Source organism: Haloarcula nitratireducens (genome assembly GCF_019599505.1).
The window spans coordinates 494,151-603,204 of sequence record NZ_RKLT01000002.1 but is presented as its reverse complement, the minus strand read 5'-3'; the positions used below and the strand labels follow the sequence as shown (position 1 = coordinate 603,204).

General features: G+C 68.0%; 115 protein-coding genes (2 of these 115 only partly in view). 59 read left to right on the top strand and 56 right to left on the bottom strand.

All coding sequences use genetic code 11. The features are described from left to right. Positions 1-494: the 3' portion of an alpha/beta hydrolase family protein gene (locus EGH23_RS09815; protein WP_220579815.1), read on the top strand. 478 nt of this gene lie to the left of the window's left edge; 494 of the gene's 972 nt are visible here — the last part of the coding sequence; its start codon lies off the left edge, out of view; its stop codon occupies positions 492-494. A 45-nt stretch (positions 495-539) separates the two neighbouring features. Here EGH23_RS09815 and glpR read toward each other — a convergent pair whose 3' ends face one another. From glpR to EGH23_RS09780, 7 genes are all read right to left on the bottom strand, one after another. Next, complete coding sequence (gene glpR, locus EGH23_RS09810) at positions 540-1,313, bottom strand: HTH-type transcriptional regulator GlpR (protein ID WP_220579814.1); 774 nt, start codon at positions 1,311-1,313, stop codon at positions 540-542. Between the two features lie 232 nt (positions 1,314-1,545). Next, a complete protein-coding gene (locus tag EGH23_RS09805; RefSeq protein ID WP_220579813.1) occupies positions 1,546-1,719 on the bottom strand; it encodes a hypothetical protein in 174 nt (57 codons plus the stop codon). Between the two features lie 2 nt (positions 1,720-1,721). Continuing rightward, positions 1,722-2,849: an ABC transporter ATP-binding protein gene (locus EGH23_RS09800; protein WP_220579812.1), complete on the bottom strand. Its 1,128-nt coding sequence runs from the start codon at positions 2,847-2,849 to the stop codon at positions 1,722-1,724. A gap of 6 nt (positions 2,850-2,855) precedes the next feature. Next, positions 2,856-3,776, bottom strand: coding sequence for a carbohydrate ABC transporter permease (locus EGH23_RS09795; protein WP_220579811.1), 921 nt, complete (start codon positions 3,774-3,776; stop codon positions 2,856-2,858). Positions 3,777-3,778: 2 nt separating this feature from the next. Beyond that, the gene (locus EGH23_RS09790; protein ID WP_220579810.1) at positions 3,779-4,708 is read right to left on the bottom strand and encodes a carbohydrate ABC transporter permease; all 930 of its coding nucleotides are present in this window, start codon (positions 4,706-4,708) and stop codon (positions 3,779-3,781) included. Positions 4,709-4,762: 54 nt separating this feature from the next. Continuing rightward, positions 4,763-6,097 carry a sugar ABC transporter substrate-binding protein gene (locus EGH23_RS09785; protein WP_220579809.1) on the bottom strand — a complete coding sequence of 445 codons (1,335 nt, stop codon included), beginning with the start codon at positions 6,095-6,097 and terminating at the stop codon, positions 4,763-4,765. A 345-nt stretch (positions 6,098-6,442) separates the two neighbouring features. Further along, on the bottom strand, positions 6,443-7,414 hold the full coding sequence (locus EGH23_RS09780; RefSeq protein ID WP_220579808.1) for a halocyanin domain-containing protein: 972 nt from the start codon (positions 7,412-7,414) through the stop codon (positions 6,443-6,445). Positions 7,415-7,550: 136 nt separating this feature from the next. On the opposite strand from EGH23_RS09780, the gene nirK reads away from it, so the two are divergent. Together nirK and EGH23_RS09770 are read left to right on the top strand one after the other, a co-directional pair. Continuing rightward, complete coding sequence (nirK, locus tag EGH23_RS09775; RefSeq protein ID WP_220579807.1) at positions 7,551-8,642, top strand: copper-containing nitrite reductase; 1,092 nt, start codon at positions 7,551-7,553, stop codon at positions 8,640-8,642. Then, a complete protein-coding gene (locus tag EGH23_RS09770; protein WP_220579806.1) occupies positions 8,639-8,950 on the top strand; it encodes a CGCGG family putative rSAM-modified RiPP protein in 312 nt (103 codons plus the stop codon). Before nirK ends, EGH23_RS09770 begins: the two co-directional genes overlap by 4 nt. A 21-nt stretch (positions 8,951-8,971) precedes the next feature. Here the strand turns inward: EGH23_RS09770 and EGH23_RS09765 are convergent, their stop codons facing one another. Both EGH23_RS09765 and EGH23_RS09760 read right to left on the bottom strand, forming a co-directional pair. After that, entirely contained in the window at positions 8,972-9,865 is an 894-nt protein-coding gene (locus EGH23_RS09765) for a Vms1/Ankzf1 family peptidyl-tRNA hydrolase (RefSeq protein ID WP_220579805.1), read from the bottom strand. A 45-nt stretch (positions 9,866-9,910) separates the two neighbouring features. After that, complete coding sequence (locus EGH23_RS09760) at positions 9,911-10,276, bottom strand: DUF5802 family protein (protein ID WP_220579804.1); 366 nt, start codon at positions 10,274-10,276, stop codon at positions 9,911-9,913. Positions 10,277-10,416: 140 nt separating this feature from the next. Here EGH23_RS09760 and EGH23_RS09755 point away from each other — a divergent pair, with 140 nt between their 5' ends. The 3 genes from EGH23_RS09755 to EGH23_RS09745 all read left to right on the top strand — a co-directional run bounded on the left by EGH23_RS09755 (position 10,417) and on the right by EGH23_RS09745 (position 13,258). Further along, positions 10,417-11,052 (top strand): DUF1405 domain-containing protein, encoded by a 636-nt coding sequence (locus EGH23_RS09755; RefSeq protein ID WP_220579803.1) that lies wholly within the window; start codon positions 10,417-10,419, stop codon positions 11,050-11,052. 95 nt (positions 11,053-11,147) lie between these two features. Then, positions 11,148-12,560: a hypothetical protein gene (locus tag EGH23_RS09750; protein WP_220579802.1), complete on the top strand. Its 1,413-nt coding sequence runs from the start codon at positions 11,148-11,150 to the stop codon at positions 12,558-12,560. A 50-nt stretch (positions 12,561-12,610) separates the two neighbouring features. Then, complete coding sequence (locus EGH23_RS09745; protein WP_220579801.1) at positions 12,611-13,258, top strand: ArsR/SmtB family transcription factor; 648 nt, start codon at positions 12,611-12,613, stop codon at positions 13,256-13,258. Here EGH23_RS09745 and EGH23_RS09740 read toward each other — a convergent pair whose 3' ends face one another. Both EGH23_RS09740 and EGH23_RS09735 read right to left on the bottom strand, forming a co-directional pair. Further along, positions 13,259-13,768, bottom strand: coding sequence for a hypothetical protein (locus tag EGH23_RS09740; protein WP_220579800.1), 510 nt, complete (start codon positions 13,766-13,768; stop codon positions 13,259-13,261). It abuts the gene before it with no gap. An 89-nt stretch (positions 13,769-13,857) separates the two neighbouring features. After that, positions 13,858-14,664 carry a class I SAM-dependent methyltransferase gene (locus EGH23_RS09735; RefSeq protein ID WP_220579799.1) on the bottom strand — a complete coding sequence of 269 codons (807 nt, stop codon included), beginning with the start codon at positions 14,662-14,664 and terminating at the stop codon, positions 13,858-13,860. Positions 14,665-15,155: 491 nt separating this feature from the next. Here EGH23_RS09735 and gatD point away from each other — a divergent pair, with 491 nt between their 5' ends. Together gatD and EGH23_RS09725 are read left to right on the top strand one after the other, a co-directional pair. Next, a complete protein-coding gene (gene gatD / locus EGH23_RS09730; protein WP_220579798.1) occupies positions 15,156-16,406 on the top strand; it encodes a Glu-tRNA(Gln) amidotransferase subunit GatD in 1,251 nt (416 codons plus the stop codon). 91 nt (positions 16,407-16,497) lie between these two features. After that, positions 16,498-17,400 (top strand): GNAT family N-acetyltransferase, encoded by a 903-nt coding sequence (locus tag EGH23_RS09725; protein WP_220579797.1) that lies wholly within the window; start codon positions 16,498-16,500, stop codon positions 17,398-17,400. 24 nt (positions 17,401-17,424) lie between these two features. On the opposite strand, the gene EGH23_RS09720 is transcribed toward EGH23_RS09725, so the two are convergent. The 3 genes from EGH23_RS09720 to EGH23_RS09710 are packed head-to-tail and all read right to left on the bottom strand — an operon-like array spanning position 17,425 to position 20,472. Then, positions 17,425-17,700, bottom strand: coding sequence for a ubiquitin-like small modifier protein 1 (locus EGH23_RS09720; RefSeq protein ID WP_220579796.1), 276 nt, complete (start codon positions 17,698-17,700; stop codon positions 17,425-17,427). Positions 17,701-17,743: 43 nt separating this feature from the next. Next, on the bottom strand, positions 17,744-19,252 hold the full coding sequence (locus EGH23_RS09715) for a DUF8167 domain-containing protein (RefSeq protein WP_220579795.1): 1,509 nt from the start codon (positions 19,250-19,252) through the stop codon (positions 17,744-17,746). Beyond that, positions 19,249-20,472: a potassium channel family protein gene (locus EGH23_RS09710; protein WP_220579794.1), complete on the bottom strand. Its 1,224-nt coding sequence runs from the start codon at positions 20,470-20,472 to the stop codon at positions 19,249-19,251. The genes EGH23_RS09715 and EGH23_RS09710 overlap by 4 nt, the downstream gene beginning before the upstream one ends. A 107-nt stretch (positions 20,473-20,579) precedes the next feature. Between EGH23_RS09710 and EGH23_RS09705 the strand changes: the two genes are divergently transcribed. Further along, the gene (locus tag EGH23_RS09705; RefSeq protein WP_220579793.1) at positions 20,580-21,743 is read left to right on the top strand and encodes an NAD-binding protein; all 1,164 of its coding nucleotides are present in this window, start codon (positions 20,580-20,582) and stop codon (positions 21,741-21,743) included. Here the strand turns inward: EGH23_RS09705 and EGH23_RS09700 are convergent. Then, positions 21,740-23,197 (bottom strand): HPP family protein, encoded by a 1,458-nt coding sequence (locus EGH23_RS09700; protein WP_220579792.1) that lies wholly within the window; start codon positions 23,195-23,197, stop codon positions 21,740-21,742. The genes EGH23_RS09705 and EGH23_RS09700 overlap by 4 nt on opposite strands. 49 nt (positions 23,198-23,246) lie before the next feature. After that, complete coding sequence (locus EGH23_RS09695) at positions 23,247-24,020, bottom strand: nucleoside phosphorylase (protein ID WP_220579791.1); 774 nt, start codon at positions 24,018-24,020, stop codon at positions 23,247-23,249. Positions 24,021-24,100: 80 nt separating this feature from the next. On the opposite strand from EGH23_RS09695, the gene EGH23_RS09690 reads away from it, so the two are divergent. Beyond that, a complete protein-coding gene (locus tag EGH23_RS09690; RefSeq protein WP_220579790.1) occupies positions 24,101-24,313 on the top strand; it encodes a hypothetical protein in 213 nt (70 codons plus the stop codon). Positions 24,314-24,341: 28 nt separating this feature from the next. Here the strand turns inward: EGH23_RS09690 and EGH23_RS09685 are convergent, their stop codons facing one another. Next, positions 24,342-25,178 (bottom strand): DUF63 family protein, encoded by an 837-nt coding sequence (locus EGH23_RS09685; protein ID WP_220579789.1) that lies wholly within the window; start codon positions 25,176-25,178, stop codon positions 24,342-24,344. Positions 25,179-25,326: 148 nt separating this feature from the next. On the opposite strand from EGH23_RS09685, the gene deoC reads away from it, so the two are divergent. Beyond that, positions 25,327-25,965 (top strand): deoxyribose-phosphate aldolase, encoded by a 639-nt coding sequence (gene deoC, locus EGH23_RS09680; RefSeq protein ID WP_220579788.1) that lies wholly within the window; start codon positions 25,327-25,329, stop codon positions 25,963-25,965. 5 nt (positions 25,966-25,970) lie between these two features. Here deoC and EGH23_RS09675 read toward each other — a convergent pair whose 3' ends face one another. From EGH23_RS09675 to EGH23_RS09665, 4 genes are all read right to left on the bottom strand, one after another. Beyond that, positions 25,971-26,126 (bottom strand): DUF7331 family protein, encoded by a 156-nt coding sequence (locus EGH23_RS09675; protein ID WP_220579787.1) that lies wholly within the window; start codon positions 26,124-26,126, stop codon positions 25,971-25,973. Then, entirely contained in the window at positions 26,123-26,449 is a 327-nt protein-coding gene (locus EGH23_RS09670; protein ID WP_220579786.1) for a HalOD1 output domain-containing protein, read from the bottom strand. The genes EGH23_RS09675 and EGH23_RS09670 overlap by 4 nt, the downstream gene beginning before the upstream one ends. Positions 26,450-26,601: 152 nt before the next feature. Further along, the gene (locus EGH23_RS27185) at positions 26,602-26,790 is read right to left on the bottom strand and encodes a DUF7576 family protein (protein ID WP_425433209.1); all 189 of its coding nucleotides are present in this window, start codon (positions 26,788-26,790) and stop codon (positions 26,602-26,604) included. A gap of 140 nt (positions 26,791-26,930) precedes the next feature. Further along, complete coding sequence (locus EGH23_RS09665) at positions 26,931-30,281, bottom strand: PAS domain S-box protein (protein ID WP_220579785.1); 3,351 nt, start codon at positions 30,279-30,281, stop codon at positions 26,931-26,933. 111 nt (positions 30,282-30,392) lie between these two features. Between EGH23_RS09665 and EGH23_RS09660 the strand changes: the two genes are divergently transcribed. Then, positions 30,393-31,676, top strand: a complete 1,284-nt coding sequence (locus EGH23_RS09660) for a tRNA (N(6)-L-threonylcarbamoyladenosine(37)-C(2))-methylthiotransferase (RefSeq protein ID WP_220579784.1) — start codon at positions 30,393-30,395, stop codon at positions 31,674-31,676. 51 nt (positions 31,677-31,727) lie between these two features. Here EGH23_RS09660 and EGH23_RS09655 read toward each other — a convergent pair whose 3' ends face one another. The 3 genes from EGH23_RS09655 to EGH23_RS09645 all read right to left on the bottom strand — a co-directional run bounded on the left by EGH23_RS09655 (position 31,728) and on the right by EGH23_RS09645 (position 33,501). Beyond that, a complete protein-coding gene (locus tag EGH23_RS09655; protein WP_220579783.1) occupies positions 31,728-31,898 on the bottom strand; it encodes a hypothetical protein in 171 nt (56 codons plus the stop codon). A gap of 100 nt (positions 31,899-31,998) precedes the next feature. Further along, a complete protein-coding gene (locus EGH23_RS09650) occupies positions 31,999-32,919 on the bottom strand; it encodes a cation diffusion facilitator family transporter (RefSeq protein WP_220579782.1) in 921 nt (306 codons plus the stop codon). A gap of 24 nt (positions 32,920-32,943) precedes the next feature. Continuing rightward, entirely contained in the window at positions 32,944-33,501 is a 558-nt protein-coding gene (locus EGH23_RS09645) for an HIT family protein (protein ID WP_220579781.1), read from the bottom strand. 238 nt (positions 33,502-33,739) lie between these two features. Between EGH23_RS09645 and EGH23_RS09640 the strand changes: the two genes are divergently transcribed. After that, entirely contained in the window at positions 33,740-33,937 is a 198-nt protein-coding gene (locus EGH23_RS09640; protein ID WP_220579780.1) for a DUF7835 family putative zinc beta-ribbon protein, read from the top strand. A gap of 231 nt (positions 33,938-34,168) precedes the next feature. Here EGH23_RS09640 and map read toward each other — a convergent pair whose 3' ends face one another. From map to EGH23_RS09625, 3 genes are all read right to left on the bottom strand, one after another. After that, on the bottom strand, positions 34,169-35,065 hold the full coding sequence (gene map / locus EGH23_RS09635) for a type II methionyl aminopeptidase (protein WP_220579779.1): 897 nt from the start codon (positions 35,063-35,065) through the stop codon (positions 34,169-34,171). A 128-nt stretch (positions 35,066-35,193) separates the two neighbouring features. Further along, entirely contained in the window at positions 35,194-35,508 is a 315-nt protein-coding gene (locus EGH23_RS09630) for a hypothetical protein (protein ID WP_220579778.1), read from the bottom strand. Between the two features lie 33 nt (positions 35,509-35,541). Beyond that, positions 35,542-36,393, bottom strand: a complete 852-nt coding sequence (locus EGH23_RS09625; protein WP_220579777.1) for an isoaspartyl peptidase/L-asparaginase — start codon at positions 36,391-36,393, stop codon at positions 35,542-35,544. Positions 36,394-36,452: 59 nt separating this feature from the next. Here EGH23_RS09625 and EGH23_RS09620 point away from each other — a divergent pair, with 59 nt between their 5' ends. Together EGH23_RS09620 and icd are read left to right on the top strand one after the other, a co-directional pair. Further along, a complete protein-coding gene (locus EGH23_RS09620) occupies positions 36,453-37,142 on the top strand; it encodes a hypothetical protein (RefSeq protein WP_220579776.1) in 690 nt (229 codons plus the stop codon). Positions 37,143-37,254: 112 nt separating this feature from the next. Beyond that, positions 37,255-38,517: an isocitrate dehydrogenase (NADP(+)) gene (icd, locus tag EGH23_RS09615; protein ID WP_220579775.1), complete on the top strand. Its 1,263-nt coding sequence runs from the start codon at positions 37,255-37,257 to the stop codon at positions 38,515-38,517. A gap of 165 nt (positions 38,518-38,682) precedes the next feature. On the opposite strand, the gene EGH23_RS09610 is transcribed toward icd, so the two are convergent. The 3 genes from EGH23_RS09610 to EGH23_RS09600 form a co-directional block, all read right to left on the bottom strand. Beyond that, positions 38,683-39,507, bottom strand: a complete 825-nt coding sequence (locus tag EGH23_RS09610; protein WP_236044719.1) for a hypothetical protein — start codon at positions 39,505-39,507, stop codon at positions 38,683-38,685. A 53-nt stretch (positions 39,508-39,560) separates the two neighbouring features. Next, a complete protein-coding gene (locus tag EGH23_RS09605) occupies positions 39,561-40,355 on the bottom strand; it encodes a hypothetical protein (protein WP_220579774.1) in 795 nt (264 codons plus the stop codon). A 146-nt stretch (positions 40,356-40,501) separates the two neighbouring features. Further along, positions 40,502-40,840 (bottom strand): cupin domain-containing protein, encoded by a 339-nt coding sequence (locus tag EGH23_RS09600; protein ID WP_220579773.1) that lies wholly within the window; start codon positions 40,838-40,840, stop codon positions 40,502-40,504. Positions 40,841-40,920: 80 nt separating this feature from the next. On the opposite strand from EGH23_RS09600, the gene EGH23_RS09595 reads away from it, so the two are divergent. Next, complete coding sequence (locus EGH23_RS09595) at positions 40,921-41,445, top strand: DUF5817 domain-containing protein (protein WP_220579772.1); 525 nt, start codon at positions 40,921-40,923, stop codon at positions 41,443-41,445. 53 nt (positions 41,446-41,498) lie between these two features. Next, positions 41,499-42,617 carry a YihY/virulence factor BrkB family protein gene (locus EGH23_RS09590; protein WP_220579771.1) on the top strand — a complete coding sequence of 373 codons (1,119 nt, stop codon included), beginning with the start codon at positions 41,499-41,501 and terminating at the stop codon, positions 42,615-42,617. 52 nt (positions 42,618-42,669) lie between these two features. Here the strand turns inward: EGH23_RS09590 and EGH23_RS26820 are convergent, their stop codons facing one another. The 3 genes from EGH23_RS26820 to EGH23_RS09580 form a co-directional block, all read right to left on the bottom strand. Further along, positions 42,670-42,804, bottom strand: coding sequence for a hypothetical protein (locus EGH23_RS26820; RefSeq protein ID WP_268899421.1), 135 nt, complete (start codon positions 42,802-42,804; stop codon positions 42,670-42,672). 120 nt (positions 42,805-42,924) lie between these two features. After that, complete coding sequence (gene hmgA / locus EGH23_RS09585; protein WP_220579770.1) at positions 42,925-44,142, bottom strand: hydroxymethylglutaryl-CoA reductase (NADPH); 1,218 nt, start codon at positions 44,140-44,142, stop codon at positions 42,925-42,927. Positions 44,143-44,645: 503 nt separating this feature from the next. Further along, positions 44,646-46,298 (bottom strand): alkaline phosphatase D family protein, encoded by a 1,653-nt coding sequence (locus EGH23_RS09580; protein WP_220579769.1) that lies wholly within the window; start codon positions 46,296-46,298, stop codon positions 44,646-44,648. A gap of 256 nt (positions 46,299-46,554) precedes the next feature. On the opposite strand from EGH23_RS09580, the gene nadA reads away from it, so the two are divergent. The 5 genes from nadA to EGH23_RS09555 all read left to right on the top strand — a co-directional run bounded on the left by nadA (position 46,555) and on the right by EGH23_RS09555 (position 52,139). Further along, entirely contained in the window at positions 46,555-47,676 is a 1,122-nt protein-coding gene (nadA, locus tag EGH23_RS09575; RefSeq protein ID WP_220579852.1) for a quinolinate synthase NadA, read from the top strand. A 2-nt stretch (positions 47,677-47,678) separates the two neighbouring features. Continuing rightward, on the top strand, positions 47,679-49,184 hold the full coding sequence (locus EGH23_RS09570; protein WP_220579768.1) for an L-aspartate oxidase: 1,506 nt from the start codon (positions 47,679-47,681) through the stop codon (positions 49,182-49,184). Then, a complete protein-coding gene (nadC, locus tag EGH23_RS09565) occupies positions 49,184-50,020 on the top strand; it encodes a carboxylating nicotinate-nucleotide diphosphorylase (protein ID WP_220579767.1) in 837 nt (278 codons plus the stop codon). Before EGH23_RS09570 ends, nadC begins: the two co-directional genes overlap by 1 nt. Positions 50,021-50,059: 39 nt before the next feature. After that, complete coding sequence (locus EGH23_RS09560; protein WP_220579766.1) at positions 50,060-50,746, top strand: RNA 2'-phosphotransferase; 687 nt, start codon at positions 50,060-50,062, stop codon at positions 50,744-50,746. Between the two features lie 100 nt (positions 50,747-50,846). Next, the gene (locus EGH23_RS09555; protein ID WP_220579765.1) at positions 50,847-52,139 is read left to right on the top strand and encodes a hypothetical protein; all 1,293 of its coding nucleotides are present in this window, start codon (positions 50,847-50,849) and stop codon (positions 52,137-52,139) included. On the opposite strand, the gene gpmI is transcribed toward EGH23_RS09555, so the two are convergent. Next, entirely contained in the window at positions 52,140-53,705 is a 1,566-nt protein-coding gene (gpmI, locus tag EGH23_RS09550; protein ID WP_220579764.1) for a 2,3-bisphosphoglycerate-independent phosphoglycerate mutase, read from the bottom strand. It abuts the gene before it with no gap. 176 nt (positions 53,706-53,881) lie between these two features. On the opposite strand from gpmI, the gene EGH23_RS09545 reads away from it, so the two are divergent. After that, the gene (locus EGH23_RS09545) at positions 53,882-54,274 is read left to right on the top strand and encodes a DUF7522 family protein (protein WP_220579763.1); all 393 of its coding nucleotides are present in this window, start codon (positions 53,882-53,884) and stop codon (positions 54,272-54,274) included. On the opposite strand, the gene EGH23_RS09540 is transcribed toward EGH23_RS09545, so the two are convergent. Further along, positions 54,275-55,192 (bottom strand): calcium/sodium antiporter, encoded by a 918-nt coding sequence (locus EGH23_RS09540; RefSeq protein ID WP_220579762.1) that lies wholly within the window; start codon positions 55,190-55,192, stop codon positions 54,275-54,277. Between the two features lie 128 nt (positions 55,193-55,320). Here EGH23_RS09540 and EGH23_RS09535 point away from each other — a divergent pair, with 128 nt between their 5' ends. Then, on the top strand, positions 55,321-56,571 hold the full coding sequence (locus EGH23_RS09535) for a DNA double-strand break repair nuclease NurA (protein ID WP_220579761.1): 1,251 nt from the start codon (positions 55,321-55,323) through the stop codon (positions 56,569-56,571). A 2-nt stretch (positions 56,572-56,573) separates the two neighbouring features. Here EGH23_RS09535 and EGH23_RS09530 read toward each other — a convergent pair whose 3' ends face one another. Then, positions 56,574-56,918: a DUF7113 family protein gene (locus EGH23_RS09530; protein ID WP_220579760.1), complete on the bottom strand. Its 345-nt coding sequence runs from the start codon at positions 56,916-56,918 to the stop codon at positions 56,574-56,576. Between the two features lie 114 nt (positions 56,919-57,032). After that, positions 57,033-57,824 carry an endonuclease/exonuclease/phosphatase family protein gene (locus tag EGH23_RS09525; protein WP_220579759.1) on the bottom strand — a complete coding sequence of 264 codons (792 nt, stop codon included), beginning with the start codon at positions 57,822-57,824 and terminating at the stop codon, positions 57,033-57,035. 289 nt (positions 57,825-58,113) lie between these two features. On the opposite strand from EGH23_RS09525, the gene EGH23_RS09520 reads away from it, so the two are divergent. The 5 genes from EGH23_RS09520 (at position 58,114) to EGH23_RS09500 (ending at position 63,299) form a co-directional block, all read left to right on the top strand. Further along, positions 58,114-59,943 (top strand): ATP-binding protein, encoded by a 1,830-nt coding sequence (locus tag EGH23_RS09520; RefSeq protein ID WP_220579758.1) that lies wholly within the window; start codon positions 58,114-58,116, stop codon positions 59,941-59,943. 300 nt (positions 59,944-60,243) lie between these two features. After that, the gene (locus EGH23_RS09515) at positions 60,244-60,948 is read left to right on the top strand and encodes a hypothetical protein (protein WP_220579757.1); all 705 of its coding nucleotides are present in this window, start codon (positions 60,244-60,246) and stop codon (positions 60,946-60,948) included. Positions 60,949-61,000: 52 nt separating this feature from the next. Then, on the top strand, positions 61,001-62,011 hold the full coding sequence (locus EGH23_RS09510; RefSeq protein WP_220579756.1) for an N-acetyltransferase DgcN family protein: 1,011 nt from the start codon (positions 61,001-61,003) through the stop codon (positions 62,009-62,011). Further along, a complete protein-coding gene (locus EGH23_RS09505) occupies positions 62,008-63,057 on the top strand; it encodes a dipeptide epimerase (RefSeq protein ID WP_220579755.1) in 1,050 nt (349 codons plus the stop codon). Before EGH23_RS09510 ends, EGH23_RS09505 begins: the two co-directional genes overlap by 4 nt. Before the next feature lie 80 nt (positions 63,058-63,137). Continuing rightward, positions 63,138-63,299, top strand: coding sequence for a hypothetical protein (locus EGH23_RS09500; RefSeq protein ID WP_220579754.1), 162 nt, complete (start codon positions 63,138-63,140; stop codon positions 63,297-63,299). Between the two features lie 26 nt (positions 63,300-63,325). On the opposite strand, the gene EGH23_RS09495 is transcribed toward EGH23_RS09500, so the two are convergent. From EGH23_RS09495 to EGH23_RS09480, 4 genes are all read right to left on the bottom strand, one after another. After that, positions 63,326-63,799, bottom strand: a complete 474-nt coding sequence (locus EGH23_RS09495; protein ID WP_220579753.1) for a redoxin domain-containing protein — start codon at positions 63,797-63,799, stop codon at positions 63,326-63,328. A gap of 108 nt (positions 63,800-63,907) precedes the next feature. After that, positions 63,908-65,800: a glutamate-cysteine ligase family protein gene (locus EGH23_RS09490; protein ID WP_220579752.1), complete on the bottom strand. Its 1,893-nt coding sequence runs from the start codon at positions 65,798-65,800 to the stop codon at positions 63,908-63,910. 89 nt (positions 65,801-65,889) lie between these two features. Then, positions 65,890-66,402, bottom strand: a complete 513-nt coding sequence (locus EGH23_RS09485) for a gamma carbonic anhydrase family protein (protein WP_220579751.1) — start codon at positions 66,400-66,402, stop codon at positions 65,890-65,892. 84 nt (positions 66,403-66,486) lie between these two features. Further along, positions 66,487-66,918 (bottom strand): universal stress protein, encoded by a 432-nt coding sequence (locus EGH23_RS09480; RefSeq protein ID WP_220579750.1) that lies wholly within the window; start codon positions 66,916-66,918, stop codon positions 66,487-66,489. A 178-nt stretch (positions 66,919-67,096) separates the two neighbouring features. Between EGH23_RS09480 and EGH23_RS09475 the strand changes: the two genes are divergently transcribed. The 4 genes from EGH23_RS09475 (at position 67,097) to EGH23_RS09460 (ending at position 72,781) form a co-directional block, all read left to right on the top strand. Beyond that, positions 67,097-67,669, top strand: coding sequence for an HTH domain-containing protein (locus EGH23_RS09475; RefSeq protein ID WP_220579749.1), 573 nt, complete (start codon positions 67,097-67,099; stop codon positions 67,667-67,669). Between the two features lie 58 nt (positions 67,670-67,727). Continuing rightward, positions 67,728-69,656 (top strand): threonine--tRNA ligase, encoded by a 1,929-nt coding sequence (gene thrS, locus EGH23_RS09470; protein WP_220579748.1) that lies wholly within the window; start codon positions 67,728-67,730, stop codon positions 69,654-69,656. Between the two features lie 80 nt (positions 69,657-69,736). Next, positions 69,737-70,783, top strand: a complete 1,047-nt coding sequence (locus EGH23_RS09465) for a DUF7972 family membrane protein (protein ID WP_220579747.1) — start codon at positions 69,737-69,739, stop codon at positions 70,781-70,783. 81 nt (positions 70,784-70,864) lie between these two features. Next, positions 70,865-72,781, top strand: a complete 1,917-nt coding sequence (locus tag EGH23_RS09460) for an SLC13 family permease (RefSeq protein WP_220579746.1) — start codon at positions 70,865-70,867, stop codon at positions 72,779-72,781. A 37-nt stretch (positions 72,782-72,818) separates the two neighbouring features. Here EGH23_RS09460 and EGH23_RS09455 read toward each other — a convergent pair whose 3' ends face one another. Next, positions 72,819-73,751: a PspA/IM30 family protein gene (locus EGH23_RS09455; RefSeq protein ID WP_220579745.1), complete on the bottom strand. Its 933-nt coding sequence runs from the start codon at positions 73,749-73,751 to the stop codon at positions 72,819-72,821. Positions 73,752-73,788: 37 nt separating this feature from the next. Here EGH23_RS09455 and EGH23_RS09450 point away from each other — a divergent pair, with 37 nt between their 5' ends. Next, the gene (locus tag EGH23_RS09450) at positions 73,789-74,457 is read left to right on the top strand and encodes a dienelactone hydrolase family protein (RefSeq protein WP_236044718.1); all 669 of its coding nucleotides are present in this window, start codon (positions 73,789-73,791) and stop codon (positions 74,455-74,457) included. Here the strand turns inward: EGH23_RS09450 and EGH23_RS09445 are convergent. Beyond that, the gene (locus tag EGH23_RS09445) at positions 74,441-75,700 is read right to left on the bottom strand and encodes an outer membrane protein assembly factor BamB family protein (protein ID WP_220579744.1); all 1,260 of its coding nucleotides are present in this window, start codon (positions 75,698-75,700) and stop codon (positions 74,441-74,443) included. The two genes, EGH23_RS09450 and EGH23_RS09445, sit on opposite strands and share 17 nt — an antisense overlap. 92 nt (positions 75,701-75,792) lie before the next feature. On the opposite strand from EGH23_RS09445, the gene EGH23_RS09440 reads away from it, so the two are divergent. The 7 genes from EGH23_RS09440 to EGH23_RS09410 all read left to right on the top strand — a co-directional run bounded on the left by EGH23_RS09440 (position 75,793) and on the right by EGH23_RS09410 (position 83,164). Continuing rightward, positions 75,793-77,184 (top strand): hypothetical protein, encoded by a 1,392-nt coding sequence (locus tag EGH23_RS09440; RefSeq protein WP_220579743.1) that lies wholly within the window; start codon positions 75,793-75,795, stop codon positions 77,182-77,184. Between the two features lie 98 nt (positions 77,185-77,282). After that, positions 77,283-77,504, top strand: coding sequence for a hypothetical protein (locus tag EGH23_RS09435; RefSeq protein ID WP_220579742.1), 222 nt, complete (start codon positions 77,283-77,285; stop codon positions 77,502-77,504). 63 nt (positions 77,505-77,567) lie between these two features. Beyond that, entirely contained in the window at positions 77,568-77,747 is a 180-nt protein-coding gene (locus tag EGH23_RS09430) for a hypothetical protein (protein WP_220579741.1), read from the top strand. 117 nt (positions 77,748-77,864) lie between these two features. Next, entirely contained in the window at positions 77,865-79,526 is a 1,662-nt protein-coding gene (locus EGH23_RS09425; RefSeq protein WP_220579740.1) for a CTP synthase, read from the top strand. Beyond that, positions 79,526-80,443 (top strand): glutamine-hydrolyzing GMP synthase, encoded by a 918-nt coding sequence (gene guaA, locus EGH23_RS09420; protein ID WP_220579739.1) that lies wholly within the window; start codon positions 79,526-79,528, stop codon positions 80,441-80,443. Before EGH23_RS09425 ends, guaA begins: the two co-directional genes overlap by 1 nt. A 2-nt stretch (positions 80,444-80,445) precedes the next feature. Continuing rightward, complete coding sequence (locus tag EGH23_RS09415; RefSeq protein WP_220579850.1) at positions 80,446-80,757, top strand: DUF7126 family protein; 312 nt, start codon at positions 80,446-80,448, stop codon at positions 80,755-80,757. Positions 80,758-80,833: 76 nt separating this feature from the next. Further along, positions 80,834-83,164, top strand: a complete 2,331-nt coding sequence (locus tag EGH23_RS09410; protein ID WP_220579738.1) for a PAS domain-containing sensor histidine kinase — start codon at positions 80,834-80,836, stop codon at positions 83,162-83,164. 16 nt (positions 83,165-83,180) lie between these two features. Here the strand turns inward: EGH23_RS09410 and EGH23_RS09405 are convergent, their stop codons facing one another. The 3 genes from EGH23_RS09405 to EGH23_RS09395 form a co-directional block, all read right to left on the bottom strand. After that, positions 83,181-83,855: an MBL fold metallo-hydrolase gene (locus EGH23_RS09405; protein ID WP_220579737.1), complete on the bottom strand. Its 675-nt coding sequence runs from the start codon at positions 83,853-83,855 to the stop codon at positions 83,181-83,183. 43 nt (positions 83,856-83,898) lie between these two features. Next, positions 83,899-84,723: an aldo/keto reductase gene (locus EGH23_RS09400; protein WP_220579736.1), complete on the bottom strand. Its 825-nt coding sequence runs from the start codon at positions 84,721-84,723 to the stop codon at positions 83,899-83,901. An 81-nt stretch (positions 84,724-84,804) separates the two neighbouring features. Beyond that, positions 84,805-85,737, bottom strand: coding sequence for a molybdopterin-binding protein (locus tag EGH23_RS09395; protein ID WP_220579735.1), 933 nt, complete (start codon positions 85,735-85,737; stop codon positions 84,805-84,807). 178 nt (positions 85,738-85,915) lie between these two features. Here EGH23_RS09395 and EGH23_RS09390 point away from each other — a divergent pair, with 178 nt between their 5' ends. The 3 genes from EGH23_RS09390 to EGH23_RS09380 all read left to right on the top strand — a co-directional run bounded on the left by EGH23_RS09390 (position 85,916) and on the right by EGH23_RS09380 (position 89,184). Further along, positions 85,916-86,962 (top strand): zinc-binding dehydrogenase, encoded by a 1,047-nt coding sequence (locus EGH23_RS09390; RefSeq protein WP_220579734.1) that lies wholly within the window; start codon positions 85,916-85,918, stop codon positions 86,960-86,962. Continuing rightward, positions 86,955-87,308, top strand: coding sequence for a DUF7977 family protein (locus tag EGH23_RS09385; protein ID WP_220579733.1), 354 nt, complete (start codon positions 86,955-86,957; stop codon positions 87,306-87,308). Before EGH23_RS09390 ends, EGH23_RS09385 begins: the two co-directional genes overlap by 8 nt. 97 nt (positions 87,309-87,405) lie before the next feature. Next, entirely contained in the window at positions 87,406-89,184 is a 1,779-nt protein-coding gene (locus EGH23_RS09380; protein WP_220579732.1) for a histidine kinase N-terminal 7TM domain-containing protein, read from the top strand. A gap of 19 nt (positions 89,185-89,203) precedes the next feature. Here EGH23_RS09380 and EGH23_RS09375 read toward each other — a convergent pair whose 3' ends face one another. Together EGH23_RS09375 and EGH23_RS09370 are read right to left on the bottom strand one after the other, a co-directional pair. Continuing rightward, positions 89,204-89,764, bottom strand: coding sequence for an NUDIX hydrolase (locus EGH23_RS09375; protein ID WP_220579731.1), 561 nt, complete (start codon positions 89,762-89,764; stop codon positions 89,204-89,206). Between the two features lie 54 nt (positions 89,765-89,818). After that, complete coding sequence (locus EGH23_RS09370; protein ID WP_220579730.1) at positions 89,819-90,595, bottom strand: DUF4013 domain-containing protein; 777 nt, start codon at positions 90,593-90,595, stop codon at positions 89,819-89,821. Positions 90,596-90,742: 147 nt separating this feature from the next. Here EGH23_RS09370 and EGH23_RS09365 point away from each other — a divergent pair, with 147 nt between their 5' ends. Next, a complete protein-coding gene (locus tag EGH23_RS09365) occupies positions 90,743-90,898 on the top strand; it encodes a hypothetical protein (RefSeq protein WP_220579729.1) in 156 nt (51 codons plus the stop codon). 1 nt (position 90,899) lies between these two features. Here the strand turns inward: EGH23_RS09365 and EGH23_RS09360 are convergent, their stop codons facing one another. Continuing rightward, positions 90,900-91,427, bottom strand: coding sequence for an HTH domain-containing protein (locus tag EGH23_RS09360; protein ID WP_220579728.1), 528 nt, complete (start codon positions 91,425-91,427; stop codon positions 90,900-90,902). A gap of 32 nt (positions 91,428-91,459) precedes the next feature. Between EGH23_RS09360 and EGH23_RS09355 the strand changes: the two genes are divergently transcribed. After that, positions 91,460-92,797 (top strand): cation:proton antiporter, encoded by a 1,338-nt coding sequence (locus EGH23_RS09355; RefSeq protein WP_328765891.1) that lies wholly within the window; start codon positions 91,460-91,462, stop codon positions 92,795-92,797. 1 nt (position 92,798) lies between these two features. Here the strand turns inward: EGH23_RS09355 and pdhA are convergent, their stop codons facing one another. Next, positions 92,799-93,908, bottom strand: coding sequence for a pyruvate dehydrogenase (acetyl-transferring) E1 component subunit alpha (gene pdhA / locus EGH23_RS09350; RefSeq protein WP_220579727.1), 1,110 nt, complete (start codon positions 93,906-93,908; stop codon positions 92,799-92,801). A 39-nt stretch (positions 93,909-93,947) separates the two neighbouring features. After that, the gene (locus tag EGH23_RS09345) at positions 93,948-94,604 is read right to left on the bottom strand and encodes a sugar phosphate isomerase/epimerase family protein (protein ID WP_220579726.1); all 657 of its coding nucleotides are present in this window, start codon (positions 94,602-94,604) and stop codon (positions 93,948-93,950) included. Between the two features lie 122 nt (positions 94,605-94,726). Between EGH23_RS09345 and EGH23_RS09340 the strand changes: the two genes are divergently transcribed. Both EGH23_RS09340 and EGH23_RS09335 read left to right on the top strand, forming a co-directional pair. Continuing rightward, on the top strand, positions 94,727-96,523 hold the full coding sequence (locus tag EGH23_RS09340) for an L-aspartate oxidase (RefSeq protein ID WP_220579725.1): 1,797 nt from the start codon (positions 94,727-94,729) through the stop codon (positions 96,521-96,523). 41 nt (positions 96,524-96,564) lie between these two features. Beyond that, on the top strand, positions 96,565-97,662 hold the full coding sequence (locus tag EGH23_RS09335; RefSeq protein ID WP_220579848.1) for a CapA family protein: 1,098 nt from the start codon (positions 96,565-96,567) through the stop codon (positions 97,660-97,662). A gap of 61 nt (positions 97,663-97,723) precedes the next feature. On the opposite strand, the gene EGH23_RS09330 is transcribed toward EGH23_RS09335, so the two are convergent. Further along, positions 97,724-99,037: a hypothetical protein gene (locus EGH23_RS09330; RefSeq protein ID WP_220579724.1), complete on the bottom strand. Its 1,314-nt coding sequence runs from the start codon at positions 99,035-99,037 to the stop codon at positions 97,724-97,726. 195 nt (positions 99,038-99,232) lie between these two features. Between EGH23_RS09330 and EGH23_RS09325 the strand changes: the two genes are divergently transcribed. After that, positions 99,233-99,844: a translation initiation factor IF-2 subunit beta gene (locus EGH23_RS09325; protein ID WP_220579723.1), complete on the top strand. Its 612-nt coding sequence runs from the start codon at positions 99,233-99,235 to the stop codon at positions 99,842-99,844. A 61-nt stretch (positions 99,845-99,905) separates the two neighbouring features. Next, complete coding sequence (locus EGH23_RS09320) at positions 99,906-100,322, top strand: hypothetical protein (protein WP_220579722.1); 417 nt, start codon at positions 99,906-99,908, stop codon at positions 100,320-100,322. Between the two features lie 38 nt (positions 100,323-100,360). Here EGH23_RS09320 and EGH23_RS09315 read toward each other — a convergent pair whose 3' ends face one another. Then, entirely contained in the window at positions 100,361-101,116 is a 756-nt protein-coding gene (locus tag EGH23_RS09315; RefSeq protein ID WP_220579721.1) for an SOS response-associated peptidase, read from the bottom strand. Between the two features lie 82 nt (positions 101,117-101,198). Between EGH23_RS09315 and EGH23_RS09310 the strand changes: the two genes are divergently transcribed. The 4 genes from EGH23_RS09310 (at position 101,199) to EGH23_RS09295 (ending at position 104,591) form a co-directional block, all read left to right on the top strand. Then, positions 101,199-102,083 (top strand): aldo/keto reductase, encoded by an 885-nt coding sequence (locus EGH23_RS09310; protein ID WP_220579720.1) that lies wholly within the window; start codon positions 101,199-101,201, stop codon positions 102,081-102,083. 3 nt (positions 102,084-102,086) lie between these two features. Beyond that, entirely contained in the window at positions 102,087-102,848 is a 762-nt protein-coding gene (locus EGH23_RS09305) for a class I SAM-dependent methyltransferase (RefSeq protein WP_220579719.1), read from the top strand. Between the two features lie 50 nt (positions 102,849-102,898). Beyond that, the gene (locus tag EGH23_RS09300) at positions 102,899-103,285 is read left to right on the top strand and encodes a hypothetical protein (RefSeq protein WP_220579718.1); all 387 of its coding nucleotides are present in this window, start codon (positions 102,899-102,901) and stop codon (positions 103,283-103,285) included. 73 nt (positions 103,286-103,358) lie between these two features. Continuing rightward, a complete protein-coding gene (locus EGH23_RS09295; protein ID WP_220579717.1) occupies positions 103,359-104,591 on the top strand; it encodes an ornithine cyclodeaminase, nickel-pincer nucleotide-dependent in 1,233 nt (410 codons plus the stop codon). Between the two features lie 23 nt (positions 104,592-104,614). Here the strand turns inward: EGH23_RS09295 and EGH23_RS09290 are convergent, their stop codons facing one another. Beyond that, a complete protein-coding gene (locus tag EGH23_RS09290) occupies positions 104,615-104,887 on the bottom strand; it encodes a DUF7553 family protein (RefSeq protein ID WP_220579716.1) in 273 nt (90 codons plus the stop codon). A 225-nt stretch (positions 104,888-105,112) separates the two neighbouring features. On the opposite strand from EGH23_RS09290, the gene EGH23_RS09285 reads away from it, so the two are divergent. Further along, positions 105,113-106,429: a phosphoribosylamine--glycine ligase gene (locus EGH23_RS09285; RefSeq protein ID WP_220579715.1), complete on the top strand. Its 1,317-nt coding sequence runs from the start codon at positions 105,113-105,115 to the stop codon at positions 106,427-106,429. A 79-nt stretch (positions 106,430-106,508) separates the two neighbouring features. On the opposite strand, the gene EGH23_RS09280 is transcribed toward EGH23_RS09285, so the two are convergent. Both EGH23_RS09280 and EGH23_RS09275 read right to left on the bottom strand, forming a co-directional pair. After that, positions 106,509-106,784 carry a DUF7521 family protein gene (locus EGH23_RS09280; protein ID WP_220579714.1) on the bottom strand — a complete coding sequence of 92 codons (276 nt, stop codon included), beginning with the start codon at positions 106,782-106,784 and terminating at the stop codon, positions 106,509-106,511. Between the two features lie 2 nt (positions 106,785-106,786). Beyond that, positions 106,787-107,137: an ArsR/SmtB family transcription factor gene (locus EGH23_RS09275; RefSeq protein ID WP_220579713.1), complete on the bottom strand. Its 351-nt coding sequence runs from the start codon at positions 107,135-107,137 to the stop codon at positions 106,787-106,789. Positions 107,138-107,251: 114 nt separating this feature from the next. Here EGH23_RS09275 and EGH23_RS09270 point away from each other — a divergent pair, with 114 nt between their 5' ends. The 4 genes from EGH23_RS09270 to EGH23_RS09255 form a co-directional block, all read left to right on the top strand. After that, on the top strand, positions 107,252-107,818 hold the full coding sequence (locus tag EGH23_RS09270) for a DoxX family protein (protein ID WP_220579712.1): 567 nt from the start codon (positions 107,252-107,254) through the stop codon (positions 107,816-107,818). Positions 107,819-107,847: 29 nt separating this feature from the next. Further along, complete coding sequence (locus tag EGH23_RS09265) at positions 107,848-108,153, top strand: SHOCT domain-containing protein (RefSeq protein WP_220579711.1); 306 nt, start codon at positions 107,848-107,850, stop codon at positions 108,151-108,153. Positions 108,154-108,286: 133 nt separating this feature from the next. Next, positions 108,287-108,532, top strand: a complete 246-nt coding sequence (locus EGH23_RS09260) for a DUF7127 family protein (RefSeq protein ID WP_220579710.1) — start codon at positions 108,287-108,289, stop codon at positions 108,530-108,532. A 101-nt stretch (positions 108,533-108,633) separates the two neighbouring features. Further along, positions 108,634-109,054: the 5' portion of a DUF368 domain-containing protein gene (locus EGH23_RS09255; RefSeq protein ID WP_220579709.1), read on the top strand. Its footprint extends 584 nt past the window's final position; only the first 421 of its 1,005 coding nucleotides appear in the window; its start codon is at positions 108,634-108,636; its stop codon lies off the right edge, out of view.

The window sequence follows — 109,054 nt, the reverse complement described above, 5'->3', positions numbered from 1 at the left end:
CGCTCAAGTTCGCGCAGTGGGTCCGCGACCTCCGGGCCGCGACCGATCGACCGGTTCGAATCGTCTCTCACTCTCTCGGCGCTCGGGTCGTCGCGTCTCTCTTGGAGGCGTTACACCCCGGACGGGATTCGTTCTATCCCGGCGGACGCTCGGGACAGGAGCCCAGATGCGCCGAGACAGCCCGCGGGGCGGTCGACTCCGTGGCGCTGCTCGGGGCCGCCATTGGCAACGAGAACGTCCAACTGAACGAACGGTGGGGGACGGCCATCCGGTTCGCTACCGGCGAGCTCTACAACTACTTCTCGCGGAGCGACGAGGTGCTTGCAGGCAACTCGTTCCTCGGCTACGCCGGTATCGCCGAACCGGAGAAGGCCCCGAACAACTACGTCGATCGGGACGTCACGGGGTCGGTCGAGGCCCACGGGGACTACGACAGCGCCGACAACTGCGCGGGCGTTTTAGACGACGTGGTCGCCGACCTGAACCTCGCGTGACGGCCTCGGTGACGTCTTCGAAGTCCACCCGACGGCGAACGGCGGTCACGTGACCGCGAGCAAGTTCTCTATCACTCGGACGTCGGCGCGATCGAACACGTCTCGCATCTCGTCGCTCAGCGCGACGTCCGTGATCAGCATGTCGATGTCTTCGACGGTGGCGAACTCCCGGAAGCTCTGTGTTTCGAGTTTGTTTCCGTCCGCTACGAGGATGACCCGGCGGCCGCCTTCACAGAGGAGCGACTTGATTCGCGCTTCGTCCTCGTTGGATACGGAGAGGCCGCCGTCCTCTTGGATGCCGTCCGCTTCGAGGAAGACGATGTCGAAGTTCGTCTTCCGAAGGTAGGATTCGCCGCTGCGTCCGACCAAGGCGTCGGACGTTCGCCGGAGCGAGTCGCCGACGACTTTCACTTCGCCGCAGGTCTTCCGAAGTTCGAACGCGTTCTCGGGCGAGTTCGTAGCGACCAGGAGCGAGACCGAATCCGGAATCACGCGAGCGACTTCCATCGTCGTCGCGCCCGTATCGAAGAAGACGGCGTCGCCGTCGCTCAACTCTTCGACCGCTCGCTGGGCGATCGCGCGCTTGCCGTTGGGGTTTTTGATGCTGTCTCGCCGTCGGGTGCCGCCGGTGTCTTCGTTGGACACCGGAAGAGCACCGCCGTGGAATCGTTCGATACGCCCGTCTTCGGCAAGTGTAGCCAGGTCGCGCCGAATCGTGGCCCCCGAGACGCCGAACGCCTCGGTGAGCTCTTCGACGGTCACCCGGTCGGAATTGTTTACTTTCTCGACTATCCGGTCCCGTCGTTCTTCAGGCAACATTATCAGTTATCGCCCCGAAGTCGGCGGTTCACTGTCGTACGACGACGTACGGTCACGACGTGTATATTTTTATCTATGATCGCCATTGTCGACCCGCACAGAGACTGTGTCGTCACCGACTTTCGGTTCAATTGGATAGTGTGCTGCATACAGGTATCAGAGACATTCTTCGATGTAGTCGTCGATTGTACGATATCCTACAACCATATTCATAAACACTACCTCTCCTGTATCAATCAGCCAGCACACCGAACAGCGCCGCGATCACTGTCCCGATGCTGCTGACGATTGCGCCGCCGTAGACGCCGGTGGCGTAGTTGTACACGGCGAGGCCCGCCAGTACGACGGCGATACCGAACGAGGCGAGCACGGCCGGCGGGAGGTCCTGTACGGTGTTCAATCCCATCGTCAGGCCGCCGCTTTCCGCTCGGGTTTCGACTCGTGGGTCAGCGAACGACCGGTCTTGGGGTCGAAGTACTGCAGCGAGTCGCGGTCGAACCGGAGGTTCACGCTGTCGCCCATCTCGACGGTCGTATCGGGGTCGACGGCGGCCTTGATGGTCTCGCCGGTGTCGAGGTCGAGTTCGAGGACGGTCTTCTCTCCCTGCGGTTCGACGACCTGCACGGTCGCCGGGTGGACGTTCGAGGGGACGCCGTCCTGATTGAGGGCGATGTTCTCCGGGCGGATGCCGAGCACGACCCGTTCGCCGAGATACCCCTCCAACTGGTCGACGAACTCGTCGGGGACGTCGTGCGTGTCGCTTCCGAGGTCGAGTTCGAACTTCCCGCCGGACTCTTCGAGGGTTCCTTCGATGAAGTTCATCGAGGGCGACCCGAGGAACCCGGCGACGAACATGTTACGCGGGTTCGTATAGACGTGCGTGGGCGCGCCGACCTGCTGTATCTGACCGTCGTCCATGACGGCGATCTGGTCGGCCAGCGTCATCGCTTCGACCTGGTCGTGGGTGACGTACACCGTCGTCGTCGAGAGCTCCTCGTGGAGTTTGTTCAGTTCAGCGCGCATCTGCACGCGGAGCTTCGCGTCCAGGTTCGACAGCGGCTCGTCCATCAGGAACACCGCTGGGTCACGAACGATGGCGCGGCCGAGCGCCACGCGCTGTTGCTGGCCGCCCGAGAGTTCGGACGGTCGTCGGTCCAGCAGGTCGTTTATCTGCAGCAGTTCCGCGGCCTCCGTGACGCGCTGGGTAATCGTGTCCTCGGGCGTGTCGTGCTGTTCGAGCCCGAAGCGCATGTTCTCGCGGACGGTCTTGTGCGGGTACAGCGCGTAGTTCTGGAACACCATGGCGATGTCCCGCTCGTAGGCGCGCTGGTCGTTGACGACTTCGTCGCCGATGCGAATCTCGCCGTCGGTCGCGCGTTCCAGTCCCGCGATGAGGCGGAGCGTCGTCGTCTTCCCACAGCCCGACGGGCCGACCAAGACGGTGAAACTCTCGTCGGGGATGTCCAGTGAGACGCCGTCGACGGCGGTGACGTCGTCGAATTCCTTTACGAGGTCGTTGAGTTCTACGTGTGCCATTGTGTATTACTCCTTGACAGCTCCTTGCGTCAGTCCGCTCACGATGTACTGCTGGAAGAACAGGCCGAACAGGATGCCGGGCAGCGCGGCGATCATGCCGCCGGCGGCCAGATGCGCCCAGTCCACGAAGTCGTCCGCGACGAACAGCGAGACGGCGATAGGGAGGGTCTGGGCCTGTTCCGAAGAGGTGAGAACGAGCGCGAAGACGAACTCGTTCCACGAGAAGATGAAGGCGAGAATCGCAGTCGCGGCGATGCCCGGTTTCGCCATCGGGAGAATTATCTTGAAGAACCCCTCCCAGCGCGAACAGCCGTCGATGCGGGCCTGTTCGTCGAGCGATTCGGGCACGCCGTCGAAGTAGTTCTTCATTATCCAGACGGCGAAGGGGAGATTGAAGAAGGTGTACGTCAGGATGAGCGCGATACGGGTGTCGTACAGGCTCCCGGTGATGCCGCCGATGAGCGGCGGTGCCGACATGATGCTGAAGAACGGCACGATGAGCGCGATGGGCGGAATCATCCGTGCGCCCACGATAGAGAGCAACAGCGCCTTGTTGCCGATAAAGTCGTATCGGGAGAACGAATAGCCGGTGACCGTCCCCAGCGTCACGCAGATGAGCGTCGTCGTGCTGGCGACGATGATGCTGTTCAGCGTGTACAGTTCGAACGGCCGGTTCTGGAAGATCTCGACGTAGTTGCTGACCGTTGGCTCCGATGGGAAGAAAGATATGGGAACGTTCAGCACCGCTCCCGCCGGTTTGATGCTGGTGATGAAGATGAAGTAGATCGGGAACCAGATGATGACGACGTACAGTCCCAGCAGTCCGTAGGCGACGAGGCGTTCGCGGACGATGTGGGACCACTCGTCCTCGGTATCGAGTCCGAGACTAGCGACCAGTTGGTCGAGGGGTGATTGTTTCGTGCTCATTGTTAGTAGGGTGATTCGCCGAAGACTCTGTACAGCACCGCCACGATGACGAACGTCACCGCGAGCAGAACCACACCGAGTGCTGCGCCCTCTCCGGGGCGGTTGAATACCTGTGCCGTTCGATAGAGCCACGACGCCCAGACCTCGGTCGATTTCCCGGGACCGCCCTGGGTCATGACCCAGACGAGGTCGAGCGCGCGGATGTCGAAGATGATGCGGATGGTCAGCGCGACCAGAATCGACGGCTTCAGGAACGGGTACGTGACGTTCACGAACCGCGAGACTTTCCCCGCGCCGTCGACTTCGGCCGCGTCGTACAGCTGCTCGGGGACGTTTTGGAGTCCAGCGAGCAGGATGATGATGATGAACGGGGTGAACACCCAGATGTCGGCGATGATCAGCGCCATCATCGAGAGAGTCCCGTCCGAGAAGAACGCGATCTTACTGGAGAGGAGACCCGATTGGGTGAGGAGACCGTTGATAGCGCCGTACTCGGACTGGAACATCCAGCGCCACATCAGGCCGCTCATTACGTAGGGGAGAATCCACGGGACGATGACGGCGGTACGGAACCAACCCCGGCCCTTGAGGTCCTTATCGAGGAGGAGCGCGATTCCCAACCCGAGGACGAACGAGATGCTGACGCTCAGTCCCACGTAGACGAACGTGTGCCATGTGATTGAAACGAAATCCGGGGCCAGTCCGAAAACGGTCCCGCTTCCCCCGTCGGCGAAGATGAGACGCTTGAAGTTCCGGAGGCCGACGAACTCCCGCTCGCTGTTGATAGGGTTCGTCCAGAAGAAACTGCTCCAGAACAGCTTCAGGGTCGGGTAAACGATGATAGCGGCTATCCAGAGCATCGTCGGGCCGACCGTTAGGGGAACGAACAGTCGGTCGAGTATGCGTCGCAGCGATTGTTTCTGTGTCGACATGTACTGTGTACTCGTTACGGTTGACTAGCGATGCTCGTCGAGTTCGGTCCCCGCTCAGAGTAGGCCAATGTCCTGATAGAGCCGTTTGATGTTGCTCTGGGCGGTTTCGAGCGCTTTCTGGGGGTCCTTATCGCCCAGTAGCGCGGGCGTGATCTGCTCGGAGAGGTAGTCGTCGACCTGCGGCTGTGCGAGATAGGTCTCGCTCTTCGCGTGTTTGAGGTTGAACTTCATGTCTTCGAGCAGCCACGACGGGTACTGCTCTTTGATCTCCGGTTCGTCGTACACCGCAGGGATGACCGCGGGGTTCCCCTCGACTTTCATGTTCGTCTTCGAGGACTCGGTCGTCGTCATGAACTTGGCGAACTTCTTGGCCGCGCCCTTGCGTTCCGAGAACGCCGAGACGCTGATGCCGTTCGTGTCTTGGAACGTCGCGCGGGACTCGGGACCCTTTGGCGGTTTCGCGCTGCCGACGCGTTCCTTGCTCCAGCCGTCGGCTTCGAAGGCACGAGCGGCCAGCGGCGTCCACGATTCGACCGAAGCGAGTTGGCCCGCGATGAACGTGTCGCCGGCACCGCCTTCACCCATGCTGGAGATGCCGTCGGGAATCAGGTCGTTCTCGCGCAGTCGCGTGAAGAAGTCCATGACCTTCGTCCCGCCCTCGACGAACACCGGCTCGTTGCTGTCGTTGAACAGCTGGCCGCCGGCCTGATAGAGGAACTGCTTGAACGTGAACACGTCCTTGTTCGCCCACGTGAAGGCGAACGGCGACGTGTCCCCGGTCTTGAGCTGTTGCCCCGTCGAGACGACTTCGTCCCACGTGCTCGGCGGTTCGCTGACGCCCTGTTTCTCGAAGTGCTGCTGGTCGTAGAGGTAGGTCCCCCACTTGCCGAACTCGGGGGCCATGTACGTCTTCCCGTCGAGGGTGACGAGGTTCTGGAGGTTCTTCGGGTAGTTCGACATGTGACTGTCGCCGAGGCCGAGCGGTTCGATCCAATCCGAGGCGACGAAGTCGGCCAGCCACCACGTCGGGCCGTTGAACGCGTCGACCTTCGCGCTCTCGTTCTTCCAGATTGTGGTGAGGCTGGTCTTGAGGTTGTTCCACGGGACCTCGTTGACCTCGACCGTGATACCGGTCTCCTCCTCGAAGCGCTCGATGTTCTTCTCGGTACCGGGGTCGTACTTGAGGCTCCCGGCGTTGTAGAAGACGAGTTTCTCGGCCACCGACTCAGAGCCGGTTCCGGTGCTCGTTCCCGAGCCGTCCGATCCGTTTCCGCTGCCGTCTCCGCCGTCTCCGCCGTCTCCACCGCTACAGCCTGCGAGGGCGACGGTTCCGATGGCTCCTGCGCTCTTGATGAACGTTCGGCGAGTTCGACTGTGGTTGTTCTGCATACAAACGCTCACGAGATGTGCATGGTTAATAAATCATTTGGATATTTGTTCGTATGTAATCGTAGTGTAGTATTTCTACTATCGTCTACTATCCTTGGTAAAATCGTATCCATACTGCTTATACCGTGGATTATTTCGCGCCGATACTGTCGACACAGCCCTCACATCGAGGCGGCACAGGCGATGCGGAGTGAACAAATTTGTTCACGAGATGAGCGAACGCTCGAACCACTCTGAAAAAGCATGCTAAATATCGATCGGAGCGAGCAGTTCGGTTGGGCCGCATTTAAGCCCCCACCCGTCGCCTCGCGCGGCCCATCGACACGACGCCGGGGTCTCGGTCGGCTAGTTCTCGGTCCCCCGCAGTTTGAGCAGGGCGGCGAGACCGAGCGGCGAGAGGGCGGCCGCGAGGAGGCCGCCGCCGACGATCGTGACCGAGAGCGGAACGTCGACGACGCTTTCCATCGGGTCGCCGACGACGACCGCCCCGCGCATGGCCTGGGCCGCGTGCGAGGGGCAGGTGTACTTGCTGACGCCGACGCCGTCGAACCGCAGGGCGTGGGTCGCCCCCTCGCTGTCTGTCAGGTCGGCGTCGTAGCTCCCGTCGGCCGCCGCGATGCTGTGAGCGTCGCCGTCGCCGGTCCACTCCCAGACGACGGTGGTGCCGGGGTCGACGCGCACTGCCGCCGGTTCGAACGCGAACGGTCCGCCGTTGCCCGCCGCGCCGACGGCGATCCGGACCAGCCTCTGTCCGGTCCGGTCGACGGTTCCGGTGAAGTTCTCCACCCCGTCGAACCAGTCGCCGTAGTCGACCTCCGGCGGGGCGTCCCCGGCGGCGACGCCGCCGACGAGGACCGCGCCCTTCATCCCCATCGACTCGTGGGGGAGACAGGAGTAGCGGCTGACGCCCTCGCTCTCGAAGGTGTGCTCGAACGTCTCGCCCGCGTCGGTGAGCATCTCGCTCTCGTAGGCGTCGTCTGCGTCGAGGACGTTGTGGACGCCGCCCTTCCCGGTCCACTCCCAGACGACGGCGGTCCCGGGGTCGATTCGCACCGCCGCCGGCTCGAACGCGAAGTCGCCGTCGTTACCCGGCGCGCCGACGGCGACGGTCACCTCGGCCGCGCCGCGTTCGTCGGCGATCCCCTCGTAGTTGTCGACGTCGGCGAGCCACGCCTCGAACGCGTCCGGGTCGGACGCGGCCAGCGCCGGCCGCACGCCCGACCCGAGCGCGGCGGCCCCGAGCGCCGCGCCGGCCCCGGCGCGAAGCACGTCTCGCCGGCTGAAATCGGTGGCTTGAGTGGGTGTACTCGTGGGCATACGTGAACAGTACCGCCTCGATTAGTTAACTCAGAAACACGATTCTCTCCGGATGGGAACAGTTCCCACCGGGCGGGGACGCGCGTCCGTTTATATCGCCTCTCGCGGGGAATCTCGGGTTATCGGAGAGACCAAGATGACGTACACTCCCACTCGACGACGCGTACTGCACGGCCTGGCCGTCGGCAGCGCCGGGGCGCTCGCCGGCTGTACGGTCGGCTCGCCCACGAACGACGTACGGGTGTCCCAGCCGCTCGACCTCGGCGCCGAGGAAGCGAACCTGGACACCGCGAAACCCGTCGACGCCGACCGCGTCGCCGCCGACCCGCGGGACGTTCCGAAACCCATCGCGCGGTCGAAACCGGCCACCGTCCCCGTCGAACTGGAGACCCGGGAAGTGGTCGCCGAGATCGAACCCGGCGTCACGTTCACGTACATGACCTTCGACGGGCGGATCCCCGGACCGTTCATCCGGACCCGCGTGGGCGATACCGTCGACCTGACCATCAGGAACCACGAGAGCAGTGCGATGGCTCACAACGTCGACTTCCACGCCTGTCGCGGCCCGGGCGGCGGTGCGGAGGCGACGATGGTCAACCCCGGTGAGGAAAAACGGCTCCGGTTCAAAGTGACCTACCCCGGCGCGTTCGTCTACCACTGCGCCGTGGCGAACGTCGACTACCACATCTCCAGCGGGATGTTCGGTCTCATCCTCGTCGAACCCGAGGGCGGGCTTCCGGCCGTCGACCGCGAGTTCTACCTCGGCCAGATGGAGGCCTACACCAACGGGAAGACGGGCCAAGAGGGCCACCACGAGTTCGACCACGCCGGGATGGCCACCGAGAACCCGACCTACGTCCTCGTCAACGGCGAGAAGTACGCCATCGGTCCGCAGGGGTACGACGAGATGCGCGTCGGGACCGACGAGACGGTTCGCATCTACTACGCCGTCGGCGGCCCGAACCTCTTCAGCAGCTTCCACGCCATCGGGAGCGTCTGGGACGAGGTGTACCCGCAGGGGGCGCTGGCCTCTGAACCGGATCGCTACGTCCAGACCACGCCGGTCCTGCCCGGCAGCGCCGCCGTCGTCACGGCGCACTTCCCCGTGCCCGGCGACTACAAACTCGTCGACCACGCGCTCTCGCGGGTCGCGCGGAAGGGCGCGTTGGCGGTCATCCGCGCGGACGGCCCGGCCAACGACGCGGTGTTCGCCCCGGAGGAGCGATGAGCGAACACTCCCTCCCCGCGGTCGAGCCCGTGACCGACCGCGTTCACCACAACTCGTGGTCGGCGAACCTAGAGCGACCCGTCCACGAGAAACGATGCGATGCGGTCGTCACCGGGGCCATCCAGGCGGTCGAACACACCGCGCCGGGCTACCACGTCAACCTCGTCACCCACGGCGCGCACGGCCGTCCGGAGTCGTACCTCGGACCGGTGCTCCACGCGAGGTTCGGCGACAGCGTCGACTGGACCTACGTCGACCGGTGTGGCTGTGGCGGGCACGTCCTCCGCGTTCGCGTCGAAAAGCGTTGAGGGCGGCCGATCGGTTCGGTTTCAGGGCACTCGCAACCGCACGGTCCACAGCGAGCGAACGGCGGCGGCGAGGGCGTCCTCGGGGTCGCCGGTGGCGTCGACGGCGCGGGTCACGTCGGCGGCGTCGGCGAACTCGTGGATGACCGAGCCCTCGCCGACGACGTACAGCCGCTCGGGATCGGCCTCGTCGATGGCGGCGCGACAGCGCTCGACGTGGCTCGCTATCTGCTGGTCGCGCAGGCGCTCGAAACGGGACTGAGAGAAGCCGCCCTTCGAGTGCTGGCTCTTGAGGTCGGCGTCGAAGCCGTGGAAGGCGACCCGTTCGCGATCGTCGTACTCGCCCAGTGCGAACAGATCCGAACGCACCAGCGCGACGGTGTGGTTTCCGGCGGGCTCAAACCACCCTCGGTCCAGTTCGACGCGGTCGTCCCACGCGGCGAACGGTTCCGGCGGGACCGGCACGGAGAGACAGGCCGACAGCAGGCCCGCGTCGTCGGTCACCGCGAGGCAGGGAGCGGCGCGGGCGACGAGGTCGGCGCGGTCGCCGAACGCCTCCCGAACCGGTTCGGGCAGGTCGTGCTCGTCGGCGACGTAGGCGGTGAAGACGCCCTCGCGCTCCGTTTCGAGCGATTCGAGGCGGTCCAGTACCTCGCCGAGACGGTCGCCGCGCAACTGCTCCTCGATCCGGAAGGCTCGGTCGCCCGCGTCGGCCCGCAGGCGCTCGACTCTGTCTTCGAGTTCCGTGACGCGGTCCTCCAGCCGATTGACCTCTTCTTCGGCCCGCTGCCGTTCCGTCGACGCCTCGGCGCGGCGCTCCTCTTCGGCGTCGAGCTGCCGCTGGAGGTGGCGCTTCTCCTCCTCTAGCTCGTCGATACGCGCCTTCAGCGACGCGCGCCCCAACAACCGGTCCAGCATCGACTGGACAGCCACGGGGAACCGGCTTAAAAGTGGCTGCCGGGACTACACGGCGCTATCGGGCAGCGCCGACGTGGCGTCGGTCACCGACAGCAGTTGGGCCGCGTGGTCGGCCTTGGCGAGGAACACTTCGCTCAGACTGGGCGGGTTCCGGATATTCGCCGAATCGAGGACGGTCTCGGGAACCGCGAGGGTATCCGCCGGGACCCGTTCGTCGCCGTGAACCGCGAAGTGCCGCGAACCGAGCTTCATCACGAGCGGGAGGTCTGTGCGCGTGACGCCCTCGCCCGTGGCGTATAACTGCTCGTTGACGCGCTCGTGCTGGTCCCGACACATCGCGGCCGCGCCGTCGGCGCGCGGCTCGACGTACAGGCGACCGAGGTAGTAGCCGCGGGAGAACTGTTCGAACATCCGTACGCCCTACTGTTTGTTATTCACACACATAAGCTTTCGCCGCCATCCTTTTCCCGTCGTGCAATCTCACCGAACTATCGCGCGGGATCTGCCACGGGACCGACAGGGTTTCCGCCCGCCGGGGTGAGACGGGGCGTATGAGCAACGAGCGGGGGCCGTTACCGCGACGCTACGCGCGGTACTATCTGGAGAACGCGCCGAGTCTGGTGTGGCTGGTACTGATCAACGTCGTGGCGATCCTGGTCGGCGTCCGCTACTACGTGGAGACGATGCCGGAGGTATCGACGTTTCTCTGGCCGCTGTACGCCGATTCGCCCGCCGCGCTGTTCCTGCTGACGCTGTCGCTGGTGACCCTCCTGCCCTTTCTCGGCCGGTCGCTCGACGACGTGCCGACGAACCTGCCGCTCGCGTACCTCCACACCATCGCGCTCGTCTGGCTGGTGAAGATGGGCGTCTGGACCGTCGTCGCGCTCAATCTCGGGTTCGACGTCTACTTCCCCGCGCCGTGGGCGTACTTCGGTATCATCGTCACGCACGTCGGCTTCGTCGCCGAGGGGCTCCTCGTCCCTCACTACGGCCGGACGACCCGCGGGGCGCTCCTCACCGCGCTCGCGCTGGCCCTGGTGAACGACGTCCTCGACTACGGCTTCGGGTACTATCCGCCCCTGCGCTACGAACCCGGCCCCGCGCTCGTCGGGGCCACCGTCGCGCTGTCGGTCCTCTCGGTCGTTATTGCATGGAGTATCATGCCACCGGCGGAGCAGGCGGCTTAAACGCTGTTGGACTATCTGCGGTCGTTTCGGTGAGGGTTGAACGAAGCGAACGAAGCTGTCGGTTTTTATGTACAGTCGGTAATTGACACGTATAGATGACTCGCCGCCACGGTGTGGTACTGGTGACCTGTGTCGTCGCCGTCGCCCTCGTCGGGCTGCCGGCCGTCTCGGCGCAGGAGACGGTGACGCCGGACGCCGCCGCGACCAACGGGAGCGGTCCCGGTCTCGGGACGCAGTTGACGGTCTTCCTGCAGTCCAGTTCGGCCGCCGCCGACGGGACGGTCGAGAACGAGATGTGGAAGGCCAACTTCCAGCGGGCCAACGAGAGCCAGCGGACCGACCTCGTGACGAACCGAACCGGCACGCTCGAAGATCGCCTCGACCGGCTACGGGAGCGGAACCAGCGGTTGGAAGCGCGCTACGAGAACGACTCGGTGCCCCCTACCGCCTACATCGCACAGAAGAGCCAACTCGACGCCCGTATCAAGGCGCTGCGGACCGCGGTCAACGACACCGACGAGGCGGCGGCCGAGGCGAACGTCGACACCGAACGGATACAGCGTCTCAGAGAGAACGCCAGTGAGATATCGGGACCCGAGATCGCCGTCATCGCCCGCGAGATCGGGAACGGCCCGCCGGAGAACGCGGGACCGCCGACGGACGCGGGTCCATCGACGAACGCCGGACCGCGAACCGAGAACGAGACGCGCAGCGGCCCGTCGGCGGACGTTCGAAACCGGCCGAACGCCAGTGGACCGCCCTCAAACGCTCAGAATCGGTCGAACGCCAGTGGACCACCGACAGCGGTTCGGAATCGGACGAACGTCACTGGCCCCTCAACAGACGTTCGAAACCGGACGAACGTTACCGGCCCTCCGACGGAGACTCAGAGTCAGACGAACGCCAGTGAACCGCCCTCAAACGCTCAGAACCGGACGAACGTCACCGGCCCTCCGACAGACGTCCGGAGTCGGACGAACGACAGCGGACCGCCCTCAAACGCCCAGAACCGGACGAACGGAAGCGCTTCTCCCTCAAGTATTCGAAACCCATCGAACGCCGGTAGTTCCCCGACGGCCGTCCGAAACCGAACGAACGGAAGCGCGCGGGCTTCGAACGCCTCGGACCAGTCGAACGGCGATCGAACGCCGACCGACGTCGAGAGCGCGCCTAGCGGACAGCGATCACCGGCAGACGTGAGCGGAACCGATACGGCGACCGATACCGAGGAAACCGAAACGACGGCGACTGACACGGTTGAGAACGAAACGGCGACGACCGATACCGAAACGGCGACCGTGACCGAATCAGCGACCGAAGGGGATAGTACGGATTCAGAGGGCAGTAGTGACGGCTCGACAAAGACTATTGAGAGCGGCGATGGGGACGCCGGTGGTTCGGGAAATGGCCAACGCGGTAACGGGCAGGGCAGCGACGAGACGAGCGACGACGGCGACGAGACGAGCGACGGCGGCGGGGCGGGACCACCCGAGGGCCGCGGGAACTGACGGCCGCTGAGAGTCACCCTTTTCTACCGCGACACGCTATCCTCAGGTGAATGGACTCCGCCGAGTTGCTCGACTTGCTGGGGAACGCCAACCGGCGGCGCATCCTCCGCTTGCTCGCACACAAACCCTGTTACGTGACCGAGATAAGCGAGTACATCGGCGTCAGCCCGAAGGCAGTCATCGACCACCTCCAGAAACTCGAAGACGCCGGCCTCGTCGAGTCACGCACCGACGACCAGCGGCGGAAGTACTTCTCCATCGCGCGGAACCTCCGCCTCGAAGTGCGCGTCTCGCCCTACGAGTTCGGGACCAAGAGCGCCTATCCCGCGAATCCCGGTCTCGATATATCGACTTGCCGCCACCTCTCGATCGACGTCAGCGACGAGGACGGCAGCGACCTCCGCGACCTCGCCCACGAACTCGAACGCCTCGAACAGCTCGAAAACGAGCTTTCGCTGGCCCAGCGGTGGGTACAGGGGCGCGTGACCAAGATACGCGATCAGTTCGACGAGAGCGTCGAGGACGACAACGGCCGCCTGTACGCCGAACTGGTGAGCGCGCTCGCTCGCGGCGAGCGTTCGATCCCGCGGCTCTCGCGGGAGATCGAGGCCCCGCCGGAACTCGTCGAGGAGGCGCTCGGTCGCCTCGACGGCGAGGGCGTCGTCGAGGAGACGGCCGACGGCTGGCGGCTCCGGTAGCTACTCGATATCGCGGGTCAGGCCGTCTCTGAGGTCGCGGCCGAAGTAGTGTCCCACCAGCGCGAGGACGAGACCGACGGCGGCCGCGACGGCGAACAGCGGGCCCATCCCGAGGTCGCCGCCGGCCACCCCTCGCAGCACGAACTGCGAGAGAAAGGACGAGACCGCGACGAGGCCGGCGGAGACGCCGCCGGCGAGCGCCGACTCGACGTAGCGGCGCTCGCCGGCGATCAATCCGTGGACGAACGCGCCCGCGGGGATGCCGAGGAGCGCCACGAACGGAAGTATCGGAACGAGGCTCCCGACGGCGATCCCGCCGCCGACCGCGACGAACGCGACCAGCAGCGCCCGCAGGGAGAAGTAACTCCCGCCGCTTTCGGGTTCCGCCTCGGCGGTGTCGGTCTGAAACCCGTCGAGGCGGCCGACGTCGACGCCCGTATCGACCTCGGTCGCGGCGCTGTCGGCGGTCGCCTCGGTCTCGCGGGTTCGCTCCTCCGTTCGCTCTGCCATAGCAGTGACTCGGTACGCGTGACGTATGTCCTTTGTGGAGAGTTTCCCTGTAAGCGTTGTTCACGGCGGAAACCACCGTCTGCTGCAGGCTACGCTACGCGCGCCCAGAACTGCAGCGACCGGGGGACCATCGACACCAGCTCCGGCTGGAAGCTATCGACGGGGTTGTCCTCGTACTCCTCCGGGTCGTCCATATCCGGCTGTTCGAGGAGACGCTCGACGGTGAACCCGGTCTCGACGAGCGCGTTGTGGAGTTCGCCGACCGTTCGGTCGAAGACGATCATGTCCTCCTCCAAGTCGTGGTCGACGTTGTTGCGTCTGGGACCGGACGAGTGATAGCTCCGCTCGAGTTCGTTGGTCTCCGGGTCGAACAACTCGTAGAACGGATGGGGGACGTCGAAGACGAACAGACCGCCGTCTCGCAGCACCCGTCGGGCCTCCCGGAAGGCCGCCTCGACGTCTTCGACCATGAAGTACACCCAGCCGGAGTACACGATATCGAAGGCGTCGTCGGCGAACGGCGCGTCCGTCACGTCGCCCGCGACGAACTCGGCGTCGACCCCGTACAGGTCCCGCAGATGCGTCGCGTGACGGAGCTGCTCCGTCGAGAAATCGAGCCCCACCGCGGTCTCGACCCCCTCGCGGGCGGCACCGACCGCGGCCTGCCCGCCGCCACAGCCCAGTTCGACGAAGTCCGCGCCGTCGAGCTCGGGACACCAATTCGCTGACCACTCCGGGGCACCGGCGTCGGGAAGCGGGAACGGGGCCGGCGGGAGATCTCCCTCCGCCGTGTCGGCGTTCCACATCGCCTGGAACCCGTCGCTCCAGGCGTCCCAGAGCCGCTGGTTCGCGGCTCCGACGTCGCCTATATCGTTTTCTGTCGGACGTTGCGTCATGCGATTCCCTCCATCGACGTGCGAGCGGCATTCGCTCTTCTCTCGTCGATTCGCTGTTCGATCGCCTGTACTGCTGGATCCTTCGAGCGGTGTCGTCGGTTCGCGGTAATCACGCTCATGTATCCTCTATAGCGGTCGCTATCTCACGAAACGTCTCGCGAGCGATACGGGCGGCTGTAACGGTCTCTCGGCTGTTTCGCCGATCTGATACCGCTACGGTACGCTACTGGCCGCCTTCGAAAACCGACCGTCGTCTTCGACGCCCGCCGACACGAGAGCGGTATGGCTCCGCGCTCTCGTGTGACGGCTCTCTCCTAAGCGAACATCACCGAATGGTTCTCTCTATCCAGTATAAAATTTTCCGCCATCTCGACGGGATGGGCCTGTACCGAGGCGCGGGTCCGCTCGATAACGGAACGCCCGGGTTGACTACCGATCGCCGACCGGGCCAAACGAATGGGTTCAAGTCACGCCGGCGGGAAGCCCCGCGCATGAACGCAGGCGACCGGGTCCGCGTCGAACGCGCGGACCAGAGCTACGAGGGCGTCTTGCTCCCCTCTTCGACGCCCGACCACGTCGTCGTCAAGCTAGACGGCGGGTACAACGTCGGGATCGACCGCGACGAGGCCGACGTGGACGTCCTCGAATCGGACGTCTACGACGTCGAGAGCGCGCAGGACGAGCAGGGCACCTCGGAGATCGAGTTCGACGAGGACCTTCCGACGGTGTCGCTCATCTCGACCGGCGGGACCATCGCCTCGACCGTCGACTACCGCACCGGCGCGGTGACGGCCCAGTTCGACGCCGAGGACGTCCTTCGCGCGGTGCCGGACCTCGCGGGGATGGCGAACTACCGCGGTCGCGTCGTCGCCAACATCCTCTCGGAGAACATGACGCCCGCCGTCTGGCGGGAGTTGGCACAGGCCGTCGAGGAGGAGATCGAGGCCGGCGCGGACGGCGTCGTCGTCATGCACGGCACCGACACGATGCAGTTCACCGCCTCCGCGCTCGCCTTCATGCTCGATACGCCGGTGCCCGTCGTCTTCACCGGCAGTCAGCGCTCGGCGGACCGCCCGTCCTCGGACAACGTGATGAACGCCGTCTGCGCCGTCGAGGCCGCCAAAAGTGACTGCGCGGAGGTGCTGGTCTGCATGCACGCCGACGAATCGGACGACCGCTGTGCGCTCCACCGCGGGACCCGCGTCCGGAAGAACCACACCTCCCGTCGGGATGCCTTCGAGACGGTCGGCGCGAAACCGCTGGGCGAAGTCGATTACGGCGCGGCCAGCGAGGGCAACGAGGTCACGTTCCGCCGCGAGTACGCCGAGCGCGGCGCGGCCGAACTGGCGCTTCACGACGACATCTCGACGGCCGTGGAACTCGTGAAGTTCACGCCCGGTATGGACGTCTCGCTACTAGAGGCGGCCGCCGAGGGGTCCGAGGGTCTCGTCCTCGAAGGCACCGGGCTCGGCCACGTCAACACCGAGTGGATAGACACCATCGAGGACCTCGATATCCCGGTCGTGATGACCAGCCAGTGTCTCGAAGGACGGGTCTGTGACCGCGTCTACGACACCGGCCGCGACTTACTCGATGCCGGCGTCGTCGAGGGCGAGGACATGCTGCCCGGCACCGCGAAGGTGAAGCTCATGTGGGCGCTCGAAAACGCCGACGACGTGGCCGACGCGATGGACGAATCGCTGGCCGGCGAGATTCAGGACCGCTCGACGCCGTGGCTCTGAGACGGTCGCGCTCCCGACATCGCTGACGCCGAGCGCGGGAAACCGCCGGACGACTCCATTCTTTTTCACGGCGGGCCGCGACCGATCGGGTATGCAACCGACCGTCCGGCAGGCGCGGGCCGACGACTACGAGGACGTGGTCGCCTTCGCCGAGAAGGTCTGGGCCGACCGACCGGAGACCGCCGATTACATCCCCGACGTGTTCCGCGAGTGGGTCGAGAGCGACGGGTCGGCCCAGCGCACCGTCGTCGTCGAGGCCGACGGTGCGGCGGCGGGGGTCTGTCAGGCCGTCCTGCTGACCGAGAGCGAGGCGTGGTTCCAGGGTATCCGCGTGGACCCGGCCCACCGCGGCGAGGGGTTCGGCCTGCGGATGGTCGACCGGTTGATGGACTGGGCGAGCGAGCGGGGAGCGACCGTCGGTCGCAACATGGTGTTCTCGTGGAACGACGCCGGCCTGGGCCAGTCCATCGCCGCCGGGTTCGACCCCCTCGCCGAGTTCCGGTGGGCCCATCCCGAACCCGGCGGGAGCGGCGAGACGCCGCCTGCGGACCTCGTCGTCGAGAGCGACCCGGCGGCCGCGTGGAGCTACTGGACCGACAGCGACGCCCGGACCGCGCTCTCGGGGCTGGCGCTCGACCCCGAGCAGACGTGGGCGCTCTCCGAGTTGACCCGCGAGCGCCTGCACGCGCTGGCCGACGAACAGGCCGTCTTCACCGTCAAGGGCGACGGGACGCGGGGGATGGCCGCGCGGGTCCGGGAGACGGTCGACCCGACGGCAGACGAGACGCTCGCGGAGTACGCCGTCGGGACGTGGACGGACCTCGACGCCGCGGCGGCGCTGTTCGAGGCGGTTCGAGCCGACGCCGCCGACCTCGGCGTCGACGGCACCCGCGTCCTGCTTCCGGAGACGCCGCGCCACGCCGCCGAGGCGGCGGCCGTCCGCGCGAGCCTCGCCGACTGGCCCGATTTCGTGCTGTCGGCGGACCTCACCTGAGAGAGCCGTCTCCCACCCGCGCCGTCACCCGCCGCTGACCGGCGGGAACAGCGCCAGTTCGGTGTCCGAATCGACCGTCGTCGCGAGGCCGTCGCCGGCGGCGAAGGGGTCCTCGCCGTCGACGAGCACGCGGACGTGGTCGGCCAGCTCGCCGTCCGTCGTGACCTCCTCTCGCAGGGCCGGCCGAGCGGCCAGCAGTTCGTCGAGCGCCGTCTCGACCGTCGCTCCCTCGTCGATGTCGACGCTGACGGTTCGGCCGTCGGCGGCGTCTCTGAGGTGCGCGAACAGTTTCCACTCCATAGGTGAAGGCGAGAGGGCGGGAACAAAGAGGGTTGCGACCCGCTCACGTACCGTCGCGTTCCGCGTCGTCGCGCTCCGTGTCACCATTGGTCCGTTCCGAATCAGCCACGGACGCGCCGTCGGCCGCGCTTTCAGAGCCGTCGGCGCTCGTCTCGTCGGTTTCGTCCGACTCCTCGGTCACCGCGCCGACGCGTTCGTCCGGATCCCACACTTCGACCGGCTCGTCGTCGGTGTCGGCCGATTCGTCCGGATCGGGTGACTCGGCGTCGGGGATCGCCACCGCGTCGGTCTCCGGGCGGTCTCCCTCGGCCGCGGACGACTGCTCGTCGCCCTCGGACTCGTCGCTTCGGTCGTCTTCGTCGGCGGCGACCGGGCTCGGTGGTTCGTCGGTGCCGGCCGCGGCGGCCTCCAGTCGGCGGAGGGCGTCGGGCGTGGCGATGGCGTAGACGTGGTCGTCGGCGGCGAGGACTCGCTCGCGGGAGGGGATCGTCTCCGGCGCGGCGCCCTCCCGGGTGATCGCGGCGACGATGGCGCCGAGGCCACCGACGGTCTGCCCGACGAGTTCGCTGCCCGCCTCGACGTGGACCGTCCCCATCGTCTCGTCGGCGGCCCGCAGGAGGGAGGCGAACTCCCGGTCGGGGCGGCTCTGGACCGGCAGCGTGACGAGCTTGTACCGCTCGCTCGGGTCGAGTTTCTGCGTGTCGGCGGCGTCGATGGCGACGGTCACCACCTCGCCGGCGACGCCGCGGAGTTCGCCCGTGAGCACCCGCCGGAGCGGCTCGGTCTCCCAGACCTGCACCAGATCGCCGGCGCTGGCGGCGTGCGCGGGGTCCGCGCGGACGGCGATGGCGTTGGTCGCCGGCGGCAGCGTCGGGCCGATGCCGGCCGCCCGCGACCCGATGGCGAGGTACGAGACGCTCCCGTCGTCGTCGAGCTCGAGGTCGACGTGGCCGACGCCGTAGTCGGTCTTGAGCCGCGTGACCAGCCGGTCGCGCAATTCTGCCTTCGTCAGCCGCCGGGGAAAGAGGAAGCGCCGCCCGGCCAGTTTCTCCTGTGTCGCGTCTGGAACCGCGTCGTATCCGACGATGTGGTCGATGTCGTCGGGCAGTTTCACCGTCGTCACCCGACCGACCGTCTGGACGATCTCGCTCACGTCGGCGTTCACGTCGCGGCCGCCCGTCGCGGCGAAGAGGTCCGTCCCGAGGTGGTCGCCGACCTTCGTCCCCGTCAGCGCGGCGAACCCGCCGACAGCGAGAGACGCCAGATTCCGCAGGACTTGGGTCGATTCGAGGACTTCCTCCTGCCCGAGGATGACGTCGCCGAGCGCGCCCCTCGTTCCGAGGTACACCGCGACGACGCTCAGTCCGAAGAGGACGCCGAGCCCGGTCGGGACGCGTTCGCGGACGTACCACCGATACCCCATCCCGACTAGGGCAGCGGCGCTCGCGGCTGCGATGCCGAGACCCACCAACCACGCGGCAAAGCGGAGGAGTATCTCCGTTATCGACCCGCCCTGGAGGGCCAGGCCGGTCTGTAGCAATGCGGCGCTCACGCGACCGCCTCCTCGAAGGCGTCGAGGCTGTCGCGGGTCCCGGCGACGTACAGTTCGTTCCCCTCTTCGACGTCGATGTCGCCGCGCGGCGCGAGCTGCCAGCCGTCCTGTGTACGGACGGCGAAGACGGCCACGCTGTAGGTCTCTCGGACGCGCGCCTCGCCCAGCGTGGTGTCGTCGAGGGGTCCCTCCGAGCGAACCGCGACGCGCCGGAACCGGTTGCCGGCCCGGCGCAACAGCGAGACGAGCTCGTACTCCCGACGGGTGCCCCGCGGCTCGACGACCACTTTCGCGTCGGCGCTTCGGAGTAACGGTTTGACGTCGGTGCGGTTGACCGCCACGGTCAGTCGTCCCTCCCCGCCGTCGGTCGTCGGTGCCATCACCTGCGTCGGCGGTTTCTCGGCGTCGGCCAGCTCCGGTTCGTCGGGCGTCTCCACGGGCACGTCCTCCGCGCCGTCACAGCGCGCGCTCACGACCGTCCCGCGAACCTGTGCGTCCGGCGCGAGCACCGTCACCTCGTCGTTTCGGGCCAGTCCGGTCGGCAGGACGGCGTCCACCGAGACGGCGTGACGGCCGTCGCCCACCCGCTTCGAGAGCCCCGAGAAAGGCGGGGCGGCGACGACGGTGGCTTGGCCGCGCTCGTCGATGCTCACCTCGACGTCGCCGAGGTCGAACTCCGTCTTCAGTCGCTCGGCCATGCGCGATTCCAGTTCGCCGATGCGGAGGTCGACGGGGAACGTGTACTCGACGCTCCGGATCTCGACTCGAAGCGGTTCCGGCAGCGGTGGGTATCCCTCCATGTCGGCCACCTGTCCGACGACGCCGATGCGTACCTCGTCGCCGCCGCCCACCAACTCGACGACGTCGGTCGAGATGCGCCTGTTCCGGAGGCTCTGCAGCGAGAGGCGTTTCGGGAACGTCGCACCCATCTGATCACCCTTGCTGTGGGCGTACATCGACACCATCCCGACCAGCAGGATGGCGGTGATGATCCGTTCGGCGTTCGGGGCCTGCGTGATCGACTCGTCGGCCAGCGCCAGCAGGCCGCCGCTGACCCCCGCCAGCGCGATGGCGAGGACGGCGACACCGAATCCCGGTAGCGTCACGCCGGTCAGGTACTTGAACCCGAACCCCAGCGTCCACGAGGCGAGCGCCGGGATGACGCCGACCAGCAACCCGAGATAGATGCCGAGGAGAATCTCGATCGGGAGCGAAGCCATGTCCCCTACGTGCGCGTCGGATGATATATCGCTTCCGACGCGGTACGCCGGACCTACCGACCGCCCGATGACAGCACATTTACACCGTCCGATGGCTACGAAGCCGTATGGACAGACGGCGGGACTGGTTGGGCGCGCGCGCGGCGGTGCTGTTGCCGGCGGTAGTGGCGCTGCTCTCGTTCGCGACGGGCGTCGTCAACATCAGCCAGGTGGCCATCACCGAGCCGATGTTCGACTTCGTCCCGCAGAGCGTTCAGCGGGCGGCCGGCTTCACCGGGGCGCTCACCGGGTTCTCGCTGCTCCTCGCCGCCTTCGGCCTGCGCCGCCGGTTGCGAATCGCCTGGTTCGTCACCCTCGTCCTGTTGCCCGTCTCGGCGCTACAGGGCGTCGTCCAGACGTCGCCGGTCTCCCTGCCGCTCGTCGTCCTCTCGCTGGTGTCGCTGCCGACGCTGTTGCTGAACCGAAAGCGCTTCGACCGATCGATCGACCTCTCGGCGGCGCAACTGGCCGCCGGGGCCGCGCTGCTGGGCGCACAGGTGTACGGCACCGTCGGCACCTACGCGCTGCGCGAGGAGTTCAACAACGTCTCGACGCTCACGGACGCCTTCTACTACACGCTCGTCACCGCCAGCACCGTCGGCTACGGGGACGTGACGCCGGAGAGCGAGCAGGCGACGCTGTTTGCCCTCTCGGTGGTCGTCATCGGGACGGCCAGTTTCGCCATCGCGCTGGGGACGCTGCTGGGACCCGCTATCGAGAAACGCCTCTCGGAGGCACTCGGAAACATGACAGACGCACAACTCGACTTGCTCGAGGGCCACGTGCTGGTCCTCGGCTACGGCGACCTGACGGAACCGATCCTGGACGAACTCGCGAAGAACGCCGAATTCGTCGTCATCACGCCGGATTCGGAGACGGCCGCGCGGTTACAGAAACGGGACATCGCGGTGCTGACCGCGAACCCGAGCGACGAGGAACCGCTCCGGCGAGCGGCGATCGGGGACGCGCGAGCCGCGGTCGTCGCCACCGACGACGACGCGGAGGACGCCCTCTCGATCCTGACGGCGCACAACCTCAATCCCGACCTGAACATCGTCGCCGCCGCGACCGACCGCGAGAACGTCGAGAAGTTGCGGCGAGCGGGCGCGAGCACGGTCATCAGCCCCGCGCTCATCGGCGGGCACTTACTCGTCCAGTCGGCGATGGGTCGACAGGGGATGGAGAACATCGCCGACCACCTCTTGGACGTCGAACGCGAAGACGACCTCTAGTGGCTCCGGTCCATGATGGCGACGTCGGTGTCGACGTCCTGTAGTCGTTCGAACGTCGGCGGCGCGATGAACCGCGAGGCGGCGCTCCGGTCCTGGCTGGCCCCGATGATGACGAGGTCGTACTCCGAGCCGGTGTCGACGAGGAACGACTGGATGTCGGTCCGCGCCCCGCGCGTCTCGATGGGGGCGTCGAACGGCTCGACGAGGTTCATCAGCATCGACTCGGCGCGGCGGCGGTCGCCGTTGTCTCCGATACAGGTCGCCACCGCGACTCGGCCGCTCGCCCCGGCGAGTCGGATGGCGAAATCGACCATGTTGTGCGCGACGTCGCTGGCCCGCCGAACCGGCACCAGCACGCGTTTCCACCGGGTGCGGCCGTTCCGCGAGCGGTGGACCAACACGTCCGTATCGCCGCGAAACAACTGCCGCAGGTACGGCGTCAGCGCGCCGTGTTCGCTCTCGTAGGGGGCGGCGATGAGGTCGCAGTTCGCGTCGTCGGCCGCCCGGAGCGTCGTCGCGGCGGCCGGTTCGTCGCCCGCGGCGACGACCACTTGACAGGGGACGCCGACCCGCGTCTTCACCTCCCACGCCTGCGTTTCGAGTCGATCGACCTCGTCTCGAACCGCCTCGCTCACGTCTTCGCTGGCGACTTCGGCCGCGTTCGGCACGTCTCGCTGCCCGCGGGGACCGCTCAACAGCGCGCGCTCGGTCTCGGCGGCCTCGACGTCGTCGACGATGTCGAGGAGGACGACTTTGCCGGCGTCGTGGGCCGCCGCCAGCCGTGCCGCGAGCATCGCCGTCGCCCCCGCGTCATCCCCGCGCATCGGGACGAGGACGTGGTCGTCGCCGGTGGTAGACTTATAGAGGACGGTCGCCCGTCGGTCGTAAAAGCGGTCGCGCCAGACGACGAAGACCATCGCGACGAGCGAGCTGGCGAGGAAGATGCTACCGACGAAGGGCAACCGCTGAGACGGTTGCACCAGCAGCGTCAGCAGCGCCGTCGAGTACGCCGACGGTTCCTCGATGTCGAGCGGCCACGTTATCAGTCCCGTCGCCAACGCCGCCAACGCCGCCGCCCCGGCCGCCACCTGAAACTGGCCCTGCGGCCCGTTGAGTACCGTGTTCGACACCCACAGCGCGCCGAGCCCGCACATCGCGCCGATGGTCAACCCGCCGACGAACCGTCCCGGCTCGGAGTACTTCCCCCGCGGGTCGACGAACAGCGTGTAGGTGCCCGACGCCAGCGGCGGGAAGAGCAGGAACGACAGCGTCGGGACGACGTTCGAGACGGCCGTCACCAGCCCGATGAGCAACGGGACGAACACCAGCACGGAGAGGTGGACGATGTGGTCGGTCGTCTCCGCCCAACTCCGGAACTCGCGGAGTTCGCGCCGTTCGACCCGCCGCGCTCGCGCCAACGCCGCGCGGAACTGCCGGGTCAACTGTTCGAGCATAGGTCCCGTGAGGGCCGTCGGACCCCTAAGCCCACCGGCCCAGAGCGTCTCAGAGCGCGGTCGCGGCGGTCAGCGCGATGTCGATGGCTCGTTCGACGTTGTCCTTGGCCTTCTCGGGCAGTTCCTCGTCGTCCGTCTCGCCCTTCTGGGTCCCCTCGACGAGGTTGCCGTCGACGGTGCAGATCGCGCCCGCGGACAGGCCCTTCCGGCGGGCCAGCGTGAAGATGGCGGCGGCCTCCATCTCGACGGCCAGCAACCCGGCGGCCTCCCAGTCCTCGACGTACGCTTCGGTCTCCGCGTAGAAGGCGTCGTCCGTCGCGATCGCGCCGACGTGCACTCGGCTCGCGGCTTCGCCGCTCGCCCCCTTCGCGCCGGTCCCGGCCGCGCGCTCCTCGTTCTCCTCCGCGGCGTCGACCAGCGCCGAGAGCGTCTCGTAGTCCGGCACCGCTGGAACCGTGGTGTCCTCGTAGCGTTCGCTGGTGCCCTCGTCCTTGGCCGCGCCGGTGGCGACCACCATGTCACCGATCTCGATGCCCGACTGGAGCGCGCCGGTCGTCCCGACGCGGACGAACGTCTCGACGCCCACCGCGGCCAGTTCCTCGACCGCGATGGCCGCCGACGGCGACCCGATACCGGTCGAGCAGATCGTCAGGTCGGTCCCCTCGTAGGTCGCGTTGACGACCTTGTACTCGCGGTTCTCGGCTATCGTCTCGCTCTCCTCGCAGTGGCCGGCGATGCGGTCGACCCGTCCGGGGTCGCCCGGCAGCAGCGCCACGTCGTTCACGTCCCCCGATTCGACAAGCAGGTGGGGCTGTTTCGCCATGGCGGGCGTTCGACGGGTCGGCACAATAACGGCGGGGGTTCGCCCGAACAGTCAGGTGGCCGCGCCGCGACGGTAGCCGTATGAGCGACCTCTCGCCGCTCGACAGGCGGATGCGATGGCCGACGGTCGCCGCGCTGGTCGTCGGCTTCGGGCTGGGTGCGCTCGCCGTCTTCGTCCCCCGGACCGTCGGCGGCGAACCGGTGCCGTGGACGCTTGCGCTCCCCTTCGGCGGCGTCGCGGCGCTGTTCCTCTACGGCGTGATGTACCGCAACCTCTCGGCGCGGGCGGAGTGAGACGCGGCGACCGTTCGACGGCGGCTTCTCAGGTCGGGATGAACAGGAACAGCACCACGTTGTTCGCCGCCGGACCGAGACCGACGGCGGCGACGAACGCGAGCAGGAGGCTCCCCTCGACGGGCTCGTCCTCCAGGTACTCGTGCATGAGGAAGACGACGCCCACCGCGACGACGAGCTTCACGAGGACGAACAGCCAGCCGACGCCGATAATGGAGGCGGTAGGCAGCGTCCCGGCGAACTCCATGATCGCGCGCGGAAGGGGCGACCGTTCGCCGATGCCGATGACGTCCGCGCCGATGGCCGTCGAGACGCCGTCTAACGCGTGGGCGAAGATGACCACGGGCGCGGCGTAGCGCGTCCGGACGATGACCGGCGTCCGCCAGAGCGCGGCCGCGAGGAGCGTGAGACCGGCGACGACGAGTCCGCCGACGACGGCGACGGTGGGCCAGACGAGCGAGAGCAGCCCCGACCGGAGCGCCGTGATCGCCGCCAGGACGAGCAGGACCGTCATGACGCCGGTCCCCACGAGACCGAGATTGCGGGAGACGTTCTCGTCGTGACCCCGACGGACGCCGAACAGCGAGAGGACGACCCAGACGGTCCCGAGCGTGACGTAGGTGGTGAAGTAGACCGCGGGCGTGCCGAAGAGGGGGCGAATCGCGGCGTCGTACAGTTCGATCGGCGGCTGATTCAGCGCGTGGAGCGCGCCGCCGATGACCATCCACGGGGCCAGCGCGACGACGGTCCGCTGGTCGATGGGCGGTTCGAACGCCACCAGCAGGGCCGTCACCAGCAGCGTCCCGGCCGTCAGCGCCACCAGATACGGCAGCGGCGGCAGCGCGAACCCCGAAGGCAGTACCATATACCTTCACGCTAACGTCGGACGCCGAAAAGCTTCCGACCTCGTCTCGGATGGTACGCCGGTCCGTCCGACTGATTTTCGGCTGAACGCCAGCTACCTGCGTTCCCGTGCCGAGACGTTTAGGTGCTCGCCCGCTGTTGGACCGGGCATGGACGACGTTCCCGACCGGGTCGAGCACACCGTGCTCGGGCCGACGACCACGCCGGCCGACGTGCGGTCGTGTTTAGACGACGCGCTGGAGTACGGGATGCGGGCCTGTATCCCCCCGTGTTACCTCCCGCTCGCGGCCGACTACGCCGACGTCCCGCTGGCGACGGTGATCGACTTCCCGCACGGACAGGGGAGCACCGACGCCGTCTGTGCGGCCGCCAGAGACGCGTGGGATCGCGGGGCCGACGAACTGGACCTCGTCTCGAACGTCGGCCTGCTGAAGGCCGGCGAGGACGACGCGCTGGGCGAGCACCTCACCGAAGTCGTCGCGGCCGTCCCGGTCCCGGTGAAGGTCATCGTCGAAGCGCCGCTGCTGAGCGACGCGGAGCTCCACCGTATCGGCCGCCTCGCCGCCGACGCCGACGCCGCGTATCTCAAGACCGCGACGGGATTCTCCGAGGGCGGGGCGACGGTCGACGACGTGGAGATTCTGAGCCAGTACCTCCCGGTGAAAGCCAGCGGCGGCGTCGGGTCGTGGGACGAGGCGGGGGCGATGTTCGACGCCGGAGCCGAGCGCATCGGCGCGTCGAGCGGCGACGTCATCGTCCGAGAGTGGCGCGAGCGGCGTGCCGAGTAGGGCGCTCACGCCCGCAGTTCGCGGGTCGTCGACGACTGTATCCACGCGCCGTCGTCCTCGCGGTCGTAGACGAGGAGGTCGCCGTCGACTCGGAGCGCAGCGTACCGGTCGTCGACCGGGGCCGCGGCGCGCTCCCGCTTCGACTCGAATTCGCCGGTCATGGGCGTTGGGTGACGTCGGTCGACGCTCGGTCGGCGCGACCGTCGATCGCGGGGTCCGGGTCGACGCAGACCGTGCCGCTGCCGGCGACTGAGACCATGCAGTCTCTGTACGTGAACGAGACCCGACTGCTCGCCGACGACGCGAGGACCGCCGAGAGTTTGTCCGGTTCCACCGCGTCGTACAGCGACGTCTCGAAGTCCGAGACCGGGGTGTCGGTCGCGTCGGCGACGGCCGCGACGATGTCGCGTGTCAGCTCCTCGGTCGAGGAGACGTCGCCCACGGTGCGTTCGACGTGCCGTTGTCGTGTCTCACGGTCGCTCATCGAGTGGACGTATGCGCCGTACGATGATAGCGGTGACCGCTACATGGCGAAGCGTCGCGGACCGGCCACCACTATACATTTAGACGCGCCGTGTCCCGCCGTTTCACCGCCGAGATCGACGAGAGGCGAGAGGCGGCAGGCGACAGTCGTCGTCACTTACCCCGCTCCCGCTGCCAACGCCCGCGGCAGGCCTCGTCGCAGAACGCGTAGATGCGGTATCCGTCTCCCGGGACGGCGACGACCGGGTACCACTCTCTCGTGTCGATCGCGGCGCCGCAACTGGTGCAGCGACGAGGCTGACCCTCCGGCGTCGTCGTGTCCTCTGAGCATTCGTTAGACATACGTCGGTGATAACTCGGACCGAAACTACCGCGCGGTTCGACTGCCGACGATGCACACACTCGGAGCCGCAGGGGGAAAACGAGCGTCGCTACGTGGCTAGCGTCGCCGCGGCAGCGACCACTATACACTGAAATCGCGCTCACTCGTCCAGCAACAGGTCCAGTAGCTTCCGCTGACTCGCCCGCAGGTGACGGTTGAACGTCGGCTGTGAGACGTCGAGCGCTTCCGCCACTTCCTCGCCGGTGCTCTCGCGGGGCCACTCGAAGAACCCGCTCAGGTAGGCCGTCTCGATCGCCTCTCGCTGCTTGTCGGTGAAGCGATCGAGGAGCTCGGACCGGAACTCCGTCGCCGTCTGTATCGGCCGGTCGCGCTCGCGCCGAGCGAGCAGCGTCGCGCCCTCGAAGGCCGTCTCGAACATCCGAGCGAACTCTCTGACGTCGCGGTCGGCGGACAGCTCGGCGACGAGGCGCACGGTCGTCCCGTCGCCGGTGAGCGACTGCGGGACGCCGCCGTGGTCGAAGACGGTCCCGACGATGCTCCCGCCGACGACCGGACACTCGAAGAGGCTCTCGGACCCCTCGCCGGCGACGTGTCTGATCTCGCCGAGGCCCGGCGACTCGGCCGCGAACTCGCGGACCGCGTCCGGGTCCGCGTCCCGAAGGGTGAAGAACGCCCGGAGCGGGTCGCTCCCCCCCGAGACGACGCCCTCCAGTTCGAACTCGCCGCCGACGGCCCGCACGCACCGGAACAGCGGCGTGTCGGGCTCCTCGATTCCGAACTCCAGTTCCACCCGCCGGTCGCTCGTCAGGGCCGTCTTGCGCTCGACGGCGGTTATCGCGTAGCCCACCATCTCGCCCAGGTCCGAGAGGACCGCTTGCTCGGCCTCGCCGAGGTGGTCGGGGTCACTGCCGTAGACGGTCAGCACGCCGTACAGGGCCTCCTCGTAGCGCACCGGCACCGAGACGACGGTGCGGTAGTCGCGCTCCAGCGCCGCCTGCTCCCACTGGTCCAGCGGCGGGTCGGTGCGGGCGGGCGACGCGACCTGTGTGGCGTGTTCGTCGGCGGCGCGACCGGCCGGCTCCGGTCCCCCGGCGACGGCCGTGACGGCGTCCAGGTATTCCGCTTCGTCGCCCGCCCGCGCCGTCGGCCGCACCTCGTCGCTGACGGGGTCACGAGTCCCGAACCACGCGAACTGATAGGGACCGGCCCCCGCGAGCCGCTCGCAGACGGTCGACTCGATCTCCGCCCGGGAGCCGGCGCTGACGAGCGCCTTCGTGACGTCGCGAACCACCTCGTTGACCCTGTCCATGCGCTCCAGGCGCTCGGTCTTCGCTTCGAGCGTCGTCGTGCGCTCCCGGAGCGACGCCTCGCGGTCGACCCGGTCCAGCGCGGTCTCGACGTGGGCCGCGAGCACCCGCGCGAGGTCGACGTCCGCCTCGGAGAACGACTCGGCGGTCGTCTCGCCGGCGATGAACACCCCGTGCTGACCGAGCGGGAGGACGATGGCGCTGTCCAGCGGCGTCCCCGAGCCCGAGACGTCGGCCCGGAACTCGATGTCCTCGTAGACGGACCCCTCGCTCTCGACGAACACCTGCCAGGACTCGCCGTTCTCCGGGGCGAACAGCGACTCGTCGCCGACCAGTTCGGCGACGGCGTCGCTCCGGGCGCGGGGCACGAGCCGGTTCCGCTCGGAGTCGTACAGCTCGACGGCCGCGAGCGCGAGTCCGAGCGTCTCCCCGGCGGCCGAGACGGCGGTGTCGCAGACGGTCTGCGTCGACTCGGCCTCGGTCAGCTCCCGCGACACCTCGTTGAGCGTCTCCAACTGGGACTCCCGGCGCGTGCGCTCGGTGATGTCGCGTCCCTCCGGGACGAGCAGTTCCACCTCGCCCCGCTCGTCCGTGACGGGACGGATGGAGAAGTCGATCGTCGCGACGCGCTCGCTCCCCCGCACGTCCAGTTCGTGGCGGACGAACTCCCCCTCGGCCGCCCGCCGAACGTCCTCTCTGACCCGCTCCCGGGTCTCGGGGCCCATCTGGAACCACGCGGCCTCCCAGAACGGTTCGCCGACGACCTCTGCCCGGTCCAGGCCGCCGAACGCCAGCGCCGTCTCGTTGGCCTCGAGGACGGTGCCGTCAGGCTCCAGCAGCCCGGTGAACTGGTACGTCTGGTCGAAGACGGCTTCGAGGCGGCGCTGGCGCTGCCTGCGCTCGGTGACGTCGGTGATGAACCCCTCGATGGCGACCAGCTCGTCCCCCTCGAAGACTCCCTCGCCCTGCTCCCAGACCCACCGCTCGGTGCCGTCGGCGCGTCGTATCTGGTACGTGAGCGTGAACGGTTCCCGGTCGTCGATGGCCGCCTGCACGTCCTCCCAGACCCGCTCTCGGTCGTCGGGGTGGATGACGTCCTCGCCCCAGCTCACGTGTCCGGCCTCTATCTCGGCGGGGTCGTACCCCGTGAGGTCCGAACACCCCGCGCTGACGAACGACATCGGCCAGTCGCGCTCGTTCTCACAGCGGTAGGCGATGCCCGGCAGGTTGTCGACGAGCGTCGAGAACATCCGGTTGCGCTCGCGCAGTTCCGCCTCGGTCCGCTTTCGCTCGGTCACGTCCCGGCCCTCGGGGACGAGCGCCGCGACATCGCCGTCCTCGTCCGTGACCGGCGTCAGCGAGAAGTCGACGGTGAGCACCTCGCCGTCGGTCCCGGCGACGGTCGTCTCGTAGCGGACGAACTCGCCCGTCGACGCCGTCTCGACGGCGTCGCGGAGCCGCTCGCGGTCGGCCTCGGAGTGAGACCACCAGGGCGTCTCCCAGAGCGGCGCGCCGACGGCGTCCGCCCGCTCGACGCCGGCGAACTCGAGCGCCGTCTTGTTCGCCTCCACGAGCGTGCCGTCCGGTTCGGCCAGTCCGACCAGCTGGACCGGCGCTTCGACCAGCGTGTCGTACGACCGGAGCTTGTCGGGTGCCTCCGTGAGGTCCGTCGCGACGACCCCGTAGCCCGTCAGCGACTCGTCCGTCCGGAGCGCCGTGACGACGAACCGCCCCCAGAACCGAGAGCCGTCGGTCCGGACTCGCCACCCTTCGTCGACGACTTCACCGTCCGCTTCGGCCCGTTCGAGCATCCGCCGTGGAAGTCCGTCGGCGGCGTCCTCCTCGGTGTAGAACGCCGCGAGCGGTTCGCCGACCGCCGCGTCAGCGTCGTGGCCGAGCAGCCGCCGGGCACCGTCGCCCCACTCGGCGACCCGCCCGTCGCAGTCGAGGACGAACACGCCGTGGCGACGGACCTGCTCGCAGAGCAGCCGGTATCGGTCGCGATCCTCGCCGAAACTCCCCCCGCCGTCGGTGCGGACGGAAGCCGACGTGGTTCGGAATCGACCGTCCCCGCCCCCGCCCGTCCGTATCGAGGCCGCTCGGTTTCCGCCCGTGCACGGAGTTTCCCCACAGTTTGATGCGGCGCTCGGTGATTTCTCGTTCCTGAGATGCCGGACTCGCATACACGTGTTAGTATTGACTACAATCACACATAGTAACACGTGCCTGCCGGCGCGGTATCGGTCGGCCAAATCCGTCGCCCTTTTGCCGACGAGGCGGTATCCTTCGGACGAATGGCCCGCTATCACATCGAGACGTACGGGTGCACCTCCAACAGGGGTGAGACCCAGCAGATAGAGCAGGCGCTCCGCGAGGGCGGCCACCACCCGGCCGACGGGCCGGAGTCGGCGGACGTGGCCATCCTCAACACCTGCACGGTACTGGAGAAGACCGAGCGCAACATGCTCGCGCGGGCCAGAGAGCTGGACGACGAAACTCCCGCGGACCTCGTCGTCACGGGCTGTATGGCGCTCGCACAGGGCGAGCAGTTCCGCGACGCCGACGTCGACGCCGAGGTGCTCCACTGGGACGACGTGCCCCAGCACGTCCTCAACGGCGAGTGTCCCACCGTGACGCCCGACACCGAGACCGTCCTGAACGGCGTCGTCGGCATCCTCCCCGTCGCCCGGGGTTGCATGTCCGACTGCTCGTACTGCATCACCAAGCAGGCGACCGGCCGCATCGAGTCGCCGCCAGTCTCCGAGAACGTCGAGAAGGCCCGAGCGCTCGTCCACGCGGGCGCGAAGGAGATACGTATCACCGGACAGGACACCGGCGTCTACGGCTGGGACCGGAATCGGGGGACGAGTTTGCTTCCCGAACTCTTAGAACGTATCTGCACCGAGATCGACGGCGAGTTCCGCGTTCGCGTGGGGATGGCGAACCCGAAGGGACTGCACGGCGTCCGCGAGGAACTCGCGCAGGTCTTCGCCGAACACGACGAACTGTACAACTTCATCCACGCGCCGGTGCAGTCGGGCAGCGACGACGTGCTGGCCGATATGCGCCGCCAACACGCCGTGGACGAGTATCTGGAGGTCGTCGAGGCGTTCGACGACGCCCTCGACTACTGGACGCTCTCGACGGACTTCATCGTCGGCTTCCCGACCGAGGACCCCGAGGACCACGAGCGGTCGATGGCCCTCCTGCGGGAGACCCGTCCCGAGAAGATCAACGTCACGCGCTTCTCGAAGCGGCCCGGCACCGACGCCGCCGACATGAAGGGACTGGGCGGCCAGACCAAGAAGGACCGCTCGAAGGCCATGACCGAGTTGAAGATGGACGTGACGGGCGACGCCTACGAGGACATGGTCGGCTGCGAGTCCGAGGTGCTACTGGTCGAGGACGGCACCGACGAGTCGCTGGTGGGCTACGACGAGGCCTATCGACAGGTCGTCGTCGCCGACGCCGAGGAGCGCGGACTGGAGACCGGCGACTTCGTCGACGTGGAGATCACGAGTCACAACACGGTGTACGCCTTCGGCGTGCCGGTCGAGCGAGCGCAGTTGGCGGACTGAGACGACCCGTCGGTGGGCCGGGTCGCCTGAGTTTACGAAGTGGCGCGATGATTACTGGTCGTAATACACGTAGGTGAGGTTCGGATAGGGGATGTAGGCCACGCGCTCGATGTCGCCCCCCTGGACTTCCTTCTTCAGGTGTACGCCGTTGGATCCCTCGACGACTTCGAGGACTTCCGTTATCTCGGTTCCGTCGCTGAGCTCTGCTGTCATGTGTGCCATGCTATCAGGCACTACGGGCCGGGGAGGGAAACCGGCACGGGTGCCGATCGCGGCGGCGAGCCGGCTGTCCGACGGTTCGGAAGCGCTGAAACGCGCGCACTCACTCCAAATCAGCCAACCGCTCGACCTCGTCGTCGTCCTTCCACTCGCCGAGTTCCTTCGGGTCGACGTGGACGAAGACGTCGTCCACTTCGGGCAGGTCCCGTATCGCCTCGATGACCGCCGTCTCGATGTCGTGGGCCTCCCGGAGCGTCAGGTCGCCCTCGACCTCGATGTGGAGGCTCACGTCGATCTCCGGGCCGACGTAGTGGGCGATGACGTCGTGTGCGCCCCGCACCTGCGGGTGGTCCAGCGCCCGCTTCAGAATCTCGCGGCGGAGGTCCTCGGGCGGCGCGGCCCCGACCAGATAGGCGACGTTGTCCCGGACCACCTCGACGCCAGTGTAGACGATGCCGACGGAGACGACGATGGCCGCGAGCGGGTCGGCCATCGGGTAGCCGGCGGTCGCGCCCACGACGCCGACCAGCGCGGCCCCCGCGGTCAGGATGTCGTTGCGGTTGTCCTTCGCGGTCGCCACCAGCGCCGGGGAGTTGCGCTCCCGGCCCGCGCGCAGGCAGTACCGATAGAGGGCGTACTTGACGAGCGCCGTGAGCGCGAGGACGCCCACGGCCGTCGGGCCGCGCGTGACGGTGACGTCACCGCTCAAAAGCGCGCTCGCGGCCTGCCAGAGGACGACGCCGCCGGCGGCGAAGATGCCGGCGGCGACGAACAGCGAGACGAACGGCTCGATGCGCTCGTGGCCGTGGGGGTGTTCGAAGTCCGGCGGTCGGGTCGTCAGGTAGAGCCCGGCGACGACGACCAGCGAGTAGGCGGTGTCGGCGACGCTGTTGACCGCCTCCGACTGGACCGCCAGACTGCCGGTCGTGAGCCAGACGCCGCCCTTCAGGAGGGCCAACACGACGTTGACGCCCAGAACGAGCAGACCGACCCGCCGGAGGGTAGCGCGGCGCGAGCGCGACATCTGCCTGGACGTAGACAGGGGCGATTAAAGCCCCTTCGGAGGCGCTTCGACGCGAACGGCCCGGTCCGTGTCCGGAACGCTGGCCCCGTCCTGTTCGGCGAAGGCCTCGTGTAATCGGTCGTAGGTATCTTCGACCGCCTCGACGATGACCTGCGTGTCGCTGACGACCGGCATGAAGTTCGTGTCGCCGTCCCAGCGCGGGACGACGTGGGTATGGAGGTGGTCGTCGATGGATCCGCCGGCCGCCGACCCGCCGAGGTTCAGCCCGGCGTTGAACGCGTCGGGAGAGAGCGCCGACTCCAGCGCGTCGAACGCCCGCTGTTTCAGTTGCGCGTGCTCCAAGAGCGTCTCGTCGTCGAGCGCGCGGTACTCGCCGGTGTGGTCGTGCGGAATGACCATGACGTGACCGGGGTTGTAGGGGTAGTTGTTCAGCAGGACGAACGCGCGGTCGCCCCGCGCGACCACCCTGTGCTCGCGGTCGGCGTCGCCGTCGCGGAACGCACAGAAGACGCACTCGTCGCCCTCCGTCTCGTCCTCTCGTTCGACCCACTCGATGCGCCACGGCGCGAACACTTGGTCCATACGGCCATCGTGTGGCCGATTCGCCTAAAACGACTTCGACCGCCCCAAACGAGTATTTAAATATACCGGCCGTTTCTGTTCCATACCCCGCGAGACAGTTTCAGGGACTGTTTTAAACCGTATGCAACCGTCAGAGTCGATAACTCACAGATTCCGTTGCCGTCTGGCGAAAAACGGTGCTAAACGGATCCAACGGTGGGGGGTTTTTATACTCCTCTCGCCGGTAGACCTGAGTGGGATGGCAGCTACAAACGACGGCGTCGATATGTCAGAGGCATGCTCGTCATGCGACCGCGAGACACCACACGACGTGCGTGTCCAGATACAGACCGAGAGCTCCAAACGCGAGAACGCGGAGTTCTCCCGAGAACCGTATCGGGTCAGCGAGTGCCAGGTCTGTGGCACCACCACGCACACGCGGATGAACAACGCATAGCCATCCCATCGAGAACTGACACACGTCTCGACGCCCACGGTGCGGGCCGTGTGGCGTCGTCCTCGCCGCGCAGAACGCGCTTGTGAGCGCCGCTCTCCGTCCGTAGCCGTTCCTTACTCTCCCAACCGTTCCGTTCGTAGCCGCGCTTCCCGCGGACAGGACTGTCCGAGCGGCCGGCTGAAACGTGACCCGGCCGCTCGCTTCGCCTCGCGGCTTCGCTTCGCGGCCGTCCTATCGAGACCGCGTCGTCACTTCGATGCCGTCGTCAGTCACGATGACGGTGTGCTCTTTCTGGCTGACGAATTTCCCCGCCTCCTCTTTGAGGACGGGGTAGCCGTGGACGATGTTCTGCTGTTTCAGGCGACGGAGCGCCATCTTCGCCCGCGGGGAGTCCAGCCACCGGGCGGCGAAGGGCAGCGTCTTGAACTCCTCCGCGATCTGCTCGAGGACCTGTCGGGCGTTTCGGTCGCGGACGGACCCCTCGCGCTCGAGCGCGAAGATCTCCTCCGAGCTTCCCTCTTGGACTTTCCCGCGACCGTCCGTGGCGAACGGCTCGATCGCGACGACGTCGCCGGGCTGGAGTTCCGCGCCCTGTGACACCGAGCGGTTCGGGATGTTCGGCGCGGTGTGTTGCTCCCAGTGGCCGAGTCCGTGCCCGGTGAGGTTGACGACGGGGTTGAAGCCGTACCCCTCGATGACCTCCTCGACGGCCGCGCCGATGTCGCCGACGTCGACGCCGGGACCGGCCACGTCGAGGGCGGCGTCGAGCGCCTCTTCGGAGGCCGCGGCCAGTTCGTCGTGACCCGAGAGGTCGACCGTGATCGCGGTGTCGGCCAGCCAGCCGTCGACGTGGACGCCGATGTCGAGATTGACCATCTCCTCGCCGAAGGTGGTCTCGTCGTCGCGCTCGGGCGTCGCGTGGGCGGCCTCCTCGTCGATGGAGATGTTGACCGGGAAGGCGGGCTCGCCGCCCAGCTCACGGATCTCCTCCTCGGCCCACTCGGCGACTTCGAGGTGGGACGCGCCCACTTCGACTCGCTCTGCGGCCTCGTCGCGCACCTGCGCGAGGATTTCGCCGGCCTCGCGGCACTTCTCGTACTGCTCGGACTCGAAGTCCACGTCGCTCATGTCCCGGCGTTCGGCGCTGTGCGTGAAAGCGTTTGTCGTTGTGGGTCATACGGATTATTGTAGATTATTTTCGGATAGCGCCGTCCCCGGGGTCGGCGCGTATCGGGAAATCGCTACAACAATCCGTATCAGGCGGTCGAGCGGAATCGAGCGAGGACGCCGTAGCCCGAGAGGACGGCGGCGGTGACCGCGGCGGCGACGGTCACCAGGAGTCCGAGGTACGCACGCGGCGTCGTCACGACGACCGGACCGACCGCGGCGGCGTAGACCGAGAGGAGCGCGTCGGCCGCGAGCGCGACGCCGGAACACGCCAGCAGCGTCGCGCTGCCGACCGCGAGGGCCGCTCCGGCCCACGACTGCCCGCGGCGGGCGGCGTCGAATCCGGCGACGACGGCGGCGAGGAGCGCGAACGCGACGGAGAGGACCAATGAGAGGGGCTCCATATTCGAGCGTTCGACGGCCGCCGCGAAAAGCGTTCACCCCCGCGGCGTCCGCGCGGTCTGCATCGAATCGGTGTTGTACTCGCTGCCGACGCGGCCCGCGTGGTCGAGGACGACGAGACCCGCCCGACCCCCCGTCGACGCCTCGAACTCCGCGATGGCCTCCTCGGCGGCCTGTCGCGGGCCGAACGTCTCCAGCAACTCGACGGCCCGTCGAGCGAGTCCGAAGCGGGCGATGGCCTCACCTTCCCCCGTCGCGCTCGCACCACCACGGTCGTCGGCGAAGAAACCCGACCCGACCTGCGGGACGTCGCCGACCCGACCGGCCAGCGCGAACCAGCGACCCGCCGTCGAGGTGGCCGCCGCCAGCCGGTCCCCGTCGGTGGCGACGGCCCCGACGGTGTCGGTGCCGGCGAAGTGCTCGCGCACCCACGCGAGGTGGTCTCCCACGTCATCGCCGGGCGGGTCCGCCCGCTCGTAGCGGTCCCGCGTCTCCTCGGTCAGGAGGTCCTCGTCGGTCTCGATGTCGCTCGCGGCGGCCAGTTCGACCGCCGGGTCGCCGGCGAGGAGGACGTGGGGTGTCTCGGTGGTGACGACGCGGGCGACGGCGGCGGCGTGACAGACCCCGGTCATCGCACACGCCGCGCCGGTCATCCCGTCGCCGGTCATCAGCCCTGCGTCGGTCCGGACGACGCCGTCGCTCTGGACGGCCCCGCCGACGCCGGCGTTGAACGCCGGGTCGCGCTCCAGCGGCCTGATGGCCTCCCCGACGGCTTCGAGGGGCGTCTCCGCCTCGCTCGCGCGCTCGGCGGCGTCCGCGAGGGTCGTCTGCCGCGCTGCCGGTTCGTCGGGCGGGGTTCCCGCTCCGCCGTGGACGACGACGTGCATACTGTCTCCCGCGTCCGCCAGACCGAAAACGTCTCGCCCCGTCCGCCGCCCGTTCTCGTATGCCCATGTACGACCGCGACGACGCCGAGGACTTCCGCGTCGTCGATCGCTGGGACGAGGGCGTCGGCTGGCAGGCGTTCCCGCAGGAGGGCGGCCGCCGCACGAGCCACGCGGTTCGGACCGACGGCGGCGTCTGGCTGTTCGACCCGCTGGACGCGCCCGGCGTCTCGGACCTGTACGCCGACCTCGGACCGGTCGCGGGCGTCGCCGTCCTCTCGGACTACCACGCCCGCGACGCGGCGGCGTTCGCGGCACGTCACGACGTACCGGTGACCGTCCCAGCGGGCGTCGACAGAGCGGCCGACGTAGTCGATGCGCCCGTCGAGCGTGCGGACCCGCTCGCGGGCTTCGAACTCCGGCGGCTCAACCCCCTGCGCGCGTGGTGCGAAACCGTCGCCTACCGCGAACGGGACGGGACGCTGTACGTCCCCGACTTCCTGGCCGCCGGGACCTACGCCGTCGGCGGCGAACGGCTCTCGATGCGGGTGTTCAGCCGCCTTTCCCCGCCGCGAGAGACGTTCGCCGACCTAGACCCTGACCGGATTCTACTGGGCCACGGCGAGGGCGTCTTCGCCGAGGCTGGGGCGGCGCTCGACGACGCGATCGAGGGGGCCCGCCGTCGGTTCCCCCGTGCACTGCTCACCAACGGGCCGACGGAACTGAAAGCGATGCTCGACGCGCTGCGATGAGCGAATTCGGTTTCCGTTCGTGCCCGTTCGTGTCCGCCTCTGAACGTGCCCCTCGTTACCATGTCTGTGGGTAAAACGGCAGTCCTTTAGGCCCGACTGGCGACTGCCCGATATGGGCTACGATTACGAGCAAGTGGAGGTGCCCGACGAGGGCGAGCAGATTCAGGTCACTGACGACAACGAACTCGAAGTCCCCGAGAACCCGATCATCCCCATCATCCACGGGGACGGCATCGGAACGGACGTCGGCCCGGCCGCCCAGAAGGTCTTAGAGGCCGCCGCCAACGCCACCGGTCGCAACATCTCGTGGATGCGCGTCTACGCCGGTGAGTCCGCCCGCGAGCGATACGATGAGAACCTGCCCGACGACACGGTCGAGGCGATCAAAGAGTTCAACGTCGCCATCAAGGGCCCGCTCACGACCCCCGTCGGCGCGGGCTTCCGCTCGCTGAACGTCGCGCTCCGCAAGACGCTCGACCTCTACGCGAACGTGCGCCCGACCTACCACCTCGACGGCGTCCCCTCGCCCGTGAAGGACCCCGAGGAGATGGACATGGTCACGTTCCGGGAGAACACCGAGGACGTCTACGCCGGCATCGAGTGGGAGGCCGGCACCGACGAGGTCCAGGAGGTCAAGGACTTCGTCGAGGACGAGATGGGCTTCGACAGCACCATCCACGACGGCCCGGTCGGCATCGGCGTCAAGCCGATCACCGAGTACGGCACCAAGCGCCTCGTCCGCGAGGCCATCGACTACGCCATCGAGAACGACCGCGACTCCGTCACCCTCGTCCACAAGGGCAACATCATGAAGTTCACCGAGGGCGCCTTCCGCGACTGGGGCTACGAGGTCGCGGAAGAGGAGTACGGCGAGGACGTCATCACCGAGGACGAGCTGTGGGACGAGTACGACGGCGAACAGCCCGAGGGCTCGCTGGTCGTCAACGACCGCATCGCGGACAACATGCTCCAGCAGCTCCTCACCCGCACCGACGAGTACAGCGTCATCGCGACGATGAACCTCAACGGCGACTACATGTCCGACGCCGCCGGCGCGCAGATCGGCGGCCTCGGCATCGCGCCCGGCGCGAACTTCGGTGAGTCGCGCTGTCTCGCCGAACCGGTTCACGGCTCCGCGCCGAAGTACGCCGGCGAGGACAAGGTCAACCCGACCGCGATGATCCTCTCCGGTCGCCTCATGCTCGAGTACATGGGCTGGAACGACGCCGGCCAGCTCGTCCGCGACGCCGTCGAGGAGACCATCTCCAGCGGCGACGTCACCTACGACCTCGAGCGCCAGATCGAGGGCGGCAACAAGCTCGCCACCAGCGAGTTCGCCGACGCGGTCGTCGAGAACATCGAAAAGTTGGCGTAGCCAACTTTTCGTGCGCCCGGAAATCTCCGATTTCCGGGAATATAGAGAAACTCTCTTAGAGGGCCGCTCGGACTCCGACGGCTTCGCCGTCGGAACGTAGCGGAACTCGCGGAAAACGGCTCTCACGCCCCCTCGCATTTTCTTCCCGCCATCGCACGGACGCGGCTACCGCTCCGACATCGTCGTCTCGTCGACCCAGACCGGCCGCTCGACGGTCGTGACGCCCAGGTTCGTCACCCGGACCGTGCGGACGACGTGGACCGAGCGGCTGCCGAGGGTCGCGTCGTACGCTAACCGGCGGGCGACGACGACGCCGTCGTAGCGGACGCGCATCCGGACCGTGACGTTCTCTACGTCGCTGACGAACAGCGGCGTAGTCAGTTCCTCGGTCTCCCGCGCTCGGGTACTGACGAGGACGACGCCGCCGTCGTCGGTCCGGCCGGCGACCCGCGTTTCGACGGCCGCGAGCTCGCCCGCCAGCCGCTGTTCGTCCGAGAGGTCGGCGAGCAGGTCGCCGTTGCCGGCGGGCCACCGCAGAAGCGTCACCTCGCCGCGTTCGTTCACGTAACGGGTCGCGACGATGGTGCGGTTGGCCCAGTAGTCCACCCGCGTCGTCGCCGGGCCGGTGCGGTACTCGCTCACGTTCTGCTCGAACCGGCCGCGATAGGTCGAGGCGTTCGGCGCGACCCAGTGGGTCCGCTCGGTCCGGCGGACGACGTCGCCGTCGGCGTCGCGGATCTCCTGTCTGGCAGACAGCGTGTAACTGGTCGTCGAGAGCGACCCCGCGTGGGCGTTGGCGAGGACGGACGGGACGACGCCGTCGGCGGTCGCGCCCGGCGGGTACTGGACGCCGTCGGTGGGGACGGGAGCGGGCGTTATCACTTCCGGACCGTCGCTCACGGGGAAGCCACCGCATCCCGCGAGGAAGATCGCACACGCGACGACGAGCGTCCGGGCGTCCATCACCGAACCGACGCGCTCGGCACTCAAACGAATGTCGCGGCTACCGCCGACGAAGGCGATGATTACTACCCACGTGAGAATTAGCTCTCCTCGCTCCGGGGAACGACGGTTTCCGTCTCGTTCGCGAGGGCTTTTGTCGCCCACGCCGGTTCCGCCGGGTCCGTCTCGCCGACGGCCGTGGTCCGGAGTTCGAACCAGACGGTCACGGGCTCGCCGGTCCGCCTGTTCGTCCCCTCGCCTCGAATGCGAAGCGAACTGACCACGCCGCCGTCGACGCTGGCCCGCAGGGAGCTATCGGTGATATCCCTGACGTTGGGCGGGTGCGGCACCGCGCCGGTTTCGCCGCGCGTACTCGACAACTGCTGCCCGGTAGCCGTCCGCTCGACCGAGACGTCGAATCCGCCGAGGAGGCGTCCGAGGAACCCCGATAGCGTCGGATCACCGAGGTAACTCCCGTCGACCGTCGAGACGGTCAGGTCGCCGTCGTCGGTCGCTCGCCGGACGGCGCTCCGGGCCCCGTCGTACCAGACCGATCGATTGCGGCTTCGGCCGGGATAGGCCGACGTCGTCCGCCGTTCCCAGCGGTACGTCCCATCGTCGCCGACGGCGATGCGGTCGCGCATCGCGCCGACCGTCCCGTTCTCGTACCGGACGGTGAACCGGACCAGTATCGCGTACGAGCGGTTCGAGAGAGACCCCCTGTGGCGGTCGGCGAGTCGCTGGGCGTCGAACGGGCCGGTCGGCGCGGTCGCCGTCGCCGAGGGGACCGGCGCGGGCGTCACGGGCTCGGGGATGCTCTCTCCGGCGGTGAGTCCCTGGCACCCGGCGGTCACGGCGAGGAGAGCGACGAGGAGGGCGGCGAGCGGCCGGAACACACCCGTGACTCGGTACGGTGAGGAGAAGTGTCTTGGGTCGGTTCCGGAAGTCGCACCCTCCTTCCGACCCTCGCGGAATCACGGATTCCGCTCAGTTCCGGAAACCGCAGAGCGCCTTCCGACCCTCGCGGAATCTGTGATTCCGCTCAGTCCCGCCAGTCGGCGTCGGTACGGGGCGGGCTGAACACGTCGATACCGCTGACCGGCTCGTCCGTGCGGTTCTCGACGCGGTGGGGTTCGTCGCCGGGGATCACGTAGGAGTCGCCGGGACCGATGACGTACTCCTCGCCGTCGACCTCGAAGGTGGCGGTTCCGTGAACCACGAACCCGACCTGCTCGTGGGGGTGGTCGTGTTCGGGGACGACCGCGCCGCCTTCGATGTGGAAGTGCTGGACGCTCATCGCCTCGCCGACGGCCAGCCGCGTGAGGTGGACGCCGTCGACGGCCTCGACCGTCTCGCTCGCGGCTTGCGGGACTTCCTGCATGCCCGGGCTATCGACACCGGGGGGCCTAAAGCCACAGGCCGACCCGAACGTTCAACCCCGGAGCGGGCCAACCCGAGTCCATGTACGCGGTCGTCGGGTGCAGCGAGTGCAGCGCGCTCTGGGTCGTGGAGGGCCGCCCGGAGACGACCCAGTGTCCGCGCTGTGGCAAGCGTCGCCAGCACGCCAAGCGCCGGAAGTTCGTGGAGACGGACGACGAGGCCCACGCCCGCGAGGTGCGCGCCTCGATGCTCGCCAACCGGCAGGGCCACGGCGACGACTTCGCGGAACTGGACTCCTACGCCGAGATGGGACGACGGGCCGAGGAGTCGGGCGTCGACGACGAGACGTACCTCGAAGCGTCGGGGGTCGACAGCGAGCGCGTCGCGGCGGCGGGCGAGCGGGCCGAACAGGGGGCCACGAGCGGGTCCAGCCGCAAAGACACGGTGCTGTCGGCGCTGCGCGAACTGGACTCGCCGACCGAGGACGAGGTGGTGGCCTACGCCGCGGAACGCGACGTGCCAGCGGACTACACCCGCGACGCGCTGGCGAAACTCGTCCGGGCCGGCGAGGTCAGCGAGTCCCGCGGCACGTATCGACTGCTCTGAGGTGGGAAGTGCAAGCAGACACGGCTTCCGTCCGGAGAGCGTAGGGCCGATAAATGGAACTGTCCGGCGTCAAAGCGACCGGTAAACAGGTCGTGAGCGAGTTCACGGAGAAGAACGTCCCGTTCATGGCCGCCGGCATCGCCTACAACGCCTTCGTCTCGCTGGCCCCGCTGTTGGTCTTGCTCCTCATCGTGACCACGACGTTCGGGACCGGCCTCGAAGACCGCATCGTCAGCGTCGCGCAGTCCTCGCTGCCCGCGCCGATCGCCGACCTCGTCGAGCAGGTGTTCAGCGGCGGCGCGTCGTCGGCGGGGACCTCGGCCATCAGCCTCGTCGTCCTGCTGTGGGGGTCGCTGAAGGTGTTCCGCGGCCTCGACACGGCCTTCTCGGAGATCTACGAGAGCACCGCCGACAGCTCGATCGTCGATAGTCTGCAGGACGGTCTGGTCGTCTTCGTCTCGCTGGTCGTCGGCGTGCTGGGCACGGTCGCGGCGAGCGCCGCCTTCGCCGGGCTCGCCGATCGCCTCCCGCTGGGCGGCTACGTGATGCCCCTGGTCCTCCTCGGGGGACTTGTCGCCGCGTTCTTCCCGATGTACTACGTCTTCCCTGACGCGGACCTCTCGTGGCGGCAGGTCCTCCCGGGCACCGTCGTCGCCGCGGTCGGGTGGGCGGTCTTCCAGTCGCTGTTCCAGATCTACCTGAGCGTCAAGGGCGGCGGTACGACGAGCCTCTTCGGCGGCGTCCTGCTGATCGTGACGTGGCTCTACTTCTCCAGCATCGTCCTGCTCATCGGGACGGTCATCAACGCCGTCATCAGCGGTCACGCGACGGGCGATCCCGGCGGCGTCGGCGCGGGGGCCTCGAAGTACACGACCGAGCGCGAGACGACCTTGACCCGCGGCGAACTCCGGCAGTATCTGGCCGACTTCCAGACCGAACTCGCCGGCGGGTACGAGCCGAGCCGCGACGGTCCCGGGACCGACACGTCGCCGTCCCACCCGTGGCCGCGCGACGACGTGGAACTGACCGAGTCCTCCTCCGTCGAGGGCGGTCAGAAGACGCGAACCGTCGTATTGCGGTGGCACCCCGACGACGATGCCGAGAGCGACGGACACGGTTCGACGAGCACGGACTCCCCCGACCGACAGTCGACGCCGACGACGAGCGACTAACCGTCGGATCGACTACGGGAGACTGACCACTGCCGGGAAACCGCCGACGCCCTCACACCCATCCGAGCGTCTTCCCGACGCCGACCAGCGCGGCGAGCGTCGTCACCGCCAACTTCAGCAGGTGCAAGAGCAAATGTGCGCGCGATACCGTCGACTCGGTGCCGTGCTGTCGCTGTTCGGGGAACATGGTGGTGGCAGCGCCCGCGGGGGCCGCCCGTCGGACGCTACGCGTAGATTGCGGGCGGTTGGGAATAAATCGCAGCCAACCCCGCGGTGGAAGTGAAAGTGGAGCGAGCGGCCGAGCGCGTTACCGCCCGAGCTCGGCGTGCGCGGACGAGAGATGCCGCGAGGACAGCGCCGCCAGCAGCGAGAGCTCGCCCGCCAGCGCGCCCGTGGCGATGACCTCCGCCAGCGCGTCGGCGTTGATCCCGGCGGGGTCGCCGCCGCCCGCGTATCCCAGCACGTCGAGCGCTTCGGCCTGCGTGGGCAGGCCCGTCCCGCCGCCGACGGTGCCGACCTCCAGCGACGCGATGGTGACCGAGGCGTAGAGGCCGTCTTCCCGGGCGTCGACGGTCGTGATGGCGTTGCTCCCCTCGACGACCTGCGCGGCGTCCTGTCCCAGCGCGAGGAAGGCCGCGGCGACGACGTTGGCGGCGTGGGCGTTGAACCCCAGCGCGCCGGCCTTCGCCGACCCGACGAGGTTCTTTCGGGTGTTGGCCTCGACGATGGCCTCCGTGGTCGTATCGAGGCGCTCCTCGACCTGTTCGTGGGGGATCAGTACGTCGGCGGCGACGGTGCGGCCCCGCCCCTCGATGGAGTTGATGGCCGCGGGCTTCTTATCGGAACAGAGGTTGCCCGAGAGCGCGACGAGGTCCGCGGGCGTCTCGCGCTCGACGACCTCGCAGGCGGCCTCGGTGGCGATGGTGGCCATGTTCATCCCCATCGCGTCCTTCGTGTCGTAGGAGAACCTGAGAAAGACGTTGTCGCCGACGACGTAGGGCGTCACGTCCTGCAGTTCGCCGTGGCCGGTCGTGGATTCGGCGGCCTCGGCGAGGTCGCCGACGTGTTCGCGGACCCACGCCGACACCTCGCCGGCCGCGGCCACGTCCTCGACGCGGAAAACCGGCGCGCGGGTCATCCCCGACTTGAGGACGCGAGCGGTCGCCCCGCCGGCCGTACGGATGGTCGAGACGCCGCGGTTGACGGAGGCCAGCAGCGCGCCCTCCGTCGTCGCCATCGGCAGGTAGTGCTCGCCCTCGGCGGCCCCGCCGTCGACGGGGAGCGGGCCGACGACGCCCATCGGGATCTGGGCGGCCCCGACCATGTTCTCGATGTTCGGCTCGGCGTCGGCGGCGTCGAAGGCGTACTCGCCGACCACGTCCAGATCGACGCCCGTCTCCTCGGCCAGGAGATGTCGCCGGGCGGCGGCGGCGGTCTCGGCGTCGGCGTGCTCTTCGAGTTCGTAGAGGCGCAACTCGCCGTCGCGGACCCGCTCGGCGAGCGCCTCGGCGTCGGTGCCGGTCATACAGGGCGGTAGCGGGCCGGGGTCCTAACAGTTGCTCTTGCCCAGCGTCGCTGATTCGCACTTCTCTGTGAGAAGTAAGCGACGAAACAGCCAGAAAGCCCCCGACCGAGCACGGTCGCTGTGTGATATATTCTCGCTCGCGGCGCTCGCTCGAATAGGGGTCGCGCAGACGACCACGTAAACGCGCTCGGACACCGGGAGACCGAAGGTCTCCCGAGCAAGCGGGCGGCTCGTCGCCCGATGACGGCCCCTTTCAGTCCCGGAAGACGCGGAGCGTCTTCCGACCCTCGGTGGAATCGGAGATTCCGCTCAGTTCACTCGCATTGGATGGTCGGCTTCCCGAACCGGGTGGGAATGAAAGGGGCGAGCCGTTCGGGGAAGGCGGGCGCAGCAAGCACCGCAGGCCGGGGGCCAAGGAGCGAAGTAAGCCCCCCGACTCGAACGGTTCGGGGCTTTCCGGCTGTTCACGTTCGCACGATTCCGATACGATGCTGTGGATACAGCTACTCCTGCCGCTGCAGCGCGTACTCGTCGGCCGGACAGCGGTAGCGAGCGAGCAGGCGGCGGTCGGCGTCCGCCGAGTCGTCGGTCTTGTCGACGGCGTAGGCGCTGTAGGTGCAGTCCTCGGGCGTGAACTCGACCGTGGCGTACCCCCAGTCGTGGCTGTCGAAGAACTCGACGTGGGGGTTGAACTGCCGGACGTAAGCCTGCAGCAACTCTCGAACCCCCTCCTCGTCGGGCAGTTCCAGCAACTCCCGCAGATTCACGCTGGTCACGGCGGGCGTCATGAACTCGACGCCGTAGCGGCGGTCCGCGCCCTCGATGTAGCCCGCGAGCGCCGTGTGCATGTCGCCGGTGAGCGCCACGAACGAGCCGTCGCCCGCGGCCGCTCGCTCCAGAAGCAGGTCGCGCTCGGCCGCGAAGGCGTCCCACGCGTCGGCGTTCTGCAGCGCCGCCCCACCGAGGTCGAGGTCGAACTCCATCGCCAGTACCTCGTTCGCCCACGCCGTCCACGTCGCGCCGCTCTCGGCCAGCCTGCCGGTGAACCACTCGCGCTGTGTCTCGCCGAGCATCGTCTCGGATATCTCCCCGCCCGCGGACCCGATTTCGGCCTCGAACTGCGCGCCGTCGGCCGGCGCGGTGCGGTAGAGCCGTTCGTCGGTCACCAGCAGTTCCACGAGATCGCCGAACCGGAAGCCGCGCCACAGTTCGAGCTGGTCCAGCAGCGAGTCGGCGTCGGGGTCGTAAGGAACGCGCGTCGGCGTGTACTCCCACCACGCTCGGATGCCGTCGGCGAACAGTCGGGTCATGAACTCGGGATCGTCGTTGCGCGGATGGTCGCCGTCGCCGGCGTAGGGACGGTCTTCCTCGTAGTCCCAGTAGCGGTTGTTCACGATCTCGTGGTCGTCCCACGTCTGGATGATGGGGTGGGCGGCCAGCGCTTCCCGCAGAAATCGGTCGGTGCGGTAGGTCCGGTGGAGGTAGCGGAAGTCGTCGAGATCCATCACGACGCCCTCGCCGCTGGGTAGCGAGAGCGAACGCCCGTCGTAAGAACTGCCGCCGCCGTGCTCGTAGATGAAATCGCCCAGGTGGACGAGGAAGTCCACGTCGTCCTGCGCGACGTGGTGGTACGCCCCGTAGTAACCGTTGCGGTAGTCCTGACAGGTCAACAGCGCAAAGGCGACCCGGTCCGGGGTGGCGTCGGGCGCGGGGAGCGTGCGACATCGCCCGACGGGACTGCTCGCGCCGTCGTAGGCGAACCGATAGTAGTAGTCTCGGCCGGCGTCGAGTTCGCCGTCCAGATCGACTTTCACCGTCTTGTCGTGCCCGGCGACGCGTTCTGCGGGGACGCGCCACGACCCGACGGTGTCGGCGAGGCCCTCGTCGCGGGCGACGGTCACGGTGAGCGCCGTTCCCTCGCGGTAGGCATCCGGCGCGACACGAGTCCAGAGAACCGCTCCCGTCGGCGTCGGGTCGCCGCTGGCGACGCCCTGCGGGAAGACGTCACCGTTCTCGGATCCGACGGCGGGCGCACTCGCCGCCGCGAGCCCCGTCGCGCTGTGGGCGCGGGCGACCGCCGAACCGGGAAGCGCGGCCGCGAGCGCCGCCGCGAGGACGGTACGCCGGCCGGTATCGACCGCGTTTGGGTCAGCCATACGTTTCGGACGACTGAGACCTACTAAGTAATCCGAAGAATATCGAGCGCCGAACCGCGCTAAGGACGGCTTATCGGGTCCACTTCGTGCAATTGAGAAGGTCAAGCACTTCTGATGGTTCCTGTAATATATTCTATTTCGACAAAACTCCCCATGTCGACTATGTATTATACCATAGGGCATTATTGAAGGCAAAATATTTTCAACGACGGGGTTCGATGTCCACGTACCGAGAGGTTCCCTAACCGTGCCCGAAATGGAAACAGCTGAGTTCGAAACCGACCTCAGTCTCTTCAAATACGACGACCTCGAACAGCTGCCCCCGGCCTACCGGGAGCTAGAGGCGGACGAACGGACCGAGCGCATCGAGGCGGCGCTCGAAACGCTGGGCGACGACGTGGTCATCCTCGGCCACAACTACCAGCGACGGGAGATCGTCGAACACGCCGACTTCGTCGGTGACTCCTATCAGCTCTCCGTAGAGGCCGCAGAGAGCGACGCGGACTACGTCGTCTTCGGCGGCGTGACGTTCATGGCCGAGTCCGCCGACATCATCACGGACGACGACCAGCGCGTGATTCTGCCCTCGATGGAGGCGTCCTGTCCGATGGCGGGGATGGCCGAAGCCCTACAGGTCGACGCCGCGTGGGCGGAACTCACCGCCGAGACGGACGAGACTATCGTCCCCATCACGTACATGAACAGCTACGCCGACCTGAAGGCGTTCTGCGCCGAACAGGGCGGGCTGGTCTGTACGTCCTCGAACGCGCACGAGGCCTTCGAGTACGCCTTCGAGAAGGGCGATAAAGTCCTCTTCCTGCCCGATAAACACCTGGGAGAGAACACAGCGCACCGGCTCGGTATCGAAGACGAGACCGTCGAGTGGGACCCGTGGGACCCCGAGGGGACCGACGCCGCTGCGGCGGTCGAAAACGACGTCGTCCTCTGGGAGGGGTACTGTCAGGTCCACGAGCGCTTCAGCGCGGACCACGTCGAGGCGGTCCGTGAGGAGGACCCCGACGCGAACGTCATCGTCCACCCCGAGTGCCGCCGCGAGGTGGTCGAGGCCGCCGACGTGGTGGGTTCGACGGCGACCATCTGCGAGACGGTCGCCGAGGCCGCCCCCGGCGAGACGTGGGCCATCGGCACCGAGATCCACCTCACCCAGCACCTCGAGCGCTGGCACCCCGAAGTGAACGTGATTCCGCTGTGTGGCGACGCCTGCATGGACTGCAACGCGATGCGCCAGATCGACCCGAACTATCTCACGTGGGTGCTCGAAGAGCTGGTCGAGGGCCGCGAGCGCAACGTCGTCGAAGTCGCGCCCGAGGAGAAGGAACTGGCGCAGGTCGCGCTCGACCGGATGCTGGAGATATAGCCGTGACGGACCAGAACTACGACACGTCGGACGTGCTCGTCGTCGGGTCCGGCATCGCCGGGTTAGCCGCCGCACTCGGAGCTGTTCGGCAGGGCGACGACGTCACCCTCGCCACGAAGGCCACCCGTCCCGAGGGGGCGTCCTCGTGGTGGGCGCAGGGCGGCATCGCCGTCTCGCGGGACGACCCCGAGCAGTTCAAAGAAGACATCCTCGCGGCCAGCGACGGCACCGCCGACCCCGCCGCCGTCGACGTCCTCGTGGAGAACGCCAACGATGCCGTCGAGGACGTGCTGTTCGAGACGCTGGAAGTCGAATTCGACAGAGATGGCGACGATCCGGACTACGCCCGGGAGGCCGCCCACAGCGAGGACCGCATCCTCCACGTCGACGCGGCGACGGGGAAACACGTCCACGTCCCGTTCCTGAACTACCTCGACGCTCGCGAGGGCGTCGAGATCACGGACGACACCGCCGCGCTCGAACTGATCCGTCACGAGGGTTGCGTCCACGGCGCGATGCTCGAATCCGACGGCGAGGTCCGGCCCCACTACGCCGGGAGCGTCGTCCTCGCCACGGGTGGCATCGGCGAGCTGTACGGCCGGACGACGAACCCCGACGACGCCACCGGCGACGGCATCGCCATGGCGGCGCTCGCCGGGGCCGACGTCGCGGACATGGAGTACGTCCAGTTCCACCCGACGGTGTGTGTGGACGGCGAGTCGCCGTTCCTCGTCAGCGAGGCCGTTCGCGGCGAGGGGGGCTTACTCCGCAACGGCGACGGCGAGCGGTTCATGCCCGAGTACCACGCGGACGCCGAACTCGCACCGCGGGACGTGGTCGCCCGCGCGGTGAAGGCCGAACGCGAGGCCACCGGCGAGGTACTGCTTGACGTCTCCCCGCTCGACTTCGAGACGGAGTTCCCCGGTCTCGCGGAACGCTGTGCGGACCACGGCGTCGACTGGGGGGAGGGGATTCCGGTCGCCCCCGCCGAGCACTTCCTCTGTGGCGGCGTCGCGGTCGACGAGTACGGCCGGACGAGTCTCGACCGGCTCTACGCCGTCGGGGAGTGTTCTCGCACCGGCGTCCACGGCGCGAACCGCCTCGCCTCGACCTCGCTGCTCGAAGGGCTGGTCTGGGGCCTGCGCGCGGGCGAGGACGCCGCCGGCCGCGGCGTCGAGCGAATCGACGCGCCGGACCTGCTGGAACGGGACCCGGACCTCCCCGAGCGGTTCGCCCGCGATAAGTTCCACCGCCTGCGCCGCGTGATGGACGAGCAGTTGAGCGTCGAACGGGACCCCGACGACCTCGGCCGCGCGATGGCGGTGCTGCGCCGCCTCAAGGGCGAGGTGGACGCCTACGTCCGCACCCGAACCTCCCGGTCGCTGTACGAACTGCGCCACGCCAGCGTGACCGCGCTGCTGGTCGCACGCCACGCCGCCGAGAACGACCGGAGCGTCGGCACGCACAACCTCGTCACGGAGCCGGCGGAACCGCCGGCCGACGACTGATGCTCACCGACGGCGACGTGGAGCGCTGGCTCCGCGAGGACGTGGGCCACCACGACGTGACGAACCAGGTTCCGGGCGATACCGGGGGCCGCCTCGTCGCCGGGGAGGACGGCGTGGTCGCGGGGCTCGACGCCGCGCGCGCGGTGTTCGAGTATCTCGGTTGCGAGGTGCGGCTTCCGAGCGAGGACGGCGGCCGAATCGAGGCGGGCGACGTCGTCCTCCGCGTCGAGGGAGCGGCCCGGGAGATACTGCGCGGCGAACGGATCGCGGTCAACCTCATCGGCCACGCGTCGGGCGTCGCCACGGAGACCCGACGGGCGGTCGAGGCAGCCCGCGAAGTCAGAGCCGGCGACGCGACCGAGGCGGACGGCGTCCGCATCGCCGCCACCCGGAAGACGACGCCCGGCCTGCGGGGCATCGAGAAACGGGCCGTCGCCGCCGCCGGCGGGGACACCCACCGCCTCGACCTCTCGCACATGGTGATGGTCAAGGACAACCACGTCGCGGAGATGGGACTGCACGGTGCCATCTCGCACTTCCGCGAGCGGGCCTCCTTCGCCACGCGACTCGACGTGGAGGTCGAATCGCCCGACGACGCCCCGAGGGCGGCCGAGGCGGGCGCGGACATCGTACTGCTGGACAACATGACGCCCGCGGAAACCGAGCGCGCGGTCGAACTCGTCGCGGCTACCGAGAGCGCGGCGCTCACCGAGGCCAGCGGCGGCATCACCGTCGCCGACGTGCCCGACTACGCCGCGACGGGCGTCGACGTGATCTCGATGGGGTCGCTCACTCACTCCGCGCCGACGCTCGACCTCTCCTTTCGCACCGGGTGAGCGAGTCGCTTTTCCGCCGCACGCTCTCACCGTCGGGTGATGCCCGACGACGTCCGAACCTGTGACGACCACGGTTTCTTCGAAGGAAGTAGCTGCCCGGCCTGCGGCTCCGAGGGGCGACACGTCGTAGACGGCGAGCACCGCCGCCAGCTCTCGAAGTTCGTCTCCGGGGCGCTCCGTCACTTCCCCGAGGACGCGGGCCTCGAACTGGATGCGGGGGGATGGACCTCGTTCGCCGCACTCACTACTGCCGTCGAGGGAAAGTACGGCTGGGCGGATCGAGAGGCGCTCGCGGCCGTCGTCGCGACCGACCCGAAGGGCCGGTTCGAGCGCACCGGCGGCGCGGACGCGAAGACTGCCGAAGCGACGGGGGCGGGCGACGACGCCGATCGAATCCGCGCGGCGTACGGCCACTCCGTCGACGTCACGCTCGACGCGACGGACGACCCGGTGCCGGCGACGCTGTACCACGGGACGGCACCCCGGAACCTCGACGCGATCCTCGACGAGGGGCTGAAGCCGATGAACCGCCAGCAGGTCCACCTCTCGGGGAGCGTCGAGGACGCCCTGGAGGTGGGTCGCCGTCACGCCGACGACCCGGTCGTCCTGCGAGTCGACGCCGCCGCGATGCGAACAGACGGTCACACCGTCACCCAACGCGGTCGAGCGACGTACACCGCCGATCGCGTTCCGCCTCGGTACCTCTCTCGGCGGGACGGCGAGTGAGAGACCGCCAGATAGCGACGGGAGGTGCGACGGAACCCTACGTTTCTTGTGCCATTCCCTCTCACTACCAGACGACCCCGGGTACGCGCCCGGACACAGGATGGTATCGGGAGACGCAGACAGTGGGAAACCGGTAGACGAGTTGCTCGCAGAGCGACCGCTGTCGGCGTATCTCGGCGGCGAGGAGCGGCTGTTTCACGTCCTGACGAACCGCCGCGTCGGCGTCGAACGAACTGGCGAGACGACGACACAGATTCGCCCCGCCGAGGACTGCGGAGCCGTCGCGGGTCTGACCGACCGACGCATCCTCCTCCTGGTCGGGGATCCAGCCGACCACGACGGCGACTTCGCGGCGTCGCTCCCCTACGCCGACGTGCGCGACGCCACCGCCGCCACGGAGCTGCTGACCGCCAGCCTCCGCTTCGAGACGGTCGCCGGCGCGACGTGGTCCTTCACCGCCCGCGAGGCCGACGTCGACGACGTCGAGACCTTCCTCACCGACGCCTGTGAGGGCTGGGGCGACGTGACGAAGGCGCTCGACGAACTCGACGAGCACTGCCGGGCGCTGGCCGACGCCCTCGACGCGGCGGACTGGGCGACCTTCGACGAGCGCCGGTCGGCCGCCGACGCGGCGATCGAAACCGCCCGCGCGGGGGCCGACGACGTTCCGATCGACGGCGTCGTCGAACGGACCGAACGGCTGGAGACCGACTGCTATCGCCTCGTTCGGGACCGCTACGTCCGTCGCGGCGAGGAGTTGCTCTCGGAAGCCGAGCGACTGCTCGGCGAGGAAGCGTTCGAGGCGAGTCGCGACCGCGTCGAGACGGCCCGCGAGCGGTTTCAGGACGCGACCGACGCCGCTACCGCCCACGGCGTGGACGATAGACCCGCCCAGGAGGCCCTCTCAGCGGCCGACACCTTCGCGGCGACCCTCGCCGCTCGCCCGCTCGAAAGCGCCCGAGGCATACACGACGAAGCGGTCTCGCTACAGGACAGCGCCGACCGGGTGGCCGCGCTCGAAGACGCGCTCGATGCCTACCGCGCGGTCGCGGGACTCGTCACCGCCGCGGACGCGCGCTTCGACGGCGACGAGGGGACGGTCAGAGGGGAGACCGAAGCGGTCATCGACGACCTCGTGACCGCTCGGCTGGCGCTCGCCCGCGAGCGCCGCGCGGCGGGCGACTGGGAGTGGCAGGCCGACAACGAGGAGGCGGCGTACGACCTGCTCTCCGCGGCCCGCGAAGACTTCGACCGGGCGCTCGACCTCGCCGAGCAGTTCCCGCCGGGCGACGCCCTCGCGATCGAACGCGAACGCGACGCGCTCGCGGAGAACTTCGACCCGCTGAAGATTCGCTACGAACTCGCGGAGGCCAACGCCGAACTGCGCGAGTGATCACTCCACCAGCGACGTGCCCGTCATCGCCGGCGGCTGGTCGACGCCCATCAGCGCGAGCATCGTCGGCGCGAGGTCGGCGAGCGTCCCGCCGTCGCGGGCCTTCTTCCCGCCCGCGGTGCCGTCGGGCGCGAGGTAGACGAACGGAACCGGGTTGGTCGTATGAGCCGTGTACGGGTCCTCTTCGGTACCCAGGTCGTCGGCGTTGCCGTGGTCGGCACAGATGAGGACGTGGCCGCCGGCGGCCCGGATCGCTCCGACCAGTCGGCCCAGCTGCTCGTCGACGGCCTCGACCGCCTCGATGGCCGCCGCGAAGTCGCCGGTGTGGCCCACCATGTCGGGGTTGGCGTAGTTGAGCACGAGCGCGTCGGGATCGTCCGACTCGATGAGTTCGATTGCGGTGTCGGTCACCCCGGGAGCGCTCATCTCGGGCTGCTGGTCGTAGGTCGGCACGTCGGGGCTCTCGATGATGCGCCGGACCTCCCCGTCGAACTCGACTTCGCGGCCGCCGTTCAGGAAGTAGGTGACGTGGGGGTACTTCTCGGACTCGGCCAGGCGGAGCTGGGTCTTTCCCGCCTCGGCCAGTACTTCGCCGAGCACGTCCTCGGGCTGGTTCGGCGGGAACGCCATCGGGACGCCGAACATCGCGTCGTACTGGGTCATCGTCACGAGGTGGATGTCCGGCGGTGTGGTGTCGTCGCCCCAGTCCTCGGGGTCGATGTCGGCGAGCATCCGCGTGAGCTGGCGGGCGCGGTCGGCCCGGAAGTTGAAGAGGATCGCGGCGTCGCCGTCTTCCATCCCCCCGTAGTCGCCGACGACGGTCGGCTCGACGAACTCGTCGGTGGTGTCCCGCGCGTACGATTCGGTGACCGCCGAGACGGCGTCGGGCGCGTAGTGGTCGCCCTCGCCGTCGACGAGCGCGTTGTAGGCCCGCCGGGTCCGGTCCCAGTTCTGGTCGCGGTCCATCGCGTAGTAGCGCCCGGTGACGGTGGCGACGTTCCCCGTCCCGTGCTCGTTCGCGTGCGCTTCCAGTTCCGCCAGGTAGTCCTCGCCGCCGGTCGGCGAGGTGTCCCGGCCGTCGGTGAAGGCGTGGGTCACGGCGTCGGTCCCGCGCTGGCCCGCCAGTTCGATGAGCGCGTGGAGGTGGTCCTGATAGGAGTGGACGCCGCCGTCCGAGACCAGCCCCATGAAGTGCACGCGGCCGCCGTGTTCCTCGGCGTATTTGAAGGCAGAGAGGACGGTCTCGTTCTCGAAGAGGGGCGGGTCCTGCGCGTCGCCGTACTCCTCCGCGGACAGCTCCCCGCGCGAGCGGGCGATGCTGTCGCTGATGCGCGTCGAGTCCTGCTTGACGACGCGGCCGCTCCCGATGTTGAGGTGGCCGACCTCGGAGTTGCCCATCTGGCCCTCCGGCAGACCGACCCGGCGGCCGTGGGTCTCCAGCGTCGAGTGTGCACCTTCCTCCCAGTACCGGTCGAAGTTCGGCGTCTCGGCCGCGGCCACGGCGTCTCGGACGCCGTCGTCCGGGTTCAGGCCCCAGCCGTCGAGGATGATCAGCCCGACTTGCATACGGGAGGGGTGGTGTGACCGGCGTAATAGCCCTTCGGTCCCTCAACGGCCGTCCGGACCGCGAGGAGCGTAGCAATCGGGAGAAGACCCGAACCGATCGCGCACGCCTCGCTCCGGGACGGCGGTCGATAGCCGCGAACCCGGAGATTAAGAGGGTGGGCGGTCACCCTACGGGCATGACGCGGAACATCCTCTCGGACGGTCTGGCCGACAGCATCGTCACGACGGCGCGGACGGCCACCGGCGACTCGCTGCGCTCTGTGACCTACTTCACGCGGGCGAACTTCGAGCAGTTGTACCTGCGGGAGGACTTAGAGCAGGACGCCGACCTGAACGACTTCGTCGGCCACGAGTGGCAGGGGTACAAACAGACGAAGAACGCCTATCAGGAGTCCGAACTCGGGGAGTACAAGTTCACGGTTCGGGCCTTCGAGAACGGCTACCTGCTCCGAGTGACCACGGAGCGACAGGGCGTGCTCATCACCACCGACGGCCTCTCGATGAGCTCCTACGAGGAGATCGCCGAGGCCATCGAGCGCCTGCTGCGAGAGGAGTCGGGCAAGGAGTGACTACGTCAGACTCAGCGCCCAGTTGACCGCGTTGAGGGCGACGAGCAACCCGCCTTCCAGCCGCGAGAGCACCGTTTCCGTGTAGAACAGCACCGTCACGAGGACCGTCACGCCCAGCAGCCACGCGGTCCCCTCGACGCCGACGGGCGCGACCGTCAGCGGTCGGACCAGGGCGGCCAGTCCGAGCACGCCGAGGACGTTGAAGATACAGCTCCCGACGATGTTGCCCGCCGAGAGGCCGGTCCGGCCCCGGCGAGCCGCCGCCAGCGAGGTGACGAACTCCGGGATCGACGTGCCGGCGGCGACTACGGTAATACCGATGGCCCATTCGGAGATCCCCGCCGTCCGGGCGATGTCGACGGCCGCGGCGACGAGCAGGTGCCCGCCGCCGACCACGAGCGCGAGACCGCCGAGCAGTCGGAGCGCGTCCAGCGGCCCGGCGGCGTCGGGCGCGGCGGCGACGCCGTCGTCGCTCGCGTTCCGGGCGAGCCACGCGAGGTACGCCAGGAGGCAGCCGAACAGCGCCGCTCCCTCGACCGCGGCGAGCCGCCCGTCGAGGACGAGCGCCAGGAGGAGCGCCGTCGACCCGACCATCAGCAGCGCGTCCCGCCGGACGAACGCCAACGAGGTGGTCAGCGCCCGCGCCAGCGCGACGCCGCCGAGGATGAACCCGAGGTTGAGGACGTTCGAGCCGACCGCGTTCGCCACCGAGATGTCCGACTGGCCGGCCAGCGCCGCGTCGATGGTGACGGCGAACTCGGGCGCGGAGGTCCCGAACGCGACGACCGTGAGGCCGACGACGACGCCGGGGACGCCCACCCATCGGGCGAGGCGGCTCGCCCCGGTGACGAACTGCTCGGCCCCGAACCAGAGCGCGACGACGGCGACGCCGACGAACAGGACGTCGAAGAGTACCACGGCGGCTCACCACCCGCGGACGGGCCGGCGTCGAGAGGCAGGTGACACGGGTCCCGCTACTGACACGGGACCCTTATGTCTGACCATCGGCCCACCAGAGTTATGCCGGCCCCAGCGAATCCACGGACATGACGCTGGACCCGGTACACGTCGACGGCATCGCCCGCCTCGCCGGGCACGTGCGCCAGACCGTCGAGACGAGTGACCAGGGGGCCGCCGCCGAGGAGGTGTGGGCGAACTTTCTGGACCCGCTGTATCAGGACGGCCGCGAGATACTCGCGCCGATGGGCGACCGTCGACGGCGGAAGGTCCCCATCGCGGACGTGGCGCTCGAAGACCCGCCGTTCCCGACCCAGCACGGGCTGGACTCGGGGACGATCAACCCGACGACGTTCAAGAACGGCCTCGTCCTCGACGTGGCCCAGGCCGCCATGAGCGCGGTTCCCTCCGACGTGGAACTCCACCGCGGTCGGACGATACTCATGGCCGTTCACTCCAACGACGTGACCCTCGACGTCGGCGGCGACTGGACGCTCGACGACCGCGGATACGCCAAGCGGCGCGTGCTCGACGCGCCGAAGGTCGACCGGTACGAGCAGCGGGTCGTCCACGCGCTGGCGCTGTACCTCGCCGAGAGCGAACACGCCCTGACCAACGCGGAGGTGGTCGACGACCTCTTCGTCCTCGACGGGCCGCTCTATCCGACCGGACTGCTCCGCTGGGCCGAACGGGATACGGAACTCGCGGATTTGCTAGCGGAGGACGACCGGCCGAAGGCCGTCGTGGGCAACTATCTCGAACTCGTCGAGCGCTTCGTCGAGCGGGACATCCCGCTCGTGGGCTTCATCAAGAACTCCGCGTCGAAGGGGTTGACCCGCGCGGTCAGGGGGAAGACCAACGCGCCGTGGGTCAACGACACCGCCTTCTTCCGGCGGATACTCGAACGCCGCGACGACGACGGCGAGTTGCGGACCGACCACCTGACGTTCACCAACTGGTTCCGCTCGCGCGGCGGCACCGACGGCGTGATGGCCGCCGACGGCGACGCGCTTGGCATCGAGCGCTCGCTCGACCCGGAGGCCTACGAGGTCACCTTCTTCTCGCTGTACGACCCGCGGACCGACCTCGTCTTCCGCGTCGAAGCGCCCTACGCCTTCACGAGAGACGAAGACAGACGGGAGCGACTCGCGCGCCAGATTCTCCACGACGTGGCCGCCGAGCGCGGCCCGCCGCTGGCGATCTCGAAGGCAGACGAACTCGCCAGCATCGACCGGCAGGGGAGCGAGGAACTCACTCGCCGGATCGAGCGGGAGTTCGACACCGGTCGGGAGAAGGACTTCGACGACACCCGCTGGGGGGCCGTCGACGAGGCGTTCTGACCCTACGCTTCGGCTTCCTCCGCCTGCTGTAACACCGTCACGTCGACGTCGGCCGCCTCGACGCCGAGGCGGGCGAACTGGGTGCGGACGTGTTCCTTCGCCGCCTCGATGGCCGCCTCGCGCGTCTCGAACCCGCGGGGCATCGGCGACTCGAAAGCCACGCGGAGTTCCCGGTCGCCGACCGTCTGCGCCTGGCCGCCGCTCTCGACCTCGTAGAAGGCGTCACAGATCCAGACGTACGGCGACCCCTCGTCCGGCGCGCCCTTGAACGACGGCGGGTCTTCCCCCGGTTCGTACAGCGTTCCGGTCAGGCCGGTCCCACCCGCGGTACCGCGAACGAGTAACATATCTCTCGATAGGCGCGCCGACGGCAAAAACCTCTCCTCGAAAGGCTCTTGGTCGTGCGGTTCGTGCGGCGAGCTACCACACATCACGCGGCTCCCGACGCCGGGCGCTCGTTCTCAGAACGTGCAGTCGACGACGACGGGCAGGTGATCGGAGGCGTAGTGATCGTCGTCGCGGTCGGCGACGGCCGCCCAACTTTCGACGCCGACGTCCTCGCTGACGAAGACGTGGTCGATGCCCATGTCGGGGAGGAGATTTCGAAAGTCCGTTCGGGTCGTCGTCGGTCCGTGACGCCGTGCGGTCAGATCACGGGCGTCCCGAAGCAGTCGGCCGTCGCGGAGTTCGTGACCGTCGGCCCGCCGGTGGGCCGGGTCGCCGACGACGCAGTTGAAGTCGCCGCTGAGGACGACCGGGTCCTCGGCGGCGAAGCCGTCGATGCGGGACAGCACGAGGTCGATACCGCTCTGGCGGGCGCGTTCGCTCTCGTGGTCCAGATGCGTGTTCACCGAGACGAGCGTCTCGCCGGTCGTCCGGTCCCGAAGCCGCGCCCACGTCGCCACGCGGGGGTATTTCGCGTCCCAGCCGACGCTCCCGACCGCCTCGGGCGTCTCAGAGAGCCAGAACGTGTCGGTCTCCTCGCAGTCGAAGCGGTCTGTGCGGTAACCGATAGCGGTGTGCTCTCCGCCCGCTTCGACCGTATCCCGGGGGTCACCGACCCAGTCGTAGCCGTCGAGGAGCGATTCCAGTTCCCGCATCTGATGGCTCTGTGCCTCCTGTACGCCGACTACGTCGGGGTCGTGATAGCGGACGGTCCCGGCGACGAGTCGCCGCCGATGCGTCCAGTTGTCCAGCCCGTCTTCGGCGGTGTCGTATCGGATGTTGAACGACATCACCCGCACCGGATCCATACACTCGCTCTGCCGGCCACCCGGGTAAGGGTTCGCTTCCGCCGACGGTCGTCTCGGCCGCGGCGATCCCGGAATCGGCGATCGTTCCGCTCGGGCTCACCGCGTCGGCCGGTCGGCCGGTGGTCTCGACCGGAACCGGGCGAGCGGTTCGATAGTGGCTCGAAAGAGTCGAAGCGCCGTTTCGGGCCGTCACACTGCTCCGAATCCGGGTTCGCCGGCGCGTTCGAAGCGTCGCCACCACCGCCGTGCGGGGGAAAGGTGTTAATCGGAGGCTACCGTGAAGGCTGATATGTCCGATCTGGGGGATTTCACGGATTTCGATGACGGCGACGCCGCCGACGCCGGCGACGCCGACGACGAGACGCCGCCCGCCCGAACCGACCAGACCGTCGACGAGAGCGCCGCCGCCGACGGGGACGGCTTCGAATCGCTCGACGTCGAACCCGCCGGCACCGACTCCGGATTAGGCGTCCTCTCGGCGGCCAACGGCCTGCGCATCAGCGAACGGGACGACGAGTGCGTCCTCCGGGCCTACGTCACGGCACAGAACCGCTCTGCGGTCCGCATCGGGAAGTACCTCCTCGTCCCCTATCCCGACGGCGAGCGCCTCTTTTGCCGTATCTGCTCGCTAGAGTACGCACAGGAGTTCCGCGCCGACGACGCTACCGAGATTCACGCCCGCCGCGCGATGCGTCAGGAGGGCATCGACGAACAGGACTTCAAGTTCATCGCGGAACTGGAGCCGGTCGCGGTGCTCTATAGCGACGACGGCGAACTGAAGCGGCGGATGACCGACCGCGTCCCGAAACCCGAGACCGTCGTCCGCGAGGCCACCGACAAGTCCGAGATCAAGACCGGGCTGAAGATCCCGGAGGACGGCGTCTTCCTGGGCCACCTCTCGGTCGGCGGCGAGAAGGTCCAGACGAGCGCCGAACCGCCGACAATCGACTACCGCCTGAAAGACGACTACAGCGAGGGCGACCCGCTGGTCTTCCGGCACACTCTCGTGGCGGGCGGCACGGGGTCGGGGAAGACCCACAGTTCGAAGAACGTCCTCCGACAGTATCTGGGCCGCACCTACGAGATGAGCGACGGGCGCTCGCCGGAACTCGCCGTCGTCCAGTTCGACCCGCAGGACGAGTACGCCCAGATGCACGACGACAACCCGGCGATGACCGACGAGTTCGCCCGCCGCTGCGAGCGGGAGGGCGTCGCCTGCGGCGGCTACGACGACACCATCGCGTTCGTCCCCAAGGTCGCCGGCACCGACTACAACGTCAGCCACCACCGCGCCGAGCAGGTCGAGTTCACGATCCCGTTCTCGCTGGTCCATCAGAACCCGTGGCTCATCGCCGGGTCGAGCCTCAACGACAACCAGTACGGCGCGCTGGTCAACACGTTCCTCCCGCGGTTCAAGCGCCAGTACGGGCGGGAGGCCACCTACGACCAGTTCCTCTCGTTCCTCGACGACCCGGCGCTGAAAGAGGAACTCCACGAGGCCGGCGACGTCCACGAGGCCACCTTCGACGCGGTCAAGCGCCGCGTGCGCGGGTTCGGTGCCGTCTTCGACCAGGACGCCGTGCCCATCACCGACCAGGTCTCACAACTCGTGCGCGCGGGCGGCCTGACGGTCATCCCGACCTACCACATCACGGACTCCCGCACCGCCTCGACGGTCGTTCTCGCGGTTTCCAGCCTGCTCATCGACCAGAAGCTCTCGAACGACCCGCGCTACGACCGCATCAAGGAGACGCCGCTCGTCCTCGGGATGGACGAGGCCCACAACTTCCTCACCGACGCCGACAGCGTGCAGGCCGGGAAGGTCATCGGGAAGTTCACCGAGGCCGCCAAACAGGGCCGCAAGGAGCGACTCGGCCTCTACCTCATCACGCAGGACCCACAGGACATCGCCGACCCCGTGTTCAAGCAGATCAACACGACGATGGTCCTGAACCTCGGCGACGAGGACGCCATCTCGGCCGTGAACATCCCGAAGAACCTGGAGTCGAAGGTGCCCTACATGGAGAAGGGCCAGCGCGTCGTCTACTCGCCCGACAACTCCGAACCCGTCGAACTCATCGGCCTCTCGACCTGCGTTACTCGCCACGGCCGGGACTGACGCAGGCGTGACGGGTCGTAGTGGGTACTGCCTACCGACATCCGTCGAGTCTGGACAGCGGGAAAGACCCGAGCCCCTTTCATTCCCACCCGGTTCGGGAAGCCGACCATCCAATGCGAGTGAACTGAGCGGAATCTCCGATTCCGCGAAGGTCGGAAGACGCGGAGCGTCTCCGGGACTGAAAGGGCCGGGAGCTTTCTAGCCGTTTTACTGGTCGCTCTGTTCGAAAACCCCGCGAGAAACTGTAACTCAGTCGCCGAAGACAAGACACATGTGCGACAGGCGAGTGGTATCGAGCACATGAGTGGCACGTTCGAACCGTCACGAGCGAACGCGACCGGGACGGTAGACCGGAGCATCACCAAGATAATCGGGATGGGATCGGCGCTGGTCGCGGCCAACATCCTCCTGATGCTGGCGCTGTCGTACACGCCGATCGCGCCGCTCGGCGCGGCGCTGTTCTCGAGTTTCTTCGTCGGCGTCGCCGTCTTCGCCGTCTCCGTCGGGGGCGGGTTCTGGATAGCGAACAAGGGGCTAAATCGCGGGAGCGTCGGGCTGTCCGGCGTCGGCGTCGCGCTGATGCAATCCGGGTACGGCCTGTTCGGTGCCGCGATCCTCTACATCTACGGCGGCGGCGGGATTCGCGTGCCGGCGATCGGCATCGCCACTGTCGTCACCGGCCTCATCACCGCCGTTATCGCCGCCGTCGTCTTCAAGACGAACCACGACTTCTCGGGGTGGCAGCGCTACGCCTTCGGCTGTTTCATCCTCGGACTGGTGGTCGGCGCGGCGGGCGTCTTCCTCAACCCGCTCCTGCTGGTGGGTGCCAGCCTCCTCTTCTTCCTCGGGTTCGTCGTGGACCTGACCTACGAGATATGGGCCGTGCGGGAGAACCGCTACGCCAGCGACTTCCGCAACGCCATCGGTATCTACGTCGCCGTCATGGGCGTGTTCGTCCACGTCCTCCAGTGGGTGCTGCGAATCCTCTCGGCGCTGGACCAGTAGGGCGAGGCTTTCGCCCAATACCTTTAGGCGGGGCGGCCGCGACGGTTCTCGTATGCAGGTCGCCGTTCTCACACACGAATCGTTCCCCGACCGAGCCAAGACGGCCGTCGGACTGCTCCGCTACGGTGACCACGAGGTTCGCGCCGTCGTCGACAGGGAGTACGCGGGCCAGCGGGTCAGCGACCACCTCCCGGACGTACAGGACGCTCCGATCGTCGCCTCGATGGACGAGGTGCCCGAGGTGGACGCGCTGGTCGTCGGCATCTCCCCCATCGGCGGCGAGTTCGAGGAGTCGTGGCGATCCGATGTCCGAGCGGCGCTCGAACGCGGCTGTGACGTCCTCTCGGGACTGCACGACTTCCTCGAAGACGACGAGGAGTTCGCCCGCCTCGCGGCCGACCACGGCGGCGAGCTACGGGACTTGCGGAAACCGCCGGAAGACCTGACCGTCGCAGAGGGGACCGCGGGCGAGGTCGACGCCACCGTCGTCACCACCGTCGGCACCGACTGCTCGACGGGGAAGATGACCGCCTCCTTCGAGCTGCGCGACGCCGCGCGCGAACGCGGGCTGTCGGCCGAGGTCGTCCCGACGGGCCAGACCGGCGTCGCCATCACCGGGTGGGGCATCGTCGTCGACCGCGTCATCGCCGACTACGCCGCCGGGGCCGTCGAGCGACTCGTCGAGACGCCCGAGGACCAGGACCTCCTCATCGTCGAGGGGCAGGGGGCGCTCGCCCATCCGGCGTACTCCGGCGTGACGACGAGCATCCTCCACGGCTCCGCGCCGGACGCCCTCGTGATGTGTCACGAGGCCGGACTGGAGGCCATTCACGGCTACGAGTCCTTTACCATCCCGCCCCTCGACGAGTACGTCGACATCTACGAGCGACTGGCCGCGCCCATCTCGGACGCGTCGGTCGTCGCGGGCACGCTGAACACGAGCAAACTGGACGACGACGCGGCCGACGACGCCGTGGCCGAGTACGCGAACGCCCTCGGCGCGCCGGCGACGGACCCGGTTCGCCACGGCGTCCCCGACGAGGTGCTCGACGCGATTCTATGAACGGGGACGTCGAGCGATACGACCTGCCGATCTCGACGCCGTTCGGCATCGCCCGGGGAACCAGCGAGACCAGCGCCACCGTCGTCGTCGAACTGACCCACGAGGGGACCACCGGCTATGGCGGCGTCACGCCCTCGGCGTACTACGACGAGACGGCCGCGAGCGTCGCCGAGACCCTCCCGGAGATGCTCGCCGTCGTCGAGCGGGTCGGCGACCCCCACGCCGGCCAGCGGATCGAGCGACGACTCCGCGAGCAGTGGTCGGACGAACCGGCCGCCCGGAGCGCCGTCTCCATCGCTCTCGCGGACCTCGCCGCTCGCTGCCTCGACGTCCCCCTCTATCGCCAGTGGGGACTGGACCCCGACCGAATGCCGCCGACGACGTACACTATCGGAATCGACTCGGCCGAGCGGATGGCCGAGAAGGCCGAGGCAGCCGCCGAAGCGGGCTTCTCGCATCTGAAAGTGAAACTCGGCACCGACGACGACCGGGCGCGCTTCGAGGCGGTACGCGAAGCCGCGCCCGACGCCGAAATCAGGGTCGACGCCAACGCGGCGTGGGAGACCGATGCGGCCATTACCGCCGCCAGGTGGCTGGAGGACGCCGGGGTGACGATGCTCGAACAGCCGGTCGCCGCCGAGAATATCGACGGACTGGCGCGGGTCACCGAATCGACGGCGATCCCGGTCTGTGCCGACGAATCCTGCGTCACCGCGACCGACGTGCCGAGCGTCGCCGACGCCTGCGACGTCGTCAACGCGAAGCTCGTCAAGTGCGGCGGCGTGCGGGCCGCGAAGCGACTCGTCCACGCCGCCGACGCCCACCGTCTCTCGACGATGCTCGGCTGTATGGTCGAGTCGAACGCCGCAATCGCCGCCGCCGTCCACCTCGCGCCGCTGTTCGACTACGCCGATCTGGACGGCGCGCTCCTCCTCGATGCGGACCCCTACGAGGGCGTCCCGCTCGACCGCGACCGCTTCGACCTCCGAGCGGTCGAATCGGGGACCGGCGTCCGACCGAACCCCGCGTTCGACGGCTCCGGCTGACCCCGGCGAATCCTCCGACGGAACCGTTCAATACGACCGGTTGCTTCAGGTTTAGGAGGCTTCGTCGATAACACCGACGTATGGCAGAATACTGTGATAAGTGCGGGACAGAGTTAGACTCCGAAGAGGCCCGCCATCAGCGGTACATGGCCGAACACGCGGACGAAGACGTCGCCACGCTCGAAGGCGCGCTCTGTTCGGTCTGCTTCTACGAGTTCGAGGACTGGCTGGACGCGGAGTAAAAATCGAAGGCGGCTCTTTTTCCGACTCAGGCGCTCTCGACCGCGTCGAGCAGCTCGTCGTAGTCGGGCTCGTTAGTCGGGTCGTCGGCGACCCAGTCGTAGGCCACTTCGCCCTCGTCGTCGACGACGAACGCGGAGCGGTTGGCGACGCCGTGGAGTCCGAGGTCCTCGATGTCGATGCGGACGCCGTAGTCCTCGATGGCGTCGCGGTCCATGTCGCTGACGAGGTCGAACTCGAGGTCCTCCTCCTCGCGGAAGGCGTTCTGCGAGAACGCCGAATCGGCGCTGACGCCGAGGATTGTCGCGCCGGCGTCCTCGAAGTCGCCGAGGTGGTCCTGCAGCGCGACCATCTCGTTCGAACACGGCGGCGTGAACGCGCCGGGGAAGAAGGCCAGGACGACCGGCCCGTCGCCGAGGTGGTCCGAGAGTTCGAACTCCTCTACCTCTCCGTTCGCTACCGTCGCCGAGATGTCGGGTGCGGAATCGCCTGTGGATACCATCGGGTGGGGATAGCGGTTTGAGCCGAATAAAAGGTCGTGCGTCGGTGCCGATGACCGCTTCTCGGGCCGGCTGTCACGTCCGCGAGCGGCTGCGGTCCACAGACGGGTTCAGAGCCACTCGGCGAACTCGTGGTGGGCTCTGCTCGCCTCGAAGTAATCCCGCTGCATCTCGGAGATGGCGTCGCCGAGCGCCATCCCGTCGGCCAGGTACTCCCGGACGCGGTCGACCTTCCACGAACTCGGCGTCTCGCCGGCCTCGTATCGCCGCTCGATCGGGCCGAGGTACTCGTCTATCTGGCTCTCCGGGACGCCCTGCTCGTCCAGTCCGCTCCGGGCGAGGCGGAACACCTCGTCGAAGACGACCTCGCGGTCGGTGGTGCGCTCGCCGTGACCGGTGACCCACGCGAGGTCGGCGTCGAGGCCGTGACGCGCGGCGTCGTAGAAACCGCGCGAGGCCTCCGCCCACGGGAGCTCCGCGAGCGGATGGTCCGTGACCACGAGCCCGCGAATGAGCCCGACGGTCAGCGCCTGCATCCCGATAATGTCCCTGACGTGCGGCTGGGTCGGAAGCGGGCGGTACTCGATGCGCAGCGACCGCTCGCCGCTCGCGCCGTCGACCGGCGTCCCGCCGACGACACAGCGGAGCCAGCGCCAGTAGGTCCCGCGCTTGTGGTCGAACTCCCAGAACTCCTCGGCGAAGGACTCGCGCTCGCCCTCTTCGAGCCACTCCCGAAGAAACGGCGCGAACAGGTCGTCGGCGACCACTCGGTCGACCACGTCCGTCGCCGCGTCGATGTCTCTCGGGACGCGGACCTTCGGGTTCTCGCTGGTGTTGACCGACTGCTCGAAGGCCGCGATGCGCAGTTCGCGGTGCGTGTTCGCACAGAGCCACTCGCCGTCGACGTCGTCGCCGTACATATCGGCGGGGAGGAACGGCGAGTTCACCGACAGCGCCAACAGCGGCCCGAGCGTCCGGATAGCGGCGTTGTAGTAGGCGGGGAACGCCTCGGCGTCGGGAACCTGGAGGTGCGGCTGGATAGAGGTGGCCAGCGACTCGAAGAGGATGGTCGGGAACGCGCCGTCGTAACCCGGCACCGAGAACGGGATCTCGCCGTCGGCGTGGGCCGCGGCCTCGTTGTCAAGCGCGACGTAGCGAGGGGCCCGCCGCATGTTGTCGGCGAGCACGACGCCGTCGCGCGCCTCGTGGTCCGAGAGGTACGCCTCGCTCCCCTCCTCCGGCGGGATCGTCCACATCGCGTCTAAGACGAGTTCGCAGTTGTGCTTGCTCGCCTGCTGGCGGGCCTGTTTCGTGTGCATCTCGACGGAGGTGGTCTGGACTGCCATCCCCGTCTCGTCGAACGCGTTGGGGTCGGTGTTGACCTCGGCGTTGTGGAGGCCGAGTTCCTCGTTGGCCTCGCCGTCGAAGACCACCTCCGGCAGGCGGGTGAGCCGCCCTTCCCACTCCTCGGGGTTCATGTACGGTTCGTCGTCCGCGTCGTCGGCCGCCGTCTCGACCGTCGGTTCCGGGTCCGTATCCGCCGCCTCGGACTCGTCGGGCGCCAGCGGGCTGTCGGGGTCCACGTCCAGCGATGGCCCCTCGCCGGATCCGAACTGGTCGCCCCCGCCGTCGTCCGGTTCCAGCGATGCCCTGCCTTCGGGCTCCAGCGACGCTCCGCTCCCGGACTCCGACTCTGTGGGCGCTTCGAGCGACCCGTCCCACGCGCCGCCACCGCCGCCGGAGAGATCGGCGTCGGGGTCGGCTTCGGCCGCCGCGTCCTCGGCGTCCTCCTCTCCCGATTCGTCGTCTTCGCTCGGTGGCTCGGGTACGCTGTCGATGGCGTACAGTTCCACTTCGAGGCCGACCGAGAAGGCGTCGTTGTCGAACTCGCCGCTCTCGATGGCCTCGCGGAGCCGTGCGGCCTGTGCGTCGACCCGGTCGGTGAACTCGGCGTCCGTCGCGTCGGCCAGCGACCGGTGCACCAGGTCGACGATGTCGTCCATGCCCTGAACTGTGTCGGTTGTTCCCCTTATACCTGACTCGTCTCCGCTCCGCTTCGAGGGCCGCGCTCCCTGCGGTCGCGCGCCCCTCGCTACTCGAACAGATCCTCGTGTCTCGCCGCGAGATTGGCGTAGTCGCCCGAGGAGAACGCCTCGAATACCTCGTCTGGATTGATCGTCGTCTCCGAGAGCGGCGTCACCTGCGCGGGGCTCCCGCGGACGAACGACTCGGCGGGCACCTCGTAGCCCGGCGGGACGACGGTCCCCATCGCCACGATGGAGCCTTTCCCGATGACGGCGTCGCTGACGGTGGAGTTGAAGCCGACGAGCGCGCCGTCGCGCACTTCGGCGTCGTTGAGGACGGCCCCGTGGCCGACCATCACCTTCTCGCCGACCGTCGAGGCGTGCAAGATCGCGCCGTCGCCGATCGCCGACTCCCGGCCGACTTCGACCGGCGCGACGTCGCCCCGGAGGACACAGCCCGGCCAGACGTTGGCGTTCGGGCCGACGGTGACGTCGCCGACGATCGTCGCTTCGCGGCTGACGTGCGCGTATCCGTGGATGTCCGGTGACGCCCCCTCGAACGCGTACTCGCGACTGTCCATATCGATACAGCGTCTCGGATACCCGAAAAGATACCGGTCAGCCGGGCGATTATTGACCCGTCGAGTCCGCGCCGTCGAAGTGCCTCACTCGATGTGGACGACCAGCACCGGCACGGACGAACTCTCGAGGACGCGGTCGGTGACGCTGCCGAGGCTGGCGACCCGGTCCCGACCGGTGCGTCCGTGCGTGCCCATCACGACGAGGTCGATTCCCTCTCGATCCGCGTACTCCGTGATGACCTTGTGCGGGATGCCGACCTCCATCTCGGTGACAGTTTCCACGCCCGCCTCCTCGCCGCCGACGGTGATGTCGTCGAGCGCGACCTCCCCCTCCTCTTCGAGGGACTGGCGAACGTCCTCTTGGGTGTCCTTCTCGGCCGCCAGGTAGAGGCGCTTATCGACGACGTAGAGACCGTGCAACACCGCGTCGTTGTCCCGGGCGATGGCGGCGGCGTGGGAGAGCGTCTCCGTCGTTCCCGCGCTGCCGTCCGTCGCGACCAGTACGTTGTCGTACATCTGGCGACAGATGCGTCCCGACGGTACATAGTAGTCCCGTTGGCACACCGCACGCTCTCCCGAACGGAAGTCGAGCCGTTCGGCGAGCGGGGTTACCACTGTTCAATGAGGAAGAGTTTCCGCCATCTTCTGTCAACTGGTAAACTTATGTCGGTGGCTCTCAATAGATGGAATAACCATGCAAGGGAGTGACCTACCGGTCGGGCGGCGAATGGAACTGTACGTTCGATCGCTGCTCCCGGACGGCTACCACCAGCGACAGACAGAGCTCGAAGAGCGCGTCTCGGGGCTCGTCGAGTCCGGCCACGCCAGCGACCGTAGCGTCCACGTCTGGGGCAAACAGGCCCCCGCCACGCGGGAGGCGACGACCACCGACGTCGGGCAGTTCGTGCTCGAACGCGTCGAACTCTTCCGAGAGTGGGCCGCGGTGAATGACCGCTCGCTCGCGCCGGCCTTCGAGGTTCGAGAGGTCGACAACCGGCTCACCGACGACCACTATCGCGCCATCCGCTTCCCCACCGCACTGCTGGCCGAGTTCCGCGGCGACGCGCTCACGTGTGTCACGCCCCACGCCGACGAGGACGGCGTGACGACGATCACCGACCGACTCGCTTCGCTCGAAGCCGAAAATCACACGCGGTTCAAGCCGGTCGATCAGGTCGCCACCGAGGAGCCGCGGACCGACGCCGACTCGTCGCTGCTCGTCGAGTCGGACGAGGGGCCGGACGGGGAGCCGCTCGCCCCCGAGTGACCCGTCCGCCCGCCCGCGTCTCAATACACTTATCCCCGGCCGCTGTCGTATCACGGATATGAGTACGGTCACGGTCACGCTGCCGGACGGGTCCACCCTGGAGATGGACGCCGGTAGCACGGTCGAGGACGTCGCCTACGAAATCGGACCGGGACTCGGTGAGGACACCGTTGCCGGCGTCGTGGACGGCGAACTGGTCGATAAGCACACGCCGATCGAAACGGACGTGACACTCGAGATCGTCACGCCGAGCAGCGACGAGTACCTCGACGTGCTTCGCCACTCGGCCGCCCACGTCTTCGCGCAGGCGCTCCAGCGGGAGTTCCCCGAGGCGACGCTCACCATCGGACCGTGGACCGACGACGGCTTCTACTACGACGTCACCGACGTCGACCTGGACGAAGACGACCTCGAGACCATCGAGGTCGAAGCCCAGCAGATCATCGAGGAAGATTACGACATCGAGCGCGTCCTCCTCGACCGCGAGGAGGCCTTCGAGCGCTACGAGGAGAACCCGTTCAAACAGGACATCTTAGAGACCGAGGCCGCCGGCGAGGACCCGGTCTCCTTCTACGAGCAGGAGGAGTTCTACGACCTCTGTCAGGGACCCCACGTCGAGTCGACCGGCGAGATCGGCGGCTTCGCCCTGCTGGAGATTTCGGCGGCGTTCTGGCGCGGTGAGGAGGAGAACGACACGCTGACCCGCGTCTACGGCACTGCCTTCCCCACGCAAGACGACCTCGACGAGTTCCTCGAGAACCGCCGGAAGGCGCAGGAGCGAGACCACCGGAAGATCGGCCAGGAGATGGACCTCTTCTCCATCGACGACACCACCGGACCGGGCCTGCCGCTGTACGAGCCTAACGGGAAGAAGATCCTCAACGAGCTGTCCGAGTACGCCGCCGAACTCAACCGCGAGGCCGGCTACGACGAGGTCGAGACGCCGCACGTCTTCCGCACCGAACTGTGGAAGAAGTCGGGCCACTACGAGAACTACGTCGACGACATGTTCCTCCTCGACGTGAACGACGAGGAGTACGGCCTGAAGCCGATGAACTGCCCGGGCCACGCGACCATCTTCGAACAGAAGAACTGGTCCTATCGCGACCTCCCCGTTCGCTACTTCGAGGACGGGAAGGTCTACCGCAAGGAACAGCGCGGCGAGCTGTCGGGGCTCTCGCGGACGTGGGCGTTCACCATCGACGACGGCCACCTCTTCGTCCGGCCCGACCAGATCGAGGCGGAGGTGCTCGCCACCGTCGACATCATCCTCGACACCTTGGAGACGTTCAACCTCGATTACACGGTGCAGTTCGCCACCCGACCCGAGAAATCGGTCGGCAGCGACGAGATCTGGGAGAAAGCGGAGTCCCAGCTCGAATCGGTCCTCGACGAGCAGGACATCGACTACGTCGTCGAGGACGGCGACGGGGCCTTCTACGGCCCGAAGATAGACTTCGCCTTCGAAGACGCGCTCGGCCGTCACTGGGACGGCCCGACGGTCCAGTTGGACTTCAACATGCCCGAGCGCTTCGACCTCTCCTACACCGGCGAGGACAACGAGGAACACCGCCCGGTGATGATCCACCGCGCGCTGTACGGCTCCTACGAGCGCTTCTTCATGGTGTTGACCGAGCACTACAACGGGAAGTTCCCGCCGTGGCTCGCCCCCGAACAGGTCCGCGTCCTCCCGGTCTCCGACGACAATATCCCCTACTGCGAGGAGTTACGGGACGAACTGAGCGAGTTCCGCGTCGAGATCGAGGACCGCTCGTGGACCGTCGGCCGGAAGATCCAGCAGGCCCACGACGACCGGGTCCCGTACATGCTCATCATCGGCGACGACGAGGAGGACGCCGGCACCATCTCCGTACGGGACCGGAAAGAGCGCGAGGAGAAGGATATCGAACTCGACGAGTTCCGCGACCACTTAGCGACCGAGGTCGAACAGCAGCGGACCGCGGTCACCTTCCTCGCCGGCCGGTAAATCGGGATACGGCCGCGTCGGCACCGTATTTTCGAGCGGTACAAACGTGCGCTTTTATGCGAGGAGAGCGAGGTCCGGACATGAGCGACTCCGACCGGCACCAACCGAGCGACACCATGCGCGAACGGGTGTCGGAGAGCTCGCGGATGCTGTGGCTGTTACTCGACGTCGACCGGTGGATCATCGCCGGGCTCTTCTCCGCCACGCTGTTCCTGTTTCTCCTCGCCGCCGGGATCGCTCACCCGACGCCGCCCCACACGCTGTTGACTCGGGGCGACCCCGCAGAGACGCTGTATCAGGCGCTCATCACCGGCACCATCACCGGCGTGACGCTGGTGTTGACGCTGAGTCAGCTCATCCTCTCACAGGAGCTCGGCGCGGTCGGCGACCAGCGCGAGCGGATGGAGGGCGCGATGCGGTTCCGCGACGACGTGGCCGACAGCGTCGGCGCGGCAGTCAGCCCCGCCGAACCGTCGGCGTTTCTGCGCTCGCTGGTGCGAGCCACCAAAGAGCGCGCCCAGTCGGTCGAGGAGGCCGTCGACGAAGGCGACGGGCTGGACGACGACCTGCTGGAACTGCTCTCCGCGTACCTCGACTCCGTCGTCGGCAACGCCGACGAGGTCACGGACCAACTGGAGGGGCGGACCTTCGGGGAGTTTGACGTCGTCGAGGCCGCTCTGAACTACAACTACTCCTGGAAGCTGTACGCCGGGCGGCGCATCCGCGAGGAGTACGGTGAGGGCCTCTCGGAGGAAGCCCTCGACGCGCTCGACGAGCTCATCGAGACGCTCAAGCTGTTCGGGCCCGCCCGCGAGCACTTCAAGACGCTCTACTTCCAGTGGGAGCTCGCGAACCTCTCGCGGGCGCTGCTGTACATCGCCGTCCCGGCTCTCGCGGTGGCGATCGGATCGCTGATTCTGTTCGACCCGCAGGACTTCTCGGGAACCACCTACGGCGTCGCCAACTCGCTGTTGCTCGTCGCGACGACGACGACCGTCTCGCTGCTTCCCTTCACGGTGTTGCTCGCGTACATCCTCCGCATCGTCACCATCACCAAACGGACGCTCTCGATCGGCCCGTTCATCCTCCGGGAGACCGAGCGGTCGGTCGACGTGAATTGGGACTGAGCGGAATCTTCGATTCCGCGAAAGCTAAACGACCCGAGCCGTCACCGGTATTTATCACCGACTCGGTCGTTTCGTCGCCGTATGGCCCCGCTCTCGACGGGGGCGCTCGTCGTGTTCGGACTCGTCGCCGTCGCCCTGGCGCTGTTCGTCACCGAGTGGCTCCCGCCGGACATGACGGCGATCGGCGTCCTCGTCTCGCTGGCCGTCCTCGAACCCTACACCGGCGTGCCGGCCCGCGACGCCATCGCCGGGTTCGCCAGCCCCGCCGTCGTCACTATCGTCGCCATGTACATCCTCAGCGCGGGCGTCGAGGACGCGGGCGTGGTCGATTGGCTCGGCGGCAGGCTGGCGACGCTCACCGGCGGCGACGAGAGCCGACTGCTCGCGGCGATCGTCGGCACGACGGGTATCAGCGCCGGGTTCGTCAACAACACGCCCGTCGTCGCCGTCTTCATCCCGCTGGTGACCGGGCTCTCCGAGCGCTACGGCATCTCGCCGTCGAAACTCCTCTTGCCGCTCTCCTACGCGGCGATGCTCGGCGGGACGCTGACGCTCGTCGGGACGGCGACGAACCTCCTCGCCAGCGACATCTCGCGGGACCTGCTCGGCGAACCGCTCTCGATGTTCACGCTGACGCCCGTCGGGATCGTCGTCTTGCTGGTCGGCGTCGCCTACCTGCTCACCGTCGGCCGAGCGCTCGTCCCCGAACGCGTCCACCCGGCGGCCGACTTCACCGAGGAGTTCGACATGGACCGTCACCTCGCGCAACTGGTCGTCCGCGAGTCCTCGCCGCTGGTCGGGAAGACGGTCGCGGACGCCCTAGACGACGGCGACGCGGTGACGACCGAAGCGACCGACGCGATGCAGCCCGCGGGGACCGACGCGACGCTCGAACTGCCCGCAGTCGAGGACCCCATCGACGTGGACGTGCTCCAGATCGACCACAACGGCGAGTCCTTCTTCGCCACGGCGACGGACAGACCGCTCGAACCCGGCGACGTGCTGACGGTGCGGGGGAGCACGCAGGCCGTCAACCAGTTCGGCGAGACCTACGGCCTGCGACAGCTCTCCCGCGAGTCCGTGACCGAGGAACTGCTGGTCGAGAGCGGCCACCCCGGCGTGCTGGCGGAGGCCGTCATCAGCAACGAGTCCAGGCTCCTCGGGCGAACCCTCGCCGACGTGGGTCTCCGATCCCGGTTCGACGTGACCGTGCTGGCGATCCGCCGCGGCGACGAAATCATTCGCGAGGGGCTCGCGTCGGTCGAACTGTCGGCGGGCGATACGCTCTTCCTCCAGACGCCGGTCGACGAGATCGGCCACTTACAAGAGGAGGGCTACCTCGTGCTCACCGAGGGGCCGCCCGAACTCTTCGACGTCATCCACGACGGCGAGACACCGCCGTCGCTCGACGCCCGGGCGCTCCTCCCCGTCGGCATTCTCGTCGCCGTCGTCGCGCTGGCGGCGCTCGACCTCGTCCCCATCTACATCGCCGCGCTGGGCGGCGTCGTGACGATGGTCGCCAGCGGGTCGCTCGGCGCGTCGCGGGCCTACGACGCGGTGAGCTGGAACGTGATCTTCCTGCTGGCCGGCCTCCTGCCGCTCGGGGCGGCGATGCAGACGACCGGCGGCGCGGCGTTCGTCGGCGACCTGCTCTCCGGAGCCGCCGTCGTCCTCCCGCCGCTGGCGCTGTTGGCGCTCTTTTACCTCCTGAGCGCCGTCGTCGCAAGCGTCATCACGCCCGTGGCGACCATCGTGCTGATGGCCCCCATCGCCGTCGCCACGGCCCGGGACGTCGGCGTCGCGGGTTTCCCGTTCCTGCTGGTGGTCACCTTCGCCGTCGCCACCGCCTTCCTCACCCCCATCGGCTACCAGACGAACCTGATGGTGTACGGTCCCGGCGGCTACCGCTTCACCGACTACGTCCGCGTCGGCGCGCCGTTGCAGTTGCTCCTCTGTGTCGTCACCACGGTCGCCGTGAGTATCGTCTGGCCGCTGTAGCGCCGTAGAATCGAGCGAGCCGCCGATCTCCGACCGCTCAGTTCCGCTCGTCGTCTTTGAGCTCTTCGAGCTCCGACTCGACTTCGCTGTCGTCGACGTCGGGCGTCTCCACGTCCGCCGACCCGCTGTCCTCGGCGAGTTCCTGTTCCAGCTCCGCCTCGGCGTCGGTCGGTTCGGCGCTCCCCGCCTCCGCGTCGGCGCTTCCGGTCTCGGCCGGCTCTGCCTCCGCCGTCTCCGTCTCGGTCCCGGCGCTCTCGGCCGGTTCCTCGTCGGCCTTCCCCATCTCCTGTTTCAGCGTGTCGAGTTCGGCGTCTACCTCACTACCCTGCTGCATCTCGTCCAGCTCTTTCTCCAGCGAGCTCTTATCGGAGATCTGGTCCTCCAACACGCCGTCCTCGCGGAGCTCGTCCATCGCCTGCGCGCGCGCCTCCATGTCCTCGGTCTGTTCCTCGGCGCGTTCGATGGCGCGGTTGACGTCCTCCATCTCGTCGCCGGCCCCCGTCATCGCCTCGTTGACCCGGGTCGAGGCCTTCGCCGCCTCGTGGCGGGCCTTCATCGTCTCCTTCTTCGTGCGGAACTGCTCGATCTGGCGCTGGAGCTCGTCTTTCTGCTCGACGAGCTGGTCCTGCTGGGTCTGGAGTTGCGAGACCTGCGTCTCCAGCTCCTCCATCTGGGTCATCTTCTGCTTCTTCTTCTCTAGGGCCTGCCGCGCGAGGTCCTCTCGGTCCTGCTCGACCGCCTGCCGCGCCTGGTCGTTGTGCTTCTCGACGTTCTCCTCGAGGCGGCGCTTCTGGATCTCCAGTCGCTTCTTCTGGGTCGTCAGGTCCGCGATGCCCTGCTTCACGTCCTGCAACTCGTTGCGCAACTGCTCGTAGCTGTAGTCGAGCGTCTCGGAGGGGTCTTCGGAGCGGTTGAGTGCCGCGTTCACCTTCGAGCGGATGACGTACGAGGCGCGCGAGAGGATTCCCATACCTCTGAGTTCATTGCTCCTGACTTAAATTTCTTCCATGGCCGAGAACGTCGCCGACCCGAGCGGCGACGAAAGCGGCGACAGATACAGGAACGCGGGCTACGAGGACGCCGACGTGAGCCACCCCGTCCACGTCCCGGGCGGCCGCGAGGCGGTCGGGACGCTCGACTCGCCCGACGCCGACCGCGTCGTCGTCGCCTGCCCGCCCCATCCACAGTACGGCGGCAGCCGGTCGGACCAGCGGTTGCGGGCGGTGAGCGACGCGCTCGCCCCCGAGATCGCGTGTTTGCGATTCGACTACGGAGAGTGGGACGGGGGTCGAGGCGAACGGACCGACGCCGAAAACGCGCTGGCATGGGCACGCACCGAGTTCGACGCCGTCGGGCTGTTCGGCTACAGTTTCGGGGCCGACGTGGCGCTCCGGGCAGCCGCCGCCGCCGACGGGGACGCGCCGGCGGCGCTGTCGGTGCTCGCGCCACCGTCGGAGCTCTCGGACGGGGCCGCCGTCGAGGCACTCGACACCATCGACTGTCCGGTGCAGGTCGTCTACGGCGAGCGCGACGAGACGGTCGAGTGGCGGCCCGTCGTCGACCGCGCCCGCGAACTGGGCCACGCCGTCGAGTCGCTGCCGGCGGACCACCACTTCGTCGGGCAGGCCGACCGCGCGGCCGAACTCGTCTCGCAGTTCTTCAGCGAGCGTCTGTAGCGGTCGGCCGGACTACCAGTGCACCGCCGCCGGCCGTCGTCCAATCGAGCGCGACGACGCGCCCGTCGCCGTAGCGGACCAGAATTTCGCTATCCCCATCGCCGTCGAGGTCCGCCGGCGTGGCGAACGTCCAGATAGGGACGTTCCGCTCGTAGGCCGCACGTTCCTCGCCGGTCGTGCCATCGAGCACGACGACGGTCCCGCCGTTCGTGACCGCCACCACGTCGTCGGTGCCGTCGCCGTCCACGTCGGCCACCCTCGGTGCGAACGTCGTGCGCCGCTCGCCGCCGCCCAGCGAGGTGCGCCACTCGGTCGCTCCGCTCTCGGTGTCGACGGCCAGTATCGTGTTACCGGGGACGCCGACGTACGCCTCGCTGTCGCCGTCACCGTCGGCGTCGCCCGCGTCGTGGACCCGCGCCGCGCCCGCGAGGTCCTTCGTCCACAGGCGCTCGCCCGTCGCGCCGTCCAGCGCGGCGAGTCGGGCGGTGTTGCCCGCGAGCACTCGGCCCTCGGCGTCGACCGCGAGCGTCGTCGCCCGGACGCCGCTTCGCCACCGCCGGGTCCCGTCCGGTTCGAAGGCGACGACGCCCTCGTCCCCACCGAGGACGACCTCCGTCGCGTTATCGGCGTCGACGTCCACCAACTTGGGGGCCGCCCAGACGGTCATGTTCGTCCGATTGCGCCACGCGACCGTCCCGTTCGCGCGGGCGACGACGAGCGTCCCCTCGATGTCGCTCGTGACGAGTTCCGGTCCGGCGTCGCCCGTGACGTCGCCCACCGCCGGCTGTCCGTAGCCGTAGGTCGAGAGCGGGACGCGCCACTGTTCGGTGCCGCTGGCCGCGTCGAGGACGACCAGTTCGCTCTGGGTCGTGCCCACGGCGACTTCCATCCCGCCGTCGCCGTCAACGTCGGCGACGGCCGGTTGGGTGAGCGCGTGGGTGAAACAGTCCTCCGCGGGGACGCTCCAGCGCCAGCGGGTCGCGCCGTCGCTGGGACGTAAACGGACCAGCGAACAGGAATGCGGGCCGATGGCCTCGGCGTTCGGTACCGCCGCGACGGGCGCGACGATCACGTCCCCGCGCGGGCCGACGCCGACGGCGTGGTGGTTCACCTCGTTGTCGCGGGCGGTGTCGCTACTCCACGTCCACGTGAGCGCGCCGCCGTCGGCGGTCACGCCCGCGGCGACGACGCCGACCAGCGCGCCGCAGCACAGCAGCGCGGCGAGGAGCGTCCGCGGTCGCATCGCCGGAACTCGGCCGCCAACGGACATAAGCCCCCCTATCGCCGGACAGCGAGAGCGGTACGTACTTCTTCGCCCGCCTGCGAGTGCCGGACATGTGCGGCCGTTCGCGGCGTTCGCCGCTCGTCGCCCTGCCAGCGACGGTCCTCGCGGTGCTCGTTTTCTCGGGCGTCGCAAGCGCCCACGGAGCCGTCGGCGGCGGCATCAAGGCCCCGATCCCGCTGTGGCTGCTGTACACCGGGGCCGGCGGCACCGTCGCGGTCACCGCCGGCTGGCTGGTCGTCAGCGAGTGGACGGGGAAAGTCGAGGCCGACGCGCCGTCGCTGCACGTCCCGTTCTGGATCTCTCGGGCGCTCAGGAACGTCGGCCGGGCGCTCGGCCTCGCGGCGTTCCTCGCCGTCCTCCTCTCGGGCGTCTTCGGCCAGCAGATCCAGTCCGAGAACGTCGCCACCGTGCTGTTCTGGCCGGTGTGGTTGAAGGGGCTCGGTCTCGTCGCCGTCGTCGCCGGGAGCCCGTGGCGCGTCCTCTCCCCGTGGCGGACCATCTATCTGGGACTCGCGCGCCTGGAGGGCGAACCGCCCGCCGTCCTCGGTGCGTATCCCGAGCGGCTCGGCGATTGGCCCGCCGTCGTCGGCTTCGCCCTCGTCGTCGGGATCGCCGAGAACCTCACGCTACTCCCGCGCTCACCGCGGCTCACCGCCGCGCTGGTCGCCGCCTACGCGCTCGTCATGGTCGTCGGCGCGCTCGCGTACGGACCGACGTGGCTCCGCCGGGCCGACGCCCTGGCGGTTCTCTACCGCCTGCTCGGTCGGGTCGCGCCGCTGGCCGTCGCCCGGGCGGACGGCGGGTATCGGCTCTCGCTTCGCGCCCCGTGGCGGGCCTATACGCGGCCGGTCGCCGACAGGTCGACGACGGCGTTCGTCGTCCTCGCGCTCTACACCGTCAGCTTCGACGGGCTGACGAACACGCGGGCGTTCCGGTCGCTGCTGGCTTCGATACCGACCGACCTCGGCCCGACGCCGGCCGCCGTCGTCCTCTATCTCGCCGGGTTCGCGCTGTTTCTCGGAAGCTATCGCGTCGCGCTCGCGCCGGTCGGCCGACTCGGCGACGGAGAACCCGCGACGCACACGGCGATACACGGGCCGGCGACGGCCTTCGCCGCCTCGCTGTTGCCCATCGCCGCGGCCTACGAGGTCGCCCATACCTACCCGTTCGTGCTGCGAAACCTCGGCGTACTCGCGGCGCTGCTGACCGACGGTATCCTCGCTCCGGACCCGGTCGCCGGCTTACCGCTCTCCGCGTTCTGGGGATCCCAGGTCGTCCTCGTCGTCGCGGGCCACCTCGTCGCCGTCGTCGCCGCTCACGCGGTCGCGGTCGAGGCGTACGGGCGGCGCGGTGGCCGTCGCGCACACGCCCCGCTCGTCGTCGTCATGGTCGGCTACACCGTGCTCTCGCTGTGGATAATCTCCCAGCCGATCGTGAACTGAGTGACCGGCGACCGATCTCGAATTCGAGGGGCGGGGACTGATTACAGCGGCTGATACGGGCAGAAGGTACATCCCCGCCGCGGATGTAGCCGACGGATATGGGAGAGAACGGTCTCGACGGACTGGCGGCCGCCCTCCGGCGGTCGGTCCTCGGTGCGCTCCTCGCCGCGGTCGCGCTCTTCGTCGGCGTCTACGGCCTCACGGCGATCCAACGTCAGGACCCGCTGTTCGTCCTCGCGGGCGCTGTCGGTATCCTCGTCTCCTTCGGGGCGGCGGTGTGGATCGGTTACCTCTTCGTCGACGGTTACCGTGCTCGGTGAGGCGTCGCCGGCCTTGCAGCGGCCGACCGTATCCTTATATTATATAACGATCTATGGTGGTGTATGGCGACGGCCGAACCGGTCCCGGTCGCACGGCGCGCCAGCCACGGGGTCGTCTCGCTGGTCGCGGGATTCCTCACCGGGTTCGCGCTCTTCTCGGCGATCGGTGCCGCACCGAACGACGCCCTGTTCTCGGCGCTCTCGGTCGCTCTTCTGGTCGCGTTTAGTCGCTCGCTCGCGTGATGAGTCCACCCTTCGGTCGATTCACCGACCGGCGACGCGGCCGGCCGCGGACTGACAGTCGATGACGAACGCGGGGAGTCCCGAAACCGTTTAGACGCCCCGAGTTAGACCGTCGGTATGCCGACGGAACCTGAGACGGACTACGACCCGGATCTGGGTCGGAAGTTCATCTTCGTCACCGGGGGCGTGATGTCTGGACTGGGGAAAGGCATCACCGCCGCCAGCACGGGTAGGCTTCTGAAGAACGCCGGGTTCGACGTGACCGCGGTCAAGATCGACCCCTATCTCAACGTCGACGCCGGGACGATGAACCCCTTCCAGCACGGCGAGGTGTACGTGCTGAAAGACGGCGGGGAGGTCGACCTCGACCTGGGGAACTACGAGCGGTTCCTCGACGTCGACATGACCTTCGACCACAACATCACGACCGGCAAGACATACAAGTCGGTCATCGAGAAGGAACGCGCCGGCGAGTACCTCGGGAAGACGGTCCAGATCATCCCGCACATCACCGACGACATCAAGCGGCGCGTCCGCGAGGCCGCCGAGGGCAACGACGTCTGTATCATCGAGGTCGGCGGCACCGTCGGCGACATCGAGGGGATGCCCTACCTGGAAGCGCTTCGCCAGTTCGCCCACGAGGAGGACGAGGACGACATCCTCTTCACGCACGTCACGCTCGTCCCCTACTCGAAGAACGGCGAGCAGAAGACCAAGCCGACCCAACACTCCGTGAAGGAACTGCGCTCTATCGGCCTCCAACCGGACGTGCTGGTCGGCCGGTGTTCGGACAAACTCGACATCGACACCCGCGAGAAGATCGCGCTGTTCTGTGACGTGCCGACCGAGGCGGTGTTCTCGAACCCCGACGTCGACGACATCTACCACGTCCCGCTGATGGTCGAGGAGGAGGGGTTAGACGAGTACGTGATGGAGCGCCTCGACATCGCCGACGAGGCCCTGCCCGAGGACGAGCGCGAGAACCGCTGGCGCGACCTCGTCACCCAGCAGACCGACGGCGAAGTAGAAATAGCCCTCGTAGGTAAATACGACTTAGAGGACGCCTACATGTCCGTCCACGAGGCGCTGAAGCACGCCGGGCTGGAGAAGAACGTCGACGTGAACGTTCGGTGGGTCAACTCGGAGAAGATGGGCGACCACCACGCCGACCGGATGCGAGACGCCGACGCAATCGTCGTCCCCGGCGGCTTCGGTACGCGCGGGACTGGAGGCAAGATAGAGGCCATCCGGTACGCCCGCGAGAACGGCGTCCCCTACCTCGGTCTCTGTCTGGGCTTCCAACTGGCGGTCATCGAGTACGCCCGCAACGTCCTCGACCTGGAGGGCGCGCACTCGACGGAACTGGACGAGGAGACGCCCCACCCCGTCATCGACATCCTGCCCGAGCAGTACGAGATCGAGGACATGGGCGGGACGATGCGACTGGGCGCGAACGAGACGGACATCGAGCCCGGGACGCTCGCGGCCGCGCTGTACGGCGGCGACTCCTGCACCGAGCGCCACCGCCACCGCTACGAGGTCAACCCCGAGTACATCGACGACCTGGAAGCCGCCGGGCTGAAGTTCTCCGGGCGCTCCGGGAACCGTATGGAGATACTCGAGCTCGCGCCCGACGACCACCCGTACTTCATCGGGACGCAGTTCCACCCCGAGTTCCGTTCGCGCCCGACCAGAGCGAGCCCGCCCTTCGTCGGCCTGCTGGAGGCCGTCGTCGGCGACGACCCCCACACCCCCGAGACCGAGGAGGTGAGCCACTGATGGTGGACGTAGACGAGTTCATCGCGGAGGCGAAGACCGAGATCGCCGAGGAGGTCGGCGAGAAGAACGCCGTCATCGGGCTCTCCGGCGGCGTCGACTCCTCGACGGCGGCGGCGCTGGCCTACGAGGCCATCGGCGACCAGCTCACCGCCGTCTACGTCGACACCGGCCTGATGCGAAAGGGCGAGACCGACGAGATACGCGAGACGTTCGACTACATGGACTCGCTGCGCGTCGTCGAAGCGCAGGACCGCTTCCTCGATGCCCTCGAAGGCGAGACGGACCCCGAGGAGAAGCGCCACATCATCGGCGAGCAGTTCATCCGGGAGTTCGAGACGGTCGCCCGCGAGGTCGACGCCGACTACCTCGTCCAGGGGACCATCTACCCCGACCGCATCGAGAGCGAGGGGACGATAAAGAGCCACCACAACGTCGGCGGCCTGCCCGAGCGCATCGACTTCGACGGCATCGTCGAACCGATGCGCGACCTCTACAAGGACGAGGTCCGCGAGGTGGCCCGCGCGCTCGACTTAGAGGAGATAATCTCGGAGCGGATGCCGTTCCCCGGCCCCGGCCTCGCCGTCCGCATCATCGGCGAGGTCACCGCGGAGAAACTCGAAGTCGCCCGCGAGGCCAACCACGTCGTCGAGGACGAACTCGAGGAGTACGAACCGTGGCAGGCGCTGGCGGCCGTCATCGGCAAGGCCACCGGCGTCAAGGGCGACAACCGCGTCCACGGCTGGGTCGTCGCCGTCCGCTCGGTCGAATCGCGGGACGGCATGACCGCCCGCGCGCAGGAACTGGACTGGGAGACGCTCCAGCGCATGCAGAGCCGCATCACCGGCGCACACGAGAACGTCGCCCGCGTCGTCTACGACGTGACCCACAAACCGCCCGCGACCATCGAGTACGAGTGACCATGCAGGTAGTCCTCGTCGGTTCGGACCCCGACGGCATCACCGACGCGCTCGAATCGGAGGGTCACACCGTCACCGTCGCGGACGTCGGCAACCGCCCCGGGCTCGAGGAGGCCGGCGTCCACGACGCCGACGTCTACCTCCTGACCGAGATGGCGCAGGCGACCTCCATCGCCGTCGCCAAGGACCTCAACCCCGACCTCCGCATCGTCGTCTACGCCGAGGGATCGCTGCCGGACTTCGCCAGTCGGCAGGCCGACCTCGTCGTCGACCCGAACCTGCTCGGTCCCGAGGCCGTCGCCGAGGAGCTGTAAGCGGGCCGTCGGCGGGGCGTAGCGCGGTACGCGCGCGACGTCAAAACTTATCCAGTTGGCTCGACTAACGAGGACAATGACCGAGGAGGGTGACGCCGCACGCGTGGGGTCCCGAGGCGACGTCGACGACCCGGCGACGCGCGAGCGCGTTGTACAGGCCCTCGAAGCCGCGCGCGAGGGCATCGCTCTCCTCGACGAGAACGGCGAGTTCATATACGTGAACCGGGCGTACGCCGACACGTTCGGCTACGAGCCCTCGGCGATGGTCGGCGAGCACTGGGACGACCTCGGCATCGAAGCCGATCCCGACCGGTTCTACGACGACATCCTCCCCGACATAACCACGGACGGACAGTGGACGGGAACGACTCACTGCGTCCACAGCGACGGCAGCGAGTTCCTCGCCCAGCACACCCTGACCTACACCGATCGGGGCGAATTCATCTGCGTAGTCCGTGACATCTCCCAGCGGGAGCAACGCAGACAGAGCCTCCAACAGTACGCGAAGATCGTCGAGACGGTCGACGACGGCATCTTCGCGCTGGACGACGACTCCCGCTTCACGCTGGTCAACGACGCCTTCTGTGAGATGTTCGGCTACGACCGCGCGGAACTGCTCGGCTCGCACGCCTCGCTCGTCCACAGCGAGACGATGGACGAACGGGCCTCCGAGAAGGTGCGAGAGATGCGCGACGGCGAGCGCGACGCCGCGGTGATGGACGTCGAGATAGCGACCAGAGACGGCGACATCGTCCCGGTCGAATCGTGGATCGCGCCGCTCCCCTTCGGCGACGGGAGCTACGGCCGCGTCGGCGTCGTCCGAGACGTCAGCGAGCGTCGGGAGCGCGAACGGAAGTTGCGCGAGACCCGCGAACAGCTGGAGATCGCGACCACTGCCGGCTCGGTCGGGACGTGGACGTGGGACATCCAGGCGAACGTCGTGACCGCGGACGAGTATCTGGCGGAGTCCTACGGGATGGACCCGGCGGCGGCCGCGGCGGGCGGGCCGATGGAGGCGTTCTACGAGCCGATCCACGAGGACGACACGAAGCGGACGTGGAACGCGCTCGAACGGGCGGTCGAGGAGACGGGCGAACTCGACGTGGAGTATCGGATCAGAGACGCTGACGGCGATATATCGTGGGTGCTGGCCCGCGGGACGGTCGTCTACGACGAGAACGACGATCCGATCCGGCTGAACGGCATCGTCTTCGACATCACGGAGCGAAAGCGAACGGAAGAGCGGGTTCGCTTCCTCGAAGAACTCGGACAGAAGCTCCAATCACTGACCGACCCGGACGAACTGATGGCGACCGCCGCTCGTTTCTTGGGCGAGCATCTGGGTGTGGACCGCTGTGCGTACGCGCAGGTCGAAGCGGACGAGAACCACGTTCGCATCACCGGCGACTACACGCGCGGCGGGACGGAGAGCATCGAAGGGGAGTGGGCCACGTCCTCGTTCGGTGCGGACGTGCTCGAGGCGATGCGGGAGAATCGCACCGTCGTGGTCGACGACGTCGCGACGGACGACCGAGTGCCCGACGAGCGGCTGGCGGCCTACGAGCGGGCCCAGGTTCGGAGTGCCATCAGCGTCCCGCTACACAAGGACGGCGCGTTCGTCGCCGGGTTGGGCGTCCACCATCGAACGCCCCGGGAGTGGCAGCCACACGAGATCGAACTGGTCGAGACCGTCGCCCAGCGGTGCTGGGAGTCCCTCGAACGGGCGCGGACGCTCCAGGAACTGCGAGAGCGCGAGCGGCAGCTCGAAGCGACGGTCGAGGACTTAGAGGAGACCAACGAGCGCCTCGACGGGTTCGCCAGCATGCTCGCTCACGAACTCCGCAACCCGGTCGCCATCGGCCAGATGTACCGCCAGCAGCTCCCGGAAGCGGAGGCGCCACAGGCGGTCGAACACGTCGGGGACGCGTTCGACAGGATCGAGGAGATGATCGACGTCATGCTGGTGCTCACGGGCGGCCAGCAGGCGAGCGACGACCGGACGCGAGTGGCGCTCGAATCGGTGTCCCGTGACGCGTGGGGGGAAGTGAACACGCCGGACGCGTCGCTCGAGGTCTCCCTCGACACCGCGGTACACGCCGACGAGACGTATCTCCGACACCTGTTTCGGAACCTCTTCGAGAACGCGATCGAACACGGCGGCGACGCCGTCACGGTCACCGTCGGCGAACTCCCGACGGGGTTCTACGTCGAAGACGACGGGAGCGGCATCCCGGCCGAGAAGCGAGAGGCGGTGTTCGAAGCGGGTTACACGACCGCGAGCGCACACGGCGGAACCGGGCTCGGGCTGGCGTTCGTCGAGGAACTCGTCGACCTGTACGACTGGGAGTGTACGGTGACCGAGAGCGGGGCGGGCGGGGCGCGATTCGAGTTCCGGAACGTCGTCTGAGCCGCGGTCAGACCGCTCAGAGCGTCGCCGCCGTCTCGGCGAGACGCTCGCTTCCGCCGCGTTTGAACGGGACGCCGTGGCCCATCCCGGCGACCTCGAACGGCGGGACGTGTTCGACGAAGCCGCGGACGCTCTCTCTCACGTCGCCCGTGTCGTAGCTTATCAGCCACGGCGAGGGCTTGAGCGTGCCGCGCTCCTCTCGGACGAGGTCGCCGAGGAACGCCGCGTCGAGCTCCTCGCTGACGTAGCAGACGTGGCCGGGCGTGTGGCCCGGCGTGAGGTAGGTCGTGAAACTGCCGACCGTCTCGCCGTCGGTCAGCGGTTCGACCGGGTTGTCCGGCGGCGAGCAGAATTTCCCCCCGACGCGCTGAATCGCTCCCTTGTGGTTCGAGAGCGGCGGCCGCTCCTCACCGGTCACGAAACGCGCGTCGGCCGCGCCGACGTAGATGGTCAGGTCCACGCCGTCGAACGCCGAGAGCCCGCCGACGTGGTCGAAGTCGTAGTGGGTCAGCAGGACGCGCTCTACGTCCCGCAGCTCGAAGCCGGCCTCTCTGATCCCGCCGAGGAGCGCGTTGCCGTGCCACGGCATCCCGGCGTCGACCAGCGTCAGCGTCCCCCCGTCGTCGACGAGGTACGCGTTGACTCCCGAGAGGTCGTACCACCAGACGTCGTCCGATAGCGGGGTTACCATACCGCGGCGTACGGACGCCGGCGTCAAAACCCTCTCGAAGCGTTCAGAACGGTAACTGCGAGCGGACGAAGTGATACCCCGTCTTCGCCTTCGAAGGCGACCGGATTCGCTCCATCTCTTCGTCGGTCAGCTCGAAGTCGAAGACCGCGAGGTTCGCTTCGAGGTGTTCACGGCCCGTCGCTTTCGGGATGGCGGCGACGCCGTCCTGTTGGACCAGCCACCGGAGGGCGACCTGTGCGGGTGACTTGTCGTAGCGATTCCCGACCTGAACGATCGCCGGGTCGTCCAAGACGCCACCGCGGGCCAACGGGCTGTACGCCGTCAGGAGCACGTCGTGAATCCGGCAGTAGTCGAGCAGTTGCGTCTGGTCCCAGTAGGGGTGGTACTGCACCTGGTCGGTGAAGATGGGGGCGTCCGAGAGTTCGCGAGCCTCGTCCAGCCGCGACGGCGAGAAGTTGCTGACGCCGATGTTCCGGACGAGGCCGTCGTCGACGAGGTCGTTCATCGCGTCGATCGTCTCGGAGACCGGGACCATCCACGGCGTGTTCGGCCAGTGGATGAGCAACAGGTCGAGGTAGTCCGTCCCGAGGCGGTGACAGCTCTCGCGGGCGGACTGGCGGACGCGCCGCGCGCTTCGATTGCTCCCGTCGAGCTTCGTCGTGAGGAAGACGTCCTCGCGGTCCACGTCGGCGGCGTCGATCCCCGTTCCGACCCGCCGTTCGTTGCCGTAGGCCTGCGCGGTGTCGACGTGTCGATACCCCATGTCGAGGGCGGTCTGAACTGTCTCCTGACAGGTCGCGCCCGTCAGCTGCCACGTGCCGAGACCGAGCGCCGGGACCGACTCGCCTCGGACCTGAATCGTCTCCATAGGCACCGTTGGCGGGCCGGGGACAAAACGGCAGTGACCGACGGAAGAGGCCGGCGGCCGCGACTCCTCCGGTCGGTGGGCTCAGCCCTCGATGTCGCCGAGCAGGCCGGGCGCTTCGGCGGCGATGATCTCGTCGATGGCGACTCCGGCGGCCCCCTCGTCGGCGGGTAGACAGAACACGGGCGTCCCGTCGGCGATGCCCGCCGTCGCCCGGATAGAGACGATGCCGGTGCCGACCTCGTCGAAGAGGAAGCTCCGGAACACCTCGCCGAAGCCGGGCAGGGACTTCTCGAACAGCGGATGGACCGCCTCGATGGTCACGTCGTCGGCGGTGACGCCGACGCCGCCGGCGGTGACGACGAGGCCGACGTCGTCCCGGCGGACGAGCGCGTTCACCGCCCGCTGGATTCCGTCGTAATCCCGACGGAGGCGCTCGCGGGCGGTGACGTCGTAGCCCGCGGCCTCGATGGCCGCCGCCAGCGCCTCGCCGGTCGGGTCCTCGCCGCGCTCCGTCGTCGTCCCGACCGTGACGAGCGCCGCGTCGACGGCCGTCTCCGTCGCTGCGTTCCGGCGTTGGGCGGCGGGCGAGTCGGGGTCGGCGGTTCCGGCGGTGTCGTCGGCGTCGCTCGCCCTCGACTCGGTCGGCGTCCCCGTCGAGTCCGCGGTCGGGGTCACCCCGTCGTCCCGCTCGCTCACCCGCTCGTCGGGGTCGGGTGACTCGGTCGCCGACGTCGTCTCTAAGGTCCGCTCCGCGTCCGCCGCCGACGCGTCTTCGCCAGTCCCGGTGGCCTCGGCCGCCGACGGCTCGGCGCGTTCGGTCGCTCCCGCGGCGTCGGCCGTCTCGCTTCGTTCCCCCTCGCTCTCGCCGTCGCTCTCGGTGGCTTCCCGGTCGTCTGTCTCCGTCTCCCGGTCCGTCCCCGTCTCGTCCGCGTCTGTCTCCGCCTCGTCCTCCTCGTCCTCCTCGTCGTCGGAACTGAACCCCCGTCGGGTATCGCGGGACTGGAAGTCGACCATACGCGGACGAAGGCACCTGGCGGGTAAATGGTTCCGGCCGCCCGGGTCGCGGCCCGAACGCGCACGTCCGTGGCCACCGGCTGACGCTCCTCGAAACCGACCGATCGGACCCCCTCCCGCTCGCGAGTCCGGCTCACAGACCGCCAGCGTTTTGCGGCCGCTGACCCGAGTGGCGACCATGCAGGCCGTCCAGTACACCGACCACGGCGGGCGCGAGGTCGTCACCTACGGCGACGCGCCCGACCCGACGGTCGGCCGGAACGAAGCGCTGGTCGACGTCAGGGCCGGCGCGCTGAATCACCTCGACGTCTGGACCCGTCGCGGACTCCCCGGACTCGACCTCGAACTGCCGCACGTTCCGGGGAGCGACGCCGCGGGCGTCGTCCGCGAGGTCGGGGCGGACGTGAGCCGCGTCGACCCCGGCGACCGGGTCGCGGTCAGCGCGGGCGTCAACTGCGGTTCCTGTGAGTTCTGTCGCCGCGGCGAACCGACGCTCTGCGTCGACTATCGGGTGCTCGGCGAGCACACCACCGGCGTTCACAGCGAACTGGCGGCGGTGCCGGCCGACGCCCTCGTCTCGGTCCCCGACGGGGTGGACTGGGAGACGGCGGCCGCCGCGCCCCTCGTCTTCCAGACGGCGTGGCGGCTGCTCGTCACCCGCGGCGAGATTCGACCCGACGATTCGGTGCTCGTCCTCGGGGCCAGCGGCGGCGTCGGCCACGCCGCCGTCCAGATCGCCGACCACGTCGGCTGTACGGTGTTCGCCACCGCCAGCACCGACGAGAAACGGGCGGCCGCCGAGCGACTCGGCGCGGACCGCGCCATCGACTACACCGACAGCGAGTTCGATACGCGAATCCGGGAACTCACCGACCGACGCGGCGTCGACGTGGTCGTGGACCACGTCGGCGAGGAGACGTGGCGACAGTCGCTGCGGTCGCTGGCGAAGGGCGGCCGCCTGCTCACCTGCGGTGCGACCAGCGGTCCCACCCCTGAGACGAACGTCAACCGCATCTTCGGCAACCAGCTGACCGTCGTCGGGTCGACGATGGCGACCTACGGCGAGACCGAGGCCGCTCTCGAACGGGTCTGGGACGGCACGTTCACCGTCGAGAAGCGGGCGACGCTGCCGATGAGCGAGACGGCCCGCGGCCACGAGCTGCTGGAATCGCGCGAGGGGTTCGGAAAAGTCGTCGTCGTCCCGGACAGTGAGTACGATGAGTGACGACGGGGACCGTCCAGAAGCGGGTGACGGCGGCGCGGGAGACAGCGGCACGGGAGACGACGGCGCGGCCGACGGCGGCTACGTCCACCGGCCCAGCGGCGAACCGCCCCGGCAGGCGGCGACGAGCGACGACTTCGGCTGGGAGGGGTGGGTCCTCGTCGGGATGATCGTCGTCGGCTTCCTGCTGATCCCCGTCGCCATCCTCGCGCTCCCGGCCGCACAGGGGTTCGTCCGGTCGCTCGGGCTCACCCTCCGGGCGGCGTATCTGGCGCTGCCGCTCGTCCCGGCGTTCCTGCTGGGCGGCCTCGCCGTGTGGTCGGCGCTTCGCTCGCGGCGGCCGGACTGACGGCGGCCGCGCCGTGCCCCGGGACCGTCGGTCGTAGTATCGCTCGCGATACTGGGCCGAGAACGCTTATCCCGCGGTCGGGCCACCCTCGAAACAGATGCTGCTGTCGCCGCTCTCGGTGGTGCTGCTGGCCGCCGTCGTGGGGATGGGCGTCGCCGTTCTCGCCTGGCTCCACCGGGACCGACCCGGCGCCGGCCCGCTCGCGGCGTTCGTCGTCGCCGCCAGCCTCTGGACCGTCGCCTACGGGCTGGAACTGGCCGTCCCGGACGTACAGACGATGGTGCGGTTGGTACAGGTGCAGTTGACGCTCTCCGTCGTCGTCCCCGTCGCGTGGCTAGCGACGGTCCTCGAGTACACCGGTCACCCCCACTGGCTCACGAAGCGACGCGTCGCGCTCTTGCTCGCGGAACCGGCGCTGTTCGTCACCCTCGTCTGGTCGAACCGGGGGCACGGACTGGTCTGGGCCGGCTCGGAGACGGCGGTCGTCGGCCAGACGAGCGCGCTCGTGCCGGTCTGGGGACTGGCCCGGTGGGCGCACCTCGCGTACATGCTGACGCTGATTCTAGTCGGCGGCGTCCTGCTGGTCCGACAGATGCTGCGAACGAACGAGCTGTTCCAGAGTCAGAGCCTCGCGCTCCTGGTCGCCATCACGATCCCGACGATGGCCCACTCGCTGTACGCCCTCGGGGAGTTCACCGAGACGCTCGACCCGACCAGCCTGGCGTACGTCGGCTCCGGGATCGTCCTCTCGCTGGCGCTGTTGCGCGGGCGGTTGCTGGACGTCGCGCCGGTGACCCGCGACCTCGGTCGGGAGGCCATCTTCGCCGAGATGGACGACCGGGTCGTCATCGTCGACGAGGGCGGCCGCATCGTCGACGTCAACGCGGCGGCTACCGACTTATTCGGCGAGGAGGCCGCCGCACTCTCCGGCGAGTCACTGCGACGGCGGCTTCCGGCGCTCGCCGAAACGTTGCCCGAGACCGGCGAGCGAGCGCAGACGGAGACGCGACTGGAACGAGAGGGGGCGGTCCGGTACTTCGACGTTCGGGTGACGCCGCTGTATCGCGCCTACGGCGTCGTCTCGGGCCACCTCGTCAGTCTCCGTGACGTGACCGACCGCCGCCAGCGAGAGCAGCGACTGGACGTGCTCAACCGGCTCCTCCGACACAACGTCCGCAACGAGATGAACGTCGTCCGCGGGAACGCTGACCTCCTGCGCGATGGCGTCTCCGACTCGGAGCGGGAGCGCATCGACCGCATCCTGCGGACGGTCGATACGATCGTCGAGCGGAGCAACAAGATGGGGCGCGTCTCGGAAGCTCTAGAGAACGAGCGGACTCGACCGGTCTCCCTGCGCCGACTCCTCCTCCCGGTGGTCGAGGAGGCCCGCGAGCGGACGCCCGAGGGCGAGGTGACGCTGTCCTGTCCGGAGACCTGCACAGTCGAGGGCGGGCCGTCGCTGACGCTCGCGTTCGGCGAACTGCTCGACAACGCGATCGAACACAGCGACGGGCCGCCGACGGTCGCGGTCACGGTCGCGACCGACGACGCCGAGACCGGCGTCCTCGTCCGCGTCAGCGACGACGGTCCCGGTATCGCCCCGCACGAACGAGACGTCATCCTCGCCGGGCGGGAGACCCCGCTTCGGCACGGCTCCGGGGTCGGGCTCTGGCTGGTACACTGGGTCGTCCGCAACGTCGGCGGGACGCTGGCGTTCGCCCCGGCGGACGGCGACGGGACGACCGTCGAGATCGAGTTGCCGGCGGCCGGCACCGACCGCGACACGGCGGGAGCGGGCGACGACCTCCCGACCGGCGGGCCGGGCGACGGACGGTCGGCGACTGCGGCCGCCGACGCGGCGGCGTCGGAGCGCTGATTCGGCGAGGACGGACCGTCTAGCGTTCCTCGTCGCGGCGCATCGCGATCTCGAACCACGGACAGAGGCGCAGTTGGCGGTAGTACTCCGGGTGCTCGCGCAGGCGGTCGTAGGGGACCCACATCAGGCCGTCGACCTCTCCGGGGTTCGGGTCGAGCGACGTGTCCGAGAGGGTCGCCTGCAAGACGGCGCAGACCTCCCACTCCAGTCCGGCGTTCTCGTAGTAGCGCTTGTACTCGAAGCGGTCGGTCACCCGGAGGTCGTTGTACTGGGCGGGCCTGATGCCCAGTTCCTCTTCGAGGCGCTCTCTCGTGGCTTCGACCTGCGTCTGGCCCTGCACGGGGTGGGAAGCGACGGTGCCGTCCCAGTAAGTGTCCCAGAGGCGCTTGGTCGCCGCTCGCTGGGCCAACAGTACGCGGTCGTCCTCGTCGAACAGCAGCGCCGTGAACGCCCGATGGCGGATGCCGTCGCCGGTGTGGGCATCGAGGCGGTTGACCGTCCCCGTCTCGGTGTCGTCTGCGTCCACCGCGATGACGTCCTGCCTGGCGTTCGGATGCGCGTCGGCCGCGTCGTTGCTCATATGGCGTATCAATCTCGGAGGGGCGTCTTACGCGCTTCGACTTCCCGCGATAGATCAGTACCGGTGGCCCTCGTCGGCGTCGGTGTCCACGCCCGTCTCGGCGTCGAACCCGGTCGTCCCGACGCCGCCCCCGACGCTCGCCGTCGGCCCCTCGAGCGGCGGACGGCCGTACTCCTCCTCGTAGGCGTCGGCGAAGCCCCGCGCCCAGACGTACATGACGGCCGACTGGCCGACGAAGCCGACGAACGGGAGCAGGAGGATTCCGACGAGAGTGAACAACAGGACGCTCCCGACCACTTGGACGATAACGTTGATCACGACGCCGAAGACGATGGCTTTCAGCATAGTTCCGTTCGCGACGACGTCGCGGAGGACCGTCGTATCGAACCCGGCGCCGATGCTGTCTTCCGCGACGAAGTTCGCCGTGGCCACGGGGAGGACGACCGCGAGCGCGAGCAGGCCGAGGAGGTACAGGAGGCCGCCGAGCAGGAGGCCGAAGCCGACGAGTACGCCGGAGTCGGTTCCGTACCCGCCCAGCAGGAAGACGAGGATCGGGAGGCCGGCGACGAGGGCGAACGCCAGCCCGTAGACGAGCGTCAGAGCCACGTACCGAAGCCCGTCGACGGTCATCTCGACGAGGTCGAGGTCGCCCCACTCCGGCGGATTCTTCGTATCGCCGCCCATCACTCGCCGCATCACTTCCAACATGTACCCGCTGAACGTGAACGCCGGAACGACGAATACGCCGAGGAACCCGACGATGCCGCCGATCAGCACGCGTTCGAGCCAGTCGTCGCCCTGTGTCTGATAGCGGAGACCATCTTCTATCATACCACGTCGGAAATCACCGAAGGTATATAAATAACTTCTGACGTTTTTATTACGCTATTTAACTGGAGCGGGGCACTCCCTCCGCCGCACCGCTCCGGCGAGACGGACCAAGAAGTTCTTTGTCGGCACGGCGTGTACGGCCGGCCGATGGCACTCAGCGATCACTTCGACGAATTCGGACCGGCAACGATGCTCCTCGTCGGCTTCGTGCTGTTCATATTCCCCGAACCGGCGACCTCCGCGCTCGGCGCGGGGCTGCTCTTGCTGGGGAGCGTCTGGTGGTTCTACGAGTGGAATCGGTAGCTCACTCCGGCGCTTCGACCGGCGCTTCCATCTGTGCGACCTCGAGTATCAGCGTGTTGCTCGTGTCGTCGACGGCCGCGATCTCGCCCAAGACGACGAGACCGTACTGCGGCGTCGGCCCGACCGCGACGGCCTGTCCGACGTCGAACTGCCCGACGGACTGCTGGAGGTGGACCTGCGCGCGACACTGCTCGGGGTGGTGGACGCCGCTGAGCGTGATGCGGTCTACCGTGACGTCGAGCCGCTCGTACTCGTGGGCCATCCGCATCGACTCCGTCTCTTCGAGCGGGTCGCGTCCCAGGGCGTCGTACGCGAGGTCCGTCGGGACGTAGCCGCCTTCGGGTCCGGAGACGCTGTCGACGAGACCCAGTTGCGCGAGGCTCTGCATCTGATTCTGGACGGTTCCCAGACTCCGGTCGACCTCGTCAGCGACGGTCTGGCCCTTGACCGGGCCCTCCGCCTCACGATGCCGATTGACCAGCGACGTGAGCGTCTGCTCCTGACTGCTGGTCAGGTCGATCTGGACCATACTGGCTGTACCACGACGGGGATGATAGATGTGTGGATACGCATCCTGAGCAGCGCGGTGTCGTCACCTCGCCGGCGACGCCGCGGCACCGGCCGAGTTTCAAGACGCCGGCGGTTCTCTACGACTTCATGGTCGGCGAACCCGGGCCCCTACTGCACTTTCTCGCCAGTCTCACGCTGATCCTGGCGGTCGCCCACGCGCTCGGCGCGCTCAGCGACCGCGTCGGATTCGCCCCGGTCGTCGGCGAACTCCTCACCGGGCTCGTCCTCGGTCCCTCGATACTGGGCGCGATCGCGCCCGCGGCCGTCGCGGCCCTCCTCCCGCTCGACGACGGGGTCGCGGGGCTCGCGTCGCTCGGCCTCGTCCTGCTCGTCGTGCTCGCCGGCACCGAGGTCGACCCGTCGCGGATTCGCGGATCGCTCGGTCCCACCGTCGCCGTCGCCGCCGGGGCGACCCTCGTCCCGTTCCTCGGCGGAGTCGCGCTGGGGTTCGCACTCCCGACGGCGTACCTCCCCGCCCCGTCTCAGCGACTCGGCCTCGCGCTGTTCCTGGGCACCGCGCTCAGCATCTCGGCGCTCCCGGTCGCTGCCCGCGTGCTGGTCGACCTCGACGTGATCGACCGCGCGGTGGGGCAACTGACGCTCACCGTCGCCGTCGTCGTCGACGCTATCGGGTGGATCACCCTGACGGTCGTCGCCGAACTGGTCCGTAGCGGCGGCGTCGACACAGTCGCGGTCCTCGAGATCGTCGCCCTCCTCGCGGCGTTCGCGCTCGTCGTCCTCGCCGTCGGTCGGCCGGTCGTCGACAGGCTCGGGGCACTCGCCGCCCGCGCTCGCTCGCCGGTCCTGAGCGAATTCGCCGTCGTCCTCATCGTCGGGTTCGCGGTGACCGCCGCCGGGGTCGGACTGGGGCTGGTGGCCGTCGTCGGCGCGTTTCTGGCCGGTCTCCTCGTCGGCCCCCGGTCGGACGCCGAGACCGAGCGCGTCCTCCACCTCGTGACGCTCGGGCTGTTCGCCCCGCTGTTCTTCGCGACCGCCGGCCTGGAGGTCGATCTGACCGTTCTCGCCGACCCCGCCGCCGCGGCCATCGCCGTCGCGGCGCTGGTCGTCGCTATCCTCGGGAAGGTGGTCGGCGTCGCCCTCGGGGCCGCGCTGACGGAGCTGACGCGGGCGGAGACCGCCTGCCTCGCCATCGGTCTCAACGCCCGGGGAGCGATGGAGATCGTCGTCGCCGCCGCCGGTCTCGCTCTCGGCGTCCTCACGCCGCTCCTGTACGCCGTCGTCGTCCTCGTCGCCATCGCGACCTCGGTGATGACGCCCCCGCTGCTCAGACGGGCCGTCGAGCGCCTGCCCGCGGAGTCGGCCTACTGACTCACTCGTCCAGCAGGGTCTCGTCGCCGTGACGCTCGCGGAGTTCCTCCAGGTACTCGCGCTGGGCGAGCAGCTCGTCGGTCGGTTCGGCGTAGACGTCGGCGAAGAGGTCCCGCGGGTCGGCGGCGGCCGCCTCGGCCCGGTCGACGATATCCGCGAGCGTCGACTCGATCTCCTCGTTCATCGCGTCCAGCCGCTCGCGGTCCAGCAGCCCTCGGTCCCAGAGGAAGGCGCCGAAGCGGGCCAGCGGGTCCTTCTCGCGCCACTCCTCTACCTCGTCCTCGTCGCGGTACACGTCGGGGTCGTCGGCGGTCGTGTGTGCGCCGAAGCGGTACTGCACGGCCTCGATCAGCGTCGGACGGGCCGCGCCGTCGGCGGGGTCGAGCGCCCGCTCCCGGGCCGCCTCGGTGACGACGTACGTCGCCAGCGGGTCCATCCCGTCGACCTGCACGCCGTCGAAGCCGTACGCCCGCGCCTTCTCGGCGATGGTCGCGCTCGCGGTCTGGCGCTCGCGCGGGACCGAGATGGCCCACTGGTTGTTGTTACAGAAGAAGAGCGTCGGCGTGTCGAAGACGCCGGCGAAGTTCATCGCCTCGTGGACGTCCCCCTCGCTGGTCGCGCCGTCGCCGAAGTGGACCACGCCCGCGCGGTCGTCGCCGCGCTTCTTCGCCGCCCACGACCACCCGACGGCGTGGGGGACGTGGCCGGCGATGGAGATGTTGAGCGGGAAGACGTTGACGTCGGCCAGCGCCGCGTTGCCCCGCTCGTGGCCCATCCAGTACAGCAGGTACTCCCACGGGAGGCCGCGGGCGACGAGCGCGCCGTGCTCGCGGTACTGGTAGAAGAGCGTGTCCTCGTCGGCCAGCGCGTACGTCGAGCCGATCTGAGACCCCTCTTGTCCGGCCATCGAGGCGTAGGTTCCGAGTCGGCCCTGTCGCTGGAGGTTTATCATGCGCTCGTTGAATCGCCGGGCGAAGCGCATGTCCCGGTACATCGAGACGAGCGTCTCGTCGTCGAGGGCCGGGACGAGCGAGGGGGCGACGACCTCGCCGTCGGCGTCGAGTACCTGCACGCGGTCTTCGGGCGCTCGGTCGAGAACGTCGGCGGCCATGCTGTCGGGACAGACGAAACAGACCGGGAAAAAGGTGCGCTACGAGAGCCACTCGGCGACCGCCCGGCGGGCGTCGGCCTGCGCGTCGGGCATCACTTCGAGGACGACCGGGCCGTCGTAGTGCTCGTCCAGCAGGTGAGCGGTCTGTTCGAGGGCCATCTCACCGTCGCCGAACGCCAGTCCGTCCTCGATTCGAGTGGCGTCGTTGAAGTGGATCAACGGAATCTTGTCGCCGTGATCCTCCAAGAGGTCCCGAAGTGCGCTCTCGTAGTCCGCTTCGGAGAGGTAGAGGTGCGCGGTGTCGAGGACGAGAGAGTGCCCGCGGTCCAGCAGGAGGTTTTCGAGGTGAAACGCGCTCGCGCCGGGGTTGTTCTCGTAGGCGTAGGGCGCGGCGAAGTCGTACGCTTCGAGGTCGTCGACGTGGGTGTGTAAGGCGTACTGGCTGTGGACGACCAGCAGCGCGTCGAGGCGGCGGGCCAGTTCGTCGCTGCGGCGGAAGGGTCGTTCCTCGTCCGGGCGGGCGTGGAGCGTGTGGACCGCGGCGGCGTCCACCGGGGACCGTTCGACCGTCTCGGCCGTCGCCGTCACGTCCTCTAAGTCTCGCTCGCGGAGGTGGAGTTCGACGCTCTCGAAGCCGCGTTCGGCCGCCGCAGCGAGTTCCGCTTCGTCCGGCGGACACTTGCCGAGGAGGTGCATCGCTACTCGCTACGCGGTGTCTTCACCTAAAGGATAGGCACGCGCCGTCTAAGAGACCAATACGTGGCCCGTACACGTGTGCGCGCGGGGCACTTAACCTACTTCGACCCCTAGCGAGAGACATGCGAAACCACCGCGGAGCGGACGCGGAGCGGCGAATCGACGCGGACGACGTCGACTACGAGTCGGTGTCGGTACCGGTACTCGTCGTGGGCGCGGGCGCGGCGGGTGCCCGCGTCGCTATCGCGCTGGCCGAGGCCGGCGTCGAACCGCTCGTCATCGGCAAGCGGGGCCACGGGGACGCCCACACGACGTGGGCGGCGGGCGGTATCAACGCCGCGCTGGGGTCGCTCGACCCGGAAGACGACTGGACGATTCACGCGGCAGACACGCTCAACGAGGGTCACCATATCAACGACCCGGATGCGGTCGAGCTGACGACCGAGCACATGCCCGACCGCGTCCGGGAACTGGACGAGTGGGGAATGCCCTTCGACCGGACCGAGGACGGGAAGATCAACCAGCGATACTTCGGGGCGCAGTCGTTCCGGCGCACCTGCTTCGTCGGCGACCGGACCGGCGAGGCGATGCTCGAGGCGCTCGTCGAGAAGGCGCAGTCCCTCTCGATTCCCTACCGAGAGAACGTCATGGTGACTCGACTGCTCTCTGACGGGGAGCGAGTCCACGGCGCGGTGGCCTACGACATGGGGAGCGGCGAGTTCGTCTGTTTCTCGGCCGACCACGTGGTGTTGGCCGCGGGCGGCTACTCCGCGCTCTACAAGCGCCACTCCTCGCGGGACGCAGAGAACAACGGCGACGGCCCCGCGCTCGCGTTGCAGGCCGGGGCCTCGCTGCTCGACGCGGAGTTCGTCCAGTTCCACCCCACCGGGATGGTCGGCGACCGCTACGGCGAGGACTGGGACGGGCGACTCGTGACCGAGGCGGTCCGGGGCGAGGGTGGTCGCCTGTTCAACACCGACGGCGAGCGCTTCATGGAGCGATACTCTCCCGACCAGATGGAACTGGATGCCCGCGACGTGGTCGCCCGCGCCATCGCGCGGGAGGTCCGCGAGGGCCGCGGCACCGAGAACGGCGGGGTTTACCTGGACATCTCGCACCGGGACGACGAGTACGTGAGAGAGCGACTGCCGCGGATGTACGAGCGCTTCGCGGAACTCGGCGTCGACATCACCGAGGAGCCGATAGAGGTGGCACCGACCGCCCACTACTCGATGGGCGGCGTCGACATCGACTTCCGGACCGGCGAGACGGGCGTCGACGGCCTGTACGCCGTCGGCGAGACGGTCGCGGGCGTCCACGGCGCGAACCGGCTCGGCGGGAACTCGCTGGCCGAGACGGTCGCCATCGGGAAGTTGGTCGGCGAGCACGTCGCGTCGCAGTCGATAGACGAGGACCCGGCGCTCCCCGAGGAGATGCGCGCGCTCGCCGACCGCGAGTTCGCGTCGATGGCCGCCCTCGCCGCGAGCGACGGCGACGTCGCTCCGCAGACTCTCCTCGGAGAACTGGGGAACCTGCTGTGGGACCACGCCGGCATCCTTCGCGAGGAGGCGTCGCTTCGGACGGGGTTGGAGCGACTCGACGAGATTCGCGCCGCGACCGCCGACCTCCGCGTGGAGGGCGGCCGCACCGGTCGCGACTTCGAGTTCGCGGTCGACCTCTCGTTCAGTCTGACGATAGCCGAAGCGATCCTTCGGGCCGCGCTCGAACGCGAGGAGTCCCGCGGAGCGCACTACCGCACGGACTTCCCCGAGATAGCCACCGACTGGCGGCGCAACGTCCTCGTCGACGACGGGGACATCGGTCTCGAGCTGTCGACCCGCGGCGTCCCCGAGCCCAGCGACGCGGTGCAGGCGGCCCTCGACGAGGGACACGAACTCGACTACCATCACCTCGAGTGACGACGCCGACGTTCAAGGGGGCCCGACGCATCAGTCGGGACGTGACGCCGACCCGAAGAGCCGTCCTCGCCTCGTCGCTCGCCGCGTTCGGCGGCTGTCTGGGCCGCGTCAGCGAGGTCGAGACCGCGTGTCCGGCCCCGGTCTCGACCGGTGAGACGGTGCGGCTGGGCTTCGTCGGCGACGTGATGCTGGGCCGGAACGTGAACGACCGCTGGCGCGAGGACCCCGGCGGCGTCTGGGACGGGATGGCCGGCCGTCTGGACGCGCTGGACGGCCTGCTGTTGAACCTGGAGTGTTGCGTCTCCGCCCGCGGAGAGCGCCGCCCCGGCCGGGAATACTACTTCCGCGCGCATCCCGGCTGGGCGATCCCCGCCCTCGAACGCGCCGGGACGGCGTTCGCGAGTTTGGCGAACAACCACGTCCTCGACTTCGGCCCGACGGCGCTCACCGATACGCTCTCGCACCTCGACGACGCCGGTATCCCGACTGCCGGCGCGGGACGCGACAGGGAGGCCGCGTTCGAACCGGCCACGTTCGCCGTCGGCGACCTCGAAATAACCGTCGTCGCCGCGACCGACCAGTCGCCGAGCTACGCCGCTCGCTCGGACGCCGCCGGATCGGCCTACGCTCCGCTGAAACCCGCCGACAGACTGACCAGAAACTGGGTCGGCGACGCGGTGGTGCGAGCGCGCGAGCGGGACCCCGACCTCCTCGTCGTCTCGCTCCACTGGGGACCGAACTGGGTGGTCGAACCCGCCGAGGCCCAGCGGTCGTTCGCCCGCTGGCTGATCGACCGCGGAGCCGACGTGGTTCACGGCCACAGCGCCCACGTGATTCAGGGCGTCGAGACCTACGAGGGCCGGCCGATAATCTACGACGCCGGCGACTTCGTCGACGACTACGTCGTCAAGGACGGACTGCACAACGACCGGAGCTTCCTGTTCGAACTCGTCGTCGAGGGCGGCGAACTGGCCGCGCTGGATCTCGTCCCGGTGGAAATCCAGCGCGAGCGCGTCACGCCCGCCGTCGAGACGGCCGCTCGGTGGCTTCGCGACCGAATGCGTGCCCTGTCGGCACCCTTCGAGACGCCCGTCGAGCGTCGCGGCGACGGACTCAGAATCCCGCTCGGCGGGTGCTGAAAAGAGATCGCGGTTCAGCGGCCCCGCGCTTTCCGTGCCACGCGAGCGGGCCGACGGCCCTTCAGTCGTCGCTTTCCTTCCCTTTCTTCTGCTTCTGGCCCTTCTTGCCGCCGTTGTCCTTCTCCCACCCTTTCTTCTTGCCCTTGTCGCCGCCGTTCTCTTTGCCGTTCTCGTCGCCGCCCTTTTTCCGACCGTTCTTCTCGCCGTTGTCGTCGCCCTTCCCGCCCTCATCGTCGTGACGGTCTCCGTCCTTCTTGTCGTCTTTATCGTCGTCGTAGTCTTTGTCGTCGTCCTTCTTGTCGTCTTTATCGTCGTCGTAGTCTTTGTCGTCGTCCTTATCTCGATCCTTGTCGTGGTCTCGATCCTCGTCGTCTTTGTCGCCGTAGTCCTTATCGTGGTCTTTGTCCTTATCTCGGTCCTTCTTGTCGTCGTAGTCTTCGTCGTCCTTCTCGTCGTCGTAGTCCTTCTCGTCGTCGTGGTCGTCCTTATCTCGGTCCTTCTTGTCGTCGTAGTCTTCGTAGTCCTTCTCGTCGTCGTAGTCCTTCTCGTCGTCGTGGTCGTCCTTATCTCGGTCCTTCTTGTCGTCGTGGTCGTCCTTGTCGTAGTCGTCGTGGCGATCGTCGTCCTTATCGTGATCGTCCCAATCGTCATCGTCGTCGTGACGATGGTCGTCGTCGTCACACCGCCCGCGCTTGAGACGGACCTTCTTGTCGCGTTTCAGTTCGTAGCGGTCCGGGTCCTTCCGGTCGCCGGAGAGCACCTCCCAACGCTTGACGCGCCCGTCGTAGTGCTTCCCGTACAGCTCCGCGTCTTTGTTGAACTTCGGATAGATGGTCAGATCGAGGTCGTCGACGTCGAGGCCGTGGAGCGCGCCGCCGTCGGTCCGCTCCTCGTCCCAGGTCCAGTCGATCTCCGCCGAGCGCTTCTCGATGTCCCAGCGGTCGTAGTTGCTGTCGCTGTCGTAGTAATCGTCCTTGACGACCCACTTGGCCTTCCGTGGGATGTCCTTAATCTTGAACGAGACCGCGCCGCCGTCGCTCCCGTCTTTCAACGAGCCGTGAACGATGACGAGGCTGAGTCCCTTTGGGCCGTCGTAGAGAAATAGGATGCTCGTATCCTTTCGCTGGAGGGCTTTCGTTCCGGTAGAACTGAAGTACCGCTCCGATTCCCCCCACTTGTAGAATTTCTCGACCCGCTTGTGGCCTTTCAGCGGCTTGACTCGGAAACATCGGTCGCCCTGCTTGACGACGTATCGGTCGTGGTCATTGTCGTCGTGTGCGCTCGCGGTGCCGGCAGCCCCGAGTCCGCCGACGGCGAGTCCGGTCGTCTTCAGGAACGCTCTACGCGACTGATTCAATGGTGGGTCGTTCACCATGGGGGGAGCAAGCCGAGAGCCGGGGTTTGTTATGACCAACATAGCCTCGTCGACTTTCGGTACGGCGACCGTATCGCCAGCGAAGCCGGGCTTACCGGCCGCTCGGTCACTATGTGTGTCGAAGCGACTACCGAGTCGGCGCGCTGACAGCGGCTATCACAGAACGCATATACGTCGGACTCCTCTCTAGCAGATATGAACTACGAAGCGGCGCTCGACCGCGCATACGACGTGCTGCCAGACCAGCCCAGAGAGGCCGGCGACCGCCTCTCGATCCCGGACCCCGAGTGGCAGACTGACGGGGCGTTCACCCGGCTGACCAACCTCAGTTCGATCTCCGACGCGCTCTCGCGGGACGCCCAGCACCTCCACCGCGCCATCCAGCGCGAGTTCGGGACCAACGGCCAGTTCGACGGCGACCAGGCCCGATACAACGGCTCGTTCGACGAGGGCGACTTCCAGGCGGCCATCGACGCCTACGTCGCCGAGTACGTCACCTGTTCGGAGTGCGGCCTGCCCGACACCGTCCTCAAGACCGAGGACGGCGTCGACATGCTCCGCTGTCAGGCCTGCGGTGCCTTCCGCCCGGTCCAGAAGGGCGCGACCAACACGACCCAACAGCAGACGCCCACGCTCGAAGAGGGCGAGACCTACGAGGTCAAGATCACCGGCACCGGCCGCGAGGGCGACGGCGTCGCCGAGAAGGGCAAGTACACCATCTTCGTCTCCGGCGCGCGCGAGGGACAGGTCGTCGAGGCCTACATCGACAGCATCAGCGGGACGCTGGCGTTCGGCCGCGTCGCCTGAGACCGCTCGCTCTCATTTCCGCGCCCACTAGAGCTTTATTTCACCCGTTCGATTCGCGGACATGGCATCGAACAGCGACGCGCGAGCGCTATCTCTGCTCGCCGTCCTCGCCTGTGTCTTCGGTTTGGTCCACACTGCCTCCGGCATCATCACGCTCCTCTCCGCTATCAGCATCGGCACGCTCGTCCTCGGCGGCAGTCGGCTCGCCCTCGGCCTGTTGCTCGTTCCCGCGGGCGTCGGCATCGGTTACCGAAAGCCGTGGGGGAGGTGGCTCGGGATCGGCTGCTTTGCTGGGCTCGCCATCGTGCAGGTACTTCCGTTGCTCTCTGGGAGCGAGATCGCCGTTCCACTCGCCGGTATCTTCCTGTGGGTCGGCAGCTCGCTCTACTTACTGCTGTCCGGCGAGGTTTTCGAGAACGGAGACGACGACTCCCGCGTGCTCACGGAAGATACTAATCCGCACGAATTTATCCGCTAAGCCCGGCTTATAGTAGAAGACGCGCTCTGCGAGCGACGCTACACCTGCACTTCGTCGATGATCTCCGGCGAGTCGTTACTCGGGCTGTTGACCGCCGTCGAGATGGGGTAAGTCCGCATCGGGCCGTCGTACGGGTCGAGCAGATCCGCCGCCTCGTTCGTCTCGCCCGTGAGCCACGTCTCCTCCTCGCCGGGCGCGAGCACGACGGCCATCCGATGGTGGAGGTCCCGCACCGCGTCGTTCGGTTCCGTAGTCACGATGGTGAACGTCTCCACGACGTCGTCTTCGCCGTCCTCGCCGTTGGCCGTATTCGCTCCGTACTCGCCCAGTTCCGACTGTCGCTGCGGCGGTTTCCACCGCTCGTAGAGGCCGGCCATCGCGAACAGGTCGTCGTCGGGGAGACAGACGCGGTAGGGCTGCTTGTTCCCGCCGCTGTCTCGCGGCTTCGCCGCTCGACTATCCGCGGAACTCCGTTCCGCGCTCTCCTTCCACTCGTAGAACCCGTTGGCGGGCACCAGACATCTCCGCGATTCGTAAGCGTCGGCGAACGAGCGCTTCTCGGCGAGCGTCTCGGCGCGGGCGTTGATGTAGGCGTGGTCCGAGCGGTTCTCGGCCCACGTCGGGACGAGGCCCCACTCCATCCGCTGGATGGTGTCGGGTTCCTCGGTCGTGACGACGGGCAGCGGCTGACTCGGCGCGGCGTTGTAACGCGGTTCGAACTCGAAGTCGAACGTGGCGTCGAAGCGCTCCTCGATCTCGTCGGGCGGCGCGAACAGGCTATAGCGGCCACACATACCCGAAGGGAGGGCGGCGACGCGCAAAAGTCCTCGCCGCGGACCGCCGAACAGTTTTGCGCGTCCGGCCCGAGTGCCCGATATGGAGACTCGACCGCTCGGCACGACAGGCCACGACAGCACGGTCGCGACGTTCGGGACCATCGCGCTCAACTGGCTCGAACAGGAGGGCGCGAACCAGATGGTCGAACACGTCCTCGACCACGGCGTCAACCACTTCGACGTCGCGCCGACCTACGGCGACGCCGAACTCAAACTCGGGCCGAAACTCCGCCAGCACCGCGAGGACATCTTCCTCGGCTGTAAGACCCAGGAGCGGGACTACGACGGCGCGGCGGCGAAAATCGACCGCTCGCTCGACAGACTGGGAATCGATACCATCGACCTCTACCAGATCCACGGGCTGGAGTACGAGTCCGAACTGGAGGAGATCACGGGCGACGACGGCGCGCTGGCGGCGGTCCGAGACGCGATGGACGACGGGAAGATAGACCACCTCGGCCTGACGAGCCACGGCGACCCCGACCTCATCCGCTCGGCCATCGATCGCATCGACGACCTGGAGACGGTGATGTTCCCGCTGAACCCCGTCGTCGTCGCGAAAGAGGACGGCGAACACGACTACGAAGCCGTCTTGGAGCGGGCCGAGGAGGAGGACATCGGCACGCTCGGCATCAAGGCCTTCGCGAAGGGGTCGTGGCCGCCCACCTCCGAACTCGCCGAGGAAGACCGCCCGTACGCGAACTGGTACGAACCGGTCGATACGCCCGAGACCATCCGCGACCGCTTCGACTTCGCGGCCTCGCAGGGCCTGACGACGGTCGTCTCGCCGGGCGACCCGAAGCTCGTGACGATGGTCGTGGACGCCGCCTCGCGCTACGACGGGATGGACGAGGCCGCACAGCGATCGCTCGTCGAGGAAGCGCGACACGACGACAGCCCGGTTCCCGAACAGCTCCACCACTGAACCGTGGCGAGCGGGAACGGCGGAGCGGAAACGGCGAGCGTCCCGCAGACGGTCGAGGCGGCGCTGGCCGACAGACCGATCGAGGGCCGCGTCTGTCTGGAGGCCGGGGCCGGCGTCGGTAACACTACCGCGGGGCTACTGGCGGCAGGCGCAGAGCGCGTCTACGCCGTCACCGACGACGCCGACCACGCCCGGACGGTGCGCGAGCGGTGCGGAGCGGCGGCCGACCGACTGGTCGTCGTCAAGGCCGACCTCCGAGAGACGCCGCTGCGCAGCGACGCCGTCGACCTCGTCACCGCTCACGGACTCTGCAACGTCCTCGCACCCGCCGCGCTGGATTCGATCGCCGCCGCACTCACCCGCGTCGCCTCGCCGGGGGCACAGCTCGTCGTCGACGACTACGCGCCGCTCCCCGACGACGCCGCCGTTCGAGCGCTCTTCGCCGTTGAGAACGCCGCTACGGAACTCGCTGACGGTCGACCCGCTCTCTCTTTCTACCCGGCTCGGTTCCTCCGCCGGCTGTTCGCCGGCCACGGCTGGAGTTTCGACCGGCAGAAGACGTTGCTCGACCCGGTGCCGTGGACCGCGAGCCACCTCTCGGCGCACGCCGCGGCGGTCCGCGACGCCGCCGCGCGGCTCCCGCCGGAACTGGGCGATCCGCTCGTAGAACGGGCCGACGAACTGGAAGCGACCATCGGCTCCGAATCGGTCGGCCGGATGTACAGCGTCGCGATGACGCTGTCGGGAGACCCCGACCCGGCATGATCCGCCCGCGACTTTAAACGGGATGGCGACCTAACGTGTCACCAAGCCGCATGACGACCGAGCCGTCGTTCTCGATTCCCGCCCACCCGAAACGCCGCTACCCCTACGACGAGGGGGTCGAGTACGAGGGCGGTACGGAGTTCGAACTCGTCCCCGGCGAGGAGCGAGCGACGCCGGAACTCGCCGCGACGGTGCGCGGCCTCCTCGCCGACGGGCCGTACCGCTACGGCGACTTCCACGACCTGCCGATGCCGCTGTGGCTGGTCCGCGACGAGGAGACGGCCGACGTGTTCCGCGTGGCCGTCCGCGACGGGACCGTCCGCCTGCACGTCCTCCCGACGACCGAACCCGACGGCCTACGGCGGTTCTATGACCGACTGCGGGCGGCCGACGCCGACTGTCAGTGGACCGTCGAGCGCCGAGTCGACGCGACGTAGCGCGCCGAGACGGCGGGACGAGGGCTATCGCGGACCCAAAACCGTCTTACCCGATTGCCCCCATTTCCCGTCCATGACCGTCTCTCGTGAGGTGGAGCTGTCGGGTCACATCATCGACTCCGGGATGATGCAGGCCTGTTTCGGCATCGTGATGGACATGGGCGGGTCGTTCTCCGTCGAGGAGTTCGACATCGGCCGCCACAAGGAAGACGAATCCTACGCCCGACTCCTCGTCGAGGCCGACGACCCCGCGCACCTGCAGTCGATCATCCACGAACTGCACCAGAACGGCGCGAACCCCGCCGATCCCAAGGACGCCACGCTGGAACCCGCGCCCGCCGACCAGGTCGTCCCCCACGGCTTCTACTCGACGACGAACCACCCGACGTACGTCCGCTACGACGGCGAGTGGATCAGCGTCGAGAACATCGAGATGGACTGTGCAGTGGTCGTGGAGGACGGCGACTACCCCCGCGCCTACACCAAGGTCCTCAACGCCGTCGAGGAGGGCGACCGCATCGTCACCGGCGACACCGGCATCAAGGTCGAACCGCCCGAACGCCCCCGCGATTCCGGCGGCGCGTTCGGCTTCATGCAGGGCGGCGTCTCCTCGGAGCGCCCCTCCGAGTCCACCATCGAGAAGATAGCCAACGCCATCGAGGAGACGAAGAAGGAGGGCGGGAAGGTGCTGGCCGTCTGCGGCCCCGCGCTCATCCACTCGGGTGCCCGCGAGGAACTCGCGCGACTGGTCCGCGAGGGGTACGTCGACATGCTCTCGGCCGGCAACGGCTTCGCCGTCCACGACATCGAGCGCGACCTCTACGGCACGTCGCTCGGCGTCGACACCGAGACGCTGGACCACGCCCGCCACGGCCACAAACACCACATCTACACCATCAGCGAGGTCATCCGCGAGGGCTCCATCCCCGAGGCCGTCGAGTCGGGAGCCATCGAATCGGGCGTCATGTACGAGTGCGTCGAGAACGACCGCCCGTTCGTGCTGGCGGGGTCGATCCGGGACGACGGCCCGCTTCCGGACACCATCACCGACGCCGTCGAGGCCCAGAACGCCATCCGCGAACAGGCCCACGAGGCCGACATGGTGCTGATGCTCTCGACGCTCTTGCACTCGGTCGCCGTCGGCAACTGCCTCCCCTCGACCACGCGGGTCGTCTGCGTCGACATCAACCCCGCGACGGTCACGCAACTGCTCGACCGCGGTTCGGCGCAGGCCGTCGGGATGGTCACCGACATCGGCACGTTCGTCCCGATGCTAGCCGAGAAACTGGTCGAGACGGCAGAATAGTCGCAGATCGCGACCGCGTCGCCTCAGACGCCTTCGAGGTCCGAGCGGTACTCGTTGATCTTGTCGTCGGCGTCGTCGAGCGTCTCGGCCACGTCGTCGCCGTCCCCGCCGGCGATCTCGTCGAGCGCCGACTGGATGCGGGCGAGGCGGCCGTGGTCGGGGCCCCGGTCGGCCGCCGAGAGGTGCTCTAGTTGGTCGGCGAGTTCCGAGAGGCGTTCGCCGGCATCGTCACTGTCCGTCTCCTCGGCGGCGGATTCGAGCAAGTCGCTGGCCGTTGCGAGTTCTTCGCGCGTCATAGTCGGCGGTTCTCCCAAGAGGGATAAAACGGTTCCCGTCGTGGAGAATCCTGCGCCTGTCCCAGACGACGAGCGACGGCCGGTGACGGCGACGGAAGGGGCGTAAATCCGCTCGGCCCCCCGCCGGCGTGGGCACGAGCGACCGGGCTACCGGCAAGATAGTCACTCGTCGCGTGTCGCGATGCAGTAACCCACACTCAAGTCTCCGCTGCGTGAAGCGGAGCTATGGAATCGAAGCGCTTTCTCTTCGTCTCGGCCGACGCCGCGCTGATAACCGACCTGGCCTGGCAAGTCCATCAAGAAGGCCACGACGTGAAGTACTACATCGAAGCCGAATCGGACAAAGAAATCGGCAACGGGTTCGTTCCGAAGACGGACGACTGGCGCGCTGAGGTAGAGTGGGCCGACGTGATCGTCTTCGACGACATCTGGGTCGGTTCAGACATCGGCACTGGTGCGCTCGCCCAAGAGCTCCGCGAGCGGGGGAAAGCGGTCGTCGGCGGCACGCCGAACACCGACCGGCTCGAAGAGGACCGGGGGTACGCGATGGAGGTTCTCGAAGGCCACGGCGTGAACACCGTCGAACACCACGTCTTCGAGGAGTTCGACGCCGGTATCCAGCACGTCCGAGAGAATCCCGCGCCGTACGTGATCAAACCGCTCGGCGAGGTGCAGAACGTCAAGCGACTCCTCTACGTCGGCAACGAGGACGACGGCAGCGACGTCGTTGACGTCCTTCGTGCCTACAAGAAAGCGTGGGGCCACCGGATGAAGGGCTTCCAGCTCCAGCGGAAGGTCGAGGGCGTGGAGATCGCCATCTGTGGGTTCTTCGACGGCGAGGGGTTCGTCGACCAGGTCAACTTCAACTTCGAGCACAAGAAACTGTTCCCGGGGAACATCGGCCCGTCGACGGGCGAGATGGGCACGTCGATGTTCTGGGGCGGGCGGAACAAACTGTTCGAGGAGACGTTCGGGAAGCTCGAAGACTGGCTCGCCGAGGAGGGCTACGTCGGGAGTATCGACATCAACTGCATCGTCAACGAGACCGGCATCTACCCGCTGGAGTTCACCCCGCGGTTCGGGTACCCGACCATCGCGCTCCAAGAGGAGTCCTTCGAGTCGCCGACCGGCCGGTTCTTCTACGACCTCGCACACGGGAACGGCCCCGAGCTCGACGTGCACAACGGCTACCAGATCGGCGTCCGCATCGTCCTTCCCCCCTTCCCGTTCGACGACGAGAAGACCTACGACGAGAGTTCGCGCAACGCCGCCGTCGTCTTCCAGACCGAGAGCCGCGAGGGGATTCACGTAGAAGACGCGAAGAGCGTCGACGGTCAGTGGCGCGCCGCCGGCGAGAACGGGATGCCCCTCGTCGTCACGGGGAAAGGCGAGACGATGCAACGGGCCCGAGCGCAGGCGTACGACCGCATCGACGATATCGTCGTGCCGAACATGTACTACCGCGACGACATCGGCGAGCGGTGGATCGACGGCGACGGCGATCGACTGCAGGCCTGGGGCTACCTCGGGCCGCAGACGTAGGGGAGTTACAGACGGCAGACGGTGCCACCGACGACGGCCGCTGCGGCGGTCGATCCTCTTGACGTACCGCCTCGGCCGCTCAGGGGTTCGGCGCGTAGAGCGCGTAGAGGATGGATATCATCCCCAGTGCGGCGATCACCGCCGCGACGAACCCCGATTCGAAGATAGTGACGCGAAACACCTCGAACAGCACGCCCTCCAGTAAGCCACTGAGACCGATCAACCCGAACCCGAAACCGACGTAGAGCAGTAACTGTGCCCCGTTTCGCCGATAGCCGCGGTAGGCCTGATACGCGATGACCAGCGCCAGTGCAGTCGTGAACAGCTTGGCGATGACGAACAGCGTGTGTTCCATTATCAGTCGCTCCGCATCTCTTGGAAGATCGAGGTGAGTCGGTCGGCGGGGTCGGGCCGCCAGTCGATCTGAACGTCGAACCCCTCCGCTCGGAGGAGCACCTCGACGCGTTCGAGGCGCGCCTCGTACTCCCGGTAGTGTCGGCCTCCCGGGTCGACGTGGGTGTACTCTTCGAGGAGTCCCTGTTCGACGAGGGCGTTGACGCGCCGCGAGACCGTCGGCCGGGACATCTCACATTCCTCGCTGAGTTCCTTCGCGGACAGTCGCTCCGTCTTCGTCGCCACGAGGATGTCGCGGGCGTACTCGTCGTCGAGCGTCGCGAAGAGGTCCGGTGGGCTCGGCTCCGCAGTCACACGACGGTAGTCCGGGGGCAGGGTCAAATAGCTACCCCGATTTTCTGACCGGGAACATCGGCTCACTGTTATATGGTCTCTGCTCGCCTCTATACGGTCGAAGGTGAACTGAATATGTCTACTATCAACACCGGCGTCAACCAACTCGAGAGCAAGGTCGGCGGGCTTACCGTCGGCGGCCGCGTCCACAGCCTCAGCGCGTGGTTCGTCCTCGCGCTCAGACTCATGATGGGCTACGCGTTCGCGTACTCGGGCTTCACGAAGATCGTGGCCGCAGAACCGTTCTCCTCCGGGGGCTACCTGGCGAACGTCGCGGCGACCAACGGCAACCCGCTGGCCGGCCTGTTCGCGTGGATGGGTTCGACGCCGTGGTTCGTCGAGTTCGCCAACGTGGCCGTCCCGTGGGGCGAGCTGTTCATCGGCCTCGGGCTCCTCGTCGGCGCGGTCGTCCGCCTCGCGGCGTTCTTCGGCGCGCTGATGATGCTCATGTTCTACTTCGGGAACTGGGACATCGCCCACGGCCTCATCAACGGCGACTTCGCGTACATGCTCGTGTTCCTCGCGGTCGCGGCGTTCGGTGCCGGCCGCATCCTCGGACTCGACACGTACATCGAACAGTACGAGATCGGCGGCAAAGCGCTCGTCGAGCGCTACCCCGTCCTCGAATACGTCCTCGGCTGACCACGCCGATTCGCACACGGAGACGAACCATGCAAAACCCACTTCGAACTCGCGGAACCCGTTCTCTGGCGATCGTCGTCCTCGGCGCGCTCGCGCTGGCGGTCGCCGCCGGGGGTATTCTAACGCGGGCGACCGTGCCCCGTCCGGAGATACTCTGGCCGACACTCGTCGTCGGGCTTTCCGTCGCCGCGCTGTACTGGCTGCTCGCTCGTTCACGGGCCGAGAGGCGCGACGAAGACGGCGCGCTCGCTGTCCTCCGCGAGCAGTACGCACGCGACGAGATCGACGACGAGGAGTTCGAACGCCGACGCGCTCGCCTCGCGCCGAATAGATGACCCGCGTCACCCGACCGAGACCCATTTTCCGACGGTAGCGCCGGCGAACCGAGCTACTGCCGCCGTCACGCCCGACTTCGGCATATGCCAGCCGTCCACCTATCCGTGTGTAGCACCTACACACGGTTGCCCGATGAACGCTACTCCAGACGCCGACGAACTACACGTCTCGCGTTCCGAACACGGAGACCAGTGGACGGTTACGGTGGACTTCGGCCCCGCCGCGGGCGACGCCGTGACCGTCGAGATAGTCGGCGACACAGCGATCGTCGCCGTCGACGCTCCCGGACAGCGGACGGAGTTCGACGTCCCGCTCCCCGAAGGCGGCGGCGACGTCACGGTGAACAACGGCATCCTCACCGTCGAGAGCGCGGCCTGACGGAGAATCGAGACACCGAAACGGCGCGCTGACGAGCACCTTTTCGCCCGACTCGGCGGACTCCACAAGGGCTTTCACCGTCTTGGCGGTACGAGGGGACAATGACGACCGCCGACCAGACGACCGAGGAGTTGCCGACGCTCCGTGGTTCCGTCCCGCCGCTACGCGAGTGGGCCCGCACGTTCCTCATCGGCATCTGCATGGGCAGCGCCGACGCCGTCCCGGGCGTCTCCGGCGGAACCATCGCCCTCATCGCGGGCATCTACGGCCGCCTCATCGCCATGATCACGGCCATCACGCCCGATCGAATCGTCGACTTCCTCGCGGCGTTACTGCCGGTCGATGACGGCGTCTCCGTCCGCAGGGCGCTGGCCATCTGGGAGGAGATCGACGGCTGGTTCGGCCTCGCGCTGGCCGTCGGCGTCTTCACCGCCGTCATCCTCGTCACGCGGATCGTCCACATCGCCAGCGAGTCGACACCGACGCTGCTGTTCGGCTTCTTCTTCGGTCTCATCGCCATCT

What these genes read in the sequence shown, in the direction of transcription:
- EGH23_RS09390 (WP_220579734.1), top strand. Translation starts at nt 85,916, where the DNA reads ATGCAGGCCGTCCAGTACACCGACCACGGCGGGCGCGAGGTCGTCACC.
- EGH23_RS09785 (WP_220579809.1), bottom strand. Translation starts at nt 6,097, where the DNA reads ATGCAGAACAACCACAGTCGAACTCGCCGAACGTTCATCAAGAGCGCA.
- EGH23_RS09735 (WP_220579799.1), bottom strand. Translation starts at nt 14,664, where the DNA reads ATGACGCAACGTCCGACAGAAAACGATATAGGCGACGTCGGAGCCGCG.
- EGH23_RS09640 (WP_220579780.1), top strand. Translation starts at nt 33,740, where the DNA reads ATGGCAGCTACAAACGACGGCGTCGATATGTCAGAGGCATGCTCGTCA.
- EGH23_RS09705 (WP_220579793.1), top strand. Translation starts at nt 20,580, where the DNA reads ATGGACAGACGGCGGGACTGGTTGGGCGCGCGCGCGGCGGTGCTGTTG.
- map (WP_220579779.1), bottom strand. Translation starts at nt 35,065, where the DNA reads ATGAGCGACGTGGACTTCGAGTCCGAGCAGTACGAGAAGTGCCGCGAG.
- EGH23_RS09370 (WP_220579730.1), bottom strand. Translation starts at nt 90,595, where the DNA reads ATGATAGAAGATGGTCTCCGCTATCAGACACAGGGCGACGACTGGCTC.
- deoC (WP_220579788.1), top strand. Translation starts at nt 25,327, where the DNA reads ATGGACGACGTTCCCGACCGGGTCGAGCACACCGTGCTCGGGCCGACG.
- glpR (WP_220579814.1), bottom strand. Translation starts at nt 1,313, where the DNA reads ATGTTGCCTGAAGAACGACGGGACCGGATAGTCGAGAAAGTAAACAAT.
- EGH23_RS09320 (WP_220579722.1), top strand. Translation starts at nt 99,906, where the DNA reads ATGGCATCGAACAGCGACGCGCGAGCGCTATCTCTGCTCGCCGTCCTC.
- EGH23_RS09330 (WP_220579724.1), bottom strand. Translation starts at nt 99,037, where the DNA reads ATGGTGAACGACCCACCATTGAATCAGTCGCGTAGAGCGTTCCTGAAG.
- EGH23_RS09435 (WP_220579742.1), top strand. Translation starts at nt 77,283, where the DNA reads ATGGGAGAGAACGGTCTCGACGGACTGGCGGCCGCCCTCCGGCGGTCG.
- EGH23_RS09685 (WP_220579789.1), bottom strand. Translation starts at nt 25,178, where the DNA reads ATGGTACTGCCTTCGGGGTTCGCGCTGCCGCCGCTGCCGTATCTGGTG.
- EGH23_RS09310 (WP_220579720.1), top strand. Translation starts at nt 101,199, where the DNA reads ATGGAGACTCGACCGCTCGGCACGACAGGCCACGACAGCACGGTCGCG.
- EGH23_RS27185 (WP_425433209.1), bottom strand. Translation starts at nt 26,790, where the DNA reads ATGTCTAACGAATGCTCAGAGGACACGACGACGCCGGAGGGTCAGCCT.
- EGH23_RS09495 (WP_220579753.1), bottom strand. Translation starts at nt 63,799, where the DNA reads ATGGTATCCACAGGCGATTCCGCACCCGACATCTCGGCGACGGTAGCG.
- EGH23_RS09455 (WP_220579745.1), bottom strand. Translation starts at nt 73,751, where the DNA reads ATGGGAATCCTCTCGCGCGCCTCGTACGTCATCCGCTCGAAGGTGAAC.
- EGH23_RS09750 (WP_220579802.1), top strand. Translation starts at nt 11,148, where the DNA reads ATGACTCGCCGCCACGGTGTGGTACTGGTGACCTGTGTCGTCGCCGTC.
- EGH23_RS09290 (WP_220579716.1), bottom strand. Translation starts at nt 104,887, where the DNA reads ATGACGCGCGAAGAACTCGCAACGGCCAGCGACTTGCTCGAATCCGCC.
- EGH23_RS09440 (WP_220579743.1), top strand. Translation starts at nt 75,793, where the DNA reads ATGTGCGGCCGTTCGCGGCGTTCGCCGCTCGTCGCCCTGCCAGCGACG.
- hmgA (WP_220579770.1), bottom strand. Translation starts at nt 44,142, where the DNA reads ATGACCGGCACCGACGCCGAGGCGCTCGCCGAGCGGGTCCGCGACGGC.
- EGH23_RS09515 (WP_220579757.1), top strand. Translation starts at nt 60,244, where the DNA reads ATGAGTGGCACGTTCGAACCGTCACGAGCGAACGCGACCGGGACGGTA.
- EGH23_RS09790 (WP_220579810.1), bottom strand. Translation starts at nt 4,708, where the DNA reads ATGTCGACACAGAAACAATCGCTGCGACGCATACTCGACCGACTGTTC.
- EGH23_RS09650 (WP_220579782.1), bottom strand. Translation starts at nt 32,919, where the DNA reads ATGTCGCGCTCGCGCCGCGCTACCCTCCGGCGGGTCGGTCTGCTCGTT.
- EGH23_RS09600 (WP_220579773.1), bottom strand. Translation starts at nt 40,840, where the DNA reads ATGCAGGAAGTCCCGCAAGCCGCGAGCGAGACGGTCGAGGCCGTCGAC.
- EGH23_RS09625 (WP_220579777.1), bottom strand. Translation starts at nt 36,393, where the DNA reads ATGCACGTCGTCGTCCACGGCGGAGCGGGAACCCCGCCCGACGAACCG.
- EGH23_RS09725 (WP_220579797.1), top strand. Translation starts at nt 16,498, where the DNA reads ATGCAACCGACCGTCCGGCAGGCGCGGGCCGACGACTACGAGGACGTG.
- nadC (WP_220579767.1), top strand. Translation starts at nt 49,184, where the DNA reads ATGCTCACCGACGGCGACGTGGAGCGCTGGCTCCGCGAGGACGTGGGC.
- EGH23_RS09500 (WP_220579754.1), top strand. Translation starts at nt 63,138, where the DNA reads ATGGCAGAATACTGTGATAAGTGCGGGACAGAGTTAGACTCCGAAGAG.
- EGH23_RS09765 (WP_220579805.1), bottom strand. Translation starts at nt 9,865, where the DNA reads ATGCTGGACCGGTTGTTGGGGCGCGCGTCGCTGAAGGCGCGTATCGAC.
- EGH23_RS09755 (WP_220579803.1), top strand. Translation starts at nt 10,417, where the DNA reads ATGAGCAACGAGCGGGGGCCGTTACCGCGACGCTACGCGCGGTACTAT.
- EGH23_RS09415 (WP_220579850.1), top strand. Translation starts at nt 80,446, where the DNA reads ATGCAGGTAGTCCTCGTCGGTTCGGACCCCGACGGCATCACCGACGCG.
- EGH23_RS09385 (WP_220579733.1), top strand. Translation starts at nt 86,955, where the DNA reads ATGAGTGACGACGGGGACCGTCCAGAAGCGGGTGACGGCGGCGCGGGA.
- EGH23_RS09285 (WP_220579715.1), top strand. Translation starts at nt 105,113, where the DNA reads ATGGAATCGAAGCGCTTTCTCTTCGTCTCGGCCGACGCCGCGCTGATA.
- EGH23_RS26820 (WP_268899421.1), bottom strand. Translation starts at nt 42,804, where the DNA reads ATGTTCCCCGAACAGCGACAGCACGGCACCGAGTCGACGGTATCGCGC.
- EGH23_RS09700 (WP_220579792.1), bottom strand. Translation starts at nt 23,197, where the DNA reads ATGCTCGAACAGTTGACCCGGCAGTTCCGCGCGGCGTTGGCGCGAGCG.
- EGH23_RS09675 (WP_220579787.1), bottom strand. Translation starts at nt 26,126, where the DNA reads ATGACCGGCGAATTCGAGTCGAAGCGGGAGCGCGCCGCGGCCCCGGTC.
- EGH23_RS09490 (WP_220579752.1), bottom strand. Translation starts at nt 65,800, where the DNA reads ATGGACGACATCGTCGACCTGGTGCACCGGTCGCTGGCCGACGCGACG.
- EGH23_RS09300 (WP_220579718.1), top strand. Translation starts at nt 102,899, where the DNA reads ATGACGACCGAGCCGTCGTTCTCGATTCCCGCCCACCCGAAACGCCGC.
- EGH23_RS09760 (WP_220579804.1), bottom strand. Translation starts at nt 10,276, where the DNA reads ATGTTCGAACAGTTCTCCCGCGGCTACTACCTCGGTCGCCTGTACGTC.
- EGH23_RS09480 (WP_220579750.1), bottom strand. Translation starts at nt 66,918, where the DNA reads ATGTACGACAACGTACTGGTCGCGACGGACGGCAGCGCGGGAACGACG.
- EGH23_RS09315 (WP_220579721.1), bottom strand. Translation starts at nt 101,116, where the DNA reads ATGTGTGGCCGCTATAGCCTGTTCGCGCCGCCCGACGAGATCGAGGAG.
- nadA (WP_220579852.1), top strand. Translation starts at nt 46,555, where the DNA reads ATGGAAACAGCTGAGTTCGAAACCGACCTCAGTCTCTTCAAATACGAC.
- EGH23_RS09745 (WP_220579801.1), top strand. Translation starts at nt 12,611, where the DNA reads ATGGACTCCGCCGAGTTGCTCGACTTGCTGGGGAACGCCAACCGGCGG.
- EGH23_RS09520 (WP_220579758.1), top strand. Translation starts at nt 58,114, where the DNA reads ATGTCCGATCTGGGGGATTTCACGGATTTCGATGACGGCGACGCCGCC.
- EGH23_RS09690 (WP_220579790.1), top strand. Translation starts at nt 24,101, where the DNA reads ATGAGCGACCTCTCGCCGCTCGACAGGCGGATGCGATGGCCGACGGTC.
- EGH23_RS09485 (WP_220579751.1), bottom strand. Translation starts at nt 66,402, where the DNA reads ATGGACAGTCGCGAGTACGCGTTCGAGGGGGCGTCACCGGACATCCAC.
- EGH23_RS09660 (WP_220579784.1), top strand. Translation starts at nt 30,393, where the DNA reads ATGGCCCGCTATCACATCGAGACGTACGGGTGCACCTCCAACAGGGGT.
- nirK (WP_220579807.1), top strand. Translation starts at nt 7,551, where the DNA reads ATGACGTACACTCCCACTCGACGACGCGTACTGCACGGCCTGGCCGTC.
- EGH23_RS09395 (WP_220579735.1), bottom strand. Translation starts at nt 85,737, where the DNA reads ATGGTCGACTTCCAGTCCCGCGATACCCGACGGGGGTTCAGTTCCGAC.
- EGH23_RS09445 (WP_220579744.1), bottom strand. Translation starts at nt 75,700, where the DNA reads ATGCGACCGCGGACGCTCCTCGCCGCGCTGCTGTGCTGCGGCGCGCTG.
- EGH23_RS09780 (WP_220579808.1), bottom strand. Translation starts at nt 7,414, where the DNA reads ATGCCCACGAGTACACCCACTCAAGCCACCGATTTCAGCCGGCGAGAC.
- EGH23_RS09475 (WP_220579749.1), top strand. Translation starts at nt 67,097, where the DNA reads ATGCAAGGGAGTGACCTACCGGTCGGGCGGCGAATGGAACTGTACGTT.
- EGH23_RS09265 (WP_220579711.1), top strand. Translation starts at nt 107,848, where the DNA reads ATGCAAAACCCACTTCGAACTCGCGGAACCCGTTCTCTGGCGATCGTC.
- EGH23_RS09655 (WP_220579783.1), bottom strand. Translation starts at nt 31,898, where the DNA reads ATGGCACACATGACAGCAGAGCTCAGCGACGGAACCGAGATAACGGAA.
- EGH23_RS09425 (WP_220579740.1), top strand. Translation starts at nt 77,865, where the DNA reads ATGCCGACGGAACCTGAGACGGACTACGACCCGGATCTGGGTCGGAAG.
- EGH23_RS09800 (WP_220579812.1), bottom strand. Translation starts at nt 2,849, where the DNA reads ATGGCACACGTAGAACTCAACGACCTCGTAAAGGAATTCGACGACGTC.
- EGH23_RS09710 (WP_220579794.1), bottom strand. Translation starts at nt 20,472, where the DNA reads ATGGCTTCGCTCCCGATCGAGATTCTCCTCGGCATCTATCTCGGGTTG.
- EGH23_RS09720 (WP_220579796.1), bottom strand. Translation starts at nt 17,700, where the DNA reads ATGGAGTGGAAACTGTTCGCGCACCTCAGAGACGCCGCCGACGGCCGA.
- EGH23_RS09770 (WP_220579806.1), top strand. Translation starts at nt 8,639, where the DNA reads ATGAGCGAACACTCCCTCCCCGCGGTCGAGCCCGTGACCGACCGCGTT.
- EGH23_RS09375 (WP_220579731.1), bottom strand. Translation starts at nt 89,764, where the DNA reads ATGAGCAACGACGCGGCCGACGCGCATCCGAACGCCAGGCAGGACGTC.
- EGH23_RS09430 (WP_220579741.1), top strand. Translation starts at nt 77,568, where the DNA reads ATGGCGACGGCCGAACCGGTCCCGGTCGCACGGCGCGCCAGCCACGGG.
- EGH23_RS09450 (WP_236044718.1), top strand. Translation starts at nt 73,789, where the DNA reads ATGGCCGAGAACGTCGCCGACCCGAGCGGCGACGAAAGCGGCGACAGA.
- EGH23_RS09595 (WP_220579772.1), top strand. Translation starts at nt 40,921, where the DNA reads ATGTACGCGGTCGTCGGGTGCAGCGAGTGCAGCGCGCTCTGGGTCGTG.
- EGH23_RS09510 (WP_220579756.1), top strand. Translation starts at nt 61,001, where the DNA reads ATGCAGGTCGCCGTTCTCACACACGAATCGTTCCCCGACCGAGCCAAG.
- EGH23_RS09380 (WP_220579732.1), top strand. Translation starts at nt 87,406, where the DNA reads ATGCTGCTGTCGCCGCTCTCGGTGGTGCTGCTGGCCGCCGTCGTGGGG.
- EGH23_RS09645 (WP_220579781.1), bottom strand. Translation starts at nt 33,501, where the DNA reads ATGGACCAAGTGTTCGCGCCGTGGCGCATCGAGTGGGTCGAACGAGAG.
- EGH23_RS09295 (WP_220579717.1), top strand. Translation starts at nt 103,359, where the DNA reads ATGACCGTCTCTCGTGAGGTGGAGCTGTCGGGTCACATCATCGACTCC.
- pdhA (WP_220579727.1), bottom strand. Translation starts at nt 93,908, where the DNA reads ATGGCCGCCGACGTTCTCGACCGAGCGCCCGAAGACCGCGTGCAGGTA.
- EGH23_RS09805 (WP_220579813.1), bottom strand. Translation starts at nt 1,719, where the DNA reads ATGGGATTGAACACCGTACAGGACCTCCCGCCGGCCGTGCTCGCCTCG.
- icd (WP_220579775.1), top strand. Translation starts at nt 37,255, where the DNA reads ATGGGCTACGATTACGAGCAAGTGGAGGTGCCCGACGAGGGCGAGCAG.
- EGH23_RS09630 (WP_220579778.1), bottom strand. Translation starts at nt 35,508, where the DNA reads ATGGAGCCCCTCTCATTGGTCCTCTCCGTCGCGTTCGCGCTCCTCGCC.
- EGH23_RS09590 (WP_220579771.1), top strand. Translation starts at nt 41,499, where the DNA reads ATGGAACTGTCCGGCGTCAAAGCGACCGGTAAACAGGTCGTGAGCGAG.
- EGH23_RS09620 (WP_220579776.1), top strand. Translation starts at nt 36,453, where the DNA reads ATGCCCATGTACGACCGCGACGACGCCGAGGACTTCCGCGTCGTCGAT.
- EGH23_RS09545 (WP_220579763.1), top strand. Translation starts at nt 53,882, where the DNA reads ATGACGCGGAACATCCTCTCGGACGGTCTGGCCGACAGCATCGTCACG.
- EGH23_RS09530 (WP_220579760.1), bottom strand. Translation starts at nt 56,918, where the DNA reads ATGTTACTCGTTCGCGGTACCGCGGGTGGGACCGGCCTGACCGGAACG.
- guaA (WP_220579739.1), top strand. Translation starts at nt 79,526, where the DNA reads ATGGTGGACGTAGACGAGTTCATCGCGGAGGCGAAGACCGAGATCGCC.
- EGH23_RS09345 (WP_220579726.1), bottom strand. Translation starts at nt 94,604, where the DNA reads ATGCACCTCCTCGGCAAGTGTCCGCCGGACGAAGCGGAACTCGCTGCG.
- EGH23_RS09400 (WP_220579736.1), bottom strand. Translation starts at nt 84,723, where the DNA reads ATGGAGACGATTCAGGTCCGAGGCGAGTCGGTCCCGGCGCTCGGTCTC.
- EGH23_RS09795 (WP_220579811.1), bottom strand. Translation starts at nt 3,776, where the DNA reads ATGAGCACGAAACAATCACCCCTCGACCAACTGGTCGCTAGTCTCGGA.
- EGH23_RS09365 (WP_220579729.1), top strand. Translation starts at nt 90,743, where the DNA reads ATGGCACTCAGCGATCACTTCGACGAATTCGGACCGGCAACGATGCTC.
- EGH23_RS09270 (WP_220579712.1), top strand. Translation starts at nt 107,252, where the DNA reads ATGTCTACTATCAACACCGGCGTCAACCAACTCGAGAGCAAGGTCGGC.
- EGH23_RS09465 (WP_220579747.1), top strand. Translation starts at nt 69,737, where the DNA reads ATGAGCGACTCCGACCGGCACCAACCGAGCGACACCATGCGCGAACGG.
- EGH23_RS09405 (WP_220579737.1), bottom strand. Translation starts at nt 83,855, where the DNA reads ATGGTAACCCCGCTATCGGACGACGTCTGGTGGTACGACCTCTCGGGA.
- EGH23_RS09670 (WP_220579786.1), bottom strand. Translation starts at nt 26,449, where the DNA reads ATGAGCGACCGTGAGACACGACAACGGCACGTCGAACGCACCGTGGGC.
- EGH23_RS09260 (WP_220579710.1), top strand. Translation starts at nt 108,287, where the DNA reads ATGAACGCTACTCCAGACGCCGACGAACTACACGTCTCGCGTTCCGAA.
- EGH23_RS09360 (WP_220579728.1), bottom strand. Translation starts at nt 91,427, where the DNA reads ATGGTCCAGATCGACCTGACCAGCAGTCAGGAGCAGACGCTCACGTCG.
- EGH23_RS09460 (WP_220579746.1), top strand. Translation starts at nt 70,865, where the DNA reads ATGGCCCCGCTCTCGACGGGGGCGCTCGTCGTGTTCGGACTCGTCGCC.
- EGH23_RS09695 (WP_220579791.1), bottom strand. Translation starts at nt 24,020, where the DNA reads ATGGCGAAACAGCCCCACCTGCTTGTCGAATCGGGGGACGTGAACGAC.
- EGH23_RS09525 (WP_220579759.1), bottom strand. Translation starts at nt 57,824, where the DNA reads ATGGATCCGGTGCGGGTGATGTCGTTCAACATCCGATACGACACCGCC.
- EGH23_RS09410 (WP_220579738.1), top strand. Translation starts at nt 80,834, where the DNA reads ATGACCGAGGAGGGTGACGCCGCACGCGTGGGGTCCCGAGGCGACGTC.
- EGH23_RS09280 (WP_220579714.1), bottom strand. Translation starts at nt 106,784, where the DNA reads ATGGAACACACGCTGTTCGTCATCGCCAAGCTGTTCACGACTGCACTG.
- gpmI (WP_220579764.1), bottom strand. Translation starts at nt 53,705, where the DNA reads ATGCAAGTCGGGCTGATCATCCTCGACGGCTGGGGCCTGAACCCGGAC.
- thrS (WP_220579748.1), top strand. Translation starts at nt 67,728, where the DNA reads ATGAGTACGGTCACGGTCACGCTGCCGGACGGGTCCACCCTGGAGATG.
- EGH23_RS09340 (WP_220579725.1), top strand. Translation starts at nt 94,727, where the DNA reads ATGCGAAACCACCGCGGAGCGGACGCGGAGCGGCGAATCGACGCGGAC.
- EGH23_RS09560 (WP_220579766.1), top strand. Translation starts at nt 50,060, where the DNA reads ATGCCCGACGACGTCCGAACCTGTGACGACCACGGTTTCTTCGAAGGA.
- EGH23_RS09665 (WP_220579785.1), bottom strand. Translation starts at nt 30,281, where the DNA reads ATGCGAGTCCGGCATCTCAGGAACGAGAAATCACCGAGCGCCGCATCA.
- EGH23_RS09580 (WP_220579769.1), bottom strand. Translation starts at nt 46,298, where the DNA reads ATGGCTGACCCAAACGCGGTCGATACCGGCCGGCGTACCGTCCTCGCG.
- gatD (WP_220579798.1), top strand. Translation starts at nt 15,156, where the DNA reads ATGAACGCAGGCGACCGGGTCCGCGTCGAACGCGCGGACCAGAGCTAC.
- EGH23_RS09535 (WP_220579761.1), top strand. Translation starts at nt 55,321, where the DNA reads ATGACGCTGGACCCGGTACACGTCGACGGCATCGCCCGCCTCGCCGGG.
- EGH23_RS09325 (WP_220579723.1), top strand. Translation starts at nt 99,233, where the DNA reads ATGAACTACGAAGCGGCGCTCGACCGCGCATACGACGTGCTGCCAGAC.
- EGH23_RS09555 (WP_220579765.1), top strand. Translation starts at nt 50,847, where the DNA reads ATGGTATCGGGAGACGCAGACAGTGGGAAACCGGTAGACGAGTTGCTC.
- EGH23_RS09505 (WP_220579755.1), top strand. Translation starts at nt 62,008, where the DNA reads ATGAACGGGGACGTCGAGCGATACGACCTGCCGATCTCGACGCCGTTC.
- EGH23_RS09740 (WP_220579800.1), bottom strand. Translation starts at nt 13,768, where the DNA reads ATGGCAGAGCGAACGGAGGAGCGAACCCGCGAGACCGAGGCGACCGCC.